We start from the raw sequence: 112293 nt of genomic DNA, 5'->3' as shown, positions 1-112293 counted from the left end.
CTGAGCTCCGCGTAGAGCATCCGGCGGTCGCGGCCGGGCCATCCCTGGGTCCCGTCGCCGCCGACCTCCGCGGAGATCGATGTCCCCCCGTCACCATGGGCTCGGCGGTGCGCCGGCAAGCCTCCGGGCCGCACCGTGGGTGCGCCGGTCCGGCAGGTGGTGTCGGGCGCGCCCGCTACTGTCGCGGGCGTGAGCTTCGTTCCGGTCACCGGCCCCGCGACCTTCCGGGCCGGCGATCCGGCGACGATCGAGTTCACCGACATCCGCGGCGCCCGCGCCGTCGCCCTGCCCGTCAGCGCCGCACTGCCCGTCCTCAGCCGAGCGCGGACCGCGGACGACGCCCACCCGAGCGTCCAGCTGCTCAGCGGCGCGGCGCTGCTCGGCCTCCGGCTCGTGGCTGCCGGCAAGGTCGCGCCCGACGACGCCGGGCGCGCCTGGCGGGTCGCCGGTCTCGATGCCCGCGACCACGACGCGGTGGACCGGCTCGCCCGGGCTCGCGCGTACGACGACCTCCCGCCGGCCGGCGCGGCCGAGGTGGTGCGTGGGATGCTCGACGCGGTCGCGGACACCCTGCCGCGTGCCGCGCCCGCCCCGCGGCGTGCCTCGGGCGCGGAGCCGGCGTCCCCGGCGCGTCCCGAGGACTTCGCCGAGCGGGTGCGACGGCGGCTGGCCGCGCGTCGCGACGCGCAGCAGGCCCGCGCCGCCGGCTCGCGCGACCACCGTCACGGCGCGCAGGACTCCCTCCTGCCCGAGCTGGTCCGGGTGTCCCTGCGCGTCGAGGCCGACGAGGAGGAGCTCGTCGCGGGCACCGTCCGCCTGGTGCTGCAGGTGCACGACGAGCGCGACCCGCTCCACGTGTGCGACGCCGCCCTGCTGTGGACCGCCGGCCCCGCCGAGCACGGCTTCGGCAGCCGGGCGCGGGTGCACGCGAGCATCGCCCTGCGCGCGGCGGCCGACGCGTGGCCGGTGCTCGACCGGCTGCTGGCGCTGGCGGTGCCCGACCAGCTCACCCTGGACGGACCCGAGATCGCGGGCCTCCTCGACCACGTCGGCGCGCTGCGCGCGGCGCGGGTGGACGTGCACTGGCCGCGCTCTCTGGGCCCGGAGCTGACCACGCGGGCCGTGCTCGAGCGGCGCGCCGAGGGCGACGAGCGCAACCCGGAGCTGCCGCTCCAGGACAGCCCGTTCTCGGCGGAGGGGCTGTTCTCCTTCTCGTGGCAGGTGTCCTTGCACGGCGAGGTGCTCAGCCCGGAGGAGATGGCCGAGCTGGCCGAGGCGGCCAGCCCGGTGATCAAGCTGCGCGGCGCCTGGACGGTGGTGGACCCGACGACCGCCGAGCGGGCGCGCAGGCGGCTGATCCGCAAGGCGACCGGCGCTCAGGCCCTGGCGGCGGCGCTCACGGGGGTCACCGAGCTGCCGGCGTCCGCCGCGCAGGGAGCCGACGCCGAGCCGGCGACCACGGAGGTCGTGGTCGGCGCCAGCCTGCTGAAGGTCCGCGAGCAGGTGCTCGGCGCGGCGACCCGCGCTCCGCTCGCAGAGCCGGCGGGGCTCGCGGCCCGGCTGCGCGACTACCAGCGGCACGGCCTGACCTGGCTCGCCGACCTCACCGGTCTCGGGCTCGGCGCCTGCCTGGCCGACGACATGGGTCTCGGCAAGACGATCACTTTGATCGCCCTCCATCTCCACCGGCTCGAGCACGGCCTCGCGCAGGGCCGTCCGACGCTCGTGGTGTGCCCCGCCAGCCTCCTCGGCAACTGGGAGGCCGAGATCGAGCGCTTCGCCCCCGGCGTACCCGTCCGGCGCTTCCACGGGGGCGCCCGCTCGCTGGCCGACCTCGACGGCGGGTTCGTGCTGACGACCTACGGCACCCTGCGGCGCGACGCCGACACCCTCGCCGCCGTCGACTGGGATCTCGTCGTCGCCGACGAGGCCCAGCACGTCAAGAACTCCCGTACGTCGACGGCGCGGGCACTGCGCCGGCTCTCCAGTCGGGCACGGGTGGCGCTGACGGGGACGCCGGTCGAGAACGACCTCACCGAGCTCTGGTCGATCCTGGACTGGTGCGTGCCCGGCCTCCTCGGCAGCCGCCAGGCGTTCCGCCGGGTGTGGGGAGCGCCGATCGAGTCGGGCGCGGAGCCGACGAAGGCCCGCCAGTTCGCCGACCTGATCGGGCCGTTCCTGCTGCGGCGCCGCAAGTCCGACCCGGGGATCGCGCCGGAGCTGCCGCCCAAGACGGAGACCGACCATCTGCTCGGCCTGACCCGCGAGCAGGTGGTCCTCTACGAAGCGTTCGTCAAGGACACCATGGAGCGGATCGAGCGGGCCGACGAGGACAGCCGCCGCGGCCTCGTCCTCGCTCTGATGACGGGCCTCAAGCAGATCTGCAACCATCCGGCGCAGTTCCTCAAGCAGTCCGGCGCCATCCGTCTCAGCGGCCGGTCGGAGAAGCTGGAGCTGCTGGAGGAGCTCGTCGCCACCGTGCTCGCCGAGGGTGGGGCGGTCCTGGTGTTCACCCAGTACGTCGCGCTGGCGCGTCTGGTCGAGCAGCACCTCACCGCGCTCGGCGTACCGCACCAGTTCCTGCACGGCGGCACCCCCGTCGCCCAGCGGGAGGCGATGGTGCGCCGGTTCCAAGAGGGTGGGGACGCCACGACCTCGACCGGACCGCCGGTGTTCCTGCTGTCGCTGAAGGCGGGTGGCACGGGGCTCAACCTGACCCGTGCCGACCACGTCGTGCACTTCGACCGCTGGTGGAACCCGGCCGTGGAGGAGCAGGCCACCGACCGCGCCTACCGGATCGGCCAGACCCGGCCGGTCCAGGTGCACCGGATGGTCACCCGCGGCACCATCGAGGAGCGCGTGGCCCAGCTGCTCGAGCGCAAGCGCCAGCTCGCCGACGCGGTCCTGGCGCGCGGCGACGCCGCGCTGACGGAGCTGAGCAACGAGGAGCTGCGCGACCTGGTGACCCTGCGCCGAGCGGCGCGCGAGGCCGCGGAGCGCGCGGACGGCGATCGCTGATGCGCACGACCTTCACCCGTCAGACCCAGCCGACCCGCGGCGTCCGCAGCTGGTGGGGCAAGGCCTGGCAGCGGGCCGTCGAGGAGGCGGCGTACTCCGACGCGGAGCTCCGGCCGGGCCGGGCGCACGCCCGCCGCGGCGACGTGGGCGCGATCAGCGTCGCGTCCGGTGGCATCCTCGCAGCCTGCCGCGACGGTGACGACGCCTGGACGGTGGAGGTCGCGATCCCGGTGCTGGAGGAGGCCTCCCGCACCGCCCTGGTCGAGGTGGTCGCCGCCGAGGCCGGCCGGATCGCCGAGCTGCTCGCCGGCAACCTTCCCCACGACCTGGTCGAGCACGCGGAGGAGGTCGGCGTCGAGCTGCTCCCGTACGGCGGCGAGCTGGCCGCGACCTGCACCTGCCCCCACTACCTCGACCCGTGCCCGCACGCCGTCGCCGTCCTGATCCAGACGGGCTGGCTCGTCGACGCCGACCCGCTGGTCCTCTTCGCGCTGCGTGGCGTCGACCGCGACGGCCTGCTCGCCCAGCTGCACGCCCGCACCGTGCCGGCCACGGTGGACGACGTGGGGGCGGGCGTCACCGTCGCGTCGGGCGAGCTGGCCGACGACGTCGAGCTGGTGGTCGACGCCGCCCAGCGGGCCGCCCGGCTGCTCGCCCTGTTCGAGGAGGGGACCGAGCTGCCCGACGGCCTGCTCTGAGCCACCGGTGACGGTTGAGTCGTCACTTTCGACCCGCCGAGTCGTCGCATCCGACCCGTCGAGTCGTCACTTCCGCCCGCCGAGCTCGACGCCCGTAGGAGACCGTCACGTCGGCAGGTCGGAAGTGACGACTCGCGGGGCCGAAAGTGACGACTCGCGGGGCCGAAAGTGACGACTCGCGGGGTCGGAAGTGACGACTCAACGGGCCCGGCGCGGTGTCCGAGCGGCGCTCAGGCCGAGGGGGTGAGGGCGAGGGTGCGCAGCTCGTCCTGGTAGGCGGCGTACGCCGTGCGCATCGCGGAGGCCGGCCAGTCCGCCGGACGCAGGGCGGCCGGCAGCAGCGGGTCGGTCGTCAGGTGGCGCACGACCTGGGCGGCCACGGCCAGGCGCGGGGCGGGGGCCGTGGTCCGTTCGAGGAGGTGCAGCAGCCGGCGACCCTCGTCGGCCCAGGCGCCGAGGTCCCAGAGCCGCGCGACGAGACCGGCGGGGTCGTCGTCGGGGACCCCGACGAAGGTGCTGAGGACCGGCTCCGCGGCGTACCCACGGGGGCGGCGCAGGTTGGCCGGCCGGGTCCACACCCCCTCACGCAGCTCGGCCAGCCGGTACGACGCGAGCCGCTCGCGCAGCGCCGCGCGCTCCCCACCCGTGCGGCCCGCCACGACGACCACCGCCATCTCCCAGCCACCGTCCCAGGAGGTCTCCGCGTCCAGCACCGCCTCGTCCTGGCGCCGCTGGCGTGCGGCGAGGCGGGCGCCGAGCACGTAGTCGCCCGCGCTGCGCTCCAGGTCGCCGGCCGCGACGGCGCGGGTGAGGGCGACGCGTGCGGTGGCCGCCGGGACGCCGAAGTGCTCGCCCGCGCGAACCAGCTCGGCCGCGGACATCCGGTCCGGATGCGAGCCGAGCAGCAGGCTCAGCATCACCGAGCGCGCCGACAGGAGCGGGAGGTCGTCCACGCTCCGATGCTACACATCTAGACACGACTGTTGCGAAACTCGTAACATCGCGGCATGGCGACGCACGAGGTCTTCAACCAGGTCCCGCCGCTCGAGGGGCACGACACCTCCGCGGACCCGGCGCTGCGCGAGGGGATCGAGCGCGAGGGCGCGGCCTGGGCACTCGAGGAGATCAGCGAGGTCGGCCGGCTCGCCGGCACGCCCGAGGCGATGGACCTCGGCCGCCTGGCCGAGCGGGTCCCGCCTCGGCTGCACACCCATGACCGCTACGGGCGGCGGGTCGACGAGGTGGAGTACGTCCCGGCGTACCACCAGCTCATCGAGACCGCCGTCCGGCATGGCATCCACGCCGCGCCGTGGGCCGACGAGCGGCCGGGAGCCCATGTCGCCCGCGCCGCGAAGTTCTACGCCTGGAACGTCGACGCCGGCCACGGATGCCCGATCTCGATGACCTATGCGGTGGTCCCGGCGCTGCGCGCCAACCCGGACCTCGCCGCCCGGTTCGAGCCGCTCCTCACCAACCGTGAGTACGACTTCGGGCTGCGCGACCCCGCGACCAAGCGGGGCCTGATCGCGGGCATGTCGATGACCGAGAAGCAGGGCGGCTCCGACGTCCGCGCGAACACGACGACGGCGACCCCGCAGCCCGACGGCAGCTACCGGATCGTCGGCCACAAGTGGTTCACCTCGGCGCCGATGTCGGACCTGTTCCTCACCCTCGCCCAGGCTCCCGGGGGGCTCTCGTGCTTCCTGCTGCCGCGCGTGCTGCCCGGCGGCGAGATCAACCCGATCCGCTTCCTGCGGCTCAAGGACAAGCTCGGCAACAAGTCCAACGCCTCCTCCGAGATCGAGTACGACGACGCCGTCGGGTGGCTCGTCGGCGAGGAGGGCAAGGGGGTGAAGACGATCGTCGAGATGGTCAACATGACCCGCCTCGACTGCGTCATCGGATCGGCCTCCGCCATGCGCTCGGCGCTCGTGCAGGCCGCCCACCACAGCCGCCACCGCGCCGCCTTCGGAAGACTGCTGGTCGACCAGCCGCTGATGCGCAACGTCCTGGCCGACCTCGCCGTGGAGTCCGAGGCGGCCACCACGGCGATGATGCGGCTGGCCGGTGCCAACGACCGCGCGATCCACGGCGACGAAGGGGAGAGTGCGCTGCGCCGGCTCGCCCTGGCGGCGACCAAGTACTACGTGTGCAAGCGGGCGCCGATGGCCGTCGGCGAGGCGCTGGAGTGCCTCGGCGGCAACGGCTACATCGAGGACTTCGACCTGGCGCGGATCTACCGCGAGGCGCCCCTGATGTCGATCTGGGAGGGCTCGGGCAACGTCGCCGCCCTCGATGCCCTGCGCGCGATCGGCCGGGAGCCCCACTCGCTGGACGCCCTGTTCGCGGAGGCCGAGCTCGCCGTCGGCGCCGACCGACGCTACGACGACGCGGTGACCGCGCTCAAGAAGGAGCTCACCGACTTCGACGACATCGAGCTGCGGGCCCGGCGGGTCGTCGAGCAGATCGCGGTCGTCTTCCAGGCGGGGCTGCTCCTGCGGCACGCGCCGACGGCGGTGGCCGACGCGTTCTGCGCGAGCCGGCTCGAGCGCGACTGGGGCGGCGCCTTCGGCACCCTGCCCGCCGGCCTGCACCTCGCCCCGATCCTCGAGCGCGCCGAGCCCGGCCTCTGACCCGGCCTCTGACCCGGCCGCTGACACCCCGGCCCGGACGCTGTCGAGGTCAGGGGGACGCCGCGACCGGCGGTCCGGCGGCCGACGCGAGCTCGTCGCCGATGATCGCGATCAGCTCGTCGACCTCCGTGCGCCCCGCCGCCGGACCGGCGGCGAGGTAGCCGTCGGCGCCGAGCAGCACCGCGCTGGGGAGCACGGAGACCCCGAGCATGACCGCGGCCGCACCCGTGCGGTCCCGGTACGTCGGCGCCGGGAGGGAGGCTCGGGAAGCCTCGTCCCCGGGTCCGCTGACCACGACCGCGGCGACGACGGTGGGCTCCCACGCCGACGCGGCCGCCAGCCATCCGGTCGCCGGCTCCGCGTCGCCGGCCCGGCCGGCGTCCACCACCAGCAGCAGGCGCGCCCCGTGGCGGCACAGGTCCCGCAGCGACAGCCGTCGCCCTGCGGCGTCGTGCAGGGGCGCGTCCGGCACCGGCCAGCGCACGTAGTCCCCGGGCTCCGCCGGAAGAGGCGCGACGCTGATTGGGGCGACCGGCGCGACGTACGCCGCGGAGCGCGCGCGCCGAGCCAGCCCGGCGACGAGCAGGAGGGTGGGCGCGAGGCCCGCGGCGACCGCGCCCGTCCTGCCGAGTGCGTCGAGCCGGCCCAGCAGCTGCGCGAGGTGCTCGCCGTGCGCCGCACGGACGAGCACCACGGCCGCGAGCAGGACGAGGATGCCGTTGCGCAGCAGCGTGTGCCAGGAGAGCCGGCCCGTCCGCTCGCCGTGACAGCCACAGCCTCCGGATCCGCCGGCCCGGAGCAGGCGTGCCACCAGCAGCGTGTAGCAGGCCATCATCGCCACCGCCGCGGCGGCACATGTCAGGACGACGACGCCGCGGGTCGCGAGCAGACCGGCGCCGGCCACGACCTCGGCGGCCGAGGCCGCGCGGATGAGGGCGCCAGGCAGGACGAGTCCGTGCCCCGCCAGCGCGGCCCGGGTGGCGTCGTGTCGCCGGGGCGGCAGCTTGGCCAGGCCGGAGGCCAGGATCCCCGAGCCGACGAGGACCCAGACGGCGGCGTACGCGACGCTCAAGGACTGCTCACCGGGTGCTCGCCGGCCTCACGGCAGCGGCGTCGGACCGGACACCTTGGTCAGCGCGACGGTGTTCCAGGTGAGGACCGGGGAGGTCTTGTAGCAGACCTGGAAGCGGCAGGTGCCCAGCGCGACCGGGGGGATCCCGATGCCGTAGAAGATGGCGGTGTAGTTCACGCAGATCTTCGTGATGTGGTGCGCGTTGGTCTGGCCGACGTTGAACAGGCCGTCGTTCGTCGGGTCCCATGCGTAGCCGGGGATGATCACCGTCGAGCCCGGCACCGTGATGGGGAGCGCCAGCGGGCTGGGTGTCGTGGCCGTCAGTCCCGCACTCGTGGTGATGTCGGCGTGGTCGGTGAAGGAGAAGGTGTAGGAGTCCGCCCAGAGGGTCCAGCCGCCGAGCCAGCCGTACTGGCTCAGACAGGTGAAGGTCACGACACCGCCCACCATGGTGACGTTGGTCGCGTTGATCCCGGTGATGCCGGCGACCGTCGCGGCACCCAGCTCCACCGGAACGGTGTAGCACGTCTCCGGAGGGCACTGGAACACCGAGGCGGCGACCGCGGGAGCCGCGGTGCCGAGGATGCTCGCCGCGGAGACCGAGGGCACCGACCAGGCCAGGCCCTTGGCGACCGAGCGCCGGCTGACGCGGTCGTCCTCCGCCTGGGCGGAGAGCGCCGGGAGCTCGCCGGTCTCCGTGAGCTCGACGTCCTCGTGGCCCGAACCGTCCTGCTGCATGTTTCCTCCGTGAGGTGGGTGCGGGGTGGCGATGGCCGCCACCGACGAAGGGTGGCCGCGGACGGACACCCACAGTGCTAGACGGGCGCGGCCCGCGAACCTGACACGGATCGTCAGGAAAGGACCGTCCGGTGGTCGAGGAGGGTGTGGTGCTCACCAGGGAGGACGGCCGAGGGACGGTGACGCTCGACGTCCTCGGCGCCACGGTCCGGGTCGTCGGGCCGTCGCCGATGGTGGGGCGCGTCGCCGCCCAGTGGGCGCGCTGCCGGACCTCCCGCCCGGCCGACCGCACGGTCGAGCTGCTCACCTGGGTCGACGCCGACGAGCGGGAGTACACGCTCGCGTCCGGGCTGAACCTGCTCGGCATCCAGCTCACCGCCGGGTCTCGGGTCAACCTGCACGCGGCGGGCCTCAGCGACGACCGGGGGCGGGTGGTCGCGCTCGCGGCCGCCTCGGGCACCGGCAAGACGACCGCGGCACGCGTGCTGGGCCGCACCCTCGGCTACGTCACCGACGAGTGCGTGTCGGTCGCTCCGGACTCGCTGGACGTCCGTCCGTACGCGAAGCCGCTCTCGCTGCTGCCGCCGACCGGCACGGCCGTCGCGGCCGCCGGGCACAAGCGCCAGGTGGGACCCGACGAGCTCGGCCTGCGCCGTGCGCCCGGCCGCCTCCGTCTCGGCGCCGTCGTCCTGCTCGACCGGGTCCCGAGGACCGACGCCCCCACCGCGCCCGCGCTCGGGCCGGTGCCGCTCCTCGACGCCTTGGAGGAGCTCGTGCCGCAGACCTCCTCGGCGGCGCTGTGGCCCGACCCGCTGCGCACGCTGGCGGAGCTGCTGGTCCGCACGGGCGGAGCCCGGCGCCTCACCTACGACGAGGTCGGTGGCGCCGCCGACCTGGTGCGCCAGTGCCTGGACGGGCACCACGCCCGGCACCTGGCCTTCGAGCACGTCCCCGGCCGAGCGACCGGCGAGAGCCTCGAGTGTCCCGGGGTCGGCCGGGTCGTCGTCGGCGGCCACCACGACGCCGTGGCGGTCGGGGACGACGTCCTCGTCATGGTCGGTGCGGCACTGGTGCGCGCCACCGGCCTCGCCGCGGGGCTCTGGCTCCGGCTGGGCGCCGGCCAGACCGCCGACCTGACCCGGGTGCCCGCGGCCGCCCTCCGGGAGAGCATCGCCCAGCTGGAACACGCCGGCCTGCTGACCCGGGACCGCGGCTAGACAGGCCGGACCGGGGGTGCCGCTCCGTCGCACGGTGCGGGCCGTCCCAGCTCGAGCGCGGGGTAGAGCGGCATCAGCGAGAACGCGAGCCGCGAGTCGGGCCCGGCCGAGGCGATCTCGTGCTCCATGGTGAGCGCGCCGGCCGTCCTGGTCGGGAAGGGACCCGACACCGTCTGGTCACCGGAGTCCAGATCGGTGCAGACCAGCACGCAGGGCAGCTGCTCCTCGTAGGCCTCGATCTCCGCCAGGGTGCGACTGAGCAGGTCGACCATGAACATGGTCATCCCCTGCCGGACCAGCTGCCGGTCACTCTCCGACTCGTCCAACGCGCCTCTCCCGATCGGTCCTGCCATGGCTACCTGGATGGACGAGACACTCGCCCGTTCCTGACACCCCACGGGGTCAGGGTCGCCGTCGTGGCGGGCCGGAGGCAGCCGCGCTGTGCTGGAGCACCGTGCCGTAGAGGTCCACGAGCTCGCCCGCCGTGCGCCGTACGTCGAGGAGCCGGCGGGTGCGGCGGCGGCCCTCCTCGGCCAGGCTCCGTGCGTTCGGGTGGTCGAGCGCCGCGCGGATCTGGTCCGCGAGCGAACCGGGATCCCTCGGCTCGGCCAGCCAGCCGGTGCGGCCGGGCAGCACGAGGTCCGGGAAGCCGCCCACGCGGGTCGCGACGGTCGGGGTCGCGCACAGCAGCGACTCGGCCGCGCCACCGAGGTTCTCCGAGTGCGACGGGTGGACGGCCAGGTCCAGGCCGGCGTACACGGAGGGCACGTCGTCGCGGTGGCCCAGGAAGGTGTGACGGCCCGGGAGGCGGTCGGCCGCGAGGCGGCGGATCCGGGCGGCGTACGCGGCACCCCCCTCCCAGGGACCGCCGACGATCGCGAGATGGACACGGGTGCCGCTCGCGACGACCCGCGCGACCGCCTCGATCAGGTCCTCGTGGCCCTTGATGCCGGTGCGCTGGCCGAGATAGCGCTTCGGCGGGTAGAAGAACGCGACGATGCCGACCACGGCGACGTCCGGCGCGATCCCCAGCTCGGCGCGCAGTGCTCCGCGGTCGGCGCCCGGCCGGTACTCCTCGACGTCCGTGCCGTAGTAGCTCAGGTGCAGCCGGTCCCGCGGGACGCCGCTCGCGGCGTAGCGCTCCCGGGTCCAGGCACAGCTCGCGATCCAGTGGTCGTCCCCGTCGGCGCTGCGGATCTCGACGGCGCGGGTGGCCGCGTGCTCGAGGTGCAGCGGTCCCGGCACCTGGAAGAGGCGGGGGACCCCGGAGCCGCGCAGGGCCGCGCGCATCGCGAGCGTGGTGTCGACGAAGTGGCTGTGCACGAGGTCGGGCCGCACGATCCGGGTCACGTGCGCCACCGCCCCCGCCGCCGCGCGCCAGGTGCGGGGGTCGGTCGGCCGCAGTCCCGGCTGGCACAGGTGCACGGCGGCGCCGGCGGCGCGGTACTCGGCGACGCGCGGACCGTCGGGCAGGGCGACGTGCACGTCGATGCCCGCGGCGACGAGGACCTCGACCTGGCGCAGCGCCCACCGGGCGCCGTGCCCGGTCTTGACCAGGTGCAGCACGCGCATCGGGCGGCTCACCGCGCCGTCGACCGGGTGGTCGCCAGCGCGCGACGACGCAGCGCGCCCAGGATGCGCTCGCGCTCGTGCTGCAGGACCGGGAGGGCGTAGGAGCGCGAGCGGGCGTACGTCGCCTCGGCGAGCGTGCTCGCGAAGGCCGGCTCCGCCGTGAGCCGGCCGACGAGCCGGGCGAGGGCGTGCTCGTCGCCCGGCCGGCACAGCGCCTCGGCGGGGAGCAGCTCGGGGATGCCGCCCACGTCGGTGCCGACGCAGGGCAGGCCCCGTGCCATCGCCTCGATCAGTGCCCGCGGCAGTCCCTCCGTCAGGGAGGGGAGGACGAACGCGTCGGCGCCGTCGAGGGCCGCGCGCACCGCGGCCGCGCCGGTGAGCTGCCCGACGAAGCGCACCCGCTCACCCAGCCCGAGGTCCCCGGCGAGACGGTCGAGGTCGGCGAGAAGGCGACCGCCGCCCACCACGGAGAGCGTCACGTCGGAGCCGAGGTGGCTCATCGCGCGGAGCAGCACGTCGATGCCCTTGTACGGCTGGTCCAACGCCGTGACGGTGACCAGGCGGCGCACCGGTCCGCGGCTCGCGGCGGGCGGGCGGAAGGCCTCGGGCGGCAGGTGCACGTCGGAGTACGTCGCCACGGGGGCTCCCGGTGCCGCGGGGTAGCGCTGCGGCAGCACCAGATCGCTGACATATCCCACGGCGGTGGCGCGCCGGCACAGCGTCTCGAGCGACCGCACGGCGTGGCGGCGGATGAGCGGCCGACCAGGGTGGCGGACCGTGGTGCCCGGCGCGAACACCTCCGCGGGGTCGCCGAGCACCTCGACGGCGAACGGCGTGGCGTCGAGCACGCTGTGCACGATGCCGGCCACCTGCCCGGGGGCGCGCAACACCGCGGCGTCGCAGGTGGAGAGCGCCTCGACCGCCTCCCGGCGTACCGCTCGCCAGCTCTGGGCCAGGCCGCCCAGCCCGGTGTAGGGAGGCAGGGCGGCCACCCGCACCCGCTCGTCCTCGACCTCGCGGTCGGCCGGGGCGGGGTGCCCCGGCGGGGCGTCCTGGACCCGCGCGAGCACGACGACCTCGTCGAAGGTCCCGAGATAGCGGTCGAAGAAGGCGCGCGTGTGCACCGCGTCGGCGACCACGCGGCCGTCGGGCGCACGCAGCAGCCGTGCCTCGGTGGCCACCAACAGCCGCATGCCGTACCTCCTCCTGGGACCGATCCCCGCGCGCGACGCCCGCTCGACGGCCCAGGGGAGAGGACCCGGGCCACGGGCGAACCTGACGCCGGTCACGAAATGGCCGGCCGCCGGTCCACCCGATGGGGCGCTCGGACCGAGGACGCCCGGTCGCACAGAGAGAACAGTTCGCCACCCATGCAGCTCGAAGACCTGATCCGCCTCGTCAAGCACCGCTGGCTCCCCATGCTCCTGGTCCTGGTGGCCACGGTGACGGTGGCGGTCGCGTGGACGGAGACCCGCCCGCGTGAGTACACCGCTCGCGCCTCCGGCATCGTCGCCACGAACAACAGCAAGGACATCGCGCAGAGCTACTCGGGCACGATCCTCGCCCAGACCGTGGCGAAGTCGTACCTGCTGCTCTTCACCAGCCGCGGGGTCGCCGAGGCCGTCATCGCGCAGCTCGGACTCGACACCACACCCGAGCAGCTGATCGGCCGGATCACCGCCACCCTGCCGACCGACACCACCACGATCCGCGTCGCCGCCCGCGCGCCGACACCCGCCGAGGCCCGTGACATCGCCAACGCCGTCGTGCGCGCCACCAGCGAGCAGATCGCGACGATCCAGGGCGGCGCCAACGCGAACGCCGTCGTCAAGCTCGTCCCGGTCGAGCCGGCGGGGATGCCCACCTCGCAGAGCTATCCGTCCCGGGTCCGCTACTACGGCGCAGGGCTGGTGCTCGGCGTGCTCCTCGCCCTGGGGTGGGGCGTGCTGAGGGAGCACACCGACACCAAGGTGCGCGGGCTGCGGGAGGCGGAGAGCGCCGGCGGAGCGCCCGCCCTGGGCGTCGTACCGGCCACGAAGAACCTGGCCGAGGCCCCCCGGGACCTCGACGGGCGAGCCGGGCGCAGTGCGGCGGAGGCCTTCCGGCAGATGCGCACGAACCTGCGCTTCGTCGCGGTCGACGAGCCACCCCGCGCCATCGTGGTCACGAGCTCGGTCGCGGGAGAGGGGAAGTCGACCGTCGCCGCGAACCTCGCGCGGGTCATCGCCAGCGGTGGCCAGCGGGTCGTCCTCGTCGACGGGGACCTGCGCCGCCCGACGGTCCACGAGATCTTCGACCTCGACCAGTCGGCCGGGCTCTCACAGGTCATCGCGGGCACGGTGAGCCTCGAGGATGCTCTCCAGGAGACCCGCCACGACGGCCTCCAGGTGCTGACCGCCGGCCGGATCCCGCACAACCCCAGCGAGCTGCTCGGGTCGAACAAGATGAGGCTGCTGCTGGAGCGCCTCCGCGCGGAGTCCTTCGTCGTGATCGACAGCCCACCCCTGCTGCCGGTGACCGACGGCGCGCTGCTCACGGCCGCCGCCGACGGTGCGCTGCTGGTGGCACGCTCGGGCGTGACCCGCCGCGCGCACCTCGCGCAGGCCTCGCGCAACGTCCAGGCGGTCGACGGGAGGCTGCTCGGCCTCGTCATGAACGGGGTGAGCACGGGCCGGCGCGCCGCCCGCAACGGCTACGGCTACTACGCGGGCGCGGCGCCGTCGTACCACCAGGTGCCGGGGCGCCGGATCCGGCACGGCGAGGCCCGGGTCGCGCCCGAGACGGTCGGGCAGCCGTCGTGAGTACGTCGTCCCCTGCGTCGGCGACGGTCCTGCACGTCATCGGCTCGCTCAACCGAGGTGGCGCGGAGACGGTGGCCCTCGACCTGTGCCGCGCGATCCCCGCGGCGCAGGTACGTCAGCGCTTCGTGTGCGTCTCCGGGCAGCGCGGCACCCTGGCTCCGCAGTTCGAGGAGGCGGGGGCGGAGGTCGTCGTCCACGGGCGCGGTGGCGTCCTGCGCACGCTCCTCGGCCTGGTCCGGGACATTCGTCGCGAGCGCCCCGACGTGGTGCAGGCCCACGTGAGCCTGACCAGTGCGCTGTTCCTCGTGCCCGCGCGGGTGCTCGGGGTCCCCCGGCGCATCGCGCGGATGCACTCGGAGGGCGACGGACGTCCTGAGCGGCTGCGTCGCCGGCTGTTCCGGTCCGCGACCCGGCGGCTGCTGGCCTGGGCCGCGACGGACGTGCTGGCCGTCTCGCCCGGGGCGCTGGAGTTCGCACGAGGGCCTCGGCGCACCCGTGGAGGCGCCGCGCGCTACGAGGTGGTCGTCAACGGGGTGGACCTCGAGCGCTTCCGGCTGCCCGACCGGCACCCGGACGAGTCGGTGGTCGTGCTCCACGTCGGCCGCCCGGACCCCGCGAAGAACCGGTCCTTCCTGCCACCGCTGGCGCTCGCGCTGCAGGAGCTGGCGCCCGCGCAGCTGTGGGTCGCCGGCGGCGGCACCGAGGTCGACATGCCGGGCGAGCATCCCGGCGTCGTCGACCTCGGCCCGCGGGACGACGTACCCGAGCTGTTGCGCGCCGCCTCCGTGCTCGTGCTGCCGTCGGTGCGCGAAGGCCTCCCGACCGTGGCACTGGAGGCGCTGGCCTCGGGGGTGCCGGTGGTCGCCTCCGACATCGGCGCGGCCGTCTCGCTCGCGGAGCGGCTGCCGGGGGTCGAGATCCTGCCCCTGGACGCGCCACACAGCCACTGGGCACGGCGGGTGGTGGACGTCGCCGGGCTCGACGCGGACCAGCGGCGCGAGCTGCGCGCCGCGGTCAGCCGATCGGACTTCGACCTGCGCCACAACGCCCTGCGCTGGCGGGAGACCTGGCGGGCCGCCCGTTGAGCGGGCCGGCACGTGCCACGGCCGGCCTCCTGCTCCTCGGCCTCTCGCTGTTCGCGGTCACCGGCCTCACCGACCCGACGATGGCGCAGCTGGCCTGCTGGTTCCTCGTCGGGCTCGCCGGCGCCCTCGTCGCCACCTACGACCCCTCTGCCGGGGCAGGTGGCGCCGCGACCCTGTACGTCGCGGTCTTCGGCATGTTCCACGGCGGTCTGGTCGTCAGCTACGCGATCATCGGCGACGAGGCGCTCGTCGGGCGCGGGGACAACGACTTCGTCGAGCCGCTGGCACTCCTGCGGCCCCTCACGGCCGTCCTCGTCGGCCTGGTCTGCCTGGTCGCGGGCTTCCTGGTCGCCGCCCGGCTGGCGCCGCGCCGGGACGGCGACGCGGAGCCTGCCGCTGCCCGTGACCGCACCGGAGCGGTCGGTCTGGTCGCCGTGGTCGTCGGCTGCGGCATCGTGTTCTGGACCCTCAGCCGGGGCGGGCTCAGCCTCGCGTCGGGCTACGGCGACTTCCTCGAGGCGGCGGCGACATCCACCTACGGCTACGGGGTGCTCCTGGTCGGCTACGGCAGCGCCTTCCTCCTCGCGGCCGGCCGCGGCCACCGGGTCCTCGGACTCGTCGCGATCGGCGGTGTCGGCGCGGTCCTGCTGGTGCTGGGCAGCCGCGGCGCCGTTCTCTTCCCGGCCGTCGCGATGCTGTACGCCGCCGCCAAGCGGCGTCGTCTCCGCCCGGTCGTCGCGCTGGCCCTCGCCGCGGTCGGGCTGGGCGTCACCTCCATCATCCGGGTCACCCGGACCGAGGGCCTGCGGGCGCTCACCGCCGGCGCAGGTGACTTCTCGCCGTGGCAGGGACTCGCCGAGCTCGGCTACTCCATCTACCCGGTGGTCGTCGTCCAGGGCTGGATGGACGGCGGGGAGGAGCCGCGCCGTGGCACCACCCTGGTCGCGGTCCCCCTGCGCTTCCTCGAAGGGGTCTTCGGCGGCGCGGTGCCGGTCGAGGAGGACCACCGGGTGTTCAACGTGGAGATCATGGACCGACAGGGTCCGATCGGCGGCTCGCCGATCGCCGAGGCGATCCGCAACGGCGGGATCCCCTTCGTGGTCGTGCTGATGGCGGCGATCGGAGCCCTGCTGTGGCTCTCGGTGCGCGCCCAGGGCCGGCGCGGCGTGCTCTGGGGCATCGTCATCCTGCTGCCCCTGCTCATCGCGACCCGCAACTCCTTCGCCCCGATCCCGGTGCAGTGGGCGATCGGCAGCCTGATGGTGCTGATGGCGACGGTGGGCTCGCCACCGTCGGCGGCCACCGAGGAGCCGCGGCCGGACCCGTCGGGGGAGCGGGCCGGTCGCCGTACGGCGGGCACGCGATGAGCACCTCGCTGCGGCGCAGTGTGACCGCGGTGCTCGCCGGCAACGGCGCCTACGCGGCGAGCCAGCTCCTGATGCTGATGGTGCTGGCCCGGGTCACCGACAGCGCCGAGGTCGGCCGCTACGCCCTCGCCCTGGCCGTCACGGCGCCGCTGTTCCTGCTCGCCGGCCTCAAGCTGCGCCAGGTGCAGGTCACGGACGCGCGCGGGGAGAACACGCCGGGGCAGTTCCTGGCGCTGCGCACGGTCACCTCGCTCCTGGCTCTGGCGGCCTCGCTGGCGGTCGCGGTGGCGGCGGCCCTGCCGGTGGGGGTCGTGGCGGCAGTGGCGCTGAACAAGGTCGCCGAGGGACGGCTCGACTCGGTCTTCGGCACCCTCCAGCGGCACGAGCAGATGACCGCCGTCGCGCGGGCGCAGGCGGCGCGCGCGGTGGCGGGCCTCGCCGCATTCTCGGCGGCGGTCGTGCCGACCCGGTCCGCGGCGGCGGGCGCGCTGGCCCTCGCCGCGGTCACGCTCGCCGTCGCGAGCGGTGCGGCCGGTGTCCTGCGCCGGCAGGGGCGGCCGGTCCGCGCGGAGTACGACGCCCCACGGCTGTGGCGCCTGGCCCGGCTCGCGCTCCCGCTCGGAGTGTCGGTCGCGCTCGGGTCCGCGGTGGCCTTCACGCCGCGCTATCTGCTGCAGCATCTGGAAGGGTCCGCGGCGGTGGGCGTGTTCGCCGCGCTCGCCTACGTCACGACGATGACCGGCACCGTCGTCCAGGCCGTGGCGGAGTCGGTGAGCCCGCGCCTCGCCAACCAGTTCGCGGCCGGGGACCTGGCCACCATGCGGGTGATGGTCGGCCGCCTGGTCCTTGCCGGGGCAGGCGTCGGCATCGTCGGCGTCGTCGCGTGCTGGCTGTTCGCCCGTCCGGCGCTCCGCCTCGTCTTCGGGCCCGAGTACGCCGACGCGGCCGGTGTGCTGGTCGTCCTGATGGTCGCGGTGACCCTGGAGTACGCCGTGCTCTTCGTCGGCACCACCATCGACGCGATGCGCTCCTTCCGCCTCCAGGCACCCCTCACCGCGCTCGGCCTGGCCACGGCGCTCGGGACCGGCTGGCCGCTCGTGGAGCGGTGGGGCCTCCTCGGCGCCGCGTGGTCGGCGGTCGCCACCCAGGTCGTCCTCGCGGTGGGCCACGCGGCACTCTTCGCGGCCGCGCTGCGTCCCCGGCTCCGGCGTCCCGCCCCGCGCCACCTGGCCGTCCGGGGCTCGCGATGAGGACCGCACGGCACGGCCTCGCCCGCCTCCTGCGCGGGTGCTCGCGACTGAGCGTCCTGACGACCAGCCGGGTGCGGGTCGCCTGGATCCGCCTGCGCTTCCCCCACGTCCGGATGCGGGGTCGTCTACTGGTCGAGCGGGGCTGCCAGGTGTACGCCGGGGCCGGCTCGCTGATCGAGGTGGACGGCTGCGCCCTGGCCCGGGGCGCGACCCTGACCACGGCGCCCGGAGCGCGGTTGCTGGTCGCCGCGGACTACATCGGCCCCGGGTCGATGGTCGTCGCGCGCACGGCGATCACCATCGGCGCCGGCACCAAGATCGCCGAGCACGTCACGATCCGTGACGCCGACCACGACCACACGGTCCCCCTGCGGGAGATGGCCTTCCTGTCCGCGCCGGTGCACATCGGCACGGACGTGTGGATCGGCTGCAAGGCGACGGTCCTCGCGGGGGTGACGATCGGCGACGGAGCCACGGTCGCCGCGGGCGCGGTGGTGACCAGGGACGTGGCTCCCGGTGCGACGGTCGGCGGGGTGCCCGCGACACCGCTGCGCCGGCGACCGGACGAGCGGTGTCAGGACTGAGCCGGTCCGCGGTCGAAGAGGGAGTGAGCACGAACTACCTCGTCACCGGCGGCGCCGGGTTCATCGGAAGCCACCTCGTCGAGACCCTGGTCCGCCAGGGGGACCGGGTGCGGGTCCTCGACGACCTGAGCAGCGGCCACCTGGCCAACCTGAGGGCGGTCCAGGACGACGTCGAGGTCGTCGTCGGGGACATCCGCGACCGTGACCTGGTGGCGCGTGCGATGGACGGCGTCGAGGTGGTGCTGCACCAGGCAGCGCTGGCCAGCGTGCCCGCCTCGGTCGCCGACCCGGTCGGCTCGACCGAGGTCAACGTGATGGGCACCGCGACCGTGCTCGCAGCCGCGCAGCGGGCCGGGGTACGGCGCTTCGTGCAGGCGTCCTCCTCCGCCGTGTACGGCGACGCTCCCGTGCTGCCCAAGCGGGTCGAGATGCGCCCGGAGCCGCGCTCGCCGTACGCCGTCGCGAAGCTCGCCGCCGAGACGCTCGGCCAGGCCTTCCACGCGAGCTACGGACTGGAGACCGTGGCACTGCGCTACTTCAACGTCTTCGGCCCGCGCCAGGACCCGCACTCCGCCTACGCCGCCGTCATCCCGCTCTTCGTCGCCGCCGTCCGCGACGGCCGGCCGGTCACGGTCCACGGCGACGGCCTGCAGTCGAGGGACTTCATCTACGTCGAGAACGTGGTGCGGGCCAACCTGCTGGCGGCCAGCACCGACGCGGCCGTCGGCGGCTCGGTCTTCAACGTCGCGACCGGCACCTCGGTGACCTTGCTGGAGATGCTCGAGGCCGTGTGCGAGATCGTCGGCCGACCCGCCGGCATCGAGCACCACCCGGCACGGGTCGGCGACGTCCGTCACTCGGCGGCCGAGTGCGGACCTCTCCGCGAGACGCTGGGCTGGGAGCCGACGGTCGACCTCCGCGAGGGCCTGCGCCGCACGATCGCGAGCGCGACCGAGCTGCGGGCGTCGGCGTGAGCGGGTGAGGACGGCGACCGCTCCGGTCCTGCCGATGGCCGTGCGCCTGGAGTTCGTGCACGCCCTCGTCGACCGCGAGGCCGGACGTGCCGGCCTCCGCGTCCTGCACATCAAGGGTGTCGCCTCCGGACGCCAGCTCGGGCTGCGCGGGCGACGGCCGACCGACGTCGACGTTCTCGTGTCGCCGGAGGACCACGAGGACCTCGTCGCGGCGCTCGAGCGCCGGGGCTGGAGGCGTCAGGCGGCGACCCGGTCCTCCCGGCTGGTCGGCCATGCCACGGTGCTGACCCACCCGCTCTGGGGCTGCGCGATCGACGTCCACCACCGCTTCCCGGGGATCGGGCTCGACCCCTCGGAGGCGTTCGACCTCCTGTGGGCCGAGCGGGCCGCGACGGTGCTCGGCGGTCACATCGTCGACGTCCCGGCGGACGCCGCGCACGCGCTGTTGGTGCTGCTGCACGCCGCGCGGGGCTACGGCACCGTGCGTGCGCTCGACGACGTCCAACAGGTCCGTGCGGGACTCGACGCCGCCGCGGCGGCCGAGGTACGGCGATGGGCGCAGGTGCTGCGCAGCGGACCGGCGCTGCGGGCGGTGGTGGCGGGGTGGGGTCGCAGCGGTGGAGTGGTGCACGACTGGCACTGGCGCACCCAGGCCGACCCGTCCGGCTCGGGCGTCCAGCTCTGGGCCGGCCGCGCGCTCACCGCGACGTCACTGCGGGGGGCGCTCGCCGTCGTGTCCGCCGCGGTCCTGCCCGACCGGCAGACGATGTCGGTGCGCGCAGGGCGGCCGCTCGGCCACGGCGCGCTGCTCGTCGCCTGGCTCCGGCGGTGGGGCAAGGGGGTCGCCGTCGTGCTGAGGTCCGCCCTCCCCGCGGTGGCCGTCGTCCCGGCGGCACCGCCCGCGCCGCCCGCGACACCGCCCCCGATGTCCTCGGGCTCGTCGGGCGGATCCGACGAGTCGGGCACGACCGCGCCGAGCGAGATCGTGGACGACCCCGCCTTCGCCCTGCGCCGTGACGGCGAGCGGGTGTGGCTCGCCCGGCTGGCCTCGGCCACGGTGCACCTGCTGAGCCCGTCGGCCGTCGTGGTCTGGGAGCTCGCCCGCGAGTGCCCCCCGGACCGTGCCGACCATGCCGACCATGCCGACCATGCCGACCATGCCGACCCGGACGACGCCCGGCTCGTCGCCCGGATCGCCGGGGTGGTCCGAGCGCGTGCCGCCCGGCCGCCGTGCGACCTGGAGCACCAGGTCCGGGCGACGCTCGTCGCACTGCGCGACGCTGGCCTGCTGGAGGGCGCAGGCTCGGCGGGGCGGCGCGTCTCATCCTCGGGGTGACCCCGCCTCATCCCCAGATCACCGAAAAGCGTGATCCGCGCCACCCCCTCCGACCCGCACGCTGGCGGGGCCACACATCCGTGGCCGTTCGACACGCCGGCGCCGCTCACCCGCGGCGCGGTCGCACACCGGGGGGAAGTCCTTGTCCACGCATGCTCAGATCGATGCACACTCGTCAGCCGACCGTCCGGAGCGACCGGTCCCCGACGGCCCGTCCGACGGGCAGCTCCTCGCCGCCGCCCGGCGGGGTGAGACCGAGGCCTTCGGGGTGCTCTTCGCCCGCTACCGCGACATCGCGGTGAAGGTCGCGCGCCGTGCCGGCGTGCGGCCCACGGACGTCGACGACGTGGTGGCGGACGCCTGGTCGCGGGTGCTGCGTGCCATCGAGGGAGGCAACGGCCCGACCGAGAACTTCCCCGGCTACCTGGCGACCGCGATCCGCCGCGTGGCGTGGGCCTACAACGAGCACCGGGCGATGTACATCCCGACCGAGGAGGCGGGGGTGCTCGACGGGGTGTGGGCCGACGAGCCCTACGAGTCGCTGGCCGACACCGAGCTCGGCCGGGCGATGGCCCGGCTCCCCGCCTCCTGGCGGGAGGTGCTCTGGCGGGTCGAGGTCGAGGGCGAGAAGGTCGCCTCGATCGCCGCCGAGTGCCGCAAGTCGGCCAACGCGGTGTCGGCGATCGCGAGCCGCGCCCGCAAGCGGCTGCGCGCCGAGCTGAGCGAGGTGGCGGAGGTGACCGAGCTCGCGGGACAGCACCTGCGGGAGTCGATGGCGCCCGCGCTGCCGGTGGAGCTCACGGCGTGAGGCCGCGACGACCGCTCGCGGGGGGATCCCCTGTCGCACCACCGCACCGGGGCCACCACACCGAGATGTGGCCGACGCCGTAATGAACCAGGGCCGGCGGGGTCCGTAGGGGTAGTAACCACCACCCTCGCCCGGACAGGACATCACGATGACGACCGCCCATCCGGTGCTGAGCCCGTTGCCGTCGGCGGATGGCGCGGGGGACGCGCCCGCCCGGATCCTGCTCTCCGGACCCGACGTCGGCGCGGAGGAGCGCGCGGCGCTCCTCCGCGCCTTCGACTCCGGCTGGATCGCCCCGCTGGGACCCGAGGTCGACGCCTTCGAGCGAGAGCTCGCCGAGGCCACGGGGCGGGCCCACGCGGTGGCGCTGGCGAGCGGCTCCGCCGCGCTGCACCTCGCGCTCCTCGAGCTCGGCGTCGGGCCGGGGGACGAGGTGGTCGCGCCGACCTTCACCTTCGCCGCGACGGTGAACCCGATCCGCTATCTCGGCGCGACGCCGGTGCTCGTCGACGCCGAGCCGCGCACCTGGGGCATGGACCCGGGGCTCCTCGAGGAGGAGCTGGGCCGCCGGGCGCGCACCGGCCGGCTGCCGCGGGCGGTCGTGGTGGTGGACCTGTTCGGGCAGCCCTGCGACCACGATGCCCTGCGTTCCGTCGCCGCGTCGTACGACGTCGCGTTGGTCGAGGACGCCGCCGAGGCGCTGGGTGCCGTGGCCGCCTCGGGCGCGCCCGCGGGGTCGCTGGGGGAGTCGGCGATCGTGTCGTTCAACGGCAACAAGATGATCACCACCAGCGGGGGCGGGGTGCTGGTCACCGACGAGGCCGACGTGGCCGAGCGAGCGCGGAGCAGGGCCAGCCAGTCCCGGCTCCCGGTGCCCCACTACGAGCATGCCGAGATCGGCTACAACTACCGCCTCAGCAACCTGCTCGCGGCGTTGGGCCGTGCCCAGCTCGCGCGACTGACGGTGAAGGTCGCGCGGCGCCGCGAGATCGCCGCGCGCTATCGCGCGCGGCTCGCGGACCTGCCGGGCCTGAGCTTCGCCCCCTACGACACGCTCGGCACCAGCAACGGCTGGTTGAGTGTCGTGGTGCTCGACCCGTCCTCGACACCCGGCAGCGACAGCCTGCGCCGGGCGCTGGCGGCCGAGGGCATCGAGTCGCGGCCGGTCTGGAAGCCGATGCACCGGCAGCCGGTGTTCGCCGACGTCCCCACGGTCCTCAACGGCGTCGCGGACTGCGCGTTCTCCCGCGGCCTGTGCCTGCCCAGCGGCTCGGCCCTCTCCGACGCGGAGGTGGACCGCGTCATCGACGCGGTCCGTCGGGGATGCGGAGCGTGGTCATGACCGGCGAGTGGAGCTACCGCCTGCGCGACATCGTCCTGGGCGGGCTCCTGCTCGTGGCGGTGCTGCCCGTCCTCGCCGTCGTGGCGGTGGTCGTGCTGCTGACCGACGGACGCCCGCTCCTCTTCCGTCAGGAGCGTCCCGGTCGGTTCGGGCAGCCCTTCACCCTGGTCAAGGTGCGCACGATGCGCGCGGCGAGCGGGCCGACCGAGGACGACGAGCAGCGGATCAGCCGGGTCGGACGCTTCCTGCGGGCCACCAGCCTCGACGAGCTCCCCGAGCTGTGGAACGTGGTGCGCGGCGACATGAGCCTGGTAGGCCCGCGTCCCCTGCTGGACGACTATCTCGGTGCGTACACCGGAGTCCAGCATCTGCGCCACCAGGTCCGTCCCGGCCTGACCGGCCTGGCTCAGGTGTCGGGCCGCAACGCCCTCGACTGGCAGGCCAAGCTGGACCTCGACGTGCACTACGTGCGGGAGCGCTCGCACGCCCTCGACCTGAGGATCCTGGCGCGCACGCTCGTGACCGTGCTGGGACGCGACGGCGTGAGCCACCCCGGCCATGCCACGATGCCGCGCCTCGATGCTCGGCCGGACTGAGCCGACGCACGGGCAGGACGATGACGGGGGATGAGCAGCGAGCCGAGGGCGTCGCGCTGAGCGAGGTCGGCGGCTGGGAGCCGTTGGCGGACGGGCCGCACGTCGACGAGGCACGCGCCTACCTGGACGAGCACCCGGGGCCGGTGGACCTGCCCGTCGCGCACCCGCTGTTGCCGCGCGTGGCCTGCGTGCTCGCCCGGCAGGGCCGCACCGAGGAGGCGGTCTCGGTGGTCGCGGCTCTGCGCGGGCTCGGCCTCGACCTCGATGACGACGACGACCGGGAGCGGGTCCAGCACGTCGCCGATCTCGTGGCGCTGCGCATCTGGGCCGCGTGGTTCGAGCAGCGCACCGACGAGGAGGCCGTGCACGCGGCCCGGCGCCTGCTCGCGCCGAGCGCGAGCCTCGCCCTGGACTCCCCTCGGCTCGCCAGTCTGCGGCTGGCGCTGACGGTGGGGCTGTTCTGGAGCCGGGAGGTCGGCGAGAGGGCGGTGCTGCACGAGATCGCGCTCCACCTCAACCACCTGCGCTCGCAGGCGGCCCTCCTCGGGAACGGTGCTCTCGAGGCCTCGGCGCTCGCACGTCTCGCGCTCCTCCAGGTGCCCTCGGCGGACGTCGAGGCCGGAGCGAGGCTCGCCGCCGCCGCACTCTCCCGGATCGCGCGGATGGACGGTGACGCCGCGCCGTCCGCGGCCATGTCGTACTGGCACTTCCTCGCGCGTGCCGTCGAGCAGTGGGCGTGTCACTTCCAGGGTCGTCCCACCGACGCCGAGGCGATCGCTGCGCTCGAGGAGGGGATGGCGCGCTTCGCCTTCGACCCCGTCGCCGCGACGGTGGCCGGGACGGTGGTCGCCGCCCATCTCGCCCACGACGGGAGGGTCCGGGAGGCACGCAGCCTGCTCGGCGCGGTGCTGGCCGACCGGCGCTTCGACGATCTGGGCGTGTGGCGGCTCCGGCCGCTGGTCACCGACGGCTACCTGGCCGCGACGAGCGGCGACGCGGTCCGGGTCCAGGAGCGCGTGGTCGACCTGACCCAGGCGGGGGCGCCCGGCGAAGCCCTGCTTCTCCGCGCGACGCAGCTGGTCGCGGACGGCGAGAACGCGGCCGCGCTGACCGCTCTGCGGGGGGTGACCGAGCGGCAGGTCCGGTCGTCGGGGATGACCTTCGCCTCGGCGTGCGTCCTCGAGGCGATGCTGCTCGAGCAGTCCGGTCAGCCGGCGCTCGCCGACCGCAGCGTCCGGCAGGCGCTCGGGGCGACCGAGCCCATCGGCGCGCGCCGCCTGTTCGCGATGCACGACCTCCCGGTCATGACACGCCTCGTGCAGCGGGCGGCGGAGGGACGCCCCCAGGACGCGTGGGCACACGAGGTCCTCGAGTTCCTCCACGACGCGCTGAGTGCCGGCCTCCGCCCGGCGCCCATCGCCGTCCGGCCGCGGACCCGCGCCCAGGGCGCCGGCGGCCCCGACGGGCTCCCGGCGGCGGAGCCCTCCGTCCGCACCAACCCCTCCCCCCTGACCGAGCGAGAGCTCCAGGTCCTCGGGCTGGTCAACGCGGGTGCCAGCCAGGCACAGATGGCGCAGGAGCTCTATGTCTCCCTCAACACCATCAAGACCCACCTGCGCTCGATCCGGCAGAAGCTCGGCGTCGCCCGCACCGGCGAGGCCGCGGCCGTCGCCCGCAGCGCGGGCTGGCTCGAGCCCTCGTAGGCCGCGGCGGTCGGGTCACCTCGCCTCGGGCGGCAGCCAGCCGGCGCTGCGCGCGATCGCAACCGCCTGGCTGGTGCGCTCGGCGCCGAGCTTGTGCCGGATCGAGCGCAGGTGGGTCTTGACCGTGCTCATCGAGACGCTGAGCTCGCGGCCGATCTGGGCGGAGCCTGCGCCGGTGGCCAACAGCGCGAGCACCTGGCCTTCCCGCTCGGTCAGCGGTGACGGGCTGGTGCTCGGCGCCGCGGCGGTGCTCGCGTCGGGCTCGTCGGGCGGCCCCGGCATCTGGATGCGTTGCGGGGGATCGGTGCGCGCGACCTCCCGCTCGAGATGGGCGAGGACCTCTCCGGTCCACCGGTCGGCGGTACGGCGGGCGGCCGTCCGGCGCAGGATCGGCATCATGACGTGGGGGTCGTGGGCGGCGAAGATGCGGCGCGCGCCGAGCGGCTCGGCCGTGCCCAGCGCCTGCTGGATGCTCGCGTCGGCGCGGTCCGGCTGGCCGGTCTGCTCGAAGAGCATCGCCTCGAGGGCACAGGCGACGGGGTAGGTGAGTCCGGTGGAGCGCGCCTGCCCGCCGGTGACGCCGTGCAGGGTCGTGAGCGCGCCGGTGACATCTCCCGCGGCGGCGAGGCGGACGGCGCGCACGAGGAGCTGCTCGCCCGGTGCTCCCGCCCGCAGGAGATCCTCCTCGCGCGCCCGGACGCGGCGTACGTCGCCGCTCGCGATGGCCAGGTAGGCATCCGCGACCAGGGGGAACAGCCGCCACACGCCGAGACCTTCGAAGCGCGGGTCGTTGACCAGCGCGTTGAGGAGACTGCGCGCGTGGGGCATCGCGCCGCTCTGTGAGTGGGCGAGGGCGACGACAGTGGTGGCGACGGTCCAGGTGACGGCGTCGGAGGCGTAGAGCGGGAGCGAGCGCTCCACGTCGGCGAGCGCGCGAGCATCGGTGGCGTCGCCCTGGAAGTACGCGGCCCACTGATGGACGGCGGTGGCGACGAACTGCCAGTACGGCAGGTCGCGTGGCGCGTGCTCCGGCGAGCCTGTCGGCCTCCGGTGGTGGTCGAGCAGACCCTGGGACAACGCCGCTCCGGACAGCCGTCGGGCCGCCTCGAGGTCTCCCGAGGGCAGGTGCATCAGGGCCAGGGCGGCGAGGCTGGTGACCTCCAGGGGGACCAGGCCGAGAAGGGTCGCCTGGACGCGTGCCACCGTGAGGTAGCCACGGGCCTCGCTCAGCTGGACCTCGCTCACCTCGGGCTCGCGGTGCAGCGCCTCGGCCAGCCACAGGCGCACGAGCGCGAGGCGTCGTGGGTCGAGCGGGGTGCGGTCGAGCTCGGCGAGCACGGCGCGGGCCGCGTCCCGGGCGTCGGGGTCCTGGTCACCGCCGACCCTGGCGAGCCAGAGCCGAGCCGTCACGATGTCCGCCAGATGCTGAGCCGAGCGCGCGCCGTGGGCCCCGCCCACCGCGAGGGGGATGCCCTTCAACGACGTCGCGACGGCGATGGCCGCCTCCAGCTCGCCGCGGTCCGCCAGGAGATAGGCCGCGTGCGGGGTCCGCGGGTCGGTCGCGTCCAGCGCGGCCGGCTCGGTGGAGGCCAGCAGACCCTCCGCCTCGGCCACCTGCGCGGCCGACAGCATCACCGACCAGGGCCCGCGTCGCGGACGCGGGCTCGCGCTCGCCTGCTGCTGGGAACTCATGGCGCGGTGAACACCTGCATCTGAGGAACGTAGGACATCGCCTGTCCCACGAGTGTGGAACGTCCAGGCTACCGGTGTCGCGGCGCCTCGGCAGCAGCTGCGGTCGGGCCGGCCGCGACCACCACGATCTCCTCGAAGGAGTCGACCACGTGGTCGGGCCGGGGATCGGGGTGGGGGTGTTGGGGATGGATGTGCCGTCCGGTGTCGCGCAGGCACACGGAGCGCCAGCCGAGCCGGGCCGGGACGACGAAGTCCTTGGCGGTGTTGTCCGCGATGCACACGAAGCGCTTTCCGGGATGGCGCTCCTCGAGCAGGCGATAGCTGCGCGCGTCGGGCTTCCCCACGCCGACCTCCTCGGAGATGACCAGGTCGGTGAGATACCGGGTCAGCCCGAGGGCGCGCACCTTGTTCCGCTGGGTGATGCTGCGCCCGTCGGTGAGCAGGCTGACGCCCGCTCCCAGCGCGACGACGTCGTCGAGGAACCGGCGTACCCCCGGTCCGGGCGCGATGTCCGGGTCGTGGGTGCGGTAGCACCGCAGCATCGCCGCCACGCTGACGTGCACGCCGTGCGCCGCGAGGTGCTCGGCCGCCCAGGCGAAGGCGTTCTGTCCGGCCTGGTAGCGCTCCCACATGGCGGGAAGCAGACCCGGGCCGACCGAGGGAGCCCGCTCGCCCAGCGCCCGGGCGACCGCGCGGAAGCCCGAGGCCACGAAGTCGATCTCGGGGTACAGCGTGTCGTCGAGGTCCAGGACGAGCTGGGTGTCAGGGCCGACCGGCAGCCGCATCACGGATGACCTCGTCGTCGTAGCGGAGCATGAGCAGCTGGTCGCGCCAGTCGTCGTACGGCGCCACGGGCAGGTCCCGGACGTACTCGTCGAGGATCCACCGCGGGTAGTTGGCGCCGGCGTGGTAGCTGAGCGGATAGCCCCCGCCGAAGCGCGCGTTGACCTCGATGCCCACGATCCGCCCTCCGACGGGATCCAGGAAGAACTGTGCGGTCAGGCAGCCGGCGGCCCCCTCGACCCGCGCCATCCGCTCGGCGAGGAAGGGCACGAGCGCGTTGCGGCTGGTGACGGCCTTGCTGACCTCCCCGGCCCGGACCTGGAGTCGACGGCGTGGCACGAGGCAGCGCAGCTCGTGCTGCCGGTCGTAGTACAGGTCGACGGTGTGCTCCTCGTAGTGCTCACCGTCGAGGTACTCCATGAACATCAGGCGCTCCTCGTCCCGCCGCGCGTGCCGGAGGTCCTCCGGGTCGCGGATGACCGCCGCTCCGGCGGACCGGCTGCCGTCGTACGGCTTGACGAACAACGGGAAGGTCGGGGCGGACGGGTCCACCGGCGCCGGCACCTCGATGCCGCGCTCCCGGAAGAAGGCGCTGGTGAGCCGCTTGTCCCGGCAGGTCGCGACCAGCTCGGGAGAGGAGACCACGACCTGGACCCCGGCGTCGGCGAAGCGCTGCCGCGCGCGGGCCAAGGGCAGCAGCTCGGTGTCGATGGTCGGCACGACGACCGCCACCTGTCGCCGTACGCACTCCGCGACCAGCACGTCGGCGTACTCCGGCGCGTCGGCCCGGGGCACGGCGAAGGTCCCGTCGGCGACCTGGCAGGCGGGACTCCACTCCGGCCGGTGGTCGCAGGTGAGCACCTGTCCCTCGGGGTCGATCCGGGCCAGCTCCTGTCGGAAGGCACGCACCAGCGAGACGCGCTGTCCCGCCGACGTGACGAGCACCCGCGTCACGGCAGCGACCTCATGCGCCCACCGGCTTGCGGTCGACGGGCACGGTCGGACCCAGGCGGGACGGGCGCGACACAGGCGCGCTCACCCGTGCGCACAGCTCGGCCAGGCGCGCGGTGAGCCGGCGCGGGTCCTCCCGGACGTCGATCCGGTAGACGGCCTCGCGGGCCAGGGGCGGCACCGGGACCTGGGAGACGAGGGGATGGCGAGGCCTGGTGTCCTGCTCGCCCTGTGCCAGCAGGTTCTCGTGGAGCTTCTCGCCCGGACGCAACCCGGTGAACTCGACCGGGACGGTCGTGCTGGCCATGTCCATCATCTGCTCGGCCACGTCCAGGATGCGCACCGGCTCGCCCATGTCGAGGACCAGCACCTCGCCGCGGTCGCCGATCGCCGCGGCCTGCACGACGAGCTGCACCGCCTCGGGGATGGTCATGAAGTAGCGCGTGACGTCCGGGTGCGTCACCGTCACCGGGCCACCTGCGGCGATCTGGCTGGCGAAGGTGGACAGGACCGAGCCGCGGCTGCCCAGGACGTTGCCGAAGCGGACCGAGAGGTAGACGCCCTCCGCCTCGAGGGCGACGTCGGCGGTCAGGCACTCGGCCAGCCGCTTGCTGTAGCCCAGCACGCAGGTCGGGTCGGCGGCCTTGTCGGTCGAGACGTTGACGAAGCGCTCGACCCCCGCGGCCACCGCCGCGTCGAGGACGCTCAGGGTGCCCCAGACGTTGGTCTGGACGGCCTCGCCCGGGTACTGCTCCAGCATCGGGAGGTGCTTGAGGCGGCGGCGTGGAAGACCACCTCCGGGCGGCGCTCCTCGAAGATCTGGACCAGTCCGGCGCGGTCGCGGATGTCGGCGAGCACCACGTCCGCGGTGTCCAGCAGCGCCCGGCCCTCCAGGGAGAGCTGGACCGCGTGCAGCGCGGACTCGTCGCGGTCGAGCATGATCAGCTCACTCGGCGCGAACTGCCGGATCTGGCGGCACAGCTCGGACCCGATCGACCCGCCGGCCCCGGTGACCAGGACCCGCTTGCCGGTGAGATAGCCGGCGATGCTGGCGACGTCGGTGTCGATCACCTGGCGGCCGAGCAGGTCCTCCACCCGGATGTCGCGCAGCTCGCGGATGTCCGTCAGTCCCGAGGGCAGGTCGGTGATCGCCGGCAGCAGCTTGACCTGCAGCCCGGCGTCCCTCGCCGCCGACGCCCAGGACCGCAGCCGCGCGGGGGGTGCCTCCGGCGCGGCGATCACCACGGCCTGCCCGCCCGTCTGGCGCGCGACGCGAGCGAGGTCGTCGGTGTGGCCGAGCACGGGCACGCCACGCAGACGCAGGTGCTTGCGCCGCGGGTCGTCGTCGAGGAGTCCGACCGGCCGCCACCCCGTGTCATGGCTCGCGAGCATCGCCTCCACGACCGCGCGGCCCGAGGGGCCGGCGCCGACGATGAGGACCGGGGTGGCCTGCCACCGCGCCGAGCGCTCCTGGCGTCGCTCGATGGAGCGCCGCATGCCGGCTCGGAGGCTCGCCGTCAGCGCGAGGGTCAGGCAGGCCGCCGCGAGCGGCACCGATCGGGGCAGGAAGGGCTCGAGGACGACCACGCTGAAGGCCGTCAGCGCCGTACCGGCACCGAGCACCGTCGACCCGAGGAGGAAGGCCTCGTCGAGGCTGCCCAGAGGAGCTCGCCCGCGGTACAGGTGCGTGCCGGCGCCCAGCAGGACGTGCAGGACTCCGGTGGCAGCGCCCGCGGCGAGGACGAAGGGCCACTCGACGCTCGACGCCGCGCCCACGCTGGAGAGCCGGAGACCGCAGAACGCGGCGACCGCCAGCACCCACGCCGTCAGGTCGAGCACGACCAGGCTCGCCACCACACGGGCTCGGCCGAGGCGCATCCGATCCATCGTTCCCCCCTCACGACACGTCCTCGCGGGATCGCGAGGAACGGAGACGGCAGCGGGCCGGGACCCAGGCCCACGCCGGCCCGCCGCCGGGGCCCGGTCGCACCGAGGCCCAACGACGTGGACCCCGAACGGCCGCGGACCTGACAGTCGCCGTGTCCGGTCGGCGTGTCCGCGCTCCGGCGTCAGGTCTGGACGCCGTGCTGGTCCAACCTGGGCGTGGACATCTCCAGCGGCGTCGTGGCGCGAGCCGGCCGCGAACCCGCCCGGCCGCGGCGGGGCCACTCGCGAGGTCTGCGGTGAGCGCGGGACCGGACCTCGCGAGCGGATCGGCGCAGGACACCGGGGGCGAGGACTTCCTCGGCTCGGCGTTCGCGAGCGCGCGGCCCGCGGCCTCCGACCGGCGCTGGATGCGCCGGCTGTTCGCGATCGTGGTCGTCGTGCTGGTCGTGCTGGCCGGCGTCGTCGCCGGGATGGTCGTCTACACCGACCGTCAGCTCGGCGACATCTCGCGCTTCCCCCTCGACGTCGACCGGCCCGACCGGCCGCCGGCGACGGGCGGGCGCGCGCTGAACCTGCTCGTCGCGGCCGTCGACGACCCGGACGGGGCCGAGCGCGGTCCGTCGGTCTACGAGGAGCTGGCGTCGCGCGGGTGGACGCCCGGGCTGTTCCGCAGCGACGCGATCATGGTTCTGCACCTTCCCGCCGACCGCAGGTCGGCGCAGCTGGTGTCGATCCCACGCGACTCCTACGTGGCGGTGCCCGGACACGGCCGGACCAAGATCAACGCGGCCTTCTCCTACGGCGGTCCGCGCCTGCTGGCGCGCACCGTGGAGGACCTCACGGGCGTGCGGATCGACCATGCGGTCGTCATCGGGCTCACCGGGCTGTCCCGGGTGGCCGACATCGTCGGCGGGGTCGAGCTGCACCTGCCGGAGGACACCCGCAGCCCGATCGACGGCAGCACGTGGCCGGCCGGAACCCGCCGCCTCGACGGCGCCGAGGCCCTGGCCTATGTCCGGGAGCGGCACTCGCTGCGCCGCGGCGACTTCAGCAGGATCCAGCGCCAGCAGAACTTCCTGCGCGCCCTCTTCGCGCAGGTGGCCGGCAGTGGGACGCTCACCAGCCCGCACCGGCTCGTCGAGCTGGTGGGTCAGCTGTCCACCACCATCGCGGTCGACGCAGGGATGACCAACGGCGTGATGCGACGGCTCGCGCTGCAGAGCAGGCACCTGCGCGCCGACGACCTCACGTTCGCGACGGTCCCGGTGACCGGCACGCCGACCATCGACGGGGCCAGCGTCGTCACCCTCGACCGTCCCGCCACCCGGTCCATGTTCGCGGCGCTCGCCGAGGACCGTCTCGGACGCTGGCTGCGCACGCACACGACGGACACGCTGCCGCCCCCCGAGGAGGTCGAATGAGTCCCGCATCCCGTTCGAGCGCGAGGGAGTCGTCGTGCACCGTCCGCTGACCCGCGCCCTCGTCCTGCTCCTCCTCGGGGCACTCGTCGCGGTGACGGTGTTCGTGGTCGTCACCCGCCGCTCCGCGCCCGAGCCGTACCAGTCCGCGGTCGTGCCCTCCCCGGCACCGAGCTCGTCGGCACCCGCAGCCCCGCTGCCCGCCGGGCGTCGTACCTGGCGGGCAGCCGGTGAGGCGTACGCCGCGGCGCTGACCGACCGCAGCGGCGGGCTCGACCGCTGGCTCGCCCGGCTGCGTCCCCTGCTCACCGAGGAGCTGTGGACCAGCTACCGCGACACCAGGCTGTCCCGGCTTCCCCAGGGACGTCTCGTCCGGCTCGACCTCGAGCGCCGGGCGCCCGGTGCCGGGGGTGCTCCGCCCTCCGTGCACGCCGTGATCCACTGGGACGAGGGCACCGCGGCCGATGTCTACCTCCACAAGCTCGCGGGCCGCTGGCTCGTGGCCCACGCCGGCCAGGTCGTGGACCGGCCCTCGGAGGGCGCCGGGACCGGGAGCGACGCGCCGTGACGCGCGCGACCGGCTAGGAGGAGCTCACGCCGAGTGCCGCCAGCGCCATGGAGCCCAGCAGCTCGCGCAGGACCGGGTCGGGAATGCCGTGGCCGGCGCGCGGGGTGGAGTTGAGCAGCCCGAACGCGGCCTGCGCGGCGGCGTGGGCTCGTGCGCCGTCCAGGTCGTGGCGCAGGGCGCGCAGCTGGTCGGCCCACAGGCCGACGTACGAGCGCTGCAGGCGGCGGACCTGCTCCCGCGCGTCCTTCGGGAGGGACTCCCAGTCGCGGTCCTGGACGATGATGAGCGGGCGGTGGCCGAGGGCGAACTCGACGTGCCAGTCCACCAGGCCGCGCAGCGCGTCGGCCGGGTCGCCGCCCGCAGCGGCCACGCGTTCCCGGCCGACCTCGAGCAGCCGCTCGCTGATCGAGGTGAGCATCTCGGCGAGCATCGCCTGCTTCGACGCGAAGTGCTTGTAGAGAGCGGGCCCCGAGATGCCGCACGCGGCGCCGAGGTCGGCGACGGAGACGCCGTGGAAGCCCCGCGCGGCGAACAGGTCGGCGGCGGTGGCCAGGATCTGCTCGCGGCGGGTCGGTTCGGTCACGGTCACCCCCGAAGGCTAGGCCACCCGGCGCGCCGCGTCCGCGCGATGGACGCCGCGCATCGGTCGGGGGAAGAGGGCTTTACAGATCAGGTTAACGATCGTTAACCTGATCGGGTGTCCGAGACTCCCGAGCCCTCCCTCCGCGACCTGGCCGCCGACCTGCGCGCGCGCCTGGCCCGCGTCCGCCGGGGTGGAAGCGAGGCGGCCCGCGCCAAGCACACCGACCGCGGCAAGCTCCTCCCGCGCGACCGGGTCGACCGGCTCCTCGACCCCGGCAGCCCCTTCCTCGAGCTGGCTCCGCTGGCGGCCTACGGGATGTACGGCAAGCCCGGCGCCGACCCCGAGAGCAGCGAGTACGCCGTCCCCGCGGCGGGTGTCGTCGCCGGGATCGGCCGGGTGGAGGGCCGCCTGGCCATGGTCGTCGCCAACGACGCGACGGTGAAGGGCGGCACCTACTACCCGATGACGGTCAAGAAGCACCTGCGGGCGCAGACCGTCGCCGCCGAGAACCGGCTGCCCTGCATCTACCTCGTCGACTCCGGCGGCGCCTTCCTTCCCCTGCAGGACGAGGTCTTCCCCGACAAGGAGCACTTCGGCCGCATCTTCTTCAACCAGGCCAACATGTCGGCGCGCGGGATCCCGCAGCTCGCCGCCGTGATGGGCTCGTGCACGGCGGGCGGGGCCTACGTCCCGGCGATGTCGGACGAGACCGTGATCGTCAAGGACCAGGGCACGATCTTCCTGGGCGGACCGCCCCTGGTGAAGGCCGCCACCGGCGAGGTCGTCAGTGCCGAGGACCTCGGCGGCGGCGACGTGCACGCCCGGCGGTCCGGGGTCGTCGACCATCTCGCCGACGACGACGCGCACGCGCTGCGGATCCTGCGCGGGATCGTCGACACCCTTCCCGCGCCGGAGCCGACGCCCGCCGCCGAGGTCGAGGAGCCGCACGAGCCGCCGGAGAGCATCTACGACGTCGTGCCGGCCAGCACCCGCACGCCGTACGACGTCCGCGAGGTGATCCGGCGCCTGGTCGACGGCAGCCGGCTGCAGGAGTTCAAGCAGCTGTACGGCGACACCCTGGTCTGCGGCTTCGCCCGCATCCACGGCCGGCCGGTCGGCATCGTGGCGAACAACGGGATCCTCTTCTCCGAGAGCGCGCTCAAGGGGGCGCACTTCGTGGAGCTGTGCAACCAGCGCGGCATCCCGCTGCTGTTCCTGCAGAACATCTCCGGCTTCATGGTCGGGCGCGAGTACGAGAACCGCGGGATCGCCCGCGACGGCGCCAAGCTGGTCACCGCGGTCGCGTGCTCGGTCGTGCCCAAGCTGACGGTCGTGATCGGCGGCTCCTTCGGGGCCGGCAACTACGGCATGTGCGGTCGCGCGTACGACCCGCGCTTCCTGTGGATGTGGCCCAATGCGCGGATCTCGGTCATGGGCGGCGAGCAGGCGGCCAACGTGCTCGCGACGGTCGCCGGCCGCGAGGACGACGAGGAGTTCAAGCAGCCGATCAAGGACCAGTACGAGACCCAGGGCTCGCCCTACTACGCCTCGGCCCGCCTGTGGGACGACGGCGTCATCGACCCGGCGGACACCCGTCGGGTGCTCGGCATGGCGCTCGAGGTCGTGTCCGCGGTGCCCACGCCCGCCCCCTCCTACGGCATCTTCAGGATGTGATCGAGATGACCGAGATCCGCTCCGTCCTCGTGGCCAACCGCGGCGAGATCGCCCGGCGCGTCTTCCGCACCTGCCGCGAGCTCGGCATCCGCGCCATCGCCGTGCACACCGACGTCGACGCCGGCGCACTGCACGTGCGCGACGCCGACGTCGCCCTCCGCGTCCCGAGCTATCTCGATGCCGACGCGGTGCTCGCCGCGGCGAAGGAGGCCGGAGCCGACGCCATCCATCCCGGCTACGGCTTCCTCTCCGAGAACGCCTCGTTCGCGGCATCCGTCACCGGTGCCGGCATCGCCTGGATCGGCCCCCGTCCCGAGGTGATCGAGCAGATGGGACGCAAGGACGCGGCCCGCGAGCTCGCGGTCGCGGCCGGCGTGCCGGTGGTGCCGTCGTACGACCTCGCCGACGACCCGGCGGGCTTCGCCTATCCGGTGCTCGTGAAGGCCGCTGCTGGCGGCGGCGGCAAGGGGATGCGGGTCGTGCGCTCTCCCGAGGAGCTGGACGCGGCCGTTGCCGCGGCCCGGCGCGAGGCCGCCGGCGCCTTCGGCGACGACACCATGCTGGTGGAGAAGTACGTCGAGCGCGGACGCCACATCGAGGTCCAGGTGCTCGGCGACAGCCACGGCAACGTCGTCCACCTCGGCACCCGCGAGTGCTCGGTCCAGCGCCGTCACCAGAAGGTGCTCGAGGAGGCGCCGGCGCCCGCGCTCGACGAGGGGCTGCGCGAGCGCATCCACTCCTCCGCCGTCGCGCTCTCCGCCTCGGTGGGCTACGAGAACGCCGGCACGATCGAGTACCTGCTCGACACGAGCACCGGCGAGTTCTACTTCCTGGAGATGAACACCCGGCTGCAGGTCGAGCACCCGGTGACCGAGATCCACGCCGGGGTCGACCTCGTGGCCTGCCAGATCGCCGTCGCGGCGGGCGATCCGCTGCCGTTCGACCAGGCGGGGGTGCGCTTCGGCAGGCACGCCATCGAGGCGCGCATCTACGCCGAGGACGCCTTCGGCGGCTTCCTCCCGCAGGCCGGTACGGCGACCGCGGTGGTGTGGCCCGCGCAGGCCCGGGTGGACCACGCGCTTGAGTCCGGACAGGTCGTGAGCACGTCGTACGACCCGATGCTCGGCAAGGTGATCGTCTCCGGTCGCGACCGCGAGAGCGCGCGCCGTGCCCTCGTCGCGGCGCTGGACGACACCGCGATCCTCGGGCTGACCACCAACACCGGCTTCCTGCGGGTGCTCGCCGCGGGGGAGGAGTTCGCCGTCCCGGGCGGCATCGACACCGCCTGGCTCGACCGTCACGACGTCCCACCTCCGGACCCGGCGCCGGCGCGCGCGATCGCCGCACGGCTCTGGCTCGACGCCCACGCCACCGCGTCCGGCCCCTTCGCCGCCGATGGCTTCCGGATGGGCGGTCCGGCCGCGCCGGTCGTGGTGGAGTTCGAGGATGGTGACGTGGTGCTGCCGGGTGCCGGAGTGAGCGGAGTGAGCGCCCACACCACCCCCCACCACGTCGAGCTGGCCCACCAGGGCCAGCGCTACCTCTTCCGCCGCCCCGACGCGAGTGCCGACCACGGCGCCGCGGCCGGTGACGGCACCGTCCTCGCGCCGATGCCGGGAACGGTCCTCGACGTCCGCGTCGCGGTCGGTGACACCGTGTCGGAGGGTGACGTCCTCGGCGTCGTGGAGGCGATGAAGATGGAGCTGGCCCTGAAGGCGCCGTACGCCGGCACGGTCACCGCGGTCGGCGCGGCGACGGGGCAGCAGGTCGCCCTGGGCGCCGAGCTCTTCGCCGTCCAGCGCGACACCGAGGAGGGAGCGGCATGAGCGCCCTCCCCATGGTCGTCCCCGAGCCCGGCCTTCCCTCGGCGGTCACGATCTACGAGGTCGGCCCGCGCGACGGGCTGCAGAACGAGGCAGCCGTCGTCCCGACCGAGGTCAAGGCGGCCTTCGTGCGACGACTGCTCGCCGCCGGGCTCCCGGTGGTCGAGGCGACCAGCTTCGTGCACCCGCGGTGGGTGCCGCAGCTGGCCGACGCCGCCGACCTGATGACCGGCCTGACGGCCGAGCTCGGCGACGCCGCACGCCAGCTGCCGGTGCTGGTGCCCAACCGGCGTGGCCTCGACCGCGCCGCCGAGCTCGGCCTGCGCCACGTGGCCGTGTTCGCCTCGGCGACCGAGACCTTCGCGAGCCGGAACCTCAACCGGACGCTCGACTCGCAGTTCGAGATGTTCGCGCCCACCGTCGCCGCCGCGCTGGAGGCCGGGATGGACGTGCGCGGCTACGTCTCGATGTGCTTCGGCGACCCGTGGGAGGGTGCGGTTCCCGCCGACCAGGTCGTCGCGGTGGGCAGGCGACTCCTCGACCTCGGCGTCGGACAGCTCAGCCTCGGCGACACCATCGGCGTGGCGACCGCCGGCCAGGTCAAGGCCCTCGTCGCGGCCTTCGCGGAGGCGGGCGTGGGCCCGGACCGGCTGGCCCTGCACTTCCACGACACCTATGGCCAGGCGCTCACGAACGTCCACGCCGGCCTGCAGTCCGGCGTCACGACGTACGACGCCTCGGCGGGCGGCCTCGGCGGCTGCCCCTACGCCCAGAGCGCGACCGGCAACCTCGCCACCGAGGACCTGGTCTGGTTCCTGACCGGGCTCGGCATCGAGCACGGTGTCGATCTCGACGCCGTCGTGGCGACGAGCACCTGGATGGCCGGCCAGCTCGGGCGGCCGAGCCCGTCGGCCGTCGTACGGGCCCTCGGTTCCGGCGACTCCTGACGCCCCTCTACCGTGGGACCATGACGGGTCGGGGGCGGGCGTGGGGCTGGGTGGCCGCGTTGCGGGCCGGGTCGACGACGACATGGCTGGACTGGCCGGACGACGGGTCCGGTGAGGCCGACCCGCTCGGCCCCGAGCTCCCGGGCGCGCAGCAGCTCGCGCTCCTGCGCCGGCTCAACGTCCATGCCGCCGCGGCCGGGCGGACCGTCCCCGTCGCGACGGCCGACCGGATCCTGAGCGCCGGCGTCTCCGGTCGCGGCCGCAGCGAGCTGGCCCTGGTCGGCGTCGACGAGCGCGGCCCGTCCGGACAGTTCGGGCCGCCGCCCGTCGACCCCGACGCCCTGGCCGACGACGAGCTGCTGCGCGTCGCCAGCGCCCTCATCGCCGACGACGTGGCCGCGACCGCTGCGCTGCCGCGCCCCGAGCCCACGCTGGCCGAGCGGGTCCGGGCGGTGCGCCGGCCGTGGGTGCGCTCCTTCGTCGTGGTCGGGATGCCCTGGCGGGCCGACGCCGTGCGCGCCGACCTGACCGCGCACGGACATCGTCCGGGTGGGCGGCGCCCGACGGCGTACCTGCTGGCCGACGACCTCGAGACCGTCCTCGTCCAGGCCTGGACCGCCCGCTGCTTCGACCAGGGCGGCGCGACCTGGCGGGGCTTCGTGCGCGCCAATGCCGGGGCGGGCAACCTCCCGCCGCGCGCCGACCTGGCGCGGATGGCCCGCTCCGCGGCCTACAAGTACGGCGCCGACCGCGTCCGCGTCGTCCTCGACGACGCGCTGCTGGCCGCCGAGCTCGGGGTCCCGCGCCTCGGTGGTCCGCCCCGGCTCGGCGCGCACGCCGTCGACCTCGTGCGCCGCGTCGGCGAGCCGCTCGGACTGCTGGTGCCCTCGGCCGAGCGCCCGGCACTCCTGCGGGCGACCCTCGGCGAGCGCCTCGACGGCCTCGGCGGACGTCCGCCGAGCCTGCCGCCGCGCTGGGACGTGTGGCTGCGCACGCAGGCCGAGCGCACCCGCCACGAGCTCGCCGCCGCTCGCTACCCTGTGCTCGGCGATCTCGACCGGCTGCTCCCGCGCTCCCTCGGGCAGGACCCCTCGGGCCCGGTGGCCCCGGTCGACGCCGAGGTGCTGGCCCTCGCGCTGGGGCTGCTCCTCGACCCCGTGCAGGCGCGCTCTCGGACCCAGGCCAAGGAGGAAGCGTGACCCACCCCGCAGCGCCCTGCGGCTCCTTCGCTGCGCTCCCGCCGGCCACGACGCGGCGAGGACGCCGGTGAGCCGACGCGTCCTGCTGCACGTCGGCACGCCCAAGACCGGGACGTCCTATCTCCAAGACGTGCTCTTCAAGAACCGCAGCCGGCTCCTCAAGCAGGACGTCAGCTACCCGGCCGACCGCTTCGACGCCCACTTCCTGGCGGCGCTCGACCTGATGCGGCTGCGCTGGGGCGGCCTGGAGGCCGAGGCGGTCGGCGCCTGGGACCGCCTCGCCGCGGAGGTCCGCGCCCACGACGGCACCGCGATCATCAGCCACGAGATCCTGGCGTCCGCCTCGCGCAGCCAGGTCGCGCGGGCCCTCGCCTCGCTCGGCCACCGGCCCGGCGGCGACATCAGCGACGGCGGCACCGAGGTGCACCTGATCCTCTCGGTCCGCGACCTGGTGCGGCAGATCCCCGCCGAGTGGCAGGAGAACGTCAAGCACCGCGCCCGGTTCGGGTACGCCCGCTTCCTCGAGCTCATCCAGGACCCGGAGCGCGCCCACCGCGTCGGCGCGTGGTTCTGGGGCGTCCAGGAGATCCCCGACATCCTCGACCGCTGGGGGTCCGACCTCCCGCCGGAGCGGGTGCACCTGGTGACGGTCCCGCCGTCGGGCGGCCCGCCCGACCTGCTGTGGGAACGGTTCAGCAGTGCGTTCGGTCTCGACGGGCTGGACCTCAAGCTCACCACCCGACGGGCCAACCCGAGCCTCGGCGTACCCGAGTCGGCGCTGATCCGGCGGATCAACCGGGTCGCCGCGCGCGACCTGCCGCCGCAGCACTACCGGCCGCTCGTCCGCGAGCTGCTGGCCCACCAGACGCTGTCCAAGCGCACCAAGTCGGCGCGCCTGGGCCTGCCGCCGGACCAGTACCCGTGGGTCCACGAGCTGACCCAGACCTGGATCGCCGAGCTGCAGCGCCGCCGGTACGACGTGGTCGGGGACCTCGAGGACCTGCGCGGAGCCCCCGCCCCGACCGGCAAGTGGGTCGACCCCGACCACCCGCCGGAGCGTCAGGTGTCCGCGGCGGCGGTGGACGCGATCAAGGCGCTGCTGCTGCACAACGCCGAGGCCCAAGCCGAGAACGAGCGGCTGCGCCGCAAGCTGGACGACGCCCGCCGCGAGCTGGTCCGCGCCCGGACGCCGCGGCTGATGCGCTCGATGGAGTGGACCGTGCAGAAGCTGGAGGGCAGCGGCAAGGGCCGCCAGGCCCTGGAGGTCTACCGCAAGGCGAGGGGCCGGAACTCCCGCCCGGCGTAGCGCCCGACCCGGTAGGTGCTCCACGCGTCCGTGGCCGCGCCGACGGCGCCGCCGACGAGCGGCACCCGCTTGCCGACGGTCGTCGCCAGCCGCTTGCCGATGACTCGGCCGACCAGCTCGCCGGCCAGCACGGTCGAGACGGTCCGGTCGAGCTCCGGGTCGTGCTGCGGAGCGGTGGCGATCGCCATGGGCGGTGCCGGCAGCTGGTGGCGCTTCACCATCGTGCGGACGGCGTCCTCGCCGAGGATGCAGACCAGGATCGCGTTGCGCACCCGCGGGTCCTCCAGGTCGTAGCCGCGCAGGTGGGCGATCCCCGCGACCATCCGGCACTGGATGAGCGCCAGCCCGGTGATGCTCGCCGGCGCCGTGACCGCCGCGGTCACGAGACCGCCGAGGTTGGTCGCCAGACCCTCCACGCCGGCGTACGCGACATGGTTCTCGATCAGCTCGCGCACCGCCTTGTCGACGTCGCCGCGCTGCTCCTCCAGCTGCGTCTCGGCGGCCTGTGCCGCCGGCGGCAGCGGCCCGATCCCCACCAGGGCCCGGTGGAGGGCCTCGCGCACGAAGGACTGGGTCAGGCCGGGGGCCAGCCGGGTGACCCTCGGGGCGAGCTGTCGGGCGGTCTGGAGCGCCAGCCCCTTCTTCAGCGAAGCCATGCCCCGAGCCTAGCCAGCCCCTGTTCCCCGCGAGGTGTGAGAAGCGAGGTGTGACAAGTGGGGGCACGAGGTGTGCCTCGGGGGGCACTTCGCGCCCCCACTTCTCACACCTCGCGCGCCCACTTCCCACACCTCGCGCCTCCTAGGATCGGCATGTGCCCGTCGAGCCGGCGCCCACGCAGTGGGCCTTCCCCCCGCGTGCCGAGCTGGCGGCGCTGCCGGTGCTCGACGAGCCGGCGCGCGGGGAGCCCGGCGACGCCGAGGACGAGCGCGGCGAGGAGGAGCGCGGCGAGGAGGAGCGCGGCGAGGAGGAGGCCGCGGTCGACGGTCGGCACGACAGCAGCGACCTGGTCGCGCTCGGTGCCGACCTCGCGCCCGGCACCGTGCTCGCCGCCTACCGGCAGGGCCTGTTCCCCATGCCCGAGGGCCGCTCGATCGGCTGGTGGTGCCCGGCGTACCGCGGTGTCCTCCGCCTCGACGAGCTGCGCGTCTCCCGCTCGCTGCGGCGCTCCGCGCGCGACTTCGAGATCCGGGTGGACACCGCCTTCGACGACGTCGTCGCCGCCTGCGCCGACCCGCGCCGACCGCACGGCTGGATCGACGGCCGCATCCGCCGGGCGTACGGCGAGCTGCACCGCCTCGGCTGGGCGCACTCGGTCGAGAGCTGGCGCGAGGGCCGCCTCGTCGGTGGCCTGTACGGCGTCGCGATCGGCGGCCTGTTCGCGGGGGAGTCGATGTTCCACCACGTGACCGACGCGTCGAAGGTCGCGCTGCTGGGCCTGGTCGAGGGGCTGCGGGCCGATCCGGACGGCGCGGCGGGCCGCCGGCTGGTCGACGTCCAGTGGGCGACCCGCCATCTGGTGAGCCTCGGCGTGCGGGAGATCCCCCGCGCGCGCTACCTGGCTGCCCTCGAGGACCTGCTCGAGGTCCCGCCCGCCGCGCTGTGGGATCGCTGAGGCGCCCGCGACGGCGCCCGGACGCATAGGGTGAGGCCGGTGGGGCAGGGTGACCGTGTGGTCGCCTGCTCGGCCGTGCCCCGACGAGGTACGCCGAGGCGCCCGCCTCCCAGGAAAGGAAACGACATGACCCCGATCAAGCGCCCGCTGGCGGCTGCCGGTGCGGCCGTGCTGCTCGGCCTGACCCTGAGCGCCTGCGGCAGCGACGGCTACCCGGCCGACGCCTCCAAGAAGGACTTCTGCGGCAGCGTCGAGGACGTCATCACCGAGACCTCCGCGGTCGAGGGCGAGGAGCCGACCGAGGCGGAGTGGAAGAAGCTCCAGAAGGCCTACGAGGACCTCGGCGAGGTCGGCACCCCCGAGGACATCGGCGACGCGGAGCGCAACGGCTTCGAGGTCATCGTGGACGCGATCACCGACCTCGACTACGACGAGGCCAAGAAGTCCTTCGGCGACGAGGACGGCGACACCATCCCCGGCGTGTCCAAGGACGACCAGAAGGACGCCGAGAAGTTCTTCGAGTACCTCGGCACGACCTGCGCCGACCAGCTCGGCGGCTGACCGCCGCGACCGACGAGGGCCCCGCCGACGACGTACGACGTCGGGCGGGGCCCTCGCCGCGTCGGTCAGGGGCTGGTCTCGCCCTCGACGAACGCGGGCGCGAACCGGAGGCCGCGTGCCGGCGTACCACCATCCGGGGCCTCGTCGCCGCCGTCGATGAGGTCGCGGATCGCGACCGTCATCTCCTCGACGGGCTGGCGGACGGTGGCGAGCGGCGGGTGGGCCAGCGTGCTCGCGCCGATTCCGTCGAAGCCGATGACCCGGAAGTCCTGGGGCACCGCGCGCCCGGCGTGGAGGAGGCGAGACAGCACGCCGAGGGCGATCACGTCGGCGGCGGTGACGATCGTGGCCCGCTCCCAGCCCTCGTCGAGCAGGCGGCCGGCCGCCTCGCTGCCCCAGGACGTGGAGAACGAGCCGAGGAGGACCGGGGCGTCGGCGCCGAAGGTCCTTCGGAAGCCGTCGAGCCGCTCGTGTGCCGACGAGGAGTCGGGCGTCGCGCCGACGTAGACGACCGGCTGCCGCTGGGTGTCGACCCGGTCGGCCACATGCCGGCCGACCAGCTCCATCCCGCGGTGGTTGTTGACGGCCACGAAGTGGGCGCCGGTGCTCGGGACGCACCGGTCCAGCTGCACCGTCGGCACGGTGCCGGCGGCCAGGTCGACGGCGCGGGCGCTGTCACGCTCGTGCACGGGGATCATCACCAGGGCGTCGACCTGTCGGCCGAGGAAGGACCGCACGCCCCGGAGCTCGGTGTCCAGCGAGCTGTCGGCCGCGAAGACGAACAGGTCGGTGTCGGTCTCGGCGAACACCCGTGCGAGGTGCTGGGCCAGCGCGGAGAAGAACGGGTTGTCGAGGTCGGGTACGACGAGCCCCACCGTCGACGTACGGGTCTGCCGCAGTGCGCGGCCGACCAGGTTGACCCGGTAGCCCAGCTCCTCCGCCGCCGCGGCGACCCGCTCCGCCAGCGCGGGGTCGACCGGACGGGTGCCGCTCAGTGCGCGCGAGACGGTCGCGACGGACACGCCGGCCCGGTGGGCGACGTCGGCCATCCGGGGAGAGCGAGGACGGGGCGGGGGAGGCACCCTCCGATCCTGCCGCCGCGACGGGCCCTGCGGGTATGGATCGTCTCAGTCCGTGGAAATCGATTACCACCCTCTGGACGTGGCGTGGACCACTTCCTACGCTCGTCCGTATCCGTCTCGGCAATCGATTACCCAAGGGGTGTGCGCGCATGGCCAAGATCAGCAACCGGACCATCGCCGCCGCGGCCGGCGCCGCGGCCCTGGTGCTCGCAGGATGCAGCACCGGCAACGACGACCCGGCCGGCTCCGGCGGCTCCGGCGGGTCGGGCAGCGACGAGTGCGTCATCGGCATGACGCAGATCAACCAGACCGCGGCCTTCTTCACCCAGATGAACGAGGGCGCCGAGGAGGCGGCGAAGGAGGCGGGCTGCGAGCTGACGATCGCCAACGCCAACAACGACCCCGCCAAGCAGAACTCCGACATCGAGAACTTCACGACCCAGCAGGTCACCGGCCTGATCGTCGTGGCCATCGACGTCAACGGCGTGCTGCCCGCGGTCAAGGCGGCGAAGGCGGCCGGGATCCGGGTCGTGGCGATCGACGCCGAGCTCGAGGAGGGCGCTGCCGACACCTTCGTGGGCGTCGACAACGAGGCGGCCGGCGCCGAGGCGGGCCAGTGGGTCGTCGACAACGGCCTGGCATCGGGCAGCTACGGCGTCGTCGATGCGCGCAACTCCTTCATCCAGAACCAGCGCGAGGACAGCTTCCGCGAGGTGATCGACGCGGCCGGCGCGACGCACACCCAGAGCGTCAACGGCGACAACGTCCAGGAGAAGGCGGCGACGGCGGCCCAGAACCTGGTGACCGCGGAGCCGGACCTCGACTTCGTCTACACCACCGGCGAGCCCGCCACCGTCGGTGCGGTCGCGGCTCTCGACCCGGAGAGCAAGACGAAGGTCATCGGCTGGGACCTCACCGCGGAGGTCATCGCCGGGATCGACTCGGGCCTCGTGACGGCCGTGGTGCAGCAGGACCCGCGACAGGAGGGCGTCGAGGCGGTCAACGAGCTCGAGGCGATCCTCGGCGGCGCCGAGCCCCAGGGCTTCATCGACGTCCCGATCACGATCGTCACCCAGGACAACGTCGACGACTACCGCGCGATCTTCGAATGACGGCGGAGGTGACCGGTGGCGGCACGGCCCTGGCGCCGCCGCGCGTGGAGATGCAGGGCATCACGAAGAGCTACGGCGCGCTCAAGGTCCTGCGCGGGGTCGACCTCAGCGTCGCGCCGGGCGAGGTGGTCGGCCTGGTCGGCGACAACGGCGCGGGCAAGTCGACGCTGATGAAGATGCTCGCCGGCGCGGTCGTCCCCGACCGGGGCCGGATCCTGGTCGACGGCGAGGAGCTGACCGGCACCGGTCCGCGGGCGGCACGCGCGCACGGGATCGAGATGGTCTATCAGGACCTGGCGCTGTGCAACGACGTCGACGTCGCGGGCAACCTGTTCCTCGGCCGCGAGCCCTACCACCGGTTCACCCGCAAGCTCGACCACGCCCGGATGCACCGCGAGGCGGCCGAGGACCTGGCCACCTTGCACATCCGGATCTCCGACACCCGCCAGCTGGTCGGCAACATGTCCGGCGGCCAGCGCCAGGCGATCGCGATCGCCCGGGCGGTGACCTTCGAGCCGCGGGTGCTGGTGCTCGACGAGCCGACCGCCGCGCTCGCCGCGCGGGAGGTGGAGATGACCCTGCAGCTGATCCGCGACGTCTCGGCACGGGGCGTCAGCGTCATCCTGATCACCCATCGCCTCCAGGACCTCTTCGAGGTCGCCGACCGCTTCGTGGTCCTCCACGAGGGCGTCAACCACCGAGAGCTCGACCCGGCAGAGACCGACCTGACCGGCCTGGTCGTCGCGATGATGGGGAAGTGATTCGATGAGCGCCAACACCGCCGAGAGGCAGGTCGCCACCGGCCGCGAGGTCCGCCGCGAGTTCCTGGCCACGAACCTCGGCGTCATCTCCATCAGCGTCGTCTTCGTCGTGCTGTTCGCCTACTTCAGCTTCGCCTCCGACGCCTTCTTGACGACCGACAACCTGGTGAACGTGCTGCGCCAGGTGGCGCCGACCGTCATCGTCGCCGTGGGCATGACCTTCGTGATCACGACCGGGCAGATCGACCTGTCCGTCGGCTCGATCGTCGGGCTGTCCGCGGCCGCGCTCGGCCTCTTCGCGGAGAGCGGGAACCCGCTGCTGGCCCTGCTCAGCACCCTCGCCGTCGCCGTCGCCATCGGCCTGGCCAACGGTGCGATCACCGCGCTCGGCAGGGTCCAGTCGTTCATCGTGACGCTCGCGGCGCTCACCGCGGTGCGCGGCGTCGCGCTGCTGATCACCGACGGCTACAGCACGCCGATCACCTCCTCCGTGCTGCTGCCGCTGGGCCAGGGCTCGCTCGCCGGCATCTACACGCCGACCTGGCTCGCCGTCGTCACCGTCGTCGTGGGCTGGTACGTCTTCAACCACACCCGCTTCGGGCGCTACGTCACCGCCGTCGGGTCCAACGACGAGTCGTTGCGGCGTGCGGGCGTTGACATCCGGAGGATCCAGATCGCGGTCCTCGCGCTGACCGGCGTGCTCGCCGGCCTCGCCGGCGTGATCACGGCCGCGCGGCTGGGGAGCGGCTCGTCGAACTCGGGGACGATGTTCGAGCTCGAGGTGATCACCGCCGTCGTGCTCGGCGGCACCAGCCTGATGGGCGGTCGCGGCTCGATCATCGGCTCCGCGATGGGCGCCCTGACGCTGGGCGTGATCAACAACGGGCTCGTGCTGTCGCGCGTGGACGTCTACTGGGTTCCGATCACCCAGGGCTTGATCCTGATCGTGGCGATCTTCCTCAACAGCAAGCTGTTCGGCAGGATCGTCGGGACCCGCGGATGAGCGAGGTGATGACCGTCCGCGGCCCGGTGCCGGTCGCGGACCTCGGCGTCGTGCTCACCCACGAGCACCTCTTCAACGACGTCACGTCGTGGTGGCAGCGCTCCACCCTGCCGGGCATCGACCCGGACGCGTACGCCGACCGGCCGGTCACCGAGGACATCGGCTGGGAGCTGCGGCAGGACCCCTTCGGCAACCGCGACAACTGCCGGCTCGACGACCTCGAGACCTGTGTGGCCGAGGTCGCCCGGTTCGCGGAGCTCGGCGGCGGCACCATCCTCGACGCCACCGGGCTCGGCCTCGGCCGTGACCTGCGCCGGCTGCGCGAGGTCAGCGAACGCACCGGCGTGCACGTCGTCGCCGGCACCGGCTACTACCTCGACGCCGCCCAGCCGGCCGAGGTCCGCGGCTTGGCCCCGGAGGCCATCGCCGAGCGGATCCTCGCCGACGTCGAGGAGGGCGAGGACGGCATCCGGCCCGGCTTCATCGGGGAGATCGGCGTGAGCGCCGAGTTCACCCCCGCCGAGCAGGCCAGCCTGCGCGGCGCCTTCCTCGCCCAGCGGGTCACCGACCTGCCGGTCCAGGTGCACCTGCCGGGCTGGTTCCGGCGGGGTGGCGTGGTGTTGGACCTGGCCGAGGAGCACGGCATCGACCCGGCCCGCGTGGTGCTGTGCCACATGGGCCCCTCGGGCGACGACCTCGACTACCAGCTCGCGCTGCTACGCCGCGGTGCCTGGGTGCAGTACGACATGGTCGGCATGGAGGTGTTCTACGCCGACCAGGGCGTGCAGTGCCCGTCCGACGAGCAGAACGCCGCATGGCTGGCCCGTCTGGTCGAGCACGGGCACGGGGACCGGCTGCTCATCAGCCAGGACGTCTTCCTCAAGTCGCTCCTCCGGTGTCACGGAGGCCCCGGCTATGCCCACATCCCGCAGTTCTTCGTGCCCCGCCTGCGTCGGCACGGCCTGACCGACACCGATATCGAGACGCTGCTGGTGGACAACCCGCGGCGCCTCCTCACCCGCTAGGGAGGACCCCACCATGACCCGTGTACTGCTCGCCGGCGAGAGCTGGATCTCGACCGCCACCCACGTGAAGGGCTTCGACGAGTTCACCAGCACCACCTTCCACACCGGCGCCGACGCCTTCATCGCCGCCGCGGCGGAGCGGGGCATCACCGTGGAGCAGATGTACGCCCACGACGTGCCGAGCCGTTTCCCGCGCGACGTCGACGCCCTCGCGGCGTACGACGTCGTGGTGCTCTCCGACATCGGCTACAACTCCTTCGTGCTGCCGCCGGAGACCTGGCTCGAGGGCAAGCGCAGCGGCAACCCGCTGCGGGCGCTCGTCGAGTGGACCCGGCAGGGCGGCGGCCTGATGATGGCGGGCGGCTACCTGAGCTTCCAGGGCTTCCAGGCCCGCGCGAACTTCGCGCGCAGCCCCCTCGCGGAGGTGCTGCCGGTCACGATGCGTGAGTCCGACGACCGCGTGGAGGCGCCCGAGGGTGCCGCGGTCGAGCTGGTGGCGGCGGACCACCCGGTGGCGGCCGGCTGGCCGACCGGTGCCCCCGACCTGCTCGGCTACAACCACGTGGTGGCCAAGGACGACGCCCGCCTCGTCGCGACGGTCGGCGGCGACGTGCTGGTCGCGACGGCCGAGGTCGGCGCCGGTCGCTCCCTGGTGTGGACCTCCGACATCGGGCCGCACTGGTGCCCCGAGGAGTTCCTGGCCTGGTCCGGCTTCCCGGCCGTCGTCGGCGGGATGCTGTCCTGGCTGGCCGGGGACGCCTGAGCATGGGCACCGACCAGCGCCGTCCCCTTCCGCTGCTGCTGGACTGCGACCCGGGACACGACGACGCGGTCGCGATCCTGCTCGCCCTCGGCTCGCCTGAGGTGCGTCTCCTCGGGATCACGACCTGCTTCGGCAACTGCGCCGTGGAGGACGCGACGCGCAACGCGCAGCGGGTGCTCGCGCTCGCCGGCCGCGCCGACGTACCGGTGGCGGTCGGCGCGTCCGGCCCGCTGGTGGGCACGACGGCGTTGGGCAACTACGTCCACGGGGTGAGCGGGCTCGACGGCCCGGAGCTGCCGGAGCCCCTTGCCCCGCCCGTCAACGAGGACGCGGTGGCCTTCCTGCGTCGGCGGCTCGTCGAGGCGGAGGAGCCGGTCACGCTGGTCGTGACCGGTCCGATGACCAACGCGGGCAGGCTGCTGCGCGACCACCCGGAGGTGGCAGCTCGGATCGACGCCGTGGTCTTCATGGGCGGCTCGACCGAGCGGGGCAACCACACGCCGACGGCGGAGTTCAACACCTACGCGGACCCCGAGGCGCTGGACATCGTCCTGCGGGCGGGCGTTCCGGTGCGCATGGTGGGGCTGAACCTCACGCACCAGGCGCTGGCCACGCCCGCGGTGGTGGAGCGGATGCGCGCCATCGAGAGCGACGTCGGGCGGACGTGTGCCGCCTGGATGGGCTTCTTCGGCGACTCCTACCACCGGATCTGGGAGTTCGACGCTCCTCCGGTGCACGACCCCTGCACGATCGCCGCGCTGGTCGACCCGGAGGTGATCGCCTGGCGCGACGCGTTCGTGGCCGTGGAGCTGGACGGGACCTGGACGCGGGGGACGACGGTCGTCGACCTCTACCGTCGCTATCCCGACCGGGCGCCCAACGCGGCCGTGGCCCTCGACCTCGACGCCGACCGCTACTGGGACCTCGTCATCGGGGCGCTGCACCGCCTGGGTGGCACGCCATGAGCGGACCGCTCGTCTGCGTCGTCGGATCCCTCAACGAGGACACCACGCTGCGCGTCGCGGCGCTGCCCCGCCCGGGTGAGACGGTCCTCGCCGCCGCCTCCTTCCGCGCGCCCGGCGGCAAGGGCGCCAACCAGGCGGCGGCCGCCGCCGTGCTCGGGCGCCGCCGGGACGCCCGGGTCGCGATGGTGGGCGCGGTCGGCACCGACGACGCCGGCGACCGCTCCGTCGCGGCGCTCGTCGACTGCGGCGTCGACGTCGACGGCGTACGACGGCTCGCGTCGTCCTCCACCGGGACCGCCGTCGTGGTCGTCGACGACGCCGGCGAGAACCACATCGTCGTGGACGCGGGCGCCAACGCGGCGCTCGGGGCCGCCACCGTGGAGGACCGGGTCCGGGCGCTGAGCCCGGCACTGCTCCTCGCCCAGCTCGAGATCGGCCTCGACTGCGTCGCGGCGGCGGCCCGCGCGGTGCCGGAGGCCCGCGTCGTGCTCAACCCGGCGCCGATGCCCGCCGAGCCCGCGTCCGTCCTGGCGCTCCTCGACGACGTCGACGTGCTCGTCCCGAACCAGGCGGAGCTCGGCCGTCTCGCCCGACGCCCGACGCCCGGGAGCCGCGCCGAGGTCGCCGACTGCGTGGCGGCGCTCGCGTTCCCCGGGGACGTCGTCGTGACGATGGGCGCCGACGGCGCCTACGTCGTGCCGCGGGGCGCACCCGGGCGACACGTCCCGGCGGTGGCCTCCGAGGTGGTCGACACCAGCGGAGCGGGCGACGTCTTCGCCGGCTGCCTGGCGGTCGAGCTGGCCGGAGGAGCCGACCTGGTCGACGCCGTCGACACCGCCAACCGCGCCGCCGCGCGGAGCACCACGGTCGCCGGCGCGCGGGTCCCGGCCGACTTCGCGGGCTGAGGCGCCAGCTCCTGGGCGCGCCCGGTCAGTCGGCCTCGAGGCCGTCGGCCGCCAGCAGGTGGAGGCCCGCTCCCAGGGGGAGGACCCCTTCGTCGAACACGGCGTCGGCGGCGTGGTTGAAGGCCTGGTGACCGGGCACCTGGGCGCCGAGATAGACCATGGACCCGGGCCAGCGCTCGAGGAAGTACGCATAGTCCTCGATCACCATCGACGGTTCGGCCATCGGCTCGGCCGCGACCGGGGCTTGCCGCAGCGCCGCGACCAGCCGGTCGTCGTACGGCGGGTCGTTGACGACCGGCGGGTAGCCCTCCACGATCTCCACCGAGACGCCGAGGCCCGATGCGGCGGCTGCCTCCTCGGCCAGCGCGCGCAGGCGCGCGACCAGTGCCGAGCGCCGCTCGGCGCTGAGGGTGCGCAGCGTGCCGCGGAGGCTTCCCGTCGCCGGGATGACGTTGACGGTGTTGCCCATCAGGCTCTCGGTCACCGTGGCGACGAGGTGCTCGGTGGCGGCGAGCTCGGCGACGGCCGCGCGCAGGCCCTGCACCAGATCGGCGCCCGCGACGATCGGGTTGCCCGCCAGGTGGGGCTGGCTGGCGTGCGCGCCCGGCCCGGTGAAGGTGACCCGGAACCAGTCCCCGGCCGCCATGAACACCCCCGGGCGGTGGAAGACGGTCCCCGACCGCCAGGTGGCGTGCACGTGGATCGCGAAGGTCTCGGCCTCGTCGAGGCGCAGGTTGCGGTGACGCTCCAGGGTGGGGACGGCGCCGCGGTCGCTCTCCTCGCCCGGCTGGAACACGAGGACGGTGTCCCGGCGAGGGGGTACGTCGACGAGGCATCGGGCGGCGCCCAGCAGCATCGCCATGTGCAGGTCGTGTCCGCACGCATGCATGGCGCCCTCGCGGCGCGAGGCGAACGGCAGCCCGGTCTCCTCGCGCACCGGCAGCGCGTCCATGTCGGCGCGCAGGACGACCGGGCGGCCCCCGTCACCGGTGCCGTCGATCCGGACGCTCACCCCCGCGCCGTCGTGGACCTCCGGCCGCAGGCCGAGGTCCGCCAGTGCCGAGGCGACGTAGGCGTGCGTGTCGGGCAGGGCCAGCCCGACCTCCGGGTCTGCGTGGAGATGCCGGCGGTGGGCGAGCATCGCGTCGTACTGCGTCGCTGCCTGTTGCCACCGGTCGGTCACGCGGGCGACGTTACCGGCCCTGGCGACGGGAGCTCAGACGACCTGGGGCGGCTGCCCGCCGTCCGCGACCATGGGCCGCCCGGCCCGCTCCCACCCGAGCATCCCGTCGACGAGGTTGACGACGTCGTAGCCCTGCTGGGAGAGATAGGCGACCGCCCGCGCCGAGCGCCCGCCGCCCTTGCAGACCACGAGCGTCTGCGGAGCCTCGAGCTCCACGAACTCCCCCAACCGCGCGGGGAGCTCCATCAGCGGGATGTGCACCGCGCCGTCGATGTGACCGGCGGCCCACTCGTCGTCCTCGCGGACGTCGAGCACCACCAGGCCCTCGGGCAGCGGGTCCGGCACACCGTCGATCTCGACCGAGGGAATCATGGCTCCACTCTAGGACGCGCCGTCGTGGCCGGGCCCGGAGTGACGACTCGACGGATCACAAGTGACGACTCGGGCGGTCAGAAGTGACGACTCAACGCTCGGCGGGCTACTTGAGCAGCCGGCTCAGGCGCCGGTCCGCGAGCGGCTTGCCGCCGGTCTGGCAGGTCGGGCAGTACTGCAGGCTCGAGTCGGCGAAGGAGACCTCGCGCACGGTGTCGCCGCACACCGGGCACGGCTTGCCGGTCTGTCCGTGCACGGCGAGGTGGGACTTCTTCTCGGCCTTCAGCTCGCTGGCGGCCAGGCCGCGGGAGCGCTCGACGGCGTCGCCGAGGGTGTCGCGGATGGCGGCGTACAGCGTCGCCAGGTCGTCCTCGCTCACGCTGTCGGCCGGCTTGAACGGCGACATCCGGGCGGCGTGCAGGATCTCGTCGGAGTAGGCGTTGCCGATGCCGGCGATCGTGCCCTGGTGGCGCAGCACGCCCTTGAGCTGCTTGCGCCCGGCATCGCTCAGGATCGCGGCGAGGCGCTCCGGGGTGAAGTCGTCGGTGAGCGGGTCGGGGCCCAGGCTGGCGATGCCGGGGACGTCGAGCGGGTCGCGGACGAGGTAGAGCGCGAGGGACTTCTTGGTGCCGGCCTCGGTGACGTCGAGGCCGGGGCTCACGCCGTCCTGCTCGTCGAGGACCACCCGGACCGCCAGGGTCGACTTGGTGCTCGGTCGCGGCGGGAGCGCCGGGACCTCGTCCTTCCAGCGCACCCAGCCCGCGCGCGCCAGGTGGAGCACGAGGTGCAGTCCGCTGGCCTCGATGTCGAGGAACTTGCCGTGCCGGCGCACGTCGTCGACGAGCGTGCCCTCGATCGCCGAGAGCGGCGGGTCGTAGGTCTTCAGGGCGCTGAACGCCGCGACGTGGACGCGAGTGAGGGCGCGCCCCGCCAGCCGGCCCCGCAGGTCGAGGGCCAGGGCTTCCACCTCGGGCAGCTCGGGCACGCGTCCAGCCTAGAGCGTGACGCCGACGGAACCGGGTGACCCGGGACTTCGTCCCGATTGCGGCCGGGGGCCATGACGGCCCCCGCGACGCCGCGTTGTCCGGTCATCGGCGCCGCTCGGGAGCCCTCCACCTCCTCGTCAGCAAGGACCTCCCATGCGCAGCACGCACCTCACCCTCGGTTCGCTCGCCCTCGTGGCGGTCGTCGGCGTCGGCTCCGGCCTCCTGCCCTCCGCGGCGGCCACGCCGGGCATCGCGACCTCGCCCGGCGACCCACGCGGCTGCGGCCAGCCGGAGGTCCCGGCCCAGTGGGGCACCGTCGAGCATCCCGCCGTGACCCGGACCGTGCCCGCGGTCACCCGGTCGGAGTGGCGCTGGGAGCGGACGGTCGACACCGTGGAGCGCGCGTACGCCCGCGAGATCTCCGCCGCCGTCGTCGTCGTGCGCTGGACGCGCACCGTCGACCTCCTGGAGATCGAGCACACGCGGACCGTCGTGGACCGCCCCGCGGAGCCGGGCTCCCCCGAGGAGGGCCACCACGAGACCCGGGTGGTCGCGCCCGCCGTGGTGCAGACGGAGTGGGAGTTCGTGCAGCAGCAGACCGGCAACACCCGCTGGGAGGACGAGGGGTGGAACGCGGGGGACAACGGCAAGGGCTGGTCGCCGACCGGCCGCACCCGCGAGGTCGAGGTGACGCCCGCCGTCACGGAGCAGGTCTGGGTCGTCGACCGCGCCGCCGTCCCGGCCCGCGCCGAGGAGTCACACGTCGAGACCCTCTGGCTCCCCGCCGGTACGACGCCGCCCGCCGGCGCCGCACCGACCGGCGCCACCCGCGTCGCGTCCTCCAGCACGCAGGAGCTCGACCTTCCCGTGGGCGAGTCGCCGGCGGGCACCGGCTGGGTGCCGGTCGCCAGCTCGCAGATCGGCGCGGCGGAGGAGGAGCGGGTGTGGCTGCCCGACGGCGTCCTCCCCGCCGACGGCTTCCTCCCGACGGGGGAGACCCGGCCCGGGGCGCCGCGGCAGGAGGCCACGACCGTCACCACGCCGCTGCCGCCGGCGGGGGAGGGGTGGTCGCCGGTCCCCGGGTCGGAGGTCGTGGTGGCCCTCGCGGCGGCGTACGAGGAGGTCGTCGAGCCGGCGTGGGTCGAGGACTTCGTCGTGGTGCCCGCCCAGCCCGCGACGGCGCCGTGCGCGCAGCCGGGCGACGGCTCCGAGGTGCTCCCCGTCGACGAGGGCGTGGACCCGCCGTCCGTCGTCCCCGCCCTCCCGGAGGTCCCGGTGGCGCCGGCCGTGCTCGGGGAGACCGAGGTGCAGCCGGTGACCGGGGCCGTCGTCCCCGCGGGAGAGGTGGCCCCGGCGACGGTGGTCGCCCCCAGCGGCGCGCTCCCCGCCAGCGGCGCCTGACGTCCTCCGGGCGGGAGGCCCGACGATCCGACACGCTAGGGATGTCTACGGACAGCGCTAGAGATCCCGATAGCGTCCGATCATGGACCCGATCCGCAACCCGTACGCCCCCGGCGCCGGGCAGCGCCCGCCCGAGCTCGCCGGTCGCGACGAGCAGCTCGCGGCCTTCGACGTCGTCCTCGAGCGGGTCGCGCGCGGCCGTCCCGAGCGCTCGCTGGTGCTCACGGGGCTGCGCGGGGTCGGCAAGACGGTCCTGCTCAACGCCCTGCGCTCGGCCGCCGTCCGCAAGGGCTGGGGGACCGGCAAGCTCGAGGCGCGCCCGGACCAGTCGCTGCGGCGCCCGCTGTCGTCCGCGCTGCACCAGGCGGTCCGGGAGCTCGGACACCCGGAGCCGGCGGAGGCGGACCACGTGCTCGGCGTCCTCCGCTCCTTCGCGCAGCGCGAGGCGGGCGTGGACGCCAAGCTGCGCGAGCGGTGGTCGCCGGGCATCCAGGCGCCCGCGGTCCGCGGCCGGGCCGACTCCGGCGACGTCGAGATCGACCTGGTCGAGCTGCTCACCGACGTCGGAGGGCTCGCGGCCGACGTCGGCAAGGGCGTCGCGGTCTTCGTCGACGAGATGCAGGACCTCGGCGCCGACGACATCTCGGCGCTGTGCGCCGCCTGCCACGAGCTCAGCCAGAACGGGCTGCCGGTGATCGTCGTGGGCGCCGGGCTGCCCCACCTGCCCGCCGTGCTCTCGGCCAGCAAGTCCTACTCCGAGCGGCTGTTCTCCTACCAGCGCATCGACCGGCTCTCGCGCGACGCCGCCGACCGCGCGCTCGAGGCGCCGGCCGCGGAGGAGGACGCCGCGTTCACTCCCGACGCCCTCGCCGCCATGTACGACGCCACCCGCGGCTACCCGTACTTCATCCAGGCCTACGGCCGGTCGGTGTGGGACATCGCGCCGCGCACGCCGATCACGGCCGACGACGTGGCCGTCGCCGGTCCCGAGGCCGAGACCGAGCTCGCCGTCGGCTTCTTCGGCTCCCGCTACGAGCGCGCGACCCCGGCCGAGCGCGAGTACCTGCGCGCGATGGCCGACGCCGCGGTCGCGTCCGCGGTCGACGGCGTCGAGGACCCGGTCGGCTCGGTCGCCACCGCGGACGTCGCCGCCGTCCTCGGCAAGAAGCCGCAGTCGCTCTCGCCGGCGCGGGACTCGCTGCTCAAGAAGGGCCTGATCTACTCCGGCGAGCGCGGGCGGATCGCCTTCACCGTCCCGCACTTCGGGCGATACCTGCGCGCCCAGGCGTGACCGGGTGACGACTAGGTTGGCCGCATGTACGGCGAGGTCATCTCCACGGAGCGGTTGAGCTCCCACCTGGTCCGGGTCGTCCTGGGCGGTCCCGGGCTCGACGGGTACGTGCACGGCGAGGACGCCGACCAGTACGTCAACTGCTTCTTCCTCCCCGACGGCGCGCCCTATGCGGTGCCCTTCGAGGACGACGAGGTCCGTGCGCTGCCGCGCGAGCAGCGCCCGTTCCCGCGCCGGATCACGGTCCGGTCCTGGGATGCGGGCCGTGGTGAGCTCACCCTCGACATCGCCGCCCACGGCGACATCGGGTACGCCGGGCGGTGGGCCTCGCACGCGCGACCGGGCGACCGCCTCCAGTTCCGCGGTCCCGCCGGTGGCTACCGGCCGCACGCGGACGCCGACAGCTACCTGCTCGTCGGCGACGAGAGCGCCCTGCCGGCGATCGCCGCCTGCGCGGAGGCCGTGCCGGCGGGGCGGCCGGTGGTCGCGGTGGTCGAGGTCGAGGACGCCGACGGGGAGGTCGCGCTGAGCTCGCCCGGCGAGCTCGAGGTGCGCTGGGTGCACCGCGCGAGGCAGTCCGGTGCGCCGGAGGACCTGCTCGCCGAGGCGGTCGCCGCGCTCCCGCGCCCGGTCGGCGTGGTGAGCGCGTTCGTGCACGGCGAGGCGGAGGCGACCCGGGCGGTGCGCCGGGTGCTGCTGCGCGAGGGCATCGTCGAGGAGGCACGGCTCTCCTGCTCGCCGTACTGGCGGCGGGGGATGGACGACGAGGCCTGGCGTGCGGTCAAGGCGGCGTGGACGCGCGAGGTCGCGGCCGAGCCCGTCGGGTGAGACGGCGGTTCCGCTCCTGACTTAGGTTCGGCTAACCTATGGCACATGATCGTCTGCCAGTGCCGCGTCGTCACGGACCGTGACGTCGACGCCGCCCTGGCCGACGGGGCGCGCACGGTCGGCGCGGTGTGCCGCTCGACCGGCGCGGCCCAGGACTGCGGCACCTGCATCTTCTCGGTGAAGGCGCTCGTGCAGCAGCACCACGAGCTCGAGTGCGCGCACCTGCGCGCCGACGGCGCCGCGAGCTGATCTCCCCGGGCAACTGAGTCTGGCCTCACCCCGGGTGCGGTGTGCCAGCATCGGCGGAGGTCATCGGAGGTCACATCGTCGGAAGGTGCGTCATGCAGCCAGTCGATCCGCGCGTCGTCGAGCTCCTCAACGAGGCGCTGACGTTCGAGCTCACCGTCACCAACACCTACTTCCTGCACGCACGCATGCTCGACAACTGGGGTCTGCCCAAGCTCGGCAAGGTCTTCTACGACCTGTCCATCGACGAGATGCGTGACGCCGACGACCTGATCAACCGGATCCTCATGTTCGACGGGCACCCCAACGTCCAGCGGCTCGGCGCCATCCAGGTCGGCGAGACCGCGGAGGAGATGCTCGACCTCGCGCTGGCCAGCGAGCGGACGGCCGTCGCCCGGTTCAACGCCGCGGCACAGGAGTGCCACGCGCTCGGCGACCACGGCACCGCGGCGGTCTTCGAGGAGATGGTCCGCGACGAGGAGAAGCACGCCGACTGGTTCGAGAGCCAGCTCGACGCGATCAGCAGGATCGGCGCCCAGCAGTACCTCGCGCAGCACATCGGGGCGGGCGAGGGTCCCGAGTAGCACCCACGCGGGCGACGGCGCCCCTACCCTGTCGCCATGACCGTCGCCCCCCAGGACAGCGCGCGGCCGCCGTCCGCGCTGCGCAGCTACCTGCCGCCGGTGCTCTTCGTGCTCGTCGCCGGCATCGTCGGACCGATCTTCCTGGTGATGGGCCTGGTCGCCGAGGGGCCGGAGACGGGCTGGCTGCTTCCGACCGGCCTCGCCGTCACGGCGCTGGACCTGGTGATCGGCCTGCTCATCGGCCGCGGCCGCCATCGGGCACAGGTGAAGATGCACCACCTGCGCCGGGTCGGCCGGCCCGCCACGGCGCAGGTCCTGTCCTTCGAGCAGACCGGCGTCCGGGTCAACGACCAGCCGATGCTCGTCCTCAAGATGCGCATCCACGGGGAGGATCTGGCGCCCTTCGAGGTCCAGGCCCGCGAGGTCGTCCCCGAGATCCGGATCCCCCTGCTGCACGCCGGCCAGCTGCCCGTGCTGGTCGATCCCGAGACGCACGAGTGGGAGATCGACTGGGACGCCGCCCGCCCGGTCGCGCCGCCGGCGGCCGCCGACCCGCGCACCCCCGCCGAGCGGCTGGCCGAGCTCGACGACCTGCTCCGGCGCGACCTCGTCAGCCGTGAGGAGTACGACGCCACGCGGGCGCGGATCCTCGACGAGATCTGAGGCGCCGTGACCCGGCTGTCCCTGCGGGAGCGTTAATCGCTCGCGCCCGGCCGGACGGTCCGCGTAGCCTGGCCGCATCATGCTGATCCACGCCTGACCCGACTCGCGCCCGCGGCCCGACCCTGCCCGGCGAGTCCGACCTCTCGCCGATCGGATCAGCCTTGTCCTCCACCGCCTCCTCGCCGTCCGCCTCACTCGCCCCGCTGGTCGTGCGCGACCTGACGGTGACCTTCGGTCGTCGTACCGTCCTGGACGGGATCGACCTGCTCGCCCAGCCGGGCCGGCGGATCGGCCTGATCGGGGAGAACGGCTCCGGGAAGTCCACGCTGCTGCGGGCCGTCGACGGCGCGCTGCCCCGCACCGCTCACGTGGTGGGCACGATCGAGCGGCCCGCCGACCTGGCCCTCCTCACGCAGGAGCCGCCCTTCGGCGACCACGACAGCCTGGCCGACGTGCTCGCCACCGCGCTGCGGCCACTGCGCGAGGCCGTGGCGAAGGTCGAGACGCTGGCCGGCCGGCTCGACGACCCCGCGGCCGCCGAGGAGTACGCCGCTGCGCTCGAGCTGGCCCTCGCCCACGACGCCTGGGACGCCGACCGTCGCGCCCTCCTCGCCGCCGAGCAGCTCGGCCTCGACCACCTCGAGCCCGAGCGCCGGGTCGGCAGCCTGTCGGGTGGACAGCGCACCCGGCTCGCGCTCGCCACCCTGATGGCCCGCCGGCCGCAGTGCGTGCTGCTCGACGAGCCGACCAACCATCTCGACGACGAGGCCGTCGCCCTGCTCGTCGCCTTCCTGCGCGACCTGCCCGGCGTCGTCGTGCTGACCAGTCACGACCGCGTGCTGCTCGACGAGGTCTGCACCGACCTGGTCGACCTCGACCCGGTGGGCGCCGGCACCGACGGCCACGGCGGGCGCAGGTACGGCGGCGGGTGGACCGCCTATGCCGAGGCGCGCGCGGCGGCGCGGCGGCGCTGGGAGGAGACCTATGCCGCCCAGCAGGAGGAGCTCGCCCGGCTGCGCGAGGCGGCGCGCATCGGCACGGACGCGATCGCACCCGGCCGCGGGCCCCGGGACAACGACAAGTTCATCCACGCCTTCAAGGGGGCGAACGTCGACCGGGCACTGGCGCGGCGCAAGCGCGAGGCCGAACGACGGCTCGCGGAGGCAGAGCGGAGCCAGGTCCGCCGGCCGCCTGCGCCACTGCGGCTCTCCACGGGCCTCACCGGCGTGGCTGCCACGGGCCGCGTCGTCACGGTCCGCGGTCTCGAGGTCGCCGACCGGCTCCGGCTGGCCGCCCTCGACGTCGACGGCGGCGAGCACCTGCTCGTGACCGGGCCGAACGGGAGCGGGAAGTCCACCCTGCTCGGGGTGCTCTCGGGGCGGGTCGAGCCGGAGGCCGGCGTCGTGCAGGTCGCCGCGTGCCGGGTCGCCGAGCTCACCCAGGATCCCGACTTCCCGGACCTGACGGCGGCCGCGCGCGCGACGTACGACGCGGCGGTCGGGACGGATCTCGCCCAGCGCCGTCCACTGCGGAGCCTCGGACTGCTGCACCCTCGCGAGCACGAGAAGCCGGTGGTCCTGCTGTCCGTCGGCCAGCGCCGGCGGCTGGCCCTGGCGATCGCGGTGGCGACCGAGCCGGACCTGCTGCTGCTCGACGAGCCGACCAACCACCTCTCGCTCGCCCTCGTGGCCGAGCTCGAGGAGGCGATCGGCGCCAGCCCGGGCGCGGTGGTCGTCGCGTCGCACGACCGGTGGTTGCGGCGCCGCTGGGAGGGGCGTGAGGTGTGCCTCGAGGGGCGGGCTTGAGGGACCCGGTAAGTTGAGATTTCAACTATCTCGGGCCCTGTGCCCCGCTCAGGAAGGTCGATCCTTGCGCCACCTCTTCACTCCGCCTCCTGTCGTCGTCCAGGACGTCGCCCTGTTGCTGGCCCGCCTGCTGGCCGGCTCCGTGCTGGTCGCGCACGGATGGCAGAAGCTCGACGAGTACACGCTCAGCGGCACCGCTGCCAGCTTCGACGCCATGGGCGTCCCGGCCCCCCGCCTCGCGGCGACCTTCGCCGCCGTGGCGGAGCTCGGGGGCGGCGTCCTCCTGGTCCTCGGGCTGCTCACGTCCGTCGCGGCGGTCGTGGTGCTCCTCGACATGGCGGGGGCGTGGTACTTCGCGCATCGCGACGCCGGGATCTTCGTCGCGGAGGGCGGCGGCGAGCTGGTCATGGTGATCGGCGCCGCGGCACTCCTGCTCGGCGCGCTCGGCGCCGGGCGGGTCAGCATCGACGGCGCGCTGGCGGGCAGACTCCGCTGACCACCGTCGCGTCGCGCTCCTCGTCGTGGTGCACCGAGGGGTCCAGGCCGGCCGCGGCGAACACCGTGGCCGCGGCCGGGGCCTGGGTCTCGGACACCTCGGAGAGGAGCGCGCCGCCCGGTCGCAGCCAGCGTGGCGCGACGCCGGCGACGCGACGGAGGAGGTCGAGGCCGTCGGGGCCGCCGTCGACCGTCCCCCGCGGCTCGTGCTCACGGGACTCCGGCGGCATCAGCGCCACCGCCCGGCTCGGGACATAGGGGACGTTCGCGAGGATGGCGGCCGCCTGTCCGCGCAGCGCGGACGGGAGCGCTGCGTCGAGGTCGCCGACGACCGCGCTGCCGCCGACCGGCGCGAGGTTGCGGGCCGCACACGCGACCGCGACCGGGTCCACGTCGGAGGCGTGCACCGCGATGCCCGGCACCCGGCGCGCGAGGGCCAGCCCCAGCGCCCCGCTGCCGCAGCACAGGTCGAGCACGACGTCGCCGGCCGTGACCGTGCCGGCCGCCAGCTCGACGAGGTACGCCGTACGCTGGCGCGGGACGAACACGCCCGGCTCCACGCCGACCCGGCCACCGTCGAACGCGACCCAGCCCACGACGTACTCGAGGGGCTCGCCGGCCACCCGACGGGCGACCAGCTCCTCGAGCTCGCTCGCCGAGCCGGCGGACGCGGCGAGGACGGCGGCCTCCTCCTCGGCGAAGACGCACCCCGCGGCGCGCAGTCGCGCGACCAGGGGCTCAGGGGTGGGGGAGGGCACTCGGTCAGGGTAGGGCTCAGCGACGCGGCATCAGCCACCAGCCGGCGAGGTAGACCAACAGACCGGCGCCGCCGGTGAACACGGTGGCGGCGACCATCAGCAGCCGGACCACGGTGACGTCGACGCCGAAGTGCGCGGCGGCGCCGGAGCACACGCCGGCGACCATCTTGTCGTGCTCGCTACGGGTCAGCCGGCGCGGCGAGGAGGGGTGCTGGGGGGCGGGATAGCTCTCGTAGTTGCTCATGCCTCCACGGTGCCTCGCCCGGCCGCGCGGGACATCGGGGAACGACCCCGGTTCGTCCCGGATCCCGACCCTGAGAGCCGGTCCCCGGAACCGTCCCCCGGGGTCGCGCCCCGACCTGACAGAATCGGCGCGTGCCCACCGTCCGGCCGCAGGTGGTCGCTCACCGCGGCGCCAGTCACGAGCTGGCCGAGCACACCCTGGCCGCCTATCTCAAGGCCCTGGACAGCGGGGCCGACGGGCTCGAGTGCGATGTCCGGCTCACCGCGGACGGTCATCTCGTCTGCGTGCACGACCGCGACCTGCGCCGTACCGCCGCGACCAAGGGCCTGGTGTCCACGATGGACCTCGCCGAGCTCTCCGAGCTCGACTTCGCGGCCTGGAAGAACCCGTGGGCCGACCTCGACGACGAGGCTCCCGACGAGGACGAGGGGCTGCGCGGAGTGCTCACGCTGCGCAAGCTGCTCGAGACCGTCGCCGACTACGACCGCCGGGTCGAGGTCGCGATCGAGACCAAGCACCCCACGCGCTACAGCGGACTCGTCGAGAAGCGGCTGGTGGAGATGCTGCGCGACTTCGGCTGGGACCAGGCGGGCGCACCGGTGCGGGTCATGAGCTTCTCGTTCACCGCGCTGCAGCGCGTCGAGCGCCTCGCCCCCGAGGTCCGGCTCGTCCAGCTGGTCGACCGGCCCAACTACTGGCCGATGCTGCGGCGGGTGATCGGACGGGACTGGGTCGTCGGGCCCGGCATCAAGATGCTGCGCGAGCACCCGCGGGTGGGGGAGTCGATCGCCCGCAGCGGCCGCGACGTCCACGTGTGGACGGTCAACAAGGAGAAGGACCTCGACCGCTGCCTCGGCCTCGGCGTGAAGGCGGTCATCAGCGACCGCCCGCGGCTGATGCTCGACCTGCTGGAGCAGCGCTTCGGGCCGGCCGAGTAGGTTGCCGCGCATGGCGAAGAAGAACCGCACCAAGACCGCTGCCGCCGCCCCTGCCGGCGAGGTCGGCCCTCGGCAGCCCTGTCCCTGCGGCTCCGGCAAGCGCTACAAGGCCTGCCACGGCGCCCCGGGCGGCGGCCAGGTCTTCGTCAAGCGCCCTTTCGAGGGCCTGGCGTCGGAGTGCGACCTGGTGGCCCTGCGCGAGCTGGTGCCGGCCGGCACCGCTCCGCTCCCGCTCCGCGGTGAGTACGCCGACCGGGTCGTGAAGCTCTGCACGCTGCTGCCGATGGCGGCGCCGGCGCTCGTGCGCGACAGTGGCGAGGTCTGGCTCGGCCTGCAGGTGCAGCACAACTACGGCGACCCCGCGCGCGACCTCGGCGCCGTGCTGCTCGAGGCGCTGGCCGCCGAGCCCGGCGCCGGCATGATCGGTCTGACCGCTCCTCCGGGTCCGGGCCCGCGGCTGCAGGACCTCGTGGCCGACGAGCCGCTCGCCGTCGAGGTGCACGACGGCTTCGACTACTGGGTCGCCGACATGGACGCCAGCTCCGAGCTGGCCCAGGCTCTCGAGCAGGCCGAGGGCGCGGCCGCGCCGACCGCGCGGCTGACCGAGGTGAGCGCGGCCTACTGGACGCGGATGGGCGCGAAGGAGCACCTGCGCTGGGTGATGCCCGAGCCGGAGGACGCCCTCCTCGACGCCCTCGCGCGCCTGCACGTCTCCGGTGACGACGTGATCGTGCCGGACGCCCGCTTCGTCGGCATGTTCCGCGCCCACGGGCTGCTCGCCCCGGTCTGGGACCTGCCCGTCGGCACCGGCCCGGAGCCGCTCGAGGAGGCCGCCACCGCGTTCAAGGCCAAGCTCGACGCGGCGCTCGCGGACACCGCGGACCTCACCACCGAGGAGCGCTCCGCGCGCAGCGGACTGGCCAACCGGCAGGTGACCATCCGCTGACCGCGTCCTGGAGACGCGCGGAGGGGGCGGGACCGGCACGTCGCCGGTCCCGCCCCCTCGTCGAGCAGGTGGGTGTCGCTCAGTACGTGTAGTACTGGATGTCGACGTACTTCTTCATGCCACCGGACTTCACGAAGACGGTCTTGGAGGCCCGCAGCTTCGGGCCCTTGGGCACCTTGACGTTCTTCGGCGCCTTGGTCTTGGTGATCTTGTAGCAGTGCATGGACTTCTTGTTGGTCCGGAAGGTCCAGCTGTTGCGCCAGCCCTTCTTCTTGCCGATCTTGTACGACGTCGTCACCGGCTTGTTCTTGTACGGCGCGGAGAGCGGCCCGACCTGGGCGCAGATCTTGCGGGGGCCCTTCTCGATGTACTTGATGCCGCGGTTGACGGTCACCGTGAAGACCGGCGAGACCGACGGGTTGTACGTGGTGCCGGTGGAGGTCGTGGCCTTGGAGCCGGCGTAGACGGCCTGGTACTCGAAGGACTCCGACAGCTCGATGCCCTCGATCACGTAGGCGCTCGTGTTGGAGACCAGCGGGGTCCACGTGGTGCCGCCGATCGGCCGCGTGTTGAGCGTGAGCCCGCCGCGGTAGACCTTGGTGTTGGTGCCGGCCTCGTAGGCGTAGGCGTAGAGGCTGTAGTAGTCGCCGTAGCCGGTCGACGTCGAGGTCGACGGGTCGAAGCGGACCTCGGTGTTCTTGACGACCACGGCCGAGGCCGGGCCGGCCGCGCCGAAGAGGCTGGCGGCAGCCATCAGCACCGCGGCCACGGCGACGGCGAATGCTCGGGACATGCGCATGAAGCTGGACTCCTGTCTCAGGGGGCGGCACGCCCCACTGCGTGCCGGGGCTGACCTTCCCACCTGGCAGGGCCGGAAACGCGAGAGGGGTCGCCAGTCTCCGGTCAGGCTGTGGAGTGAGTCACAGCGCGGCGTCCTGGAGCACCCAGACCTTGAGCCGGGAGTATCCCTTGACCGAGATCCGGCGCAGCCGGCGCAGGCGGTAGCCGCCCGCGTGCTCGGCCGGGTCGGACCCGCGCTCGGGCGGGTGCTCCTCGGCCTCCTCGGCGTCCTCGTGCCGGCGTCCGGCGAGCGCCTCGTAGGCGCCGAGGTCGACGAGCACCGAGCTGGGTCGCGCCACCGAGGTGAGCCGGGCGGCGATGTTGACGACGGGGCCGAAGACGTCGCCGAGGCGGGTGACCACCTCGCCGTACGCGATGCCGGCCCGGACCGCGGGGAAGGGGTCGTCGGGGTCGGCGCCGCGGCGGGTGAGCTCGAGCGCGATGTCGGCCATCGCCGTGGCGGAGTCGGCGACGACGAGCAGCTCGTCGCCGATGTTCTTGATGATCCGGCCGCCCCGGTCGACGGTCAGGGCGAGCACGGTGGACTCGAAGGACTCCAGCCACGACACCAGCTCGCGGTCGGTGAGGGTGCGCGAGCGCGAGGTGTAGCCGACGATGTCGACGAAGCACACGGCAAGGGTCGTCGACGGGCCGGCGCCCTGCTCGGCCAGCAGCCGCGACCCGGCGCTGAGCAGGTGGCGGCGCCAGACGTAGTCCTGCAGCTCCTGGACCCGTGGCACCGCCTCGTCGGAGATGGCCAGCAGCCCCTCGATCGGGTCGGCGCCCACCTCCGCGGCGACCGAGGCGAGCAGCGCCACCTGCCAGTCGGCCAGGCGGGCGAAGCTGCGGCCCCAGGTCCGGACCAGGCCGTCCTGCCGCTCGCGGCTCAAGATGCCCAGCCGGATCAGGTCGCTGGTGAGCTGCAGTGCCCGGACGTCGGCGCTGGTGAAGGCGGCCTCGTCGTCCGGCACGTGCGCGAAGCCGAGCAGGTGCCACAGCTCGTTCGCCGTCGCCAGCGGTACGCCGGCGCGCTCGGCGACCTGCTGCTGGGTGAGCCGGGGCGTCTCGCCGAGAAGATGCTCCTCGAGCGCGGCGACGACCCCGCCGACGGGGTCGTCGACGGGGTCGTCGCCGGTGCTCACGAGGAGAGCGGGATGCTCAGGCCTGGCCGCCGAGGCGCGCCTGCGCGACCTCGACGAGCGCGTCGTGGAAGGCCGGCCACTCGGCGTCCAGCTCGCGCAGGGTCTCGTCGGTGAGGTGGATCGTGTCGAGCGGCGTCAGCGCCACGACCGTGGCGTTGCGCAGCTTCTGCCCGACGATCGCGGCCTCGCCGACGATGTCGCCGGCGCCGAGCTGCGCGATCTCGGCGCCGTCGCGGCGGACCGAGACCGTGCCGTCGAGGATGATGTACGCCTTGTCGGCGGGGGTGTCCTCCCAGATCGGAGACCAGCCCTCGGGGAGCCGCACGCGCCGGCCCGTCGCGCTGATCCGCGCGATCTCCTGAGGCGAGAAGTGCTCGAAGAACGTTGCCATGCTGACCCTTTCGCTGTGCCGGGCGGCAGGCCGCCGGCTCGCCTTCTCTCCCCGACTGTCACCGCCGACCCTAGTCGGCCCGGCGCCGGTGCGGGAGCCACCTGTCACAACGTGTCCCGGACACATCGGTTATCCCGGGCGGCTCAGCCCCGGAACGGGTCGGCGGGGTAGACCCCGAGCACCTTGATGTCGGTGGTGAAGAAGGTCAGCTCCTCGAGCGCCCGGGCGAGCGCCGGGTCCTCCGGATGGCCGTCGACCTCGGCCAGGAACTGGGTGGCGGTGAACTCCCCGCCGACCATGTAGCTCTCCAGCTTGGTCATGTTGATGCCGTTGGTCGCGAAGCCGCCGAGCGCCTTGTACAGCGCGGCCGGCAGGTTGCGGACGTTGAACACGAAGCTCGTCACGACCGGACCGTTGCCGCGCGGGGCCTCGACGAGCTGGGGGGAGAGGACGACGAAGCGCGTGGTGTTGTGGTCCTCGTCCTCGACGTCCTCGCGCAGGATCTCCAGGCCGTAGATCTCCGCGGCGAGCGGCGGCGCGATCGCCGCCTGCGTCGGGTCGCCGGCCTCGGCGATCTCCCGGGCGGCGCCGGCGGTGTCGCCGGAGATGATCGGGGTGAGCCCGAGCTCGCGGATGATCTTGCGGCACTGGCCCAGGGCGTGGACGTGGCTGTGCACGGTGCGGATCGTCTCGGTGCCCGCCCCGGGGATCACCATCAGGTGGAACTGGATGCGCAGGAAGTGCTCGGCGATGATGTGGAGGCCCGAGTCCGGGAGGAAGTGGTGGATGTCCGCCACCCGTCCCGCGATCGAGTTGTCGATCGGGATCAGCGCGAGGTCGCAGTCGCCGCTGGCGACGGCGGCGAAGACGTCCTCGAAGGAGGCGCAGGCCACGGCCTCGGCGTCCGGGTAGTGCTGCTTGCACACGATGTGCGAGTTGGCGCCGGGTTCCCCCTGGTACGCGATGCGGGCCATGCCGCACAGGGTAGGGCGTGGGGGCGCGCCGGCCGTGTCCGCCCGTCCGGCGGGTGGGCGCCTGGGGAGGGCGCCGCCGCCGCGTGCGCGGTGGACGGCGTTCGCGGTCCGACGTAAAGCAGGTTAGCCTTCCCTAAGTCATGACCGCTCTCGCCTCTCCGCGCGCCCCACGGCGCAGCGTCGCCGCACCCCGTCGGGTCGTCGCCCTCCTCGGCGCCGGCGCGGTGCTCGCCGCGGCCGTGGTCCTGAGCCTGATGGTCGGGAACCAGTGGCTCAGTCCGCCGACGGTGGTGCGCGAGCTCGTGGACCCCGGCGCCACGCCCGCCCGCGACATCGTGCGCGGTCTGCGCCTGGACCGCACCGTGCTCGCGCTGGTCGTCGGCGTCGCGCTCGGCGCGGCCGGCGCCCTCATGCAGGCGCTCACCCGCAACCCCCTCGCGGACCCGGGACTGCTCGGCGTCAACGCCGGCGCGGCCGCGGCCGTCGTCACCGGGATCGCCTTCCTCGACATCACCGACGCCGGCGTGCAGATCTGGTTCGCCTTCGCCGGAGCGGCGGCCGCGTCGGTGGTCGTCTACGTGCTCGGCTCCGGAGGCCGGGCGAGCGCCACCCCGGTCCGGCTGGCGCTCGCCGGGGCCGCCCTGACGGCCGTGCTGTCGTCGTACGTCAACGGCGTCGCGCTCTCCAGCCAGGCCTCCTTCGACACGATGCGCTTCTGGCTGGTCGGCTCGGTCGTCGGGCGGGAGATCTCGGTGCTGGGCACGGTCTGGCCGTTCCTCCTCGCCGGCGGCCTGGTCGCGGCCTTCGTGGCCCCGGCGCTGAACGCGATCGCGCTGGGCGAGGACACCGGACGTGCCCTGGGCGTGAACATCGGGCGGCTGCGCGTGCTCACGGCGGTGGCGATCACCCTGCTGTGCGGCGCCGCCACCGCGCTCGCGGGGCCGATCGTGTTCCTCGGCCTGGTGCTGCCGCACGTCGCTCGCCACCTCGTCGGACCCGACCAGCGCTGGGTGCTGCCGCTGTCCATGGTGCTGTCCGCCGCCCTGCTCCTCCTCGCCGACACCGCCGGGCGGATCGCGTCCGAGCGCGAGGTGGAGGCGGGCATCATGACCGCCTTCATCGGCGCTCCGCTCTTCATCGTCCTCGTCCGCCGCCGCCGGTTGGCCCACCTATGAGCGCCGGTACGACGACTCCGACCCTCGGGCTCCGCGCCATACGGCTCGGCCCGGTCGCGCTGCGGATGTCGCGCCGCTCGGTCGCCGTCGGCCTCCTGCTCGCGGCCCTCGCGCTCGCCGCGGCCGTCTGCTCCGTGCTGTTCGGCGAGATCCAGGTGGGCCTTCCGCGGCTCGTCGCGACGCTGACCGGCCGGGGCTCGGCCTTCGAGGAGTACCTCGTCCTCGACTCCCGGCTGCCCCGGGTCGCCACCGCCCTGCTCATCGGCCTCGCCCTGGGGATGTCCGGCTCGATCTTCCAGACCGTGTCGCGCAACCCGCTCGGCAGTCCCGACGTGATCGGCTTCGAGACCGGCGCCTCCACCGGTGGTCTGGTCGCCCTCCTCGTCCTCGGCGCCGGCTTCGCGGGCGCGGCCGTGGGCGCGGTGGTGGGCGGCCTGGTGACCGCGGTCGCCGTCTACCTCCTCGCGCTGCGCAACGGGCTGGACGGACTCCGCCTGGTGCTCATCGGCGTCGGCCTCGGCGCTCTGCTGCTCTCGGTCAACTCGATGCTCATCGTCCAGGCCGACGTGTACGACGCCCAGGAGGCGGGCGCCTGGCTGGTCGGAAGCCTCGCCGGCGCGAGCTGGGACGGCGTGGGCTGGCTGGCCCTGCTCGTCGGGATGCTCTGCATCGCTGCCCTCGGCCTGTCCCGACCGCTGATGGTCGCCGAGCTCGCCGACGACAGCGCCGCCGGGCTCGGCCAGCGCACCGACCGGCTGCGGCTGACCGCGATCACCATCGGCGTCCTGCTCAGCAGCCTCGCCGTGGCCGCGGCCGGCCCGATCGTCTTCGTGGCCCTCAGCGCGCCCCAGGTCGCCCGGCGCCTGACCCGTGCGAGCGGGCCCAACATCGCCACCTCCGCGCTGACCGGCGCGGTGCTCCTCGTGCTCGCCGACCACGCGGCCCGCGAGCTGTTCCAGCCGCGCCAGGTGCCCGTCGGCGTGGTGACCGGAGTGATCGGCGGGGCCTTCCTCGCCTGGCTGCTGACCCGTGAATGGCGGAAGGGACACGCATGAGCGACCTGGGGACGACCGCGACGACGAGCGCGGAGACCACGACGACGGGCCCCGCACCCGGTCTCGGCAGGACGGCGGCGCGCACCGGCGGCGACCACCGCCTGCGCGCGGAGGCGCTCACCCTCGGCTACGACCGACGGGTCATCACCGAGGACCTGAGCCTCGCCGTACCGGACGGCTCGTTCACGGTGATCGTGGGCGCCAACGGCTGCGGCAAGTCCACGCTGCTGCGCGGCCTGGCCCGGCTGCTGAGGCCGCGCGCGGGGTCGGTGCACCTCGACGGGCAGGCGATCCACCGGTACTCCTCCAAGGAGGTCGCGCGCCGTCTCGGGCTGCTGCCCCAGGCGCAGGTCGCGCCCGACGGGATCACCGTGGCCGACCTGGTCGCGCGCGGCCGCTATCCCCACCAGAGCCTGCTGCGCCAGTGGACGCGCGACGACGAGGAGGCGGTCCGGGAGGCGCTCGCCGCCACCGACATCGAGGAGCTCGCCGAGCGGCTGGTCGACGAGCTCTCCGGCGGGCAGCGGCAGCGGGTCTGGCTGGCGATGGCCCTCGCCCAGCGCACCGAGATCCTGCTGCTCGACGAGCCCACGACCTATCTCGACATCGCCCACCAGGTCGAGGTCCTCGACCTGTGCGAGCACCTGCGTGCGGAGCGCGGCTACACCCTCGTCGCCGTGCTCCACGACCTCAACCTGGCGTGCCGGTACGCCACCCACCTGGTGGCGATGAAGGACGGCGCCGTCGTCGCCGAGGGCGCGCCCGCGGACGTCATCACCGAGGCGCTCGTCGAGCACGTCTACGGCCTGGCCTGCCGGGTCGTCCCCGACCCCGAGTGCGGGACGCCGCTGGTGATCCCGCGCAAGAGCGTGCCGACGAGAGCGTCGGCCCCACCCAAGGAGGAAACCAGATGACCCGACGACGGATCGGCGCGCGCCGGGCCCCGATCGCCGCAGCCACCGCGTTCGCGGCGGCGCTCGCGCTCACCGGCTGCAGCGGCGACACCGACCCCGGCGCCCAGGACGACGCCGGCGACGACTCGCTGGCCGAGTGCCAGTCGGCCGCCCCCACCGGCGGCTTCGCGTACGACGACGCCCGCGGCACCTCGGTCGCCCTCGACGAGGTGCCCACCACCGTCGTCGCGCAGAACAGCATCGCCGCGGCCCTGTGGGACGCGGGCTACCAGGTCGACGGCATCTACGGGGAGCTCGGCGACGATCCGGCGTCGGCGTACCAGCGGGGGAACGTCGACCTCTCCGAGATGACCACCCTCGGCAAGACCTGGGGCGAGTTCGACGTCGACGCGTTCGCGGCGATGCAGCCCGACCTCCTGCTCGACTTCTCCTTCGGAGGCGAGCTCTGGTACGTGCCGGGCAAGCTGGAGAAGCAGATCGAGGACATCGCGCCGGTCGTCGGCGTCAACGGGCAGCCGACCACGATCGACGAGGCGATCGAGGTCTTCGTCGACCTCGCCGGCCGCCTCGGCGCGGACCCGACCTGCGACGACGCGGTGCAGGAGGCGAAGGCCGACTACGACGAGGCCGTCGCCGAGATCACCGCCAACGAGAAGGATCTCGAGGTGCTCGTCGCGTCCGGCAGCGACAGCTCCTTCTGGGTGGTCAACCCGGCCGCACTGCCCGAGACCGGCACCCTCGCGGCCGCGGGCGTCGACCTGGTCACCCCGGAGGGTGTGGGCGAGGGCGAGGTGTTCAAGGAGCTCAGCTGGGAGAAGGCCGCCGAGTTCGCCGACGCCGACGTGATCTTGATGGACGTCCGCAACACCGAGGCCGTCAAGGAGAAGATGAAGGGCATCGACACCTGGGCCAACCTGCCTGCCGTCAAGGCCGGCCAGGTCTACGGGTGGTACGCCGGAGCGCCGTACTCCTACCAGGCCTACGCGGAGATCTTCGACGAGCTGGCCGACGAGCTGGAGGACGCGCGACCGCTCGACTGACGCCGACATCCACGGGCAGGTCCGGCCCGGCGCGTACGAGCGCGCCGGGCCGGTCTCGTTCCGTACCTTTGCCCGCATGGCCGTCGCGATCTCCCTCCTGGCCCTGCTGCTCGCCGGAGCGGCGCTCGCCGTGACGCTCCCCACGCCCCGTGCCCCCGCGGCGTCCGCGGACGCGGACCTGCCCACCGACGCGGCCGGGCTGCGCCGGGAGGTCGCGGCGCTGCGAGCGGAGGCCGCCGGCGCGCTGCGCCATCTGGCCGTCGTCCGCTACGACGCCTTCGACGAGATGGGCGGCCGGCTGTCGTGGTCGCTCGCGCTGCTCGACGACGCCGGCGACGGCGTCGTCCTCACCTCGATCCGCGGTCGCAGCGAGGCCCGGACCTACGCGAAGTCGGTCGCCGGGTGGAGCAGCGAGCAGGAGCTCTCGCCCGAGGAGGCGGAGGCGGTCGCACACGCCCGCCTCGCGCGCAGCTAGCTAGCGCGGGACGCGCACCAGCACGCGTCCGTGGACGCACTCCATGCGCAGCTCCGAGCCGACGCCGATCGTGTCGCCGTCGAGCTGGCGCGGGACCTCGCCCGACGCGCGGACGACGACCTTGCGACCGGTCATCCGGGCCACCGACTCGCCGGCGTTGTGCTCGCGGCGGGTCAGCACCCGCAGCACGAGCGGGATCCAGCTGAGGAAGCGCCGCGGGTAGAGCAGGACGACGTCGAGCTGGCCGTCGTCGATGGAGGCGTCGGGGATCAGGTTCATCCCGCCCTGCAGGCTGCCGACGTTGCCGATGACGCAGGTGCGGGCGCGGTGCTTGGTGAAGGGCATGTCGTCGACCGAGACCTCCAGCCTCATCGCCGGGAACATCAGGCCCTTGAGCGCCGAGAGCACGTAGGCGAGCCAGCCGACCTTCTTCTTGAGGTCCTCGTTGACGCCCTCCATGATCGCGGCGTCGAAGCCCATGCCCGCCATCACCATGAAGTGGGTGGGCTCGATGCCGTCGCCGTCGACCTCGACCATGTCGATCGCCCGGTCCTGGCCGGTGAGCGCGATGTCGATGGCGGCCCGGATGAACAGTGGGATCTCCAGGTTGCGGGCCAGCAGGTTGCCGGTGCCGGCGGGCACGACGCCCACCGGGATGCCCGTGCCGGCGAGCTCGGCGCACACCTCGCGCACCGTGCCGTCGCCGCCGCAGACGATGACCAGGTCGGCGCCGTCGACCGCGGCCTGCTCGGCCTGCCCGGTGCCGGAGTCCTCGACGGTGGTGAGATACCAGCGCGGCGCGTTCCAGCCGGTCTCGAGCGCCATCTGGCTCACCATCGCCTGGAACTGCTCGACCGACTCGACCTTGATCGGGTTGAGGACGACGGCCAGGCGGCGGGCCGACGGGAACGGCTCGGGCAGCGGCTCGGCCTTGAGCGCGTGGCTGCGGGGGAGCGGGTTGTAGAGCGCGACGCCGAGCAGCAGCAGGCCGAGGCCGAGCAGGGTGCCGCCCAGGACGTCGCTGGGGTAGTGGCGGCCGAGCAGGACCCGGTCGGCGGAGACGACGGCCCAGAGCAGGACCGCCAGGGTCGTGATGAGCCGGCGGATCCCCTGGCGTCGTACCAGCATCACCGCCAGCACGACGACGAGACCGCTGAACGCGGCGATCGCGGAGGTGTGGCCGCTGGGGAAGGCGTTGGAGTGCAGGAAGAACTCGGGGTCCTGCCACACCGGGCGGCCGCGCCCGATGAGCACCTTGGTGCCGTAGGTCGCCAGCGCGGTCGTCGCCATGACGACCGCGACCAGGACGCCCGCGCGGCGATGGCCCTTCACGAACAGGGCGACGGCGAGCACCGTCGTGATCGCGGTCATGGCCGGGGTGCCGAAGGCGACCTCGACCGCGCGGAGCGGGTCGCGCAGCCAGCCCTGGTCGCCGGCCCACGTGCGGGCCGACTCGCCCTCGAGGTCGACGTCCATCAGCCAGGACCAGTCGGCGGCCACCGCCCCCGCCACCGCCCCGAAGAGGGCGAGCAGGATCAGCGAGGCCAGCAGCGGGGTCCGGCGGGGTCGGTCGAGCACCCCCGGAGGATAACGTCGAGCCATGACGTCCCCCTCCTCCGCGACCCCCTCCACGACCACCCTCGGCCGCTCCGGCCTCGTCGTCTCCCGCGTGGGCCTCGGCTGCAACAACCTCGGCCGCCCCGGCGCCGCGACGGAGTCCCAGGAGGGCAGCGACCGGGTCGTGGCGGCCGCGCTGGACGCGGGGATCACCTTCTTCGACGTCGCCGACACCTACGGCGCCACGCCGGGCCTGGCCGAGGAGCGGCTCGGCAAGGCGCTCGGGTCGCGGCGCTCCGAGGTCGTCGTGGCGACGAAGTTCGGGATGGACATGCAGGGCTACAACGGCCCCGACTTCGGCGCCCGCGGCTCGCGGCGCTACATCCGCACCGCCGTCGAGGCGTCGCTGCGCCGGCTCGGGACCGACTGGATCGACCTGTACCAGTTCCACACCCCTGACCCGCGCACGCCGATCGAGGAGACCATGTCGGCCCTCGACGACCTGGTCCGCGAGGGCAAGGTCCGCTATCTCGGCCACTCCAACCGCGCCGGCTGGCAGATCGCGCAGGCCGAGTACGTCGCGCGTGAGCTCGGCGTCGAGCGCTTCGTCTCCGCGCAGAACCACTACAACCTCACCGACCGTCGCGCGGAGCTCGAGGTGCTGCCCGCGGCCCGTGCGTTCGGCCTCGGCGTGCTGCCGTACTTCCCCCTTGCCAACGGCCTGCTCACCGGCAAGTACGCCTCCGGCGAGGCTCCCGAGGGGTCGCGGCTCTCCCGCACCCGTCGGCACCTCCTCGAGGACGCCGTCTCGCCCACGCTGCGGGCCTACTCCGACTTCGCCGCCGCCCGCGGCGTGTCCGAGGTCACCGTGGCGATCGGATGGCTGCTCGCCCAGGAGCCGGTCGCCTCGGTCATCGCCGGCGCCACCTCGCCCGAGCAGGTCGCCGCCAACGCCGCCGCCGACGCCTGGGTGCCCACCCCCGACGACCTCGCCGAGCTGGACGCGCTGTTCCCCGCGCCGGAGCCGATCTCGCCGTTCTGAGCGGCCGGTGGTTTCGAGGCTCGGCCGCGGGCGGCCTCGCACCTCGACCACCGGGGCGGCCAGATAACCTCACCTCATGATCGACCCGCGCCTCCTCCGCGACGAGCCCGACCGCGTCCGTGCCTCGCAGGCCAAGCGCGGGGCCTCTCCCGACGTGGTCGACCGGGCGCTGGAGGCCGACGCCGCGCGGCGTACGGCGATCGCGGCGTTCGAGGAGAAGCGCGCGGCGCAGAAGACCTTCGGCAAGCAGGTGGCGCAGGCGCAGGGCGAGGAGAAGCAGGCGCTCCTCGCGCAGGTCAAGCAGCTCGCGGCCGAGGTCAAGGACCTGGAGGCCGCGCAGGGCGCTGCCGACGAGGCGTGGACGACGGCGCTCAAGGCCATCCCCAATGTCGTCGCGGAGGAGACCCCACCCGGCGGCGAGGACGACTTCGTGGTCCTGGAGGAGGTCGGTACGCCGCGCGACTTCGCCGCGGAGGGCTTCGAGCCCCGTGACCACATCGAGCTCGGCCGGCTGCTCGGCGCGATCGACCTCGAACGCGGCGCCAAGGTGAGCGGCAGCCGCTTCTACTTCCTCACCGGCGTGGGGGCCCAGCTCGAGCTGGCGCTGGTGAACCTCGCGATGGAGCAGGCGAGCGCCGCCGGGTTCACCCAGGTCATCGCGCCCTCCCTGGTCCGCCGCGAGGCGATGGAGGGCACCGGCTACCTCGACCAGGGCGGCGGCGAGGACATCTACCGGATCGAGGGCGAGGAGATGTACCTCGTCGGCACCTCCGAGGTGCCGATGGCGGCGTACCACTCCAACGAGATCCTCGACGCCGACACCCTGCCGCGGCGCTACGCCGCGTTCAGCCCGTGCTTCCGCAAGGAGGCAGGCTCGCACGGCAAGGACACCAAGGGGATCATCCGGGTCCACTGGTTCGACAAGGTGGAGATGTTCGTCTACACCACGCTGGAGGACGCGGCCGCCGAGCACGAGCGCCTCCTGGCGTGGGAGCGGGAGTTCCTCGACAAGCTCGAGCTGGCCTACCGCGTCGTGGACATCGCCGCCGGCGACCTCGGCGCGAGCGCGATCCGCAAGTTCGACTGCGAGGCCTGGATCCCGACCCAGGGCAAGTACCGCGAGCTCACCTCGACCTCCAACTGCACCGACTTCCAGACCCGGCGCCTCGACACCCGTGGCCGGTACGGCGATCGCACCGGCCCGGTCGCGACGCTGAACGGCACGCTCACGGCGATCACCCGCGCGATCGTCGCCGTCCTCGAGACCCACCAGCAGGCCGACGGGTCGGTCCGGGTGCCGAAGGCGCTCCAGCCCTATCTCGGCGGCCGCGAGGTGCTGGAGCCCGTCGCCCGATGACCGAGCCCGCCGCCGACTGGAGGCCCCGCCTCGTCGCGCTCGACATCGACGGCACCCTGCTCAAGTGGGTCGCCGGCCTCGGGATGAGCCACGAGGAGGTCACGCCCGCGGTCCACGACGCCGTCCAGCGCGTTCTCGACTCCGGCGCCCACGTGGTGCTGTCGTCGGGCCGCGCACCGCACAACATGACGATCGTCGCCGACATGCTCGACCTCCACGGCCACGGCGAGCGGCTGTGGATCGTGGCCGCCAACGGCGCCGTCGTGCTGCGCTACCCGCCCGCCGAGGTCGTCCACGAGGTCACCTTCGACGCACGCCCCGCGGTCGCCGCCGTGCTCGAGCAGCACCCCGACGCCCTGGTCGCGGTCGAGGAGCGCGGCATCGGCTATCGCGTGTCGGGCCCCTTCCCCGACGGCGAGCTCGGCGGACAGACCATCGTCGCCGCCGTCGAGGACATGGTCGCCGAGCCGGTCAGCCGCGTGATCATCCGCGACCCGAAGGCGACGGCGGAGGACTTCGTCGCCCTCGCCGCCAACCTCGGGCTACACGGCACCGACTACGTCGTCGGCTGGACGGCGTGGCTCGACCTCGCCCCGGTCGGCGTCTCCAAGGCCTCGGGCCTGGAGTACGTCGCCCAGCAGCTCGGCGTCGACCGGGCCGACGTCCTCGCCATCGGGGACGGCCGCAACGACATCGAGATGCTGCAGTGGGCCGGCCGCGGTGTCGCGATGGGCCAGGCGGTCGACGAGGTGAAGGCGGTCGCCGACGCGGTCACCGCCTCGGTCGACGAGGACGGCGCCGCCGTCGAGATCGGTCGCTGGTTCCCCGCGCCCGGATCTGGTGGGATGGAGGCGTGAAGGCCCCCCGTCCGCTGCGCGCTGCCCTCGTCGCGGTCCCGCTCGCGCTGCTCACCCTCCTCGGTGCGTCCGCGAGCGGCGCGAGCGCCGCCGGCGCCCCGACGGGACCGAGCGGCGCAACGGTCCGGACGATGCCGGCCGACTGCGCCCCGGTCGACATCAGCGACGAGGCCACCGTCGACCAGCGCGCTGCCGCGTCGGACGACGTGTTCGTCGGCCGGGTCGACGCCGCGGCGCCGGTCGCCGGCTCCACGCGGGTCGGCTACGGCGTGAGCGTCGAGCGGGTCTGGCTGGGCGACGTCGCCAAGGGCCAGCAGGCCGCGGTCACGATCGAGTGGCCTGTCGGCGCGGCGCCCGGCGTGCGCCAGGGTGCGTCGTACCTCTTCTTCACGCAGGACTCGCCCGAGGGCCTGGTCGCCGACGCCTGCGGTGGCACGGTGCTCCTGCCTCGTGGCCTGACGCCGAAGATCGCCTCCACGCTGCGGAAGTTCCTCGAGTCCGTCGCGCCGCCCCCCGCTCCGACGCCGACCCCGGAGCCGGTGAGCTTCCGCGCCCCCGAGGAGCCGCTGGGCGAGCCGCCGCAGATCAGCCGCGTGGTCGCCTCGGGGGCCGCGATCAGCCTGATCGGCCTCCTCGGCCTGCTGCTGGTCTCGCGGCTCGGCCGCCGCGGCTGAGCGAGACCTCGACCCGTCCGGCGAGGGCCGCTCGGTCCGGCTAGAGGTACATCCCGCCGGACGACGGGTCGCCCCCCTGCTCGGGCGCCGACGGCGCCGACGGAGCGGCCTGGCCGCCCGGCGTACCTCCAGGGACACCCGGCCCGCCGAGGCTCATGCCCGGCGGCAGCGCGCGCCGGATCTGCTCGAACTGCGCGCGGGCCGCCATCTGCTGGGCGTAGATGGCGGTCTGGATGCCGTGGAACAGGCCTTCGAGCCAGCCGACGAGCTGGGCCTGGGCGATGCGCAGCTCGCCCTCCGAGGGGGTCGCGTCCTCGCTGAACGGAAGCGAGAGCCGCTCCAGCTCCTCGACCAGCTCGGGAGCCAGGCCCTGCTCCAGCTCGGCGATCGAGGAGCGGTGGATGGCGGCCAGACGGGTGCGGCTGGCCTCGTCGAGCGGGGCCGCCTTCACCTCCTCGAGCAGCTGGCGGATCATGCTGCCGATCCGCATCACCTTCGCGGGCTGCTCGACGAGGTCGGTCAGCGCGCGCTCGCCGTCGTCGTCCCCGTCGTCGGCGGAGTCGTCCGCCTGCTGCACCGCGGACGCGGGGACGGTGCCGATCGGCTGCCCGTCCGGCCCGATGACGACGATCTGCTCTTCGCTCTCGGAGGCGTTCTCGCTCATGGCCCCAACCTACCGGTCAGGGCGTCAGCAGGACCTTCCCCACCGCCTCGCCCGACTCGATCATCCGGTGCGCCTCGCCGACCTCCTCGAGCGGCAGGACGGCGGACACCACGGGCACGATCGAGCCGTCGGCCACGAGCGGCCACACGTTCTCGGCGACGGAGGCGCAGATGCGCTCCTTGCTCTCGAGCGGTCGTGAGCGCAGGGCGGTCGCGACGACCGCGCCCCGCTTGGCGAGGAGCCGCCCCAGGTCGAGCTCGGCCTTCGTTCCGCCCTGCATCCCGATGACGACGAGACGGCCCTCGTCGGCGAGCACCTCCACGTTGCGGGCGAGATACTTGGCTCCCATGTTGTCGAGGACGACGTCCGCGCCCTCACCGCCGGTGGCCTCGCGCACGACCTCGACGAAGTCCTCCTCGCGGTAGTTGATCGCACGCTCGGCGCCGAGCTCGCGGCACCGGGCCAGCTTCTCCTCGCTCCCGGCGGTCGTGAACACCCGGGCCCCGCAGGCCCTGGCGAGCTGGATCGCGAAGGTGCCGATCCCGCCGCCGCCGCCGTGCACCAGGAAGACGTCGTCGGGGCGCAGCCCCGCGACCATGAACACGTTCGACCAGACCGTGCACGCCACCTCCGGCAGCGCCGCGGCGGTCACGAGGTCGACGCCGTGGGGAACGGGCATCACCTGTCCCTCCGGTACGACGACCCGGCTGGCGTACCCACCGCCGGCCAGGAGTGCGCACACCTGGTCCCCGACGGTCCAGCCGCTCACTCCGGCGCCGAGCGCGGCGACCGTGCCGCTGCACTCCAGCCCGATGATGTCCGAGGCACCGGGCGGCGGCGGGTAGAAGCCCTGCCGCTGCAGCAGGTCGGCGCGGTTGACGGCGGTGGCCGCCACGTCGATCAGGATCTCGCCCGGCCCCGGCGTCGGGTCGGGGAGCTCGGTCACGGCGAGGGTCTCGGGTCCGCCCGGGGCGGCCTGGGTGACAGCACGCATGCCGGAAGTCTGACAGCCGCTCCGAGCGGGCGCCCAGCCGCCGGCACGGTCCGCCGGACGCCCTAGACGAGCGAGTCCTCGTCGGAGTAGTCGGCGTCGGCGAGCTCCTCGAACTCCACGTCGGCGTCGGCGTCGTCCGCGGCCCCCGCGGGCCGGTCCCACGACTCGGCGAGGGCCTGCGCCTTGGCCGCGAGCCGCTCCACCTCGTCGGGGTCGGCGCCCTGCTCGCCGGCCGCGAAGCCCAGCAGGAAGGCGGTCACGTGACCCGCGGCCGGGTGGACGTTCTCGCGCGTGATCCCGGCGAGGTCGACCAGCAGGCCCTCGTCAGCCTCGGCCTCGATGTCGAGGGCGTCGCACAACTCATCGATCCAGTCGTGGAGGTTCACCCGACCAGAGTGATACGGGGCGACGGCGGGTGCAAGGGGCACCGGCGTGTCGTCAGCCCGCGGACTCCCCACGCGACTCCTCACGCGACTCCTCCCGTGACTCCTCCCGTGAGGCTAGGTCGCGCAGGTCGCTCCAGGTGTCGATGTCACGGGCCTCGTCGCCGGTGGGGGCGACCTCGACCAGGTCGACCGTCTCCAGCAGGGCCCGCACGGACAGGCCGTGCTGGCGCTCGCGGTCGGGCCGTACGGCGTCCAGGCGCGCGGTCTCCACCACGAACGCCAGCTGGCGGCGGCCGTCCGGGTCGGCGAGCACCGCCCCCTCGTGTCCGACGGCCGCCTCGTGCAGGCGACGGAACGTGCCGGCGTGCAGGCGAGGCATGTCGACCGCGAGCACAGCGATCGTCGGGAAGGTCCTCAGCAGCGCGTCGCGTCCGGTGAGCAGCCCGGCCGCGGGTCCGCCGCGCCGCGGCTCCTCGAGCACGAAGGTGACCGGACGGTCGGTGGGCACCTGCTCGCCGACCACCACGACCTCGCCGGCGTCGACGACCGCGTCGAGAGCGTGCTCGAGCAGGCTCCGTCCGTCCACCTCGATCGAGGCCTTGTCGACCCCGCCGAGCCGGCTGCCCTGGCCTCCGGCCAGCACCACCGCGGCGTACCCGGAGAGTCCCTGCTCGATCACCACGCGTCGAGTCTCCCAAAGCATCCCTAGGCTGACACCGTGACGACCCCCACCCTCCGGCTCGCCCTCGTGCAGGCCGCGTCAGCCCTCGATCCGGCGGTCAACCGCGACGCGCTCGGCCGGTTGGCCGCTGAGGCGGCCGGCCCGGACACGCCCGCCGACCTGGTGGTCTTCCCCGAGGCGTTCGCCCGTGACTTCGGCCCCGCCGGCTCCGACGTCAGCGCGGACGCCGAGCCGGTCGACGGACCGTTCGGTACGGCGGTCGCCCAGGCCGCGGCGGCGCACGCCACCACCGTCGTGGCCGGCATGTTCGAGCGGGGGCCCGACCCCGAGCGGCCGTACAACACGCTGCTGGTGCGGGGCGCCGCCGAGGCGTCGTACCGGAAGGTGCATCTCTACGACTCCTTCGGCTACCGGGAGTCGGACCGGCTGACGGCCGGGCCGCTCGAGCCGGTCGTCGTGGACGTGCGCGGCTGGAAGGTCGGGCTGATGACCTGCTACGACCTGCGCTTCCCCGAGCTGGCCCGGGCCCTGGTCGACCGCGGCGCCGAGCTCCTCGTCCTCCCGGCGGCCTGGGTGGCGGGTCCGGGCAAGGTCCGCCACTGGCGCACCCTGCTGGCGGCGCGGGCCATCGAGAACACCGTCTATGTCGCCGCCGTCGGCCAGCCGGCCGACAGGTACAGCGGGCACTCGATGGTGCTGGACCCCTTCGGGGAGGTCGTCGCCGAGGCGGGACCCGGCAGCCCGGAGCATCCGGAGGTGGTCCGGGCCGTGGTCGAGCGGGCCGCGCTCGAGGAGGCCCGTCGGGTCAATCCGTCCCTCGCCAACCGCCGAATGTAGGCTCGCTCTCCGTGTCCAGCGCCCCCTCCCGCATCCCGCTCGAGCAGCGCATCGGCGAGTTCGGGGCCTCGCGGGCACCGCTGGTCATCTGGTTCGCCCTGGTCGCGCTGGCCACCGCCGCGCTGGTCTGCGCGATGGTGCCGGTCGGGCCCGACTGGCTGGGGACGGCCGGGGCGATCGCCATCGCCACCGCCTACACCTGGGGCCTGGCCGCCCGGACCGGCGGGCGGCCGCTCGTCTTCGCTCCGCTCACCCTGGTCTGCGGCGTGGCCGCGGTGGCCAGCGAGAACGACCTCCTGCTGGCCGGCGCCGCCGTCGGCACGTCGGCGGTGGCCGCGGTGCTCGGTGTGATGATCACGCTGCCGTCGGCCCGGACCGCGACGGCCGCGCGCGAGTGCGTCATCGCCCTCTGCGTCGCCGGTGTCGGCGCGATGGCCACCGTCGGCTTCGAGCCCGCGATCCACAAGGAGCGCTTCGAGTACGTCGCCCTCGGCCTGGCCTTCGTCGGCGCGATCGTGCTGGTCTACCGTCTCGGCGCCGGCTTCCACGGCCTCGGGCGCCGCGGCCTGGTCATCGTCGGGATCGGGGCGGTCGTGCTCGCCGCGACCCTGCTCTACGCCGAGCTCCTGCGCCGCTACGGCTCCACCGGCCTGGTCGACCAGCTCCTGGAGTGGGTCGCCTGGAGCCGGGACACCCTCGGCGCCTTCCCGCGACCGATCGAGACCGTCCTGGGCGTCCCGGCGCTGGCCTACGGCTGCCACATGCGGGCCCGCCGCCGCCAGGGCTGGTGGGTGTGCGCCTTCGGCGTGGCCGCCACCTCGCCCACCGCGACCGCTCTCGCCAACCCGGCCGTCTCGGTGACCGAGGCCGCCCTCTCGGTCGTCTACGGGCTGGTCGTCGGACTGGTCCTCGGCTGGCTGCTCATCCGCCTCGACCTGGCCCTGACCGGCCAGCGCGGCCGGCGCAGCCGGGTGGCGGAGCAGGCGGCCGCCGTCCGGCCCGAGCCGCGCCGCTTCGAGCCGCTCCTGTGACGCGCTGCGCGCGGAAGGGCGGCTGGCGGAGAGAGCGGGATTCGAACCCGCGGTAGGTCTCCCTACGGCCGCTTTCAAGGCGGCTCCGATCGGCCACTCCGGCATCTCTCCCGATCGGTACGACGCGGCGCGCCGCCCGGACGAGAGCCGAGTCTAGTGGCGGGGCTCGCGCCGCTTTGGCCGCCCCGCGCCGGGCGGTGGACAATGCGCCGGTGAGTGCCACGCAGCCGAACCGGGTCACCGACTACCGTCTCGCCCCGCCGGTGATGGCCCGCTTCGTCGGCGCCTATCTCGTCGTGCTCGCTCTGGTGCTGCTGGTCGCGACCGCGGTGGTCGTCGCCGCGGACCTCAACGCCGACCTGCTGGTGCTCGTCCTCGGCATCGGCATCCTGGGCCTGATCGGACTGTCCTGGTGGCTGCGCTCCCGGCTGGTCGTCGTGCGCCTGACCGACGCCGGCTACCAGGTCCGGATGGTCCGGGCCGCCGGGGTCACCGACGCCCGCTGGAGCGAGGTCGAGGACGCGGTCGCCGCGGCTCCCTCGGGGATCGACTGCCTGGTCCTGCGCCTGCGCGACGGCCGGAGCACGACGATCCCGGTGCAGCTGGTCGCCGCCGACAAGGACGACTTCGCGCGCGACGTACGCGAGTACCTGCGGCGCGCCGCCCGCTGAAGGCCCCGCCGCACACCGCCGGGCGCGCGGGGCCGATTGGGACGTGCCCGCGCGGTGCTTGTAGCCTTGGCTCACGCTGGCCGGTCTGCGACCGGCCCGGTGGAGGAGGCGTCGCCTAGTCTGGTCTATGGCGCCCGCCTGCTAAGCGGGTTTGGGGCTACAACCCCATCGAGGGTTCAAATCCCTCCGCCTCCGCCGAGGTGCACGAGACCCCCGGTCGTCCGCGGCCGGGGGTCTCGCTTATTCGGCCGCCGTGGGGAAAGATGGTGCTCGGCGTCGACAGGGGGTGGACGCCAGCGGCTCGGGTACCCGGAGGGTTGGTTCTCGGCCGCCCACCAGTGAGGGGAAAGCTATGAAGAAGCTCGCTCGCAAGTCCGCATTCGCACTGGCCGCAGTCATCACGACCGCGGGCATCGTCGCGCTCCCGACCGCGGCCGAGGCCGACACCGGCTGGAGCTGGCGCGTGGTCACCAGCTCGCAGCGCTGAGCCCGGCTTCGTGACGGGCCTCGCCGGTCAGGACGCCGGGTCGTCGGCGTCCTGACCGGCGATGCCCAACGTGCCCATGGTGTAGCCGAGCTGGAAGCGGGTCTCCGCGTCGTACTCCTCCTTCAGCTCGGCCACGTAGCCCGCATAGGTGCGGGGACTGACGCCGAGGCGCTTGGCGCTGACCGCGTCGGCATGGCCCTCGATGAGCATCCGGATCGTCATCGACCGCTGCTCCGAGGCGATCTCCTTCGTCACGCTGTGCCCCGAGCTCGCGAACGGGCGCCCCCGGGCGAACGCCCGCTCGAAGACGTCGACGAGATAGGCGACGATCGCGGGCTCGCGTACGACGACCGCGGTCGCCAGGCTGTCGGCGGCGGGGATCAGGGCGACCCGGCGGTCGACCACGATCATCCGGTTGAAGAACTCGTCCAGGGTGCGGACCTCGGCGCCGTGCTCGGTCACCGTGGCGACGTACTTGTGCGTGGCCGGGTGACGCCGGGCGCTGTGCTGGTAGAGCGTGCGCATCGCCAGGCCCCGCTGGAGCGCGGCGACGTCGCGGGCGGCGGCCTCCGCGACGGACTTGGCGCTGCGCGTGGCCTGGGGCTGCGCGGTCAGCAGCTCCTCCTGGGCCTCGCTGACCAGCGTGCTGAGATAGGGGCTGATCGCCTCCCCGTGCAGGTAGAGGAAGGGACCGGACTCGCTCGCCGCGGGCGAGCGGCGCCAGCTCTGCGCCAGGTGCGCGAACGCCGAGGCCCAGCGCGCCGACTCCTCGAGCAGCCGCGCGCCCTCGTTGCCGAGCGGCGTCACCACTCGGGACTGGGCGTTGCTCGGCTCCAGCGGCCGCCAGGTCTGCCGCGAGGCGTCGAGCTGCAACAACCCGAGGTCGACCAGCAGGTCGAAGGCCCGTCGTACCGACGACCCCTCGACCAGCCGCGGGTCGTCCGCCGGGAGCCCGCCCTCGGCCAGGACCTGCTCGTAGAGGGCGGTCGCCTCCTCCTCGAAGAGTGCCCGATCCGCAGGCTCGTACGAGGTCATGGCGCCATGCTTCCACACGCCCCACACTCCCGGTGGCGTCCGTGATTCGGCATCTGCGCACCGCCTCGGCTATTCTCGTGCGGTCGCCACGGCGACGGGCGCCTGTAGCTCAACGGATAGAGCATCTGACTACGGATCAGAAGGTTTGGGGTTCGAATCCCTACAGGCGCGCAGCCCGCTTCCGGACCTCGGAGGCGCGACCCTGGAACCCCCGCCCGGCGCAGTCCGGCGGGGGTTTCTGCGTTTCGAAGGGCGCGGGTGCGGGCGGGGCGGTCAGCTGCCGGCCGTCAGCTGCTCGACCGTGGCACTGCCGCGCACCGCAGCCCGGAACGCGGCAACGAGCTCGCGTCGGTCGCGAGGGCGCGTTGCGATCGCCACCACCGCGGGCGGCCCGTCCAGCGGCAGGTAGCGGACGTGCGGGTGGGGGAGGAAGCGGACGGCGGGCTCGCCGTGGATGCCGATCAGGCCCGTCATCGCCACGGCCGTAGGGATGCTGGCAGGGGAGCGGACCTCGACTGACCCCGAGGAGGGGCGCGTGCCGCTCCAGGCGGCCAGCCCCGGCTGTCCGACGAGGCTCACGAACACGCGGTCCATCACGTCCGAGGGCGAGAGCCGCTCGGCAGCGGCGAGCTCGGAGTCCCAGGGCACCACGGCGCAGCGCTGGGTGTGGAGGGCCGGTTCGACCAGCAGGTCCTCGGCGCCACCGAGGTCCTGCAGGATCGCCACGTCGACCTCGCCCGTGCGGACGGCGTCGTACTGGGTGGACCAGTCGAGCTCCACGTAGGACAGCTCCACCCCGGGGAGGCGCTGCTCCAGCAGCGCGCGGGTCGAGGCCCACCGGTCGGCCAGTCCGAAGCCGAGGACGCCCAGGCGCAGGACCGGTTCGCCGCGGTCGCCCTCGGCCGCCTCCATGAGCGCGTCCAGGTCGGCCAGCACACGCCGCGCGCGGGGCAGGAACCGCTCACCGGCATCGGTCAGCTCGACGCGTCGGCTGGTGCGCTCGAACAGCCTGGTGCCCAGCTCCTGCTCGAGCTGCCGGATGCGGCGTCCGAACGGCTGGGCGGCGATGTAGTGGGCGGCCGCTGCCCGGCCGAAGTGCAGCTCCTCAGCCAACGTGAGTGCGTACCGCAGAGACCGGACGTCCATCGCGCATCCTCAGTTCCTCGACCCTCGTACGGTACTCGCCTTCGCGGCGGCGATCGCAACCGATCTGGCTGATGATCCGCACCGGCGGGACGGGGATGCTTCGGATCCCACCCACGTGTCGGAGGTCATCTTGAGCAAGCAGCGCACCCTGGTCCGCAACGGCCACGTGTTGACGATGGATCCCGATCTCGGCGACCTCGCGTCGGGCGAGGTGCTGATCGAGGACGGCGTCATCGTCGCCGTCGGTCCCTCGCTCGGCGTCACCGACGCCGAGGTCGTCGACGCGACCGGCCACCTCGTCCTTCCGGGTCTCATCGACACCCATCGGCACACCTGGCAGTCGCTCGTCCGCGGGATCTGCGGCGACTGGACGCTCGGCGACTACTACTTCGGGATCCGCCTCGGCATCTCCCCGGCGTACACCCCCGACGACGTCCGCCTCGGCAACAGGTACGGCGCCATCGACGCCCTCAACGCCGGGGTGACGACCATCCTCGACTTCTCCCACTGCAACAACACCCCCGAGCACGCCGACGGAGCCGTGCAGGGCCTTCTCGACGCGGGGATCCGTGCCGCGTTCTGCTACGGGTTCTTCGAGAGCGCGCCGGAGGACACCAGGTTCGGCGACCACGCCGCACGCATCAAGGACTTCCATCGCATCGCCGACACCTACTTCGGCTCGGACGGGCGGGTCACCCTGGGTGTCTCCCTCTCCGAGATCTTCGGCCTGCCGTGGGAGCACTCGGTCGACGAGCTCGCGGCCGCACGCGAGCGCCAGGCCCTCCTGGTCAACCACGCCGGCTGCGTCTTCGGCAGCGTCCTCGCCACGGGCATCCTGGAGATGGAGGCCCTCGGCCTGCTCGGTCCCGACATGGTCCACGTGCACTGCACGACCTTCGGGGACGCCGAGTGGGAGGCGCTGGCCCGCACCGGTGGGAAGGTCTCGATCTCGAGCCAGACCGAGCTCAACATGGGCTTCGGCCGTCCCGTCTTCGAGCGCTGCCGCCAGCACGGGATCGCTCCCACGCTCTCCGCGGACGTCATCTCCCTCAACAGCGGCGACCTGTGGCACGAGCTGCGGTTCGGTCTCTCCGCCGCCCGCGCCGACGCGGCCCAGGCGACCAACCTCGCCGGGAGGATGCCCGACAACGTCGTGACCACCGCCCGCGAGGCGCTGCGGTGGAGCACGGTCAACGCCGCCGAGGCGATGGGCCTCGGCGACAAGGTCGGCTCCCTCTCGCCGGGCAAGCGCGCCGACCTCATCCTCGTCGGTGGCGGGGCCCTGGAGCAGCACCCCCGCGTCGACCCGTACGCGACGCTGGTGTTCCAGACGTCGGCCGCCGACGTGCAGACCGTGATCGTCGACGGCCAGGTCGTCAAGCAGGGCGGTGTCCTCACGGTGGCCGACCGCGACGCCCTGACGGCCGAGGTCGACGCCGCGTCCGAGCGCATCCTCGGCCGGGTTCGGGACGCGGGACGCGAGCTTCCCGGTACGCCGCCCGGGGCCTGGGCCGCCATCGAGCCCATGGCCCGCGGCTTCCACCAGGTAGCGGTCGAGGCAGCGAGGAGCGCCCGACGGGGATGAGGGCGACGGGCGCGCAGGCCAGGTCCGCACCTGCGTGACGGCGACCACCACGTGGGGTGAACCCTCGCCAGGGGGGTACCCCTGCAGAGGAGCCGACGGACGAGGGTGGGAGTGGTGGGCGTGGTGGAGACCTGGCCGGGGGCGGCGTACCCGCTCGGGGCGACCTTCGACGGCAGCGGGACCAACTTCGCGCTGTTCAGCGAGGTGGCCGAGCGCGTCGAGCTCTGCCTGGTCGACGTGGGCGACGACGGTGCGCGCACGGAGACCCGGGTGGAGCTGACGGAGGTCGACGGCTACGTCTGGCACGCATACCTGCCCGGCGTGCAGCCGGGCCAGCGCTACGGCTTCCGCGTGCACGGGCCGTGGGACCCGGCGCAGGGCCTGCGCTGCAACCCGGCGAAGCTGCTCCTCGACCCGTACGTGAAGGCGACGGTCGGGGAGATCGACTGGGGCCAGAGCCTGTTCGGCTACGACTTCGGCGACCCGGAGTCGCGCAACGACGACGACTCGCTCGACCGGATGATGCTCGGGGTCGTCACCAACCCGTACTTCGACTGGGAGGGCGACCGCCACCCACGCACGCCGTACGCCGACACGGTGATCTACGAGGCGCACGTGAAGGGCCTCACCGCGACCCACCCCGACGTACCGGAGAGTCTGCGCGGCACCTACGCGGGCCTGGCGCACCGCTCCGTCGTCGAGCACCTGCGTGGGCTCGGGGTCACCGCCGTCGAGCTGATGCCGGTGCACCAGTTCGTGCACGACGACGTGCTGCTGCAGCGGGGACTGCGCAACTACTGGGGCTACAACACCATCGGCTTCTTCGCTCCCCACGAGGGCTATGGGTCCGGGAGCACGCCGGGTGGGCAGGTCCAGGAGTTCAAGGCGATGGTCAAGGAGCTGCACGAGGCGGGGATCGAGGTCATCCTCGACGTGGTCTACAACCACACCGCGGAGGGCAACCACCTCGGCCCCACGCTCAGCTTCAAGGGCATCGACAACCCGGCGTACTACCGGCTGGTCGACGACGACCGGCAGTACTACATGGACTACACCGGCACCGGGAACTCCCTCAACGCCGGCAACCCGCACTCGCTGCAGCTGATCATGGACTCGCTGCGCTACTGGGTGACGGAGATGCACGTCGACGGCTTCCGCTTCGACCTCGCCTCTGCGCTGGCTCGCGAGTTCTACGACGTCGACCGGCTGGCGACCTTCTTCGAGCTCGTCCAGCAGGACCCGGTCGTCAGCCAGGTCAAGCTCATCGCCGAGCCCTGGGACGTGGGCCCGGGCGGCTACCAGGTCGGCGGCTTCCCGCCCCAGTGGACCGAGTGGAACGGCGCCTACCGCGACACCGTGCGCGACTTCTGGCGCGGCGAGCACAACCTCGGGGAGCTCGCGAGCCGGCTCGCCGGCTCCGCGGACCTCTACGAGCACACCGGCCGCCGTCCGGTCGCGAGCATCAACTTCGTCACCGCCCACGACGGCTTCACGCTGCGGGACCTGGTGTCCTACGAGGCCAAGCACAACGAGGCCAACGGCGAGGACGGGCGCGACGGGGCCGACGACAACCGCTCGTGGAACCACGGCGTCGAGGGGCCGACCGACGACGCCGGCGTCAACGAGGCGCGGGCCCGGGACCAGCGGAACCTGCTGGCCACGCTGCTGCTCAGCCAGGGCGTCCCGATGATCCTGCACGGTGACGAGCTCGGCCGCACCCAGCAGGGCAACAACAACACCTATGCCCAGGACTCGCCGCTGAGCTGGGTGGACTGGGAGCACGTCGACCGGCCGCTCGCGGAGTTCGTCAGCGAGCTGACCCGCCTGCGCCACGAGCACCCGTCGCTGCGCCGCCAGCGCTTCTTCACCGGTACGACGGTGCGCGCCGGCGAGGGCGAGCGGCTCAACGACATCGTGTGGCTGCACCCGGAGGGCCGGCCGATGGAGGACGGCGACTGGCAGGAGCTGCGGACCCTGGGGATGTACCTCAACGGCGACGGCATCGCCGGACGCGACCGCCAGGGCCAGCCGATCCGCGACGCCCACTTCCTGATCCTCCTCAACGGGGACGGAGACCAGGAGGTGACCCTGCCCGACGAGGAGTACGCCGCCGCCTGGCAGGTCGTGGTCGACACGAGCGGCAGCTGCGACCCGGAGGCCCGGATCGAGGCGGGCGGGTCGTTCGCCCTGCCGCACCGCTGCGTCGTCGTCCTGCGGCAGTGGCAGGAGCCCGAGCCGGAGGCCGACGTCAGTCCGGCCGCGTCGGTGGCGTCGATGGCGAGCGCGCAGTGACCCGCGTCCCCAGCAGCACCTACCGGCTACAGGTGCGCGCGTCCTTCGACCTCGACGCCGCGCGCGAGCTGCTGGCGTATCTCGACGACCTCGGCGTCGGCTGGGTCTACCTCTCGCCCCTCCTCGAGGCGCATCCGGGCAGCGACCACGGGTACGACGTCGTGGACCCCACCCGCGTCGACCCGGCCCGCGGCGGCCCGGACGCCCTGGCCCGCCTGTCCGCGGAGGCCCACCGCCGTGGCATGGGAGTCCTCGTGGACGTGGTGCCCAACCACGTCGGCGTGGAGTCGCCGGCCACCAACGGCTGGTGGTGGGACGTCCTCAAGCACGGCCGCGACTCCCGGTTCGCCCGCTTCTTCGACATCGACTGGGCGGCCGGGCAGGGCAAGGTCCTGCTCCCGGTCCTCGGTGACGACGACCAGCCGGACCCGACGGCCCCCATCGCGAACCTGCGCCTGGTCGACGGGATGCTCGGCTACCACGACCACCGCTTCCCGCTCGCGCCCGGCACCGCCGACGCCGGTGATGAGGACCCCCAGCACGTGCACGAGCGCCAGCACTACCGGCTGGTGAGCTGGCGCGCCGCCGACGACGACCTGGACTACCGCCGCTTCTTCGCCGTGAACACGCTCGCCGGCGTCCGTGTGGAGGACCGCGACGTCTTCGAGGCCAGCCACGTGGAGATCGCGCGCTGGTTCCGCGAGCGTCTCGTCGACGGCCTGCGGGTCGACCACCCGGACGGCCTGCGCCACCCGGCGGCCTATCTCGACGACCTGGCCGACCTGACCGGCTCCGCCTGGGTGGTCGTGGAGAAGATCCTCGAGCCCGGCGAGGAGCTGCCCGCGCGCTGGAACACGGCCGGCACCACGGGCTACGAGGTGCTCGCGATGGTCGACCGGGTCCTGGTCGACCCGGACGGGGAGGCGCCGCTCAGCGCGCTGGACGACCGGCTGCGCGGCGGCGTACCGCCCTGGTCCACGCTCGTGCGGGACAACAAGCGGCACGTCGCCGACACCATCCTGCACGCGGAGGTGCGGCGCATCGCGCGCGAGATCGCCGTCGAGCTCGAGACCGTCCCCGACGCCGCGTGGCGGCAGCCGGTCGAGGCGGTGCTCGTCGAGCTGCTCGCGGCGTTCCCGGTCTACCGCAGCTACCTGCCGGAGGGCAGGGATCATCTCGACGCCGCCGCGGCCGCCGTCCGCGCCGACCGCCCGGACCTCGCCGACGCCCTGGACCGGGTGCTGCCCCTGCTGGCCGATCGTGTGCGCGCGCCGTCGCTGCGCTTCCAGCAGACCAGCGGGATGATCATGGCCAAGGGAGTCGAGGACCGCGCCTTCTACCGCTGGTCCCGGCTCACCTCGCTCAACGAGGTCGGCGCCGACCCCGCGCAGTTCGCGCTCGCCGCCGACGCCTTCCATGCGGCGATGGCGCGCCGCCAGAGCAGCGCGCCGCACGCGATGACGACGTCGAGCACCCACGACACCAAGCGGGGCGAGGACGTGCGGGCCCGGATCAGCGTGATCGCGGAGGACCCGGAGTGGTGGTCCGCCACCCTCGAGGCCCTGCTCGCCGCGGCCCCCGCCCCCGACCCCGGCTTCGCGAACCTGCTCTGGCAGGCCGCCGTCGGGGCCTGGCCCCTCGAGCGCGAGCGTCTGCACGGGTACGCCGAGAAGGCGATGCGCGAGGCCGGCGACCGCACCACGTGGACGGCCCCCGACACGTCGTACGAGAAGGCGGTGCACGCCCTCGTCGACGCGGCGTACGACGACCCGGCGGTCGCGGCGCTGGTGGAGGACGCGGCGACGCGGCTCGCCGACCCGGGATGGAGCAACGCGCTGTCGGCCAAGCTGCTGACCCTGACCGTCCCCGGCGTCCCCGACGTCTACCAGGGCAGCGAGCTGTGGGAGCAGAGCCTGGTCGACCCCGACAACCGGCGGCCGGTCGACTTCGCGCTGCGGCGCCACCTGCTCGCCGAGGCAGCCCCGGTGCGGCCCAGCGGCCTCGAGGACGACGGCCGCGCCAAGCTGCACGTCGTACGGACGACGCTGCGGCTGCGCCGGGACCGGCCGGACCTCTTCAGCCGCTACGAGCCGCTGACCGCGACGGGCGCGGCCGCCCACCATCTGCTGGCCTTCGACCGTGGCGGCGCGATCGCCGTGGCGACCCGCCTGCCGCTCGGTCTCGAGCGCGCGGGTGGATGGCGGGACACGCGCCTGGAGCTGCCGCCCGGGGAGTGGCGCGAGCTGCTGACCGACCGGCCGGTCTCGCCCGAGGCCGGCGTCCTGCTGCGCGACCTGCCGGTCGCCCTGCTCGTCCGGGAGGACCGATGAGCTTCGAGGTCTGGGCCCCGCGGGCCGAGCGGGTGCGCCTGGCGCTGGCCGACGACGTGGTCGCGATGCGCGCCACCGGCGACGGCTGGTGGACGGCCGACACCGGGCCGGTGCCCGACGGCGCCCGCTACGGCTACCTGCTCGACGACGACGAGCAGCCGCTGCCCGACCCGCGCTCGCGTCGTCAGCCCGACGGCGCACACGGGCTGTCGGCCACCTTCGACCCGGCCGCTCACCTCTGGGGCGACGGCGCGTGGACCGGGCGGCAGCTCGCCGGCGCCACGATCTACGAGCTGCATGTCGGCACCTTCACCCCCGAGGGCACGCTGGACGCCGTCGCGTCCCGGCTCGACCACCTGGTGAGCCTGGGCGTCGGATTCGTCGAGCTGATGCCGGTCAACGCGTTCAACGGCGTGCACAACTGGGGCTACGACGGCGTGCTGTGGTCCGCGGTGCACGAGCCGTACGGCGGCCCGGCGGCGTACCAGCGCCTGGTCGACGCCTGCCACCAGGCGGGCATCGGCGTCATCCAGGACGTCGTCTACAACCACCTCGGCCCCTCGGGGAACTACCTGCCGCGCTTCGGGCCCTATCTCAAGGACGGCCGCAACACCTGGGGCGACCTGGTCAACCTCGACGGCGAGGGTGCGGCGCAGGTGCGCCGCTACATCCTCGACAGTGCGCTGATGTGGTTGCGCGACTACCACGTGGACGGACTGCGGCTCGACGCCGTGCACGCGCTCTCCGACGACTCCGCGACGCACCTGCTCGAGCAGCTGGCGGTCGAGGTCGCCGCGCTGTCGGCCCACCAGAACCGGCCGCTCACCCTCATCGCCGAGTCCGACCTCAACGACACCCGGATGGTCACGCCGCGGGAGGGCGGTGGGTACGGCCTCGACGCCCAGTGGAGCGACGACTTCCACCACGCGGTGCACGTGGCGCTGACCGGCGAGACCACCGGGTACTACGAGGACTTCGCTCACCTGGGCGCGCTGGCCAAGGTCCTCGACCGCGGGTTCTTCCACGACGGCACCCACTCCAGCTTCCGCGGGCGCGACCACGGCCGCCCGGTCGACACCGCGCACATGCCTGCCTGGCGCCTGGTCGTCTGCGCGCAGAACCACGACCAGGTGGGCAACCGGGCGCGCGGCGACCGCACCGCGGAGCACCTGGACGACGAGCGGCTGCTCTGCGCCGCGCTCCTCACCCTGGCGTCGCCGTTCACCCCGATGCTCTTCCAGGGCGAGGAATGGGCCGCGAGCACGCCCTTCGCCTTCTTCACCTCCCATCCCGAGCCCGAGCTGGCGACCGCCACCGCGGAGGGCCGCCTCGCCGAGTTCGAGCGGATGGGCTGGGACCCCGACGAGGTGCTCGACCCGCAGGACCCGGCGACCTTCGAGCGCAGCCGGCTGGACTGGTCCGAGCGCGGCAACGGCCGACACGCCCGGATCCTCGCCGGCTACCGACGGCTCGCCGCCCTGCGCCGCGAGCTCCCGGCCCTGACCGAGCCGGCGTTCGGCACGACCACGCTCGACGAGCCGCTGCGTCGGCTCACCCTCGACCGGGGCGCGGTGGCGGTCCACCTGAACCTGGGCGAGCGGGACTGGGAGGTCCCCGCGGCCGAGGTGCTCTTCAGCACCTCCGAGCGGGTGCCGCTCGGGGGCGCGGCCGGCCCGGTCGTCGTACCGCCGGGCAATGGGGTGCTGGTCCGCAGTCCCCGCGAGGTGTGAGAAGAGGGGGTGTGAGGTGTGAGTTGTGGGCGCCACGACTCACACCTCGAACCCCCACTGCTCACACCTCGGGCCCGCCGGTGGCGTTGCTCGGGCACTCCGCGTTCGTGCAGACCCGTACGTCGACGGTCGCGTCGGGTTCGTGGTCGTCGTCGCGCTCCGCACCCTCGCCGCCGGTCGCGGGCTCGCGGGGGCGCAGCTCGACAGTGGAGCCGCAGATCTCGCACGGCCTGTTGTCGAAGTACACGGCGGCTTCAGCGCAGGGCGGCACGTGCCGCGTCGCGGACCTTGTCGACGAGCGCCGCCAAGGGCCCGACGGCCGCGTTGACGGTCGCGGACTCACCCGCCGCGGGATGGGGATGGGTCGGCGCGATCCTCTCCACCGCCTTGACCGCCGAGGCCATCTTGTCCAGCTCGCCGGGGGACGCCTCGGCCAGGAGGATCGGGAACTCCAGCTCCTCCTCGTTCCTCGCGTGCTCGAGCACCATCGTCCGCAGCTCCTCCAGGCCGGCCTCGAACTCCGCCGACGACGTGTCCATGCCGTCGAGGGAGGCGAGGAGCCGCTTGGCGTCGTGCTCCTCCTTCTGGCGGGCCTCGACCACGTCGCCGTCGCCGTGCCGGATGGCGTTGGGGTGGGTCACGATCTCCTCCGCGGCCTCGTGGACCGAGAGCATGCGCCGGAGCTCGTCGAAGGCACGGGACCGGGCCTCGGCGTCGGTCGTGGACTGCACCTCCTCGAAGAGCTTCTCGATGTGACGGTGCTGGTCGGTCAGCAGCTCCACGACGTTCTTCGTTGCGGTCATCGTCGTCCTCCTCGGTGGATCCGGGCTTCGGGGCAGTGCGGCGGGGGCGGGACGGGTGTGCTGGGGGGCTCACAACTCACACCTCGAGCCCCCACAACCCACACCTCGTGCCGCCTAGGGGCCGGGCGGCAGCGAGCGCTTGTGGGCGGTACGCCGGTACGCGGTCTCGATGACCTCCCGCGCACGGTCGCTGACGTGCTCGCCGAGCAGGTAGGCGTCGATCTCCTCGTAGGTCACCCCATAGGCGACCTCGTCCGGCAGGGCGGGCCGCAGGTCCTCGAGATCGGCGGTCGGGACCTTGTCGGCCAGGCGCGGGGGCGCGCCGAGGGCGCGCCCGATCGCCCGGACCCGGCCCTTGGTGAGACCGAGGAGCGGTCCGACGTCGAACGCGCCGTCGCCGTGCTTGGTGAAGAAGCCCATCACCGCCTCCGCGGCGTGGTCGGTGCCCACCACCAGGCTGCCGAGGCGCCCGGCGACGGCGTACTGCGCGACCATCCGCTGCCGGGCCTTGATGTTGCCCTTCACGAAGTCGGCGACCTCGGCGGGCACGCCGGGCGCGCTCGTCGCCTCGTGCAGCGCGTCGACCGCGGGCTTGATGTCGACCGTGACCGTGTCGGCCGGCTCGATGAAGGAGATCGCATCGAGGGCGTCCGCCTCGTCCTGCTGGGTGCCATAGGGCAGTCGCATCGCGGTGAACGTCCGCCCGCTGCGGGCGCAGGCGATGCTCGCCAGCCGGCCGGCGACGGTGGAGTCCAGCCCGCCGCTGATCCCGAGCACGTAGCCCGTGGCGCCGGAGCGCTCGAGATAGTCGACCAGGAAGGCGATCCGCCGCTCGGCCTCCGCCTCGGCCGCGAACTCGTCCGCGACCCCGAGAGCCGTACGGATCGCGGCCTGGTCGGGCCCCTGCTGGCTCGCATCGCTGGACATGCCCGTGACTCCTGCCGCTCGTCGGGAGGCGCGCGAGCGTCCCCTCGACCGTCCGGACGCTCCGCCTGGTCGGCGGTCCCGGAGATTCGTCGGTGTGCGTAACCTCGACACTTCTCCGGGGCCCGCCGTACCCGAGCAACTACCCGCTCGCGCCCGTCGGATACGTGTCCGGTGCGCCCGTCGGGGGACGACCGCGCACCCTGCGCCCCGGGCGACAACGGCGAGCCCCCACGCTAGGCTCGAGGTCACGGGACCGAGGGGGTCTGGGCATGGTGTGGTTCGAGAGCGACGAGCTCGAGCTGACCGAGGCGTTCCTCAGCGCCCACTACGCCCCGATGCGGATCGGCAGCACGACCGCCGAGGCCCGCACCAGGATCGAGCGCTCGGCGTCCCCGTCGATCACCATCGACCACCTCGACTTCCGGTTCGAGATGTCCTACGACGTCGACCCGCTCGGGACCATCGCGCTGTGCGACGTCGCCTCGGGTGCGGTCGAGGACCACGGGCCGGACGGCTCCGCGACGACGACCTTCGGCCCGGGGGACCTCCTGACGCTCGCCCCGCCGGAGCGGGGCTACACGGGCACGATCAACCACGCTGCGTACACGATCACCATGGTGGACCCGGCGCTCCTCGGGCAGGTCGCGCTGCCGGCGAAGGGATACGACCGCGTCGAGCTGCTCCACCATCGCCCCGTCGACGGCGCGGCCGCGGGCCGGCTGCGCGCGGCGATCGGGCATCTCGACGAGGTCGTGCTCGCCGACCCGGTGAGCGCGGCGAACCCGCTCGTCCTCGGCGCGGCGTCGCGCTATGTCGCGGCCCAGCTGCTCGCCGCGTTCCCCAACACCGCCGCGGCCGCCGGGCAGGCCGCCGACAGTCGTGACGCCCATCCGCTCGCGCTCCGCCGCGCCCTCGCGTACGTCGAGGCGAACGTCGCGGAGGACGTGTCGCCGGCGGCGATGGCGGCCGCGGCGCACGTGAGCGTCCGCGCGCTGCAGCTCGCCTTCCGCCGGCACCTCGACACGACGCCGATGGCCTATCTCCGTGAGCTCCGGATGGCGCGGGTCCGTGCCCAGCTCGTCGCCGCCGTCGCGGGCGACGGCACGACCGTCGGCGAGGTCGCGGCGCGGTGGGGCTTCAGCCATCAGGGCCACTTCGGGGTCGCCTACCGGAGGGCCTACGGCGAGACCCCGAGCGCGACCCTGCGCCGCGGCTGAGGTCGGACGACGGTCCGACCGCGGTGCGCTGGTGGGACACCGAACTCGGCGCTGGCGGGATAGCGGGCACGGTGGCCGGGACCTAGGGTCGAGACGTGTACGAGGCCGCCGTTCCGACGCCGCTGGAGCTCGCGCGCCGTCGCGGCGCGCAGGGCGGCGCGGCCGACCCCTCCCAGCCGCGTCGACGGCTGGAGTGCCTCGCCTGCGTCCGGGTCACCGAGCACGTCAAGGGCCCGGCGACATACCGGGAGGACGGCACGGTGCTGGTGCAGTGGTGGCGCTGCGCCGAGTGCAACGAGGCCCAGACCGTCGGCTGACGCGGGCGCCCGGAGCCCGCCCCGGTGACCCCGCGTTCTTGAGAACCCGTTCTCATCTTCTTTCCCGTTCCCCGGACACGGGCGCCCCGCGGTCGCTAGCCTCCGCCGGACAGCCGCGTGTCTCTCGGACGGGCGGCGCACACGACTATGGGGAGTCGATTGATGCGTACGCGCGCCCGCGGACCGGTCGTCCGCCTGCTCACCGCGGTGCTGAGCACCGCCCTCGCGCTGGCCGGCCTGGTCGCGCTCTCGACCGTGACCGCACCGGCTGCGCGAGCGGCCGCCGGCACCGTCAGCGGGACCGTGACGACAGCCGGGACGGGTACGCCGCTCGCCGGCATGACCGTCGTCGCGTACTGCGACGAGGACGGCGCCTGGGACCCGTGCAAGGAGACCACCAGCGGCGCTGACGGCGGGTACTCCTTCAGCCTCCCCGAAGGCACGTACCACGTCGGCGCGCTGAGCGAGGACGACCACTACGCAGCGGCCTTCTTCGGCGGCACCGACGCGGCCAACGCCGCCGCGGTGGTCCCGCCGGCCAGCGGCGTCGACCTCGCGATGACCCCGAACGCCACCGTGAAGGGTCGGGCCACCACGGGTCTGCTGAGCACCGCCGTGGCGGGTGCCGACGTGTGCCTCTACGAGCATCTCACCGTCGACGGCCAGAGCCGATGGGAGTGCGTCAGCAGCACGACGACGAGCGCGAACGGCAACTACACGCTGTGGGCGGAGCCCGGCACCTACCGGGTCGGCTTCTCCGTCCCGGACGACCACCTGCGCGCGGTGTACTACCCCAACGCGGCGACGGTGGACTCCGCGACCAACCTCGTGCTCGGGCCCTCCGGACGCACCGGCATCAACGTGAAGATGGTCCCCAACGCCAAGGTGACCGGCAAGGTCACCGTCCAGGGCACCGGGGCCGCGATCGCCGGCGCGCGCGTCCGGGCGTACGAGCTCGAGAGCGGCGTCTGGGTCCGGAGCCGCGCGGTCTCCGCGGACCTCAGCGGCACCTACGAGCTCTACCTCGACCCCGGCACCTATCGCTTCGAGTTCGACAACGCCTGCGCCGACGGCGGCCCGTGCGACGCGGTCTACCGCGCCGAGTTCTGGAACGACAAGCCGACCGTCGAGGCGGCCGACGGCGTCACGGTCGGCAACAGCGGCACCGTCGCCAACATCAGCGCGGCCCTCGCGCGCAATGCCAAGATCACCGGCACCGTCACGGCCCAGGCCGGCGGCGCGCCGGTCGCGGGGGCCCGGGTCACGGCGTACCGGAAGGCCACCGGTGGGACGAGCACGGCCTGGAACGACGTCGCGATGACGACGGCGGACGCGAGCGGGGTCTACGCGCTCCACGTCGCGCCCGGGACCTACCGGGTCGCCTTCGACGACGGTTGTGCGGCGACCCCCTGCCCGGACGTGTACCAGACCGAGTTCTGGCAGGAGGCCGCCGACCTCGAGACCGCCGACGACGTGGTGGTCGCCGGCGCGGCCACCTACCCCTCGCGCGACGGCACGCTCGCGAAGAACGGGCACATCACGGGCACGGTGACCGCCGATGCCGGCGGCACGCCTCTGGCCGGGATCCAGGTCTTCGCCCTCGACGCGAAGACCGCCGGCGGCGAGACCGAATGGACGCCGGTCGGCGGCGTCACCCTCACCGACGCCCAGGGCCACTACGCGCTCCCGGCGGCGCCCGGCACGCACCGGGTCGGCTTCCGGCAGCCGTGCACGGGCGCCGAGTGCCGCTACCTCACCGAGTACTACGACGACGCCGCCACCCCCGAGGAGGGCAACGACGTCACGGTCACCGGCCCCTCGACCACGACGCCGGGCGTCGACGCCGCCCTCGCGGAGGGGTCGCTCGTCTCCGGCACCCTGACCGACCGCACGGACCAGCCGGTCGCCGGCGCGAAGGTCACCGTGTACGCCGAGCAGGGCGGGACGTGGACGGAGCTGACCACGTCCACGTCCGACGACCAGGGCCGCTACGCCGCCCTCGTCCCGGACGGCAGCTACCGGGTGGGCTTCTCCTCGCCGAACGGCACCTTCACCGACGAGTTCTACGACGACAGCTGGACCCTCGCCGGCGCCGACACCGTCGTGGTCGACGGGGCCGACGAGACCGACGTGGACGCGACCCTCGGCCTCGAGGTCGTGAACCTCGCGGCACCGACCGTCGCGGACGCCGACCCGCAGGTGGGCGAGAAGATCACCGCCGGCACGGGCAGCTGGTCCGTCACCCCGGACGCGTTCGGCTACCGCTGGTTCCAGGCGGGCACGGCCACGCCGATCGGCACCGAGAAGGACCTAGTGGTCCCGGCCGGCGCCCTGGGCAAGGCGCTCACGGTCGAGGTCACCGCCACGAAGGCGGGCTACGCACCGGGCGTGGCCATCTCCGCCCCCTCGGCCGACGTGGCCCAGGGCGTGCTGACCAGCACCGCGAAGCCGACGGTCTCCGGGGCAGTCGCGGTGGGCAGCACCGTCCAGGCGATCGAGGGCACCTGGTCGGCGACCCCGGACGCCTACACCTACCGCTGGTTCCAGTCGGGTACGGCGACCCCGATCGGCACCGGCAAGGAGCTCGTCGTCCCGGCGGGTGCCGTGGGCACCACCCTGACCGTGGAGGTCACGGCCACCAAGGCCGGCCACGCCAGCGGCGTCGCCACCTCCGACCCGACGTCCGCGGTCGCCCCGGCGGGCCTCAGCAACACCGCGAAGCCGACCATCACGGGCCAGCTCAAGGTCGGCGCGACGGTCGAGGCGGCCGAGGGCACCTGGTCCAGCACGCCGGACAGCTACACCTACCGCTGGTTCCAGGCCGGTACGGCGACCGCGATCGGCACCGAGCGCACGCTCGTGGTCCCGGCCAGTGCTCTGGGCAAGGCGTTGACCGTCGAGGTCACGGCGGCGAAGGCAGGTCACAGCAACAGCACGGCGACGTCCGAGCCGTCGGCAGCGGTGACGGCCGGCACCCTGACCAACACGGCGAAGCCGACCATCTCCGGCGAGGTGAGGGTCGGCGGGACGGTGCAGGCCACCGAGGGGACCTGGTCGCCGACGCCCGGGAGCTACACCTACCAGTGGTTCCAGTCCGGCACGGCCGAGGCGATCGGCACCGGGAAGTCGTTCGTGGTGCCGGCCGGGGCGGCGGGCAAGACGCTGACGGTCAAGGTGAACGCGCTCAAGTCCGGCTACACCGTGGGCACCGCGTTCTCGGAGCCCTCCGAGCCCGTGGGGCTCCCCACGCTGGAGAACGACGTGCCGCCGTCGGTCACGGGCGAGCCGCAGGTGGGACTCACCGTCACCGCGGACGAGGGCACCTGGTCGGCGACCCCCGAGTCCTACACGTACCGGTGGTTCCAGTCCGGCTCGACAGAGCCGATCGGCACGGCCAAGTCCCTCGTGGTGCCGCCCGGCGCCCTGGGCAAGACCCTCACCGTCGAGGTGACGGCCACCGCGAGCACGCACGCGAAGGGCGTCGCCTCCTCCGCTCCGTCGGGCGAGGTCGCCCCCGGCGACCTCGAGAACACGTCGGCTCCCGACGTGAGCGTGAACGGGGGTGGCGCCGTGCAGGTCGGCAAGACCCTCACCGCGTCTCCGGGCACGTGGTCGCCGATGCCCGCTGCCGACGACTTCGCCTACGAGTGGTACCGCACCGGCTCGGACAGCCCGATCGGCACCGGCAAGACCCTGGTCGTCCCTGCGGAGGCCGCGGGTGAGCGGGTGTGGGTCGAGGTCACGGCCACCGTGCCGGGATATGCGAGCAGCTCCGCGGTCTCGCCGCAGACGGCGCCCGCCGCCGCGGCGCCGGCGCTGAGCATGACGTCCCGACCCACCATCGCCGGATCGGCCCGGGTCGGGGAGACCTTGACCGCGCAGGACGGCACCTGGTCCGTGACCCCGGACAGCACCACCTACCGGTGGTTCCGGCTGGGCTCGACGACGCCGATCGGCACGGGCAGGACGCTGGTCGTGCCCGCGAACGCGGTGGGCTGGGCCCTCGTGGTCGAGGTGACCGCGGCGAAGGCCGGCTATGCGAACGGCTCGGTGCTCTCGGTCCCGACGGCACCGATCGCCGTGGGCGCCCTCGCGGTCACGGGCAAGCCGACGCTGACCGGCAAGGCCAAGGTCGGCAAGAAGCTCACGGTCGTGCTCCCCGCCGCGACCCCGGCCGGCGCCACCGTCACGGTGCAGTGGCTGCTCGGAAAGCGCGCCATCCCCGGTGCGACCGGGAAGAAGCTCAAGCTGGCGAGCAAGCTCTACCGCGGCACCAAGGTGCGGGCGGTGGTCACCTGGACCCTGCCGGGCTACGCGCCGGTCGTGCTCAGGACCGCCAAGGTGCGCATCCGGTAGTCCTTCGCCACCGACTGTCGACCACGAGGTCGGGGGTGGCCCGGCGACAGCTCGCCGCCGGACCACCCCGTCGACAGGTCACGCGACGGGTCGCCGCCGTACCGCCGCGGTGGCCAGCCCGACGCCGGCGAGCAGCATCAGCCCACCGACGGCCGAGAGCAGGACCAGTGAGTCGGAGGCACCGGTCTGCGGGAGCGCCGCCTCGCGGGGCGCGGTGACGGCCGCAGCGCGCGCGTCGGCGGGGTTCGCCTCCTCGGTGACGCCGAGGACCTGGCCTGCGGGCGGGTTCTCGCCGCCGCCCGGCGGAACCTCCGGCGGGACGACGCCGGGCGCGGTGCACTCGGAGTCCGCGACGTCGCGGGCCCGCTCGCCCTTCTCGGCCCAGCGGATCGCCACCGACTGGAGCTGACCGTCCGAGAACGGGAACGGGAAGGTGCCGCTGAAGCCCTTCCCGAGCAGCGCATGGTGGTCGACGATCACCGGGTGGGAATAGATCTCGGCTGCTCCCGGCTTGCGGACGTACTTGCAGACCACGACCCGGTGCGGGTCCTTCTGCGGAGCCAGCCCGCCCTGTCCGGGCGGCAGGCCGACGACGGGGTCGGGCCCGTCGGCCGGCGGCGGACCCGCGTGGCTGGGCGGTCCCGCGTCGGCGGGCGGTCCCGGGTCGGCGGGCGGGCGGGGGCCGTCCGGACCCTGGCCGGGGCCGTCCTGGTCAGCGGCCCCCGGCAGGCCCTGGCCCGGGGCGTGGTCCGGGACCTGCGCCTGGTCGGGCAGGGGCGGGCGCTTGTCGGCGGGCGGGCCGGGGTCCGCGGGCGGAGACCCGGCGGTGTCGGGGCTGTTCGGGACCCCGCCGGCGTCGGCGGAGGCGGGGGCGCCGAGACCCGCGACCAACAGGGTCGCCAGCAGGGCGACGAGGGCGAGCAGGGCGGAGAGCGGGACGAGCACGCGTCGTGGTCCCGAGGGACGCGTGGAGACTGGCGGACGGGACATGGTGGAACCCCCAGGGAGCATGGCGCGGACGACCCGCGCTGAACGAACGACCGTGGACTGTTCCCGAGACGAGCGAAAGGAGCGCCGGACCGCTCCCGCATCGCCTGCGGGGTCGGCCGACCCTCCCTCCGCGCCGGAGGTACCCAGGCGTAAGCGGACGATTCACCCTTGGACGCCAAAAATGGGCGCTGCGCGCACCCAGGGTGCGCGCAGCGGTCGGTGCCGGGTCGGCGTCAGGCGATGGTGGCCGGCGGGGTGACGCCGAGCTCGCGCAGCGCCGCTGCGTACTGCTCGACGTTGCGCAGCTTGACGCTCTCGTACCCGCGGACCATGTCCGGCAGCTCGGCGAGGCGCACCGCCCGGTCGTAGCCCGCCCCGTCGCCGGCGCTCAGGCCGGCGGCGAGGTCGGCGACCATCGCGCGGTAGTGGTCGCGCAGGTCCCGCTCCACCCTGCGCAGGTGTGCGTAGCCGAAGACGTCGGCGCGCGTCCCACGCAGCGACTTCATCCGAGCCAGGGCCCTCAGCGTGCCGTGCGAGCGCGGGCCGAACGAGATCTTCTTCTCGCGCCCCATCGCCCGCAGCACCGGCGGGTGCAGCTTGAAGGAGACCGTGCCGCCGGGGAAGGACTCGCCCGCGGAGGCGAGGAACTCCGGGTCCGTGAGCAGGCGGGCGACCTCGTACTCGTCCTTGTACGCCGTCAGCTTGAACAGGTTCCGGGCGACGGCCTCACTGAACCGGGTCTCGTCGGTCACCGCCCGCTCGGCGGCGGCGACCCGCGCGACGAGGTCCACGTAGGAGTCGGCCAGCGCCTCGTCCTGGTAGCCGACGAGGTCGGTGGCGCGCCGGCTCACGAGCCGCAGCAGCTCACCCTGCAGCCCGGCGGTCGCGACCGAGGCCGGCACCGGGACGGTCCGGTTCGGCCGCGTCGCGGGAGACGTGCCGGCGGCGCGGAAGGCGGCGGGATCGGTGACGGCGACGCGTCCCCAGCGGAAGGCCGCGACATTGGCCGCGACCGCCGTGCCGTTGATCTCGATGGCCTCCTCGATCGCGGCGGCCGGCAGGCGCAGCGCGCCGGTCTGGTAGGCGGCGCCGACGAGCAGGAAGTTCGCGGCCACGGTGTTGCCGAAGATCCGGTCCGCGGCCTCGAGGGCGTCGAAGTCGAACATCTCCACGCTGGCGGTGCGGACCCGCGCCATCAGGTCGGCCTCGTCGGGGTGGCGCACCGACGGGTCGTGGACCATGGCGCCCGTGGGGGTGCGGCTGGTCGACACCACCGTGCGCGTCGTGGTCGGGTCGCCGTAGGCGAGGTTGCGGTCCTCGGCCAGGGTGAGCAGGTCGAATCCGAGGAAGCAGTCCGCCGAGCCGGGGGTGAGCCGGTTGGCCGGCTCGAGCGCGCCGGCAGCGAAGCGCAGGTGACCGGTGACCGGTCCCGCCTTCTGGCTGAGGCCGGTCTGGTCGAGCGACTCGACCTCGTAGCCCGCGCGCAGGGCGGCGGTCGCCAGCACCTGGTTGACGGTCACGATGCCGGTCCCGCCGATGCCCGTCATGAACACGTTCTGGGTGGCGGTGACCCGCTCCTCGGCGCTGCTGGGCTCGACGTCCGGCGGCGCCGGGAACCCCTTGCGGGCGGGGGTGGCCGCGGCGGACCGCGCGGCGCGTGCCCTGCGCCGCGCCGTACGCCGCGAGCGCGGCGCGGTCTCGATCGTGACGAAGGACGGGCAGTCGCCGTCGAGGCAGCTGTAGTCGGTGTTGCACGAGGTCTGCTCGATGCGGGTCTTGCGGCCGTACTCGGTCTCGACCGGCTGCACGGACAGGCAGTTGCTCTTCACGCCGCAGTCGCCGCAGCCCTCGCACACCGCCTCGTTGATGAGGACGCGCTGGGTGCGCGCCGGGAGCGCACCGCGCTTGCGCTGGCGCCGCGCGTCGGCGGCGCAGTGCTGGTCGTAGATCAGCACGGTCACGCCGGGGATCTCGCGCAGCATCTGCTGGGCCTCGTCGAGCCGGTCGCGGTCCCAGAGCAGCGTGCCGGGAGCCAGGTCGCGGCGCCGGTGCCGCTTCGGCTCGTCGGCGCAGACGACGATCTTCTTGACGCCCTCGGTGTGCAGCTTGTGGGTCAGCTGGGGCACGGTGAGCGCGCCCTCGGCGTCCTGGGCGCCGGTCATCGCGACGACGTCGTTGTAGAGCACCTTGTAGGTGATGTTCACCCCGGCGGCGATGCAGGCCTGGACGGCGAGCTGGGCGGAGTGGAAGTAGGTGCCGTCGCCGACGTTCTGGAAGACGTGCGGTGCGTCGGTGAACCAGGCCTGGCCGATCCACTGCGCGCCCTCGCCGCCCATCTGGGTGACGCCGGTGACGGCGCTCTCCGGGCGGTCGGAGATGGTCACCATGGCGTGGCAGCCGATGCCGCCGCCGCCCATCGAGCCCTCCGGCAGGACGGTCGAGCGGTTGTGCGGGCACCCGGAGCAGAAGTACGCCGACCGGTTGACCGGCAGCAGCGGCAGCGAGATCCGCGACGGCTTCGGCGGGCTCACCGTCAGCCAGCCCTCGAGGGCGTGCCGAAGCGGCGCGAGCAGGCGGCCCGAGGTCAGCTCGCCGTCGGCGGGGATGAGCCGCTGTCCGGTCGCGTCCTTCTTCCCGAGGACGCGGGGGGCGCCCTCGGTGCCGTAGAGCAGGTCCCGGATCTGCATCTCCGTGAAGGACGTCTTGTCCTCCACGACGACGATCTGCTCGAGACCCTCGGCGAAGCGGAGCACGGCCTCCGGCTCGACCGGGCTCATCATGCCCAGCCGCAGCACCCGGACGCCCGCCGCGGCGAGGTCCTCGTCGGTGACGCCGAGGTCGGTCAGCGCCTGGCGCAGCGAGTCGAAGCAGCTGCCCGACGCGACCAGGCCGAGACGTGCCTGCGGCGGGTCGACCTCGGTGACGCTGAGTCCGTTGCGCGCGGAGTACTCGTGGACCAGCGCGGTGCGCGGCCCGACGAGCTCGGCCTCGGCGCCCACGATCATCGCGGGGCGCAGCACGATCGGGCTCTGCGTGTAGGCGTAGGGGTGGCCGTCCCAGTCGATCGTCGGGAGCACCGGGGACAGGTCGAGGTCGGCACCGTCGACCACCCAGGCGCCGTCGGCGACGTCGGCGACGATCTTGAGCGCGACCACGCAGCCCGAGGCGCGTGACATCTCGATGGCATGGAGCCCGAGGGTGACGATCTCGGTGGAGTTGCGCGGGAAGAGGACGGGGATGCCGAGTGCGGCGAGCGAGCGCTCGCTCACGGCGGGCACGGTCGAGGACTTCGACGCCGGGTCGTCGCCGACCAGCAGGACGGCGCCGCCGCGCCGGTTGACGCCGTACATGTTGGCGTGGCGCAGGGCGTCGGTCGCGCGGTCCACGCCCGGACCCTTGCCGTACCAGAAGCCCGTGACGCCGTCGAACCTCGCCTGGGCGGCGGGCAGGTCCACCTGGCTGCCCCACACGGCGGTGGCGGCGAGCTCCTCGTTGAGGCCGGGGACGAACCGGATGTCGTTCTCGTCGAGGACGTCCTGCATCCCGGCGAGGAGCCGGTCGAGGCCGCCCAGCGGGCTGCCCTGGTAGCCCGAGACGAAGGAGGCGGTGCGCAGCCCGCGGCGACGGTCGAGGGCGCGGTGCTCGACGAGCAGCCGGGCGATCGCCTGGACGCCGGTCAGCAGCGTCGGCGGGGCCGACGGACGGAAGCGGTCGGCGAGGTCGTACGGCGCGGGCTCGCTGGTCGGGCGGTCGAGGAGCTCGGTCATGCGCGGGCCTCCGTCATCGAGGTCGTCGGGGTCATCGAGGTCGTCGGGGTGCTCGCGCGGTCCGGGCCGGCGGCGAGGCGCTCGGCGACGATGTCGGCGGCCACCTCGCTCGGGAGCCGGCCGGCCTCCTCGGAGCGGGCGAGGATGGCCCGGACGGTGTCGGCGATCCGGGCCACGTCGCCGCGCACCTCCTCGGCCGTGCGTGCCCAGATCTCCCCGCCGACCTGGATCAGGCCGCCGGCGTTGGCGACGTAGTCGGGCACCCAGGTGATGCCGCGCCGCTGGAGGAGCGGGGCCACGGAGGAGTCGAGGAGCTGGTTGTTGGCGGCGCCGCACACGATCCGGGCACGGATGGCGTCGACCGACGACGGCGTGAGCGTGGCGCCGAGGGCGCAGGGCGCGTAGACGTCGACGGGGGCGTCCACGACCGCGTCCCGTACGGCGAGCGCCGGGTGCTCCTCGCGCACGCGCTCCAGGGCCGCCGCGGACGCGTCCGCGACCACGACCTCGGCACCCTCCTCGAGGAGCAGGGCGACCAGGTGGGTGCCGACCTTGCCGATCCCCTCGACGCCCACGGACCGGCCGCGCAGCCCGTCCGGGCCCCACTGGTGCTCGGCCGCGGCCCGCATCGCGCTGAACACGCCGTAGGCCGTGGAGAACCCGCTGTCCCCGGAGCCGCCGTTGCTGCCGACGACGTACCGGGTCGCGGTGGCGACGACGTCGAGGTCCTGCGCGGTCGTGCCGACGTCGGCGGCGGTGTAGTAGCGGCCGGAGAGGGAGTCGACGAAGCGACCGTAGGCCTCCAGCAGCGCCGGGGTCTTGGCGGTGGCCGGGTCGCCGATGATGACCGCCTTGCCGCCACCGAGCGCGATGCCGGCGGCCGCGGCCTTGTGGGTCATGCCCTGGGAGAGGCGCAGCACGTCGGTGAGCGCCGCGGTCTCCGTGGCGTAGGGGTAGAACCGGGTGCCGCCGAGGGCCGGGCCGAGCCGGGTGTCGTGGATCGCGATGATCGCGCGCAGGCCGGTGGCCCGGTCGCGACAGAAGACGACCTGCTCGTGACCGGCGCCGGCGAGCTCGTCGGAGCGCTCGAACACGAGGTCGACCGAGGAGAGGGGGTCGGCGGAGACGGCGGTGAGGCTCATGCGCACGAGCCTGGGGCCTCGTGGGGCGGGTCACAACCCGCGTCGCGGGCTTTGGCGTCGATCCGCAACCGGTCTGGCTCTGTGGGCCGACGTGGAGCAACGCACACGCCGTGGCACGTAGACTTCGTTGCGTGAGCGAGCAGGCGATCCTCGACCCCACGGACCGGGCCATCCTCGACCTGCTGCGGGAGAACGCACGTCGGCCGCTGCGCGAGATCGCGACGGCGGTCGGCCTGACCGTGGCACCCGTGCAGCGCCGGATCGCCCGGCTGGAGCGGCTCGGCGTGATCGAGCGCTACACCGTCACGATCAACCACGGGCGGATCGCCACCGGCATCGAGGCCATGACCGAGCTGCACTTCGCCGACGACCTCGACCTCGCGCAGATCATGGAGTTCGTGGCGCAGATCCCGGAGGTCGAGGAGGTGCTCACCCTCGCCGGCGACCCGGACGCGCTGGTGCGCATCCGGGTCGACGGGGTGGAGGACCTGCGTCGGGTGGTCAGCTCGCTGCGCTCCGGCGGGGCGGTCGCGAGCACCAAGACGCTGGTCGTGCTGGAGCAGTGGACCCGGTTCGGCTGACCCGGGCCCACTGTCGCTTCCCTCAGCCCAGGCGGATCTTCCTGACCGCCGAGCTCGACGACGCGACCGAGGCCGAGCCGGCGTACTCCGCCACCAGGCGGTGCTTGCCCGTGCCGAGCTTGGCGACCTTCATCCGGAGCACTCCGCCGTGGCCGGCGGCGAGGGTGCCGCGTGCCACGACCCGGCCGCCCCGGGCGAGGTCGCGGACGACGACGGGACCGGTCGGCGCCGCGCCCGCGCGGACGGTGACGGTCGCCTTGCCCTTCGCCCGCGCCGACACCTTGAACTTCGCCGTCGTGCTGGACGCGACCTTCGCCACGCCGCCGCCGGTGCCGCCTCCGGTGCCGCCGCCGGAGCCGTCGGGACCGGTCGCGAAGAGGGGGACGTACGGCGTGACGAAGGGCTTGTCGCCGCCGTGCCCGGCGACCTGGAAGGCCACCTGCAGGTGGTCGCCGGAGCTGGCGACCGAGCACGGGCCGAGGCCCGCGGCCCGCTCGTAGCAGCTGGGCGGAGGCGTCGCCGTGCCCTTCAGGGCGCGCTGGGCGACCACGGGGACCTGGAACTCGAAGATCTGGCCGCGCTTGAGGGTGATCGCCTGCCCGTTGACCGACGCGATCGCGATGCCGTTGTGGGCCCCGCGGGTCAGCGTGACCGGGTCGGTGGTGAAGGTCGGGGTCGGGTCGTCGATGGCGTTGATGCCCCATCGGACCGGCTCGTCGGGGTAGCCGAACGCGGCCTCGTCGAACATCAGCTCGGGCACGACGGCCACGCCGCTGCTGCTGCACGGCAGGCCGACGAGGCCGATGTAGCCGTGCAGGAGGAAGGGCTCGCCCACCTTCGGCACCTCGCCGGTCGGCGACCACCAGCCGACGTTCGCGGTGACGCCCGCGCTCGGCTGGCCGGTCCAGCAGTTGAGGATCGTGTCGGACTCGCTGGTGCCGTCCTGCCACTCGCCGGCGGCGTGGGCGGGGGAGGCGAGGGTCAGCATCGACGCCGTGAGGAGGCTCGCCCCGAGGGCGAGGAGGGACCTGTGCTTGCGCTTGAGGGGGATCATGGCGGGGACGCTAGGAGGCCCGCCGTCCCGCTCAGCAGGGCCGCGGTCCCCGGCCTTGTCCCCTTCGTGTCCCGGCCTTGTCCCGTCCGGTGGCTCAGCCCAGGGCGATCGAGGGCGCCGTCCGCGTCCGGATCATCTCGGCGCGGGCCGCGAGGCCGGCGTCGGTGAACGCGGGGTGCGTGATCACCCAGTACTCGCCGGCGGCGACCGCGTCGAGGACGATCCGCGCGTACTCCTCGCCGGGAATGCCCTCCTCGGCGTTCTGCCGGGCGAGGTAGTCGTGGAAGCCGAGCAGGGCCGGGTCGTCGGTGGCCGGTGCCTGCGCGAAGATCTCGCTGCGGACCGGTCCGGGCGTCACCACGGAGACGCGGACGGGCGACTCCCGCATCTGTAGCTCGAGGGCGAGCGACTCGGTCAGCCCGAGGACCGCGAACTTGGTCGCGGTGTAGGGGGCCATCATCGGGCTCGGCAGGAAGCCGCCGACCGAGGACAGGTTGACGACGTGGGCGCGGGTGCCCTGCTCGAGGAGGCGCGGCACGAAGCTGCGGACGCCGTTGACCACCCCGCGCAGGTTGACGTCGATGGCGGCGTCCCAGCGGTCCGCGGGAATCTCCCAGGCATAGCCGATGGTCATGATGCCGGCGTTGTTGACGACCAGCTCGACGCTGCCGAAGCGCTCGAAGGCGGCCTCGGCCAGCCGGTCGACGGCGGCCGGGTCGGCCACGTCGGTGGGGACGCAGAGCACCTCGCCGGGCAGCTCGGGGGCGAGCGCGTCGAGGCGTGCGGTGTCGACGTCGGCCAGGACCAGGTTCATGCCGAGGGTCGCCGCGTGGCGCGCCAGCCCCTCGCCGATCCCGCTGCCGGCGCCGGTGATCACCGCGGTGCGGCCGGAGAAGACGTCGTGAGCCGTGGTCATGGGCGAACCTCCCTGGTCGTGGAGTGCCCACTGTGGTGAGGCGGACGGCACGGGCCGCGGCAGGTCCCGCTGGACGGGATCAGGGATCGCCAGGGGCGAGCGTCGCGCGGGTGTGGGCGATCGCGGCGTCGCGCTGCGCGACTCCCCCGCCGTTGACGATGGCGATCGCGAATCCGTCCCACATCGCGCGCAGCCGCTCGGAGAGCCCCTCGGGATCCCCCGCCTCGGGCAGGCAGGACCGCAGCAGGACGACCAGGTCGTCGTGCCAGTGGGCGTCGAGCTCGCGCTGGGCGGCGGCCAGCTCGTCGTCGTACGGCGCCCGCGCCCACAGCTCGAGCCACAGCAGCCAGCGCGGGTCGCGCTCGTCGACGGGCAGGAAGACGCCGGCGAACTCCAGCAGGGTGCCGAGCTCGGCGGTCCCCGCGGCGGCCCGCGCCAGCAGCGGCGCCCGCTGCTCGGCGTACTGGCTCTCGCTCCAGCGCAGCGTCTCCAGGAGCAGGCCGTTGCGGGTGCCGAAGTAGTAGAGGAGGTGGCCGCCGCTGGTCTCCAGCCGAGCGGCGAGCGAGGCGATGGTGACCTTGCCCAGCCCCTCGGCGGCGATCATCTCGAGGGTCGCGGCCAGCACCTGCTCTCGGGGCCGGTCCAGGCGCCGGTTCGATCGGGTGCGTGCCACGGGCGTCAGCGTAGACGCCTGCTTTTGGCGAGCGCTCGCGAAGAAGAATTTCCCACCGGGGGTCTTGACGCGGGCCCGTGGCGTGCGTCACTTTGAATGCCGTTCAAACTTTTGTACGGCGTTCAAAGCGCGCCGCACGGCATCGCCGAGGAGTCCGGAATGACTGAAACCACCACCGCCCCGCCCCCCGGCCCGACGGGCTCCGCGGGGAGCGCCGACGCCGCGCACCCGAAGGGCGCGGGCCTGGCCCGCGTCCTCGGACCGGGCGGCGCGGTGCTGCTGGTCCTCTCCTGCATCACGCCCGCGTCGAGCCTGTTCATCATCGTCCCGGAGATGATGGCCACCCAGGGCAGTGGCGTGGTGCTCACCATCGTGGCCGGCATCCTCATCTCGGTCGCCGTGGGCGCCTGCTACGCCGAGCTCGGCACGCGCGTCGCCAGCGCGGGCGGCGAGTACGCCATGGTCACCCACACGCTGGGCCGCTGCGCCGGCTGGCTCACCTTCGCGCTCTCCGGCGTGCTGCTGTGGGTGATCCCGCCGGTGATCGCGCTCGGCACGGCCGACTATCTCGCCGACCTGGTCAGCCTCGACCGCGCGCTCACCGGCGCGGTCGTCATGCTCGTCGCGACCGGCATCGCCCTGCTCGACATCCGCGCCAACGCGCTGGTCACGGGGATCTTCCTGCTGCTCGAGATCGTCGCCGCCGTCGTCGTCGCGGTCCTCGGCGCCGCCCACATCCAGCGCGGCCCCGGCGAGCTGGTCAGCCCCCAGGTCCTCGGCGACCACGGCCTGGAGCCGTTCACCGCCGCGCTCCTCGTCTCCGGGCTCACCGTCGGCGTCTTCGTGGTCAGCGGGTTCGGCACGGCGGCGTACCTGGCCGAGGAGGTCGTCGAGCCCCGGCGCAACGTGGCCCGCGTGGTCTTCTGGTCGCTCGGCCTCGGCGGCCTGGTGATCCTGGTCCCGACGATCACCACCGTGCTGGCCGTCGACGACCTCGGCGCGCTGGCGACCGGCGACTTCTCCGAGTTCGTCCGCGCCTGGGGCGGCGAGGCCACCGCCGTCGCGGTCAACCTCGGCATCGCGATCGCCATCCTCAACGCCGCGATCGTGATGGTCCTGCAGAACAGCCGCGTGGTCTACGCCTCCGGTCGCGACCGCGCCTGGCCGCCCGCGGTCAACCGCGCGCTCAGCCTGCTCGGCCCCCGGTACGGCGCCCCGTGGGTCGCGACCCTGGTCATCGGCATCCCCGGCGCGCTCCTCGCCTGGGGCGTCGACATCGAGGCGCTGCTCGGCATCACCTCGGTCATCATCTCCGCGATGTACGTCGTGCTGGCGCTCGCCGCGATCAAGGTGCGCCGGATGAGCACCGCCCCCGGATGGCGGATGCCGCTGTGGCCGCTGCCTCCGCTGCTGGTCGTCGTCGCCGTCGGCTACGCCCTCGTCGGATCGTCCGCGGTCGACCTCGCGATCACCGGCGCGATCCTCGCCGTCGCCCTCGTCTACTACCTCACCTACCTGGCCCGGCGGCCCGAGGAGCGCTTCGTGGTCGTCGACCCGACCGACGCGCCCGTTGCGATGGAGGCCTGAGATGGCGGGCGTGGTGACCCACGACGTGATCGTGGTCGGCGCCGGCGTCACCGGCCTCACCGCCGCGTGGCGGCTGGCCGAGGCCGGCCGCGACGTGCTCGTCCTCGAGGCCCGCGACCGGGTCGGCGGCCGGCTGCGGACCGACACCGCCGACGCCGCGGGTGCGCCCGCGTCCTTCGAGATCGGCGGTCAGTGGGTCTCCCCCGACCAGGACGCGCTGCTCGGCCTGCTCGACGAGCTCGGGCTGGCGACCTACCCGCGCCACCGCGAGGGTGACTCGGTGTACGTCGGCCGCGACGGCGTCGCTCGCCGGTTCGCCGAGGACCTGCCGGTTCCGGCGGCCACCGCCGCCGCCATCACCGAGCTGACCAAGCGGCTCGACGCGCTGGCCGCCGCGATGGATCCCGCGCGACCGTGGGAGCTCCCCGACGCAGGCCATCTCGACGGCATCTCCCTGCGGTCCTGGCTGGAGGAGCAGTGCGACGACGCCGAGGCGCGCGACAACATCGCGCTCTACCTCGGCCCGGCCATGCTGACGAAGCCGGCTCACGCGTTCTCGGCGCTGCAGGCCGTGCAGATGGCCGCCAGTGCCGGCTCCTTCAGCAACCTGCTCGACGCCGACGTCATCCTCGACCGGCGCGTGGTCGGCGGCCTGCAGTCGGTGCCGCTCGAGCTCGCGCGCCGGCTCGGCGACCGGGTCCGGCTGGGACAGGACGTCACCCGGGTCGAGTGGAGCGATGGGGGAGTGGTGGTGCACGTCGGGGACGTCCGGTACGCCGCGCGTCGTCTCGTGCTCGCCGTGCCGCCCACCGTCGTGCGCCGGGTGCGCTTCGACCCCGAGCTCCCGGCCGAGCACCGGATCGCCCGCGAGCACCAGTCCTTCGGGCTGGTGGTGAAGGTCCAGGCGATGTACTCCACGCCGTTCTGGCGCGAGGCCGGTCTCGACGGCACCGCCTTCGGGCCCTACGAGCTCGTGCACGAGGCCTACGACAACACCCCCGAGGGCGAGTCGCGTGGAGTTCTCGTCGGCTTCGTCTCCGACGTCAACGCCGACGCCGTCGGCGCGCTCGACGCCGAGGAGCGGCGTACGCGGGTCCTCGACTCGCTCGCCGTCTACTACGGCGAGCCGGCCCGACACCCGCTCGCCTACGTCGAGAGCGACTGGCAGCACCAGGAGCTGACCGGTGGTGCCTACGGCACGAGCTTCGACCTCGGCGGCCTCACGCGGTGGGGCCAGGTCCTGCGGCAGCCCGTCGGACCGATCGAGTTCGGCAGCAGCGACGTCGCCGGCCTGGGCTTCCAGCACGTCGACGGCGCCGTGCGCGTCGGCACCGATCTCGCGGAGGGGATCGTCGCCGGGCGGTGACGGTGCGTTGACGCTCAGCCGCCGAGTGCGGCCAGCCGGTCGAGCAGGCGCCGCTCCTCCTCCGCCGTCAGCGGTACGGCGAGCGCGCGCAGCCAGGTGCCCAGCTCGCCCTCGGCCAGCGGACGGTGCTCGGTCGGCCGGCCCGGTCGCCGCACCGTGAGGCTGTCGTGGGTGACCGTGACGTGCCGCCCCACGTCGTGGCGGGTGAGCATCAGCCCCTGACGGAAGTGCGAGCTCGGGAAGGTGCTCGTGTAGTGGTGGCCGATCACGACGTCGACGGGCAGCACGGGGATCTCCTCGACGGTGTGGCTGTGCTCCCAGCCGACCTCGCGCAGCCGTTGCAGGCCCCAGCCCTCGTCCACCCGGACCACCCGGTAGGGCCAGCCGTCCTGGTCGCTGCGTGCTCCGTCGGCCAGCACCACCGGGCGGATCAGGCTCATCCCGAAGCCGGGATCGCAGAGCAGCCGCTCCCCGTCGAGACGGACCTCGACCGTCATGTGGGTGCGACCCTGGACATCGCCCCGCGCCGGGTCGCCGACGCGGCCCAGGCGCCGGCGCACGTCGTACCCGAGACGCTCGAGGGCGGCCGCGAGCACGGTGGAGTGCTCGAAGCAGTAGCCGCCGCGCCCGCGCTCGACGAACTTCTCGTTCAGCGCGTCGAGGCCGACGCCGGGATGCTGGTCCAGCAGCACGTCGATGTTGTCGAAGGTGAAGGTCCGCACGTGCGCCACGTGCAGCGCGTCGAGCGCGGCGCGCGAGGGGTCCGCCGCCGGCTGTCCCAGCCGGGCGAGATAGCCGGCGAGGTCCAGCCGGTCGATGTGCCAGTCGTGCTGTCCCTCGTGCTGTCCCTCGTGCTGCTCCGCGGCGGTCACGCTTCGAGGGTACGGACCCTGCGGACGGGGGCGGTGGCGATCGCCTCGACCGTGAGCGCCCGCCGCGCGATCAGCCACCGCCCGTCGGCCCGCGCGTACTCGTCGGCGTAGTGGAGATACCAGGTCAGGTCCCGGGTCGCGCCGTCGTCGCCGACGCTCACATGGTGCGCCTCGCAGGCGACCCGGCCGCTCGCGCGGTCCGGGCCGA

General features: G+C 73.9%; 104 protein-coding genes, 3 tRNA genes and 1 pseudogene (2 of these 108 cut by a window edge). 67 read left to right on the top strand and 41 right to left on the bottom strand.

What is annotated here, in order from left to right:
* The 3 genes from ACJ5H2_RS20465 to ACJ5H2_RS20455 all read left to right on the top strand — a co-directional run.
* Nucleotides 1-4 carry the 3' portion of a hypothetical protein gene (locus tag ACJ5H2_RS20465; RefSeq protein WP_408897280.1) on the top strand. The gene continues 1202 nt to the left of window position 1, outside the view, so 4 of the gene's 1206 nt are visible here — the last part of the coding sequence; the start codon falls outside the window, past its left edge; it ends in the stop codon at nucleotides 2-4.
* 185 nt (nucleotides 5-189) lie between these two features.
* A complete protein-coding gene (locus ACJ5H2_RS20460) occupies nucleotides 190-3018 on the top strand; it encodes a DEAD/DEAH box helicase (protein ID WP_408897279.1) in 2829 nt (942 codons plus the stop codon).
* The gene (locus ACJ5H2_RS20455; RefSeq protein WP_408897278.1) at nucleotides 3018-3716 is read left to right on the top strand and encodes an SWIM zinc finger family protein; all 699 of its coding nucleotides are present in this window, start codon (nucleotides 3018-3020) and stop codon (nucleotides 3714-3716) included. The genes ACJ5H2_RS20460 and ACJ5H2_RS20455 overlap by 1 nt, the downstream gene beginning before the upstream one ends.
* 230 nt (nucleotides 3717-3946) lie before the next feature.
* Here the strand turns inward: ACJ5H2_RS20455 and ACJ5H2_RS20450 are convergent, their stop codons facing one another.
* Complete coding sequence (locus ACJ5H2_RS20450) at nucleotides 3947-4669, bottom strand: PaaX family transcriptional regulator C-terminal domain-containing protein (RefSeq protein WP_408897277.1); 723 nt, start codon at nucleotides 4667-4669, stop codon at nucleotides 3947-3949.
* 54 nt (nucleotides 4670-4723) lie between these two features.
* Between ACJ5H2_RS20450 and ACJ5H2_RS20445 the strand changes: the two genes are divergently transcribed.
* Complete coding sequence (locus tag ACJ5H2_RS20445; protein ID WP_408897276.1) at nucleotides 4724-6349, top strand: acyl-CoA dehydrogenase family protein; 1626 nt, start codon at nucleotides 4724-4726, stop codon at nucleotides 6347-6349.
* A 49-nt stretch (nucleotides 6350-6398) separates the two neighbouring features.
* Here the strand turns inward: ACJ5H2_RS20445 and ACJ5H2_RS20440 are convergent, their stop codons facing one another.
* Both ACJ5H2_RS20440 and ACJ5H2_RS20435 read right to left on the bottom strand, forming a co-directional pair.
* Nucleotides 6399-7421, bottom strand: coding sequence for a MauE/DoxX family redox-associated membrane protein (locus ACJ5H2_RS20440; RefSeq protein WP_408897275.1), 1023 nt, complete (start codon nucleotides 7419-7421; stop codon nucleotides 6399-6401).
* A gap of 27 nt (nucleotides 7422-7448) precedes the next feature.
* Nucleotides 7449-8159 (bottom strand): hypothetical protein, encoded by a 711-nt coding sequence (locus ACJ5H2_RS20435; protein WP_408897274.1) that lies wholly within the window; start codon nucleotides 8157-8159, stop codon nucleotides 7449-7451.
* Between the two features lie 149 nt (nucleotides 8160-8308).
* Here ACJ5H2_RS20435 and ACJ5H2_RS20430 point away from each other — a divergent pair, with 149 nt between their 5' ends.
* Nucleotides 8309-9376 carry a hypothetical protein gene (locus ACJ5H2_RS20430; protein ID WP_408897273.1) on the top strand — a complete coding sequence of 356 codons (1068 nt, stop codon included), beginning with the start codon at nucleotides 8309-8311 and terminating at the stop codon, nucleotides 9374-9376.
* Here ACJ5H2_RS20430 and ACJ5H2_RS20425 read toward each other — a convergent pair.
* From ACJ5H2_RS20425 to ACJ5H2_RS20415, 3 genes are read right to left on the bottom strand one after another with little or no spacing between them, the layout of a single operon-like run.
* Nucleotides 9373-9729, bottom strand: a complete 357-nt coding sequence (locus ACJ5H2_RS20425) for a hypothetical protein (RefSeq protein WP_408897272.1) — start codon at nucleotides 9727-9729, stop codon at nucleotides 9373-9375. The two genes, ACJ5H2_RS20430 and ACJ5H2_RS20425, sit on opposite strands and share 4 nt — an antisense overlap.
* Before the next feature lie 49 nt (nucleotides 9730-9778).
* Nucleotides 9779-10948, bottom strand: coding sequence for a glycosyltransferase family 4 protein (locus ACJ5H2_RS20420; RefSeq protein ID WP_408897271.1), 1170 nt, complete (start codon nucleotides 10946-10948; stop codon nucleotides 9779-9781).
* Between the two features lie 8 nt (nucleotides 10949-10956).
* Entirely contained in the window at nucleotides 10957-12141 is a 1185-nt protein-coding gene (locus tag ACJ5H2_RS20415; protein WP_408897270.1) for a glycosyltransferase, read from the bottom strand.
* A gap of 177 nt (nucleotides 12142-12318) precedes the next feature.
* Here ACJ5H2_RS20415 and ACJ5H2_RS20410 point away from each other — a divergent pair, with 177 nt between their 5' ends.
* The 11 genes from ACJ5H2_RS20410 (at nucleotide 12319) to ACJ5H2_RS20360 (ending at nucleotide 24794) form a co-directional block, all read left to right on the top strand.
* On the top strand, nucleotides 12319-13749 hold the full coding sequence (locus ACJ5H2_RS20410; RefSeq protein ID WP_408897269.1) for a polysaccharide biosynthesis tyrosine autokinase: 1431 nt from the start codon (nucleotides 12319-12321) through the stop codon (nucleotides 13747-13749).
* Entirely contained in the window at nucleotides 13746-14834 is a 1089-nt protein-coding gene (locus tag ACJ5H2_RS20405) for a glycosyltransferase (RefSeq protein WP_408897268.1), read from the top strand. Before ACJ5H2_RS20410 ends, ACJ5H2_RS20405 begins: the two co-directional genes overlap by 4 nt.
* Entirely contained in the window at nucleotides 14831-16201 is a 1371-nt protein-coding gene (locus ACJ5H2_RS20400; RefSeq protein WP_408897267.1) for a hypothetical protein, read from the top strand. The genes ACJ5H2_RS20405 and ACJ5H2_RS20400 overlap by 4 nt, the downstream gene beginning before the upstream one ends.
* Nucleotides 16198-17451, top strand: coding sequence for a lipopolysaccharide biosynthesis protein (locus ACJ5H2_RS20395; protein ID WP_408897266.1), 1254 nt, complete (start codon nucleotides 16198-16200; stop codon nucleotides 17449-17451). The genes ACJ5H2_RS20400 and ACJ5H2_RS20395 overlap by 4 nt, the downstream gene beginning before the upstream one ends.
* Nucleotides 17448-18035 (top strand): acyltransferase, encoded by a 588-nt coding sequence (locus ACJ5H2_RS20390; protein ID WP_408897265.1) that lies wholly within the window; start codon nucleotides 17448-17450, stop codon nucleotides 18033-18035. Before ACJ5H2_RS20395 ends, ACJ5H2_RS20390 begins: the two co-directional genes overlap by 4 nt.
* 23 nt (nucleotides 18036-18058) lie before the next feature.
* The gene (locus ACJ5H2_RS20385) at nucleotides 18059-19009 is read left to right on the top strand and encodes an SDR family oxidoreductase (protein ID WP_408897264.1); all 951 of its coding nucleotides are present in this window, start codon (nucleotides 18059-18061) and stop codon (nucleotides 19007-19009) included.
* A 4-nt stretch (nucleotides 19010-19013) separates the two neighbouring features.
* Nucleotides 19014-20345 carry a nucleotidyltransferase family protein gene (locus tag ACJ5H2_RS20380; RefSeq protein ID WP_408897263.1) on the top strand — a complete coding sequence of 444 codons (1332 nt, stop codon included), beginning with the start codon at nucleotides 19014-19016 and terminating at the stop codon, nucleotides 20343-20345.
* 142 nt (nucleotides 20346-20487) lie between these two features.
* Nucleotides 20488-21153 (top strand): RNA polymerase sigma factor, encoded by a 666-nt coding sequence (locus ACJ5H2_RS20375; protein WP_408897262.1) that lies wholly within the window; start codon nucleotides 20488-20490, stop codon nucleotides 21151-21153.
* Nucleotides 21154-21301: 148 nt separating this feature from the next.
* Entirely contained in the window at nucleotides 21302-22495 is a 1194-nt protein-coding gene (locus tag ACJ5H2_RS20370) for a DegT/DnrJ/EryC1/StrS family aminotransferase (protein WP_408897261.1), read from the top strand.
* Nucleotides 22492-23091 (top strand): sugar transferase, encoded by a 600-nt coding sequence (locus ACJ5H2_RS20365; RefSeq protein WP_408897260.1) that lies wholly within the window; start codon nucleotides 22492-22494, stop codon nucleotides 23089-23091. The genes ACJ5H2_RS20370 and ACJ5H2_RS20365 overlap by 4 nt, the downstream gene beginning before the upstream one ends.
* Before the next feature lie 20 nt (nucleotides 23092-23111).
* The gene (locus ACJ5H2_RS20360; RefSeq protein ID WP_408897259.1) at nucleotides 23112-24794 is read left to right on the top strand and encodes a LuxR C-terminal-related transcriptional regulator; all 1683 of its coding nucleotides are present in this window, start codon (nucleotides 23112-23114) and stop codon (nucleotides 24792-24794) included.
* Nucleotides 24795-24809: 15 nt separating this feature from the next.
* On the opposite strand, the gene ACJ5H2_RS20355 is transcribed toward ACJ5H2_RS20360, so the two are convergent.
* From ACJ5H2_RS20355 to ACJ5H2_RS20340, 4 genes and pseudogenes are all read right to left on the bottom strand, one after another.
* On the bottom strand, nucleotides 24810-26486 hold the full coding sequence (locus tag ACJ5H2_RS20355) for a LuxR C-terminal-related transcriptional regulator (protein ID WP_408897258.1): 1677 nt from the start codon (nucleotides 26484-26486) through the stop codon (nucleotides 24810-24812).
* A gap of 68 nt (nucleotides 26487-26554) precedes the next feature.
* Nucleotides 26555-27271 carry an HAD family hydrolase gene (locus ACJ5H2_RS20350; RefSeq protein ID WP_408899656.1) on the bottom strand — a complete coding sequence of 239 codons (717 nt, stop codon included), beginning with the start codon at nucleotides 27269-27271 and terminating at the stop codon, nucleotides 26555-26557.
* Nucleotides 27249-28223, bottom strand: a complete 975-nt coding sequence (locus ACJ5H2_RS20345) for an ATP-grasp domain-containing protein (protein ID WP_408897257.1) — start codon at nucleotides 28221-28223, stop codon at nucleotides 27249-27251. Before ACJ5H2_RS20345 ends, ACJ5H2_RS20350 begins: the two co-directional genes overlap by 23 nt.
* Nucleotides 28224-28233: 10 nt before the next feature.
* Nucleotides 28234-29717 (bottom strand): annotated as a pseudogene (locus ACJ5H2_RS20340) (polysaccharide biosynthesis protein).
* Between the two features lie 686 nt (nucleotides 29718-30403).
* Between ACJ5H2_RS20340 and ACJ5H2_RS20335 the strand changes: the two are divergent.
* Nucleotides 30404-31528: an LCP family protein gene (locus ACJ5H2_RS20335; RefSeq protein ID WP_408897256.1), complete on the top strand. Its 1125-nt coding sequence runs from the start codon at nucleotides 30404-30406 to the stop codon at nucleotides 31526-31528.
* Between the two features lie 34 nt (nucleotides 31529-31562).
* Nucleotides 31563-32093, top strand: a complete 531-nt coding sequence (locus tag ACJ5H2_RS20330) for a hypothetical protein (RefSeq protein WP_408897255.1) — start codon at nucleotides 31563-31565, stop codon at nucleotides 32091-32093.
* Nucleotides 32094-32106: 13 nt separating this feature from the next.
* Here ACJ5H2_RS20330 and ACJ5H2_RS20325 read toward each other — a convergent pair whose 3' ends face one another.
* Nucleotides 32107-32682 carry a TetR/AcrR family transcriptional regulator gene (locus ACJ5H2_RS20325; protein ID WP_408897254.1) on the bottom strand — a complete coding sequence of 192 codons (576 nt, stop codon included), beginning with the start codon at nucleotides 32680-32682 and terminating at the stop codon, nucleotides 32107-32109.
* Nucleotides 32683-32790: 108 nt separating this feature from the next.
* Here ACJ5H2_RS20325 and ACJ5H2_RS20320 point away from each other — a divergent pair, with 108 nt between their 5' ends.
* The 5 genes from ACJ5H2_RS20320 to ACJ5H2_RS20300 all read left to right on the top strand — a co-directional run bounded on the left by ACJ5H2_RS20320 (nucleotide 32791) and on the right by ACJ5H2_RS20300 (nucleotide 39625).
* Nucleotides 32791-34350 carry a carboxyl transferase domain-containing protein gene (locus tag ACJ5H2_RS20320; protein WP_408897253.1) on the top strand — a complete coding sequence of 520 codons (1560 nt, stop codon included), beginning with the start codon at nucleotides 32791-32793 and terminating at the stop codon, nucleotides 34348-34350.
* A 5-nt stretch (nucleotides 34351-34355) separates the two neighbouring features.
* Nucleotides 34356-36176, top strand: a complete 1821-nt coding sequence (locus tag ACJ5H2_RS20315) for a biotin carboxylase N-terminal domain-containing protein (RefSeq protein ID WP_408897252.1) — start codon at nucleotides 34356-34358, stop codon at nucleotides 36174-36176.
* On the top strand, nucleotides 36173-37120 hold the full coding sequence (locus ACJ5H2_RS20310) for a hydroxymethylglutaryl-CoA lyase (RefSeq protein WP_408897251.1): 948 nt from the start codon (nucleotides 36173-36175) through the stop codon (nucleotides 37118-37120). The genes ACJ5H2_RS20315 and ACJ5H2_RS20310 overlap by 4 nt, the downstream gene beginning before the upstream one ends.
* A 20-nt stretch (nucleotides 37121-37140) precedes the next feature.
* Nucleotides 37141-38319, top strand: coding sequence for a hypothetical protein (locus ACJ5H2_RS20305; protein ID WP_408897250.1), 1179 nt, complete (start codon nucleotides 37141-37143; stop codon nucleotides 38317-38319).
* A 67-nt stretch (nucleotides 38320-38386) separates the two neighbouring features.
* Nucleotides 38387-39625 (top strand): hypothetical protein, encoded by a 1239-nt coding sequence (locus ACJ5H2_RS20300; protein WP_408897249.1) that lies wholly within the window; start codon nucleotides 38387-38389, stop codon nucleotides 39623-39625.
* Here ACJ5H2_RS20300 and ACJ5H2_RS20295 read toward each other — a convergent pair.
* Nucleotides 39586-40281 (bottom strand): EcsC family protein, encoded by a 696-nt coding sequence (locus tag ACJ5H2_RS20295; RefSeq protein WP_408897248.1) that lies wholly within the window; start codon nucleotides 40279-40281, stop codon nucleotides 39586-39588. The two genes, ACJ5H2_RS20300 and ACJ5H2_RS20295, sit on opposite strands and share 40 nt — an antisense overlap.
* Before the next feature lie 155 nt (nucleotides 40282-40436).
* Between ACJ5H2_RS20295 and aat the strand changes: the two genes are divergently transcribed.
* Nucleotides 40437-41237 carry a leucyl/phenylalanyl-tRNA--protein transferase gene (aat, locus tag ACJ5H2_RS20290; RefSeq protein WP_408897247.1) on the top strand — a complete coding sequence of 267 codons (801 nt, stop codon included), beginning with the start codon at nucleotides 40437-40439 and terminating at the stop codon, nucleotides 41235-41237.
* A gap of 126 nt (nucleotides 41238-41363) precedes the next feature.
* Nucleotides 41364-41798 carry a hypothetical protein gene (locus tag ACJ5H2_RS20285; protein ID WP_408897246.1) on the top strand — a complete coding sequence of 145 codons (435 nt, stop codon included), beginning with the start codon at nucleotides 41364-41366 and terminating at the stop codon, nucleotides 41796-41798.
* A 65-nt stretch (nucleotides 41799-41863) separates the two neighbouring features.
* On the opposite strand, the gene ACJ5H2_RS20280 is transcribed toward ACJ5H2_RS20285, so the two are convergent.
* Nucleotides 41864-42847, bottom strand: coding sequence for a LacI family DNA-binding transcriptional regulator (locus ACJ5H2_RS20280; protein ID WP_408897245.1), 984 nt, complete (start codon nucleotides 42845-42847; stop codon nucleotides 41864-41866).
* Between the two features lie 182 nt (nucleotides 42848-43029).
* Here ACJ5H2_RS20280 and ACJ5H2_RS20275 point away from each other — a divergent pair, with 182 nt between their 5' ends.
* The 7 genes from ACJ5H2_RS20275 to ACJ5H2_RS20245 are packed head-to-tail and all read left to right on the top strand — an operon-like array spanning nucleotide 43030 to nucleotide 49414.
* Entirely contained in the window at nucleotides 43030-43992 is a 963-nt protein-coding gene (locus ACJ5H2_RS20275) for a substrate-binding domain-containing protein (protein ID WP_408897244.1), read from the top strand.
* Entirely contained in the window at nucleotides 43989-44753 is a 765-nt protein-coding gene (locus ACJ5H2_RS20270) for an ATP-binding cassette domain-containing protein (protein WP_408897243.1), read from the top strand. Before ACJ5H2_RS20275 ends, ACJ5H2_RS20270 begins: the two co-directional genes overlap by 4 nt.
* 4 nt (nucleotides 44754-44757) lie before the next feature.
* A complete protein-coding gene (locus tag ACJ5H2_RS20265; RefSeq protein WP_408897242.1) occupies nucleotides 44758-45756 on the top strand; it encodes an ABC transporter permease in 999 nt (332 codons plus the stop codon).
* Nucleotides 45753-46781, top strand: coding sequence for a phosphotriesterase (locus tag ACJ5H2_RS20260; RefSeq protein WP_408897241.1), 1029 nt, complete (start codon nucleotides 45753-45755; stop codon nucleotides 46779-46781). The genes ACJ5H2_RS20265 and ACJ5H2_RS20260 overlap by 4 nt, the downstream gene beginning before the upstream one ends.
* A gap of 13 nt (nucleotides 46782-46794) precedes the next feature.
* Nucleotides 46795-47544: a glutamine amidotransferase gene (locus ACJ5H2_RS20255; protein ID WP_408897240.1), complete on the top strand. Its 750-nt coding sequence runs from the start codon at nucleotides 46795-46797 to the stop codon at nucleotides 47542-47544.
* A 2-nt stretch (nucleotides 47545-47546) separates the two neighbouring features.
* Nucleotides 47547-48509 carry a nucleoside hydrolase gene (locus ACJ5H2_RS20250; protein ID WP_408897239.1) on the top strand — a complete coding sequence of 321 codons (963 nt, stop codon included), beginning with the start codon at nucleotides 47547-47549 and terminating at the stop codon, nucleotides 48507-48509.
* Complete coding sequence (locus tag ACJ5H2_RS20245) at nucleotides 48506-49414, top strand: ribokinase (protein ID WP_408897238.1); 909 nt, start codon at nucleotides 48506-48508, stop codon at nucleotides 49412-49414. Before ACJ5H2_RS20250 ends, ACJ5H2_RS20245 begins: the two co-directional genes overlap by 4 nt.
* 25 nt (nucleotides 49415-49439) lie before the next feature.
* Here ACJ5H2_RS20245 and ACJ5H2_RS20240 read toward each other — a convergent pair whose 3' ends face one another.
* The 3 genes from ACJ5H2_RS20240 to ACJ5H2_RS20230 all read right to left on the bottom strand — a co-directional run bounded on the left by ACJ5H2_RS20240 (nucleotide 49440) and on the right by ACJ5H2_RS20230 (nucleotide 51954).
* On the bottom strand, nucleotides 49440-50597 hold the full coding sequence (locus tag ACJ5H2_RS20240; RefSeq protein WP_408897237.1) for a M20 family metallopeptidase: 1158 nt from the start codon (nucleotides 50595-50597) through the stop codon (nucleotides 49440-49442).
* A gap of 33 nt (nucleotides 50598-50630) precedes the next feature.
* Nucleotides 50631-50969, bottom strand: a complete 339-nt coding sequence (locus ACJ5H2_RS20235) for a rhodanese-like domain-containing protein (protein WP_408897236.1) — start codon at nucleotides 50967-50969, stop codon at nucleotides 50631-50633.
* Between the two features lie 106 nt (nucleotides 50970-51075).
* The gene (locus ACJ5H2_RS20230; protein WP_408897235.1) at nucleotides 51076-51954 is read right to left on the bottom strand and encodes an Fpg/Nei family DNA glycosylase; all 879 of its coding nucleotides are present in this window, start codon (nucleotides 51952-51954) and stop codon (nucleotides 51076-51078) included.
* 154 nt (nucleotides 51955-52108) lie between these two features.
* Between ACJ5H2_RS20230 and ACJ5H2_RS20225 the strand changes: the two genes are divergently transcribed.
* The 8 genes from ACJ5H2_RS20225 (at nucleotide 52109) to ACJ5H2_RS20190 (ending at nucleotide 59269) form a co-directional block, all read left to right on the top strand.
* On the top strand, nucleotides 52109-53356 hold the full coding sequence (locus ACJ5H2_RS20225; protein WP_408897234.1) for a hypothetical protein: 1248 nt from the start codon (nucleotides 52109-52111) through the stop codon (nucleotides 53354-53356).
* A gap of 82 nt (nucleotides 53357-53438) precedes the next feature.
* Nucleotides 53439-54647, top strand: a complete 1209-nt coding sequence (locus ACJ5H2_RS20220) for an ATP-binding protein (RefSeq protein WP_408897233.1) — start codon at nucleotides 53439-53441, stop codon at nucleotides 54645-54647.
* Between the two features lie 24 nt (nucleotides 54648-54671).
* A complete protein-coding gene (locus tag ACJ5H2_RS20215) occupies nucleotides 54672-55475 on the top strand; it encodes a siderophore-interacting protein (RefSeq protein WP_408897232.1) in 804 nt (267 codons plus the stop codon).
* 45 nt (nucleotides 55476-55520) lie between these two features.
* Entirely contained in the window at nucleotides 55521-55724 is a 204-nt protein-coding gene (locus ACJ5H2_RS20210; RefSeq protein WP_408897231.1) for a bacterioferritin-associated ferredoxin, read from the top strand.
* A 92-nt stretch (nucleotides 55725-55816) separates the two neighbouring features.
* On the top strand, nucleotides 55817-56305 hold the full coding sequence (gene bfr / locus ACJ5H2_RS20205; RefSeq protein ID WP_408897230.1) for a bacterioferritin: 489 nt from the start codon (nucleotides 55817-55819) through the stop codon (nucleotides 56303-56305).
* A 36-nt stretch (nucleotides 56306-56341) separates the two neighbouring features.
* Nucleotides 56342-56968, top strand: a complete 627-nt coding sequence (locus ACJ5H2_RS20200) for a hypothetical protein (RefSeq protein WP_408897229.1) — start codon at nucleotides 56342-56344, stop codon at nucleotides 56966-56968.
* A gap of 161 nt (nucleotides 56969-57129) precedes the next feature.
* Nucleotides 57130-58773, top strand: a complete 1644-nt coding sequence (locus ACJ5H2_RS20195; protein ID WP_408897228.1) for an ATP-binding cassette domain-containing protein — start codon at nucleotides 57130-57132, stop codon at nucleotides 58771-58773.
* Nucleotides 58774-58837: 64 nt separating this feature from the next.
* On the top strand, nucleotides 58838-59269 hold the full coding sequence (locus ACJ5H2_RS20190) for a DoxX family protein (protein WP_408897227.1): 432 nt from the start codon (nucleotides 58838-58840) through the stop codon (nucleotides 59267-59269).
* Here the strand turns inward: ACJ5H2_RS20190 and ACJ5H2_RS20185 are convergent.
* On the bottom strand, nucleotides 59232-60026 hold the full coding sequence (locus tag ACJ5H2_RS20185) for a putative protein N(5)-glutamine methyltransferase (RefSeq protein WP_408897226.1): 795 nt from the start codon (nucleotides 60024-60026) through the stop codon (nucleotides 59232-59234). The two genes, ACJ5H2_RS20190 and ACJ5H2_RS20185, sit on opposite strands and share 38 nt — an antisense overlap.
* Nucleotides 60027-60042: 16 nt before the next feature.
* Entirely contained in the window at nucleotides 60043-60270 is a 228-nt protein-coding gene (locus ACJ5H2_RS20180; RefSeq protein ID WP_408897225.1) for a PspC domain-containing protein, read from the bottom strand.
* A gap of 131 nt (nucleotides 60271-60401) precedes the next feature.
* Between ACJ5H2_RS20180 and ACJ5H2_RS20175 the strand changes: the two genes are divergently transcribed.
* Together ACJ5H2_RS20175 and ACJ5H2_RS20170 are read left to right on the top strand one after the other, a co-directional pair.
* On the top strand, nucleotides 60402-61208 hold the full coding sequence (locus tag ACJ5H2_RS20175) for a glycerophosphodiester phosphodiesterase (RefSeq protein ID WP_408897224.1): 807 nt from the start codon (nucleotides 60402-60404) through the stop codon (nucleotides 61206-61208).
* A 10-nt stretch (nucleotides 61209-61218) separates the two neighbouring features.
* Nucleotides 61219-62154, top strand: coding sequence for a DUF5926 family protein (locus ACJ5H2_RS20170; RefSeq protein WP_408897223.1), 936 nt, complete (start codon nucleotides 61219-61221; stop codon nucleotides 62152-62154).
* Nucleotides 62155-62233: 79 nt separating this feature from the next.
* Here ACJ5H2_RS20170 and ACJ5H2_RS20165 read toward each other — a convergent pair whose 3' ends face one another.
* From ACJ5H2_RS20165 to ACJ5H2_RS20150, 4 genes are all read right to left on the bottom strand, one after another.
* Entirely contained in the window at nucleotides 62234-62947 is a 714-nt protein-coding gene (locus ACJ5H2_RS20165; protein ID WP_408897222.1) for a hypothetical protein, read from the bottom strand.
* Between the two features lie 127 nt (nucleotides 62948-63074).
* Nucleotides 63075-64136 (bottom strand): adenylate/guanylate cyclase domain-containing protein, encoded by a 1062-nt coding sequence (locus ACJ5H2_RS20160; RefSeq protein WP_408897221.1) that lies wholly within the window; start codon nucleotides 64134-64136, stop codon nucleotides 63075-63077.
* A 16-nt stretch (nucleotides 64137-64152) separates the two neighbouring features.
* Nucleotides 64153-64527 (bottom strand): Crp/Fnr family transcriptional regulator, encoded by a 375-nt coding sequence (locus ACJ5H2_RS20155; RefSeq protein ID WP_408897220.1) that lies wholly within the window; start codon nucleotides 64525-64527, stop codon nucleotides 64153-64155.
* 143 nt (nucleotides 64528-64670) lie between these two features.
* Nucleotides 64671-65501 carry a prephenate dehydratase gene (locus ACJ5H2_RS20150; protein ID WP_408897219.1) on the bottom strand — a complete coding sequence of 277 codons (831 nt, stop codon included), beginning with the start codon at nucleotides 65499-65501 and terminating at the stop codon, nucleotides 64671-64673.
* Between the two features lie 140 nt (nucleotides 65502-65641).
* On the opposite strand from ACJ5H2_RS20150, the gene ACJ5H2_RS20145 reads away from it, so the two are divergent.
* The 5 genes from ACJ5H2_RS20145 (at nucleotide 65642) to ACJ5H2_RS20125 (ending at nucleotide 70160) form a co-directional block, all read left to right on the top strand.
* Nucleotides 65642-66676, top strand: a complete 1035-nt coding sequence (locus tag ACJ5H2_RS20145) for a FecCD family ABC transporter permease (RefSeq protein ID WP_408897218.1) — start codon at nucleotides 65642-65644, stop codon at nucleotides 66674-66676.
* Nucleotides 66673-67731, top strand: a complete 1059-nt coding sequence (locus ACJ5H2_RS20140) for a FecCD family ABC transporter permease (protein ID WP_408897217.1) — start codon at nucleotides 66673-66675, stop codon at nucleotides 67729-67731. Before ACJ5H2_RS20145 ends, ACJ5H2_RS20140 begins: the two co-directional genes overlap by 4 nt.
* Nucleotides 67728-68645 (top strand): ABC transporter ATP-binding protein, encoded by a 918-nt coding sequence (locus tag ACJ5H2_RS20135; RefSeq protein ID WP_408897216.1) that lies wholly within the window; start codon nucleotides 67728-67730, stop codon nucleotides 68643-68645. Before ACJ5H2_RS20140 ends, ACJ5H2_RS20135 begins: the two co-directional genes overlap by 4 nt.
* Nucleotides 68642-69685: an ABC transporter substrate-binding protein gene (locus ACJ5H2_RS20130; protein WP_408897215.1), complete on the top strand. Its 1044-nt coding sequence runs from the start codon at nucleotides 68642-68644 to the stop codon at nucleotides 69683-69685. The genes ACJ5H2_RS20135 and ACJ5H2_RS20130 overlap by 4 nt, the downstream gene beginning before the upstream one ends.
* A gap of 76 nt (nucleotides 69686-69761) precedes the next feature.
* Nucleotides 69762-70160: a DUF4446 family protein gene (locus ACJ5H2_RS20125; protein ID WP_408897214.1), complete on the top strand. Its 399-nt coding sequence runs from the start codon at nucleotides 69762-69764 to the stop codon at nucleotides 70158-70160.
* On the opposite strand, the gene ACJ5H2_RS20120 is transcribed toward ACJ5H2_RS20125, so the two are convergent.
* A complete protein-coding gene (locus ACJ5H2_RS20120; RefSeq protein ID WP_408897213.1) occupies nucleotides 70161-71738 on the bottom strand; it encodes a YegS/Rv2252/BmrU family lipid kinase in 1578 nt (525 codons plus the stop codon). It lies immediately after the preceding gene.
* A 22-nt stretch (nucleotides 71739-71760) separates the two neighbouring features.
* Between ACJ5H2_RS20120 and ACJ5H2_RS20115 the strand changes: the two genes are divergently transcribed.
* The 4 genes from ACJ5H2_RS20115 to ACJ5H2_RS20100 all read left to right on the top strand — a co-directional run bounded on the left by ACJ5H2_RS20115 (nucleotide 71761) and on the right by ACJ5H2_RS20100 (nucleotide 75647).
* The gene (locus tag ACJ5H2_RS20115; protein WP_408897212.1) at nucleotides 71761-72759 is read left to right on the top strand and encodes an aldo/keto reductase; all 999 of its coding nucleotides are present in this window, start codon (nucleotides 71761-71763) and stop codon (nucleotides 72757-72759) included.
* 76 nt (nucleotides 72760-72835) lie between these two features.
* On the top strand, nucleotides 72836-74116 hold the full coding sequence (gene serS / locus ACJ5H2_RS20110; protein WP_408897211.1) for a serine--tRNA ligase: 1281 nt from the start codon (nucleotides 72836-72838) through the stop codon (nucleotides 74114-74116).
* Nucleotides 74113-74973, top strand: a complete 861-nt coding sequence (locus ACJ5H2_RS20105) for an HAD family hydrolase (RefSeq protein ID WP_408897210.1) — start codon at nucleotides 74113-74115, stop codon at nucleotides 74971-74973. Before serS ends, ACJ5H2_RS20105 begins: the two co-directional genes overlap by 4 nt.
* Nucleotides 74970-75647 (top strand): hypothetical protein, encoded by a 678-nt coding sequence (locus ACJ5H2_RS20100; RefSeq protein ID WP_408897209.1) that lies wholly within the window; start codon nucleotides 74970-74972, stop codon nucleotides 75645-75647. Before ACJ5H2_RS20105 ends, ACJ5H2_RS20100 begins: the two co-directional genes overlap by 4 nt.
* A 40-nt stretch (nucleotides 75648-75687) precedes the next feature.
* Here the strand turns inward: ACJ5H2_RS20100 and ACJ5H2_RS20095 are convergent, their stop codons facing one another.
* The 4 genes from ACJ5H2_RS20095 to ACJ5H2_RS20080 form a co-directional block, all read right to left on the bottom strand.
* Entirely contained in the window at nucleotides 75688-76311 is a 624-nt protein-coding gene (locus tag ACJ5H2_RS20095; RefSeq protein ID WP_408897208.1) for a bacterial proteasome activator family protein, read from the bottom strand.
* Between the two features lie 16 nt (nucleotides 76312-76327).
* Nucleotides 76328-77305: an NAD(P)H-quinone oxidoreductase gene (locus ACJ5H2_RS20090; RefSeq protein ID WP_408897207.1), complete on the bottom strand. Its 978-nt coding sequence runs from the start codon at nucleotides 77303-77305 to the stop codon at nucleotides 76328-76330.
* A gap of 62 nt (nucleotides 77306-77367) precedes the next feature.
* Nucleotides 77368-77691 (bottom strand): DUF6457 domain-containing protein, encoded by a 324-nt coding sequence (locus ACJ5H2_RS20085; protein WP_408897206.1) that lies wholly within the window; start codon nucleotides 77689-77691, stop codon nucleotides 77368-77370.
* Nucleotides 77692-77743: 52 nt separating this feature from the next.
* The gene (locus ACJ5H2_RS20080; protein WP_408897205.1) at nucleotides 77744-78373 is read right to left on the bottom strand and encodes a molybdenum cofactor guanylyltransferase; all 630 of its coding nucleotides are present in this window, start codon (nucleotides 78371-78373) and stop codon (nucleotides 77744-77746) included.
* 36 nt (nucleotides 78374-78409) lie between these two features.
* Between ACJ5H2_RS20080 and ACJ5H2_RS20075 the strand changes: the two genes are divergently transcribed.
* Entirely contained in the window at nucleotides 78410-79210 is an 801-nt protein-coding gene (locus ACJ5H2_RS20075; RefSeq protein ID WP_408897204.1) for a carbon-nitrogen hydrolase family protein, read from the top strand.
* A gap of 11 nt (nucleotides 79211-79221) precedes the next feature.
* On the top strand, nucleotides 79222-80241 hold the full coding sequence (locus ACJ5H2_RS20070) for a hypothetical protein (RefSeq protein ID WP_408897203.1): 1020 nt from the start codon (nucleotides 79222-79224) through the stop codon (nucleotides 80239-80241).
* Between the two features lie 23 nt (nucleotides 80242-80264).
* On the opposite strand, the gene ACJ5H2_RS20065 is transcribed toward ACJ5H2_RS20070, so the two are convergent.
* Nucleotides 80265-80352, bottom strand: a tRNA-Ser gene (locus tag ACJ5H2_RS20065).
* 101 nt (nucleotides 80353-80453) lie between these two features.
* Between ACJ5H2_RS20065 and ACJ5H2_RS20060 the strand changes: the two genes are divergently transcribed.
* From ACJ5H2_RS20060 to ACJ5H2_RS20050, 3 genes are all read left to right on the top strand, one after another.
* The gene (locus ACJ5H2_RS20060; protein WP_408897202.1) at nucleotides 80454-80912 is read left to right on the top strand and encodes a hypothetical protein; all 459 of its coding nucleotides are present in this window, start codon (nucleotides 80454-80456) and stop codon (nucleotides 80910-80912) included.
* Between the two features lie 104 nt (nucleotides 80913-81016).
* Nucleotides 81017-81107: transfer RNA gene (locus ACJ5H2_RS20055), tRNA-Ser, on the top strand.
* A 157-nt stretch (nucleotides 81108-81264) separates the two neighbouring features.
* Nucleotides 81265-81399, top strand: coding sequence for a hypothetical protein (locus ACJ5H2_RS20050; protein ID WP_408897201.1), 135 nt, complete (start codon nucleotides 81265-81267; stop codon nucleotides 81397-81399).
* Nucleotides 81400-81426: 27 nt separating this feature from the next.
* On the opposite strand, the gene ACJ5H2_RS20045 is transcribed toward ACJ5H2_RS20050, so the two are convergent.
* On the bottom strand, nucleotides 81427-82434 hold the full coding sequence (locus tag ACJ5H2_RS20045) for a LuxR family transcriptional regulator (protein WP_408897200.1): 1008 nt from the start codon (nucleotides 82432-82434) through the stop codon (nucleotides 81427-81429).
* A gap of 98 nt (nucleotides 82435-82532) precedes the next feature.
* Between ACJ5H2_RS20045 and ACJ5H2_RS20040 the strand changes: the two genes are divergently transcribed.
* Nucleotides 82533-82605 (top strand) — tRNA-Arg (locus ACJ5H2_RS20040).
* 102 nt (nucleotides 82606-82707) lie between these two features.
* On the opposite strand, the gene ACJ5H2_RS20035 is transcribed toward ACJ5H2_RS20040, so the two are convergent.
* The gene (locus ACJ5H2_RS20035; protein WP_408897199.1) at nucleotides 82708-83580 is read right to left on the bottom strand and encodes a LysR family transcriptional regulator; all 873 of its coding nucleotides are present in this window, start codon (nucleotides 83578-83580) and stop codon (nucleotides 82708-82710) included.
* 130 nt (nucleotides 83581-83710) lie between these two features.
* On the opposite strand from ACJ5H2_RS20035, the gene ACJ5H2_RS20030 reads away from it, so the two are divergent.
* The 4 genes from ACJ5H2_RS20030 to treZ all read left to right on the top strand — a co-directional run bounded on the left by ACJ5H2_RS20030 (nucleotide 83711) and on the right by treZ (nucleotide 91517).
* Entirely contained in the window at nucleotides 83711-85165 is a 1455-nt protein-coding gene (locus ACJ5H2_RS20030; protein ID WP_408897198.1) for an amidohydrolase family protein, read from the top strand.
* 123 nt (nucleotides 85166-85288) lie between these two features.
* On the top strand, nucleotides 85289-87457 hold the full coding sequence (glgX, locus tag ACJ5H2_RS20025) for a glycogen debranching protein GlgX (protein ID WP_408899655.1): 2169 nt from the start codon (nucleotides 85289-85291) through the stop codon (nucleotides 87455-87457).
* The gene (treY, locus tag ACJ5H2_RS20020; RefSeq protein WP_408897197.1) at nucleotides 87454-89787 is read left to right on the top strand and encodes a malto-oligosyltrehalose synthase; all 2334 of its coding nucleotides are present in this window, start codon (nucleotides 87454-87456) and stop codon (nucleotides 89785-89787) included. The genes glgX and treY overlap by 4 nt, the downstream gene beginning before the upstream one ends.
* Nucleotides 89784-91517, top strand: a complete 1734-nt coding sequence (treZ, locus tag ACJ5H2_RS20015; protein ID WP_408897196.1) for a malto-oligosyltrehalose trehalohydrolase — start codon at nucleotides 89784-89786, stop codon at nucleotides 91515-91517. Before treY ends, treZ begins: the two co-directional genes overlap by 4 nt.
* Nucleotides 91518-91578: 61 nt before the next feature.
* On the opposite strand, the gene ACJ5H2_RS20010 is transcribed toward treZ, so the two are convergent.
* The 3 genes from ACJ5H2_RS20010 to nadE form a co-directional block, all read right to left on the bottom strand.
* Nucleotides 91579-91764, bottom strand: a complete 186-nt coding sequence (locus ACJ5H2_RS20010; protein ID WP_408897195.1) for a hypothetical protein — start codon at nucleotides 91762-91764, stop codon at nucleotides 91579-91581.
* 7 nt (nucleotides 91765-91771) lie between these two features.
* The gene (locus ACJ5H2_RS20005) at nucleotides 91772-92320 is read right to left on the bottom strand and encodes a hemerythrin domain-containing protein (protein ID WP_408897194.1); all 549 of its coding nucleotides are present in this window, start codon (nucleotides 92318-92320) and stop codon (nucleotides 91772-91774) included.
* Nucleotides 92321-92434: 114 nt separating this feature from the next.
* Nucleotides 92435-93247 (bottom strand): ammonia-dependent NAD(+) synthetase, encoded by an 813-nt coding sequence (gene nadE / locus ACJ5H2_RS20000; protein WP_408897193.1) that lies wholly within the window; start codon nucleotides 93245-93247, stop codon nucleotides 92435-92437.
* Between the two features lie 269 nt (nucleotides 93248-93516).
* On the opposite strand from nadE, the gene ACJ5H2_RS19995 reads away from it, so the two are divergent.
* From ACJ5H2_RS19995 to ACJ5H2_RS19985, 3 genes are all read left to right on the top strand, one after another.
* A complete protein-coding gene (locus ACJ5H2_RS19995; protein WP_408897192.1) occupies nucleotides 93517-94464 on the top strand; it encodes a helix-turn-helix domain-containing protein in 948 nt (315 codons plus the stop codon).
* Between the two features lie 95 nt (nucleotides 94465-94559).
* On the top strand, nucleotides 94560-94781 hold the full coding sequence (locus ACJ5H2_RS19990) for a hypothetical protein (protein ID WP_408897191.1): 222 nt from the start codon (nucleotides 94560-94562) through the stop codon (nucleotides 94779-94781).
* A 162-nt stretch (nucleotides 94782-94943) separates the two neighbouring features.
* On the top strand, nucleotides 94944-99137 hold the full coding sequence (locus ACJ5H2_RS19985; RefSeq protein ID WP_408897190.1) for a carboxypeptidase regulatory-like domain-containing protein: 4194 nt from the start codon (nucleotides 94944-94946) through the stop codon (nucleotides 99135-99137).
* Between the two features lie 78 nt (nucleotides 99138-99215).
* On the opposite strand, the gene ACJ5H2_RS19980 is transcribed toward ACJ5H2_RS19985, so the two are convergent.
* The 3 genes from ACJ5H2_RS19980 to ACJ5H2_RS19970 form a co-directional block, all read right to left on the bottom strand.
* Nucleotides 99216-100127, bottom strand: a complete 912-nt coding sequence (locus ACJ5H2_RS19980) for an LPXTG cell wall anchor domain-containing protein (RefSeq protein WP_408897189.1) — start codon at nucleotides 100125-100127, stop codon at nucleotides 99216-99218.
* Nucleotides 100128-100360: 233 nt separating this feature from the next.
* Nucleotides 100361-103894, bottom strand: a complete 3534-nt coding sequence (locus tag ACJ5H2_RS19975) for an indolepyruvate ferredoxin oxidoreductase family protein (RefSeq protein ID WP_408897188.1) — start codon at nucleotides 103892-103894, stop codon at nucleotides 100361-100363.
* Nucleotides 103891-105036, bottom strand: coding sequence for a Leu/Phe/Val dehydrogenase (locus ACJ5H2_RS19970; RefSeq protein ID WP_408897187.1), 1146 nt, complete (start codon nucleotides 105034-105036; stop codon nucleotides 103891-103893). The genes ACJ5H2_RS19975 and ACJ5H2_RS19970 overlap by 4 nt, the downstream gene beginning before the upstream one ends.
* A 131-nt stretch (nucleotides 105037-105167) precedes the next feature.
* On the opposite strand from ACJ5H2_RS19970, the gene ACJ5H2_RS19965 reads away from it, so the two are divergent.
* Nucleotides 105168-105617: an Lrp/AsnC family transcriptional regulator gene (locus tag ACJ5H2_RS19965; RefSeq protein ID WP_408897186.1), complete on the top strand. Its 450-nt coding sequence runs from the start codon at nucleotides 105168-105170 to the stop codon at nucleotides 105615-105617.
* Nucleotides 105618-105639: 22 nt separating this feature from the next.
* On the opposite strand, the gene ACJ5H2_RS19960 is transcribed toward ACJ5H2_RS19965, so the two are convergent.
* The 3 genes from ACJ5H2_RS19960 to ACJ5H2_RS19950 form a co-directional block, all read right to left on the bottom strand.
* Entirely contained in the window at nucleotides 105640-106671 is a 1032-nt protein-coding gene (locus ACJ5H2_RS19960; protein WP_408897185.1) for an Ig-like domain repeat protein, read from the bottom strand.
* Between the two features lie 94 nt (nucleotides 106672-106765).
* The gene (locus tag ACJ5H2_RS19955; RefSeq protein WP_408897184.1) at nucleotides 106766-107587 is read right to left on the bottom strand and encodes an SDR family oxidoreductase; all 822 of its coding nucleotides are present in this window, start codon (nucleotides 107585-107587) and stop codon (nucleotides 106766-106768) included.
* 79 nt (nucleotides 107588-107666) lie between these two features.
* Nucleotides 107667-108260, bottom strand: coding sequence for a TetR/AcrR family transcriptional regulator (locus tag ACJ5H2_RS19950; RefSeq protein ID WP_408897183.1), 594 nt, complete (start codon nucleotides 108258-108260; stop codon nucleotides 107667-107669).
* A 159-nt stretch (nucleotides 108261-108419) separates the two neighbouring features.
* Between ACJ5H2_RS19950 and ACJ5H2_RS19945 the strand changes: the two genes are divergently transcribed.
* Together ACJ5H2_RS19945 and ACJ5H2_RS19940 are read left to right on the top strand one after the other, a co-directional pair.
* Nucleotides 108420-109847: an APC family permease gene (locus ACJ5H2_RS19945; protein ID WP_408897182.1), complete on the top strand. Its 1428-nt coding sequence runs from the start codon at nucleotides 108420-108422 to the stop codon at nucleotides 109845-109847.
* Between the two features lie 10 nt (nucleotides 109848-109857).
* Nucleotides 109858-111213: a flavin monoamine oxidase family protein gene (locus ACJ5H2_RS19940; RefSeq protein WP_408897181.1), complete on the top strand. Its 1356-nt coding sequence runs from the start codon at nucleotides 109858-109860 to the stop codon at nucleotides 111211-111213.
* 14 nt (nucleotides 111214-111227) lie between these two features.
* Here the strand turns inward: ACJ5H2_RS19940 and ACJ5H2_RS19935 are convergent, their stop codons facing one another.
* On the bottom strand, nucleotides 111228-112085 hold the full coding sequence (locus tag ACJ5H2_RS19935; RefSeq protein WP_408897180.1) for an arylamine N-acetyltransferase family protein: 858 nt from the start codon (nucleotides 112083-112085) through the stop codon (nucleotides 111228-111230).
* Nucleotides 112082-112293, bottom strand: partial view of a nuclear transport factor 2 family protein gene (locus tag ACJ5H2_RS19930; RefSeq protein WP_408897179.1) — the final stretch only. Its footprint extends 256 nt past the window's final position; only the last 212 of its 468 coding nucleotides appear in the window; the start codon falls outside the window, past its right edge; the stop codon is at nucleotides 112082-112084. Before ACJ5H2_RS19930 ends, ACJ5H2_RS19935 begins: the two co-directional genes overlap by 4 nt.

The organism is Nocardioides pymetrozini (assembly GCF_046058985.1).
Taxonomy (GTDB): domain Bacteria; phylum Actinomycetota; class Actinomycetes; order Propionibacteriales; family Nocardioidaceae; genus Nocardioides.
Note: the sequence above shows the minus strand (reverse complement) of the source record. Positions and strands in the feature narration are given on the sequence as shown.

Excerpts from the sequence above, each read along its gene's own strand:
- ACJ5H2_RS20455 (WP_408897278.1), top strand. The coding sequence starts at position 3,018 with ATGCGCACGACCTTCACCCGTCAGACCCAGCCGACCCGCGGCGTCCGC.
- ACJ5H2_RS20445 (WP_408897276.1), top strand. The coding sequence starts at position 4,724 with ATGGCGACGCACGAGGTCTTCAACCAGGTCCCGCCGCTCGAGGGGCAC.
- ACJ5H2_RS20435 (WP_408897274.1), bottom strand. The coding sequence starts at position 8,159 with ATGCAGCAGGACGGTTCGGGCCACGAGGACGTCGAGCTCACGGAGACC.
- ACJ5H2_RS20425 (WP_408897272.1), bottom strand. The coding sequence starts at position 9,729 with ATGGCAGGACCGATCGGGAGAGGCGCGTTGGACGAGTCGGAGAGTGAC.
- ACJ5H2_RS20420 (WP_408897271.1), bottom strand. The coding sequence starts at position 10,948 with ATGCGCGTGCTGCACCTGGTCAAGACCGGGCACGGCGCCCGGTGGGCG.
- ACJ5H2_RS20415 (WP_408897270.1), bottom strand. The coding sequence starts at position 12,141 with ATGCGGCTGTTGGTGGCCACCGAGGCACGGCTGCTGCGTGCGCCCGAC.
- ACJ5H2_RS20410 (WP_408897269.1), top strand. The coding sequence starts at position 12,319 with ATGCAGCTCGAAGACCTGATCCGCCTCGTCAAGCACCGCTGGCTCCCC.
- ACJ5H2_RS20395 (WP_408897266.1), top strand. The coding sequence starts at position 16,198 with ATGAGCACCTCGCTGCGGCGCAGTGTGACCGCGGTGCTCGCCGGCAAC.
- ACJ5H2_RS20390 (WP_408897265.1), top strand. The coding sequence starts at position 17,448 with ATGAGGACCGCACGGCACGGCCTCGCCCGCCTCCTGCGCGGGTGCTCG.
- ACJ5H2_RS20370 (WP_408897261.1), top strand. The coding sequence starts at position 21,302 with ATGACGACCGCCCATCCGGTGCTGAGCCCGTTGCCGTCGGCGGATGGC.
- ACJ5H2_RS20365 (WP_408897260.1), top strand. The coding sequence starts at position 22,492 with ATGACCGGCGAGTGGAGCTACCGCCTGCGCGACATCGTCCTGGGCGGG.
- ACJ5H2_RS20360 (WP_408897259.1), top strand. The coding sequence starts at position 23,112 with ATGACGGGGGATGAGCAGCGAGCCGAGGGCGTCGCGCTGAGCGAGGTC.
- ACJ5H2_RS20355 (WP_408897258.1), bottom strand. The coding sequence starts at position 26,486 with ATGAGTTCCCAGCAGCAGGCGAGCGCGAGCCCGCGTCCGCGACGCGGG.
- ACJ5H2_RS20350 (WP_408899656.1), bottom strand. The coding sequence starts at position 27,271 with ATGCGGCTGCCGGTCGGCCCTGACACCCAGCTCGTCCTGGACCTCGAC.
- ACJ5H2_RS20315 (WP_408897252.1), top strand. The coding sequence starts at position 34,356 with ATGACCGAGATCCGCTCCGTCCTCGTGGCCAACCGCGGCGAGATCGCC.
- ACJ5H2_RS20310 (WP_408897251.1), top strand. The coding sequence starts at position 36,173 with ATGAGCGCCCTCCCCATGGTCGTCCCCGAGCCCGGCCTTCCCTCGGCG.
- ACJ5H2_RS20305 (WP_408897250.1), top strand. The coding sequence starts at position 37,141 with ATGACGGGTCGGGGGCGGGCGTGGGGCTGGGTGGCCGCGTTGCGGGCC.
- ACJ5H2_RS20295 (WP_408897248.1), bottom strand. The coding sequence starts at position 40,281 with ATGGCTTCGCTGAAGAAGGGGCTGGCGCTCCAGACCGCCCGACAGCTC.
- ACJ5H2_RS20285 (WP_408897246.1), top strand. The coding sequence starts at position 41,364 with ATGACCCCGATCAAGCGCCCGCTGGCGGCTGCCGGTGCGGCCGTGCTG.
- ACJ5H2_RS20280 (WP_408897245.1), bottom strand. The coding sequence starts at position 42,847 with ATGGCCGACGTCGCCCACCGGGCCGGCGTGTCCGTCGCGACCGTCTCG.
- ACJ5H2_RS20275 (WP_408897244.1), top strand. The coding sequence starts at position 43,030 with ATGGCCAAGATCAGCAACCGGACCATCGCCGCCGCGGCCGGCGCCGCG.
- ACJ5H2_RS20270 (WP_408897243.1), top strand. The coding sequence starts at position 43,989 with ATGACGGCGGAGGTGACCGGTGGCGGCACGGCCCTGGCGCCGCCGCGC.
- ACJ5H2_RS20265 (WP_408897242.1), top strand. The coding sequence starts at position 44,758 with ATGAGCGCCAACACCGCCGAGAGGCAGGTCGCCACCGGCCGCGAGGTC.
- ACJ5H2_RS20260 (WP_408897241.1), top strand. The coding sequence starts at position 45,753 with ATGAGCGAGGTGATGACCGTCCGCGGCCCGGTGCCGGTCGCGGACCTC.
- ACJ5H2_RS20255 (WP_408897240.1), top strand. The coding sequence starts at position 46,795 with ATGACCCGTGTACTGCTCGCCGGCGAGAGCTGGATCTCGACCGCCACC.
- ACJ5H2_RS20250 (WP_408897239.1), top strand. The coding sequence starts at position 47,547 with ATGGGCACCGACCAGCGCCGTCCCCTTCCGCTGCTGCTGGACTGCGAC.
- ACJ5H2_RS20245 (WP_408897238.1), top strand. The coding sequence starts at position 48,506 with ATGAGCGGACCGCTCGTCTGCGTCGTCGGATCCCTCAACGAGGACACC.
- ACJ5H2_RS20235 (WP_408897236.1), bottom strand. The coding sequence starts at position 50,969 with ATGATTCCCTCGGTCGAGATCGACGGTGTGCCGGACCCGCTGCCCGAG.
- ACJ5H2_RS20225 (WP_408897234.1), top strand. The coding sequence starts at position 52,109 with ATGCGCAGCACGCACCTCACCCTCGGTTCGCTCGCCCTCGTGGCGGTC.
- ACJ5H2_RS20220 (WP_408897233.1), top strand. The coding sequence starts at position 53,439 with ATGGACCCGATCCGCAACCCGTACGCCCCCGGCGCCGGGCAGCGCCCG.
- ACJ5H2_RS20215 (WP_408897232.1), top strand. The coding sequence starts at position 54,672 with ATGTACGGCGAGGTCATCTCCACGGAGCGGTTGAGCTCCCACCTGGTC.
- ACJ5H2_RS20210 (WP_408897231.1), top strand. The coding sequence starts at position 55,521 with ATGATCGTCTGCCAGTGCCGCGTCGTCACGGACCGTGACGTCGACGCC.
- bfr (WP_408897230.1), top strand. The coding sequence starts at position 55,817 with ATGCAGCCAGTCGATCCGCGCGTCGTCGAGCTCCTCAACGAGGCGCTG.
- ACJ5H2_RS20200 (WP_408897229.1), top strand. The coding sequence starts at position 56,342 with ATGACCGTCGCCCCCCAGGACAGCGCGCGGCCGCCGTCCGCGCTGCGC.
- ACJ5H2_RS20180 (WP_408897225.1), bottom strand. The coding sequence starts at position 60,270 with ATGAGCAACTACGAGAGCTATCCCGCCCCCCAGCACCCCTCCTCGCCG.
- ACJ5H2_RS20170 (WP_408897223.1), top strand. The coding sequence starts at position 61,219 with ATGGCGAAGAAGAACCGCACCAAGACCGCTGCCGCCGCCCCTGCCGGC.
- ACJ5H2_RS20165 (WP_408897222.1), bottom strand. The coding sequence starts at position 62,947 with ATGTCCCGAGCATTCGCCGTCGCCGTGGCCGCGGTGCTGATGGCTGCC.
- ACJ5H2_RS20155 (WP_408897220.1), bottom strand. The coding sequence starts at position 64,527 with ATGGCAACGTTCTTCGAGCACTTCTCGCCTCAGGAGATCGCGCGGATC.
- ACJ5H2_RS20150 (WP_408897219.1), bottom strand. The coding sequence starts at position 65,501 with ATGGCCCGCATCGCGTACCAGGGGGAACCCGGCGCCAACTCGCACATC.
- ACJ5H2_RS20145 (WP_408897218.1), top strand. The coding sequence starts at position 65,642 with ATGACCGCTCTCGCCTCTCCGCGCGCCCCACGGCGCAGCGTCGCCGCA.
- ACJ5H2_RS20140 (WP_408897217.1), top strand. The coding sequence starts at position 66,673 with ATGAGCGCCGGTACGACGACTCCGACCCTCGGGCTCCGCGCCATACGG.
- ACJ5H2_RS20135 (WP_408897216.1), top strand. The coding sequence starts at position 67,728 with ATGAGCGACCTGGGGACGACCGCGACGACGAGCGCGGAGACCACGACG.
- ACJ5H2_RS20130 (WP_408897215.1), top strand. The coding sequence starts at position 68,642 with ATGACCCGACGACGGATCGGCGCGCGCCGGGCCCCGATCGCCGCAGCC.
- ACJ5H2_RS20125 (WP_408897214.1), top strand. The coding sequence starts at position 69,762 with ATGGCCGTCGCGATCTCCCTCCTGGCCCTGCTGCTCGCCGGAGCGGCG.
- ACJ5H2_RS20115 (WP_408897212.1), top strand. The coding sequence starts at position 71,761 with ATGACGTCCCCCTCCTCCGCGACCCCCTCCACGACCACCCTCGGCCGC.
- serS (WP_408897211.1), top strand. The coding sequence starts at position 72,836 with ATGATCGACCCGCGCCTCCTCCGCGACGAGCCCGACCGCGTCCGTGCC.
- ACJ5H2_RS20105 (WP_408897210.1), top strand. The coding sequence starts at position 74,113 with ATGACCGAGCCCGCCGCCGACTGGAGGCCCCGCCTCGTCGCGCTCGAC.
- ACJ5H2_RS20095 (WP_408897208.1), bottom strand. The coding sequence starts at position 76,311 with ATGAGCGAGAACGCCTCCGAGAGCGAAGAGCAGATCGTCGTCATCGGG.
- ACJ5H2_RS20090 (WP_408897207.1), bottom strand. The coding sequence starts at position 77,305 with ATGCGTGCTGTCACCCAGGCCGCCCCGGGCGGACCCGAGACCCTCGCC.
- ACJ5H2_RS20050 (WP_408897201.1), top strand. The coding sequence starts at position 81,265 with ATGAAGAAGCTCGCTCGCAAGTCCGCATTCGCACTGGCCGCAGTCATC.
- ACJ5H2_RS20045 (WP_408897200.1), bottom strand. The coding sequence starts at position 82,434 with ATGACCTCGTACGAGCCTGCGGATCGGGCACTCTTCGAGGAGGAGGCG.
- ACJ5H2_RS20035 (WP_408897199.1), bottom strand. The coding sequence starts at position 83,580 with ATGGACGTCCGGTCTCTGCGGTACGCACTCACGTTGGCTGAGGAGCTG.
- treZ (WP_408897196.1), top strand. The coding sequence starts at position 89,784 with ATGAGCTTCGAGGTCTGGGCCCCGCGGGCCGAGCGGGTGCGCCTGGCG.
- ACJ5H2_RS20005 (WP_408897194.1), bottom strand. The coding sequence starts at position 92,320 with ATGACCGCAACGAAGAACGTCGTGGAGCTGCTGACCGACCAGCACCGT.
- nadE (WP_408897193.1), bottom strand. The coding sequence starts at position 93,247 with ATGTCCAGCGATGCGAGCCAGCAGGGGCCCGACCAGGCCGCGATCCGT.
- ACJ5H2_RS19995 (WP_408897192.1), top strand. The coding sequence starts at position 93,517 with ATGGTGTGGTTCGAGAGCGACGAGCTCGAGCTGACCGAGGCGTTCCTC.
- ACJ5H2_RS19985 (WP_408897190.1), top strand. The coding sequence starts at position 94,944 with ATGCGTACGCGCGCCCGCGGACCGGTCGTCCGCCTGCTCACCGCGGTG.
- ACJ5H2_RS19980 (WP_408897189.1), bottom strand. The coding sequence starts at position 100,127 with ATGTCCCGTCCGCCAGTCTCCACGCGTCCCTCGGGACCACGACGCGTG.
- ACJ5H2_RS19975 (WP_408897188.1), bottom strand. The coding sequence starts at position 103,894 with ATGACCGAGCTCCTCGACCGCCCGACCAGCGAGCCCGCGCCGTACGAC.
- ACJ5H2_RS19970 (WP_408897187.1), bottom strand. The coding sequence starts at position 105,036 with ATGAGCCTCACCGCCGTCTCCGCCGACCCCCTCTCCTCGGTCGACCTC.
- ACJ5H2_RS19960 (WP_408897185.1), bottom strand. The coding sequence starts at position 106,671 with ATGATCCCCCTCAAGCGCAAGCACAGGTCCCTCCTCGCCCTCGGGGCG.
- ACJ5H2_RS19955 (WP_408897184.1), bottom strand. The coding sequence starts at position 107,587 with ATGACCACGGCTCACGACGTCTTCTCCGGCCGCACCGCGGTGATCACC.
- ACJ5H2_RS19945 (WP_408897182.1), top strand. The coding sequence starts at position 108,420 with ATGACTGAAACCACCACCGCCCCGCCCCCCGGCCCGACGGGCTCCGCG.